General features: G+C 66.1%; 108 protein-coding genes and 1 tRNA gene (1 of these 109 running past the window's edge). 49 read left to right on the top strand and 60 right to left on the bottom strand.

Annotation, left to right across the window (positions count from 1 at the left end; all coding sequences use genetic code 11):
- The 4 genes in view from flgG to PVW48_RS14120 are tightly spaced (at most 12 nt apart) and all read left to right on the top strand, a layout consistent with a single transcriptional unit that may run on beyond the window.
- Window positions 1-458, top strand: partial view of a flagellar basal-body rod protein FlgG gene (gene flgG / locus PVW48_RS14135; RefSeq protein ID WP_012179912.1) — the 3' portion only. The gene continues 328 nt to the left of window position 1, outside the view; the window shows 458 of its 786 coding nt (coding positions 329-786); its start codon lies beyond the left edge, outside the window; it ends in the stop codon at window positions 456-458.
- Window positions 455-880 (top strand): flagellar basal body P-ring formation chaperone FlgA, encoded by a 426-nt coding sequence (gene flgA / locus PVW48_RS14130; RefSeq protein ID WP_274581805.1) that lies wholly within the window; start codon window positions 455-457, stop codon window positions 878-880. The genes flgG and flgA overlap by 4 nt, the downstream gene beginning before the upstream one ends.
- A 12-nt stretch (window positions 881-892) precedes the next feature.
- Window positions 893-1621, top strand: coding sequence for a flagellar basal body L-ring protein FlgH (gene flgH / locus PVW48_RS14125; protein ID WP_274581804.1), 729 nt, complete (start codon window positions 893-895; stop codon window positions 1619-1621).
- An 8-nt stretch (window positions 1622-1629) separates the two neighbouring features.
- Window positions 1630-2121: a flagellar basal body-associated FliL family protein gene (locus PVW48_RS14120; protein WP_012179915.1), complete on the top strand. Its 492-nt coding sequence runs from the start codon at window positions 1630-1632 to the stop codon at window positions 2119-2121.
- Here PVW48_RS14120 and PVW48_RS14115 read toward each other — a convergent pair.
- The 9 genes from PVW48_RS14115 to PVW48_RS14075 all read right to left on the bottom strand — a co-directional run bounded on the left by PVW48_RS14115 (window position 2106) and on the right by PVW48_RS14075 (window position 10738).
- Window positions 2106-2501, bottom strand: a complete 396-nt coding sequence (locus PVW48_RS14115) for a hypothetical protein (RefSeq protein WP_044028079.1) — start codon at window positions 2499-2501, stop codon at window positions 2106-2108. The two genes, PVW48_RS14120 and PVW48_RS14115, sit on opposite strands and share 16 nt — an antisense overlap.
- On the bottom strand, window positions 2498-3586 hold the full coding sequence (gene flhB / locus PVW48_RS14110) for a flagellar type III secretion system protein FlhB (protein ID WP_274581803.1): 1089 nt from the start codon (window positions 3584-3586) through the stop codon (window positions 2498-2500). The genes PVW48_RS14115 and flhB overlap by 4 nt, the downstream gene beginning before the upstream one ends.
- Window positions 3583-4356, bottom strand: coding sequence for a flagellar biosynthetic protein FliR (locus PVW48_RS14105; RefSeq protein ID WP_012179917.1), 774 nt, complete (start codon window positions 4354-4356; stop codon window positions 3583-3585). Before PVW48_RS14105 ends, flhB begins: the two co-directional genes overlap by 4 nt.
- A complete protein-coding gene (gene flhA / locus PVW48_RS14100) occupies window positions 4353-6386 on the bottom strand; it encodes a flagellar biosynthesis protein FlhA (protein WP_443112681.1) in 2034 nt (677 codons plus the stop codon). Before flhA ends, PVW48_RS14105 begins: the two co-directional genes overlap by 4 nt.
- A 73-nt stretch (window positions 6387-6459) precedes the next feature.
- A complete protein-coding gene (locus PVW48_RS14095; protein ID WP_274581801.1) occupies window positions 6460-8325 on the bottom strand; it encodes a hypothetical protein in 1866 nt (621 codons plus the stop codon).
- On the bottom strand, window positions 8322-9191 hold the full coding sequence (gene motA / locus PVW48_RS14090; RefSeq protein ID WP_012179920.1) for a flagellar motor stator protein MotA: 870 nt from the start codon (window positions 9189-9191) through the stop codon (window positions 8322-8324). Before motA ends, PVW48_RS14095 begins: the two co-directional genes overlap by 4 nt.
- Before the next feature lie 49 nt (window positions 9192-9240).
- On the bottom strand, window positions 9241-9825 hold the full coding sequence (locus PVW48_RS14085) for a MotE family protein (protein ID WP_274581800.1): 585 nt from the start codon (window positions 9823-9825) through the stop codon (window positions 9241-9243).
- A gap of 20 nt (window positions 9826-9845) precedes the next feature.
- Complete coding sequence (locus PVW48_RS14080) at window positions 9846-10229, bottom strand: hypothetical protein (RefSeq protein ID WP_274581799.1); 384 nt, start codon at window positions 10227-10229, stop codon at window positions 9846-9848.
- An 8-nt stretch (window positions 10230-10237) separates the two neighbouring features.
- Window positions 10238-10738: a flagellar basal body-associated FliL family protein gene (locus PVW48_RS14075; protein WP_012179923.1), complete on the bottom strand. Its 501-nt coding sequence runs from the start codon at window positions 10736-10738 to the stop codon at window positions 10238-10240.
- A 120-nt stretch (window positions 10739-10858) separates the two neighbouring features.
- Here PVW48_RS14075 and fliF point away from each other — a divergent pair, with 120 nt between their 5' ends.
- The 5 genes from fliF (at window position 10859) to PVW48_RS14050 (ending at window position 15431) form a co-directional block, all read left to right on the top strand.
- Window positions 10859-12529 carry a flagellar basal-body MS-ring/collar protein FliF gene (gene fliF, locus PVW48_RS14070; RefSeq protein ID WP_274581798.1) on the top strand — a complete coding sequence of 557 codons (1671 nt, stop codon included), beginning with the start codon at window positions 10859-10861 and terminating at the stop codon, window positions 12527-12529.
- On the top strand, window positions 12529-13134 hold the full coding sequence (locus tag PVW48_RS14065) for a flagellar biosynthesis protein FliH (RefSeq protein ID WP_012179925.1): 606 nt from the start codon (window positions 12529-12531) through the stop codon (window positions 13132-13134). The genes fliF and PVW48_RS14065 overlap by 1 nt, the downstream gene beginning before the upstream one ends.
- Entirely contained in the window at window positions 13127-13396 is a 270-nt protein-coding gene (locus PVW48_RS14060; protein WP_012179926.1) for a FliM/FliN family flagellar motor switch protein, read from the top strand. The genes PVW48_RS14065 and PVW48_RS14060 overlap by 8 nt, the downstream gene beginning before the upstream one ends.
- Window positions 13397-13398: 2 nt before the next feature.
- Window positions 13399-14127 carry a flagellar type III secretion system pore protein FliP gene (gene fliP, locus PVW48_RS14055; RefSeq protein ID WP_274581797.1) on the top strand — a complete coding sequence of 243 codons (729 nt, stop codon included), beginning with the start codon at window positions 13399-13401 and terminating at the stop codon, window positions 14125-14127.
- 74 nt (window positions 14128-14201) lie between these two features.
- The gene (locus PVW48_RS14050) at window positions 14202-15431 is read left to right on the top strand and encodes a Coenzyme F420 hydrogenase/dehydrogenase, beta subunit C-terminal domain (RefSeq protein WP_274581796.1); all 1230 of its coding nucleotides are present in this window, start codon (window positions 14202-14204) and stop codon (window positions 15429-15431) included.
- On the opposite strand, the gene PVW48_RS14045 is transcribed toward PVW48_RS14050, so the two are convergent.
- From PVW48_RS14045 to PVW48_RS14030, 4 genes are all read right to left on the bottom strand, one after another.
- Window positions 15428-16534: a CaiB/BaiF CoA transferase family protein gene (locus tag PVW48_RS14045; RefSeq protein ID WP_274581795.1), complete on the bottom strand. Its 1107-nt coding sequence runs from the start codon at window positions 16532-16534 to the stop codon at window positions 15428-15430. The genes PVW48_RS14050 and PVW48_RS14045 overlap by 4 nt on opposite strands.
- 54 nt (window positions 16535-16588) lie before the next feature.
- Window positions 16589-17278, bottom strand: a complete 690-nt coding sequence (gene dnrF, locus PVW48_RS14040) for an Fnr/Crp family transcriptional regulator DnrF (protein ID WP_157865352.1) — start codon at window positions 17276-17278, stop codon at window positions 16589-16591.
- A gap of 181 nt (window positions 17279-17459) precedes the next feature.
- On the bottom strand, window positions 17460-18533 hold the full coding sequence (locus PVW48_RS14035) for an Mrp/NBP35 family ATP-binding protein (RefSeq protein ID WP_274581794.1): 1074 nt from the start codon (window positions 18531-18533) through the stop codon (window positions 17460-17462).
- A complete protein-coding gene (locus PVW48_RS14030; protein ID WP_012179932.1) occupies window positions 18530-18727 on the bottom strand; it encodes a DUF6494 family protein in 198 nt (65 codons plus the stop codon). The genes PVW48_RS14035 and PVW48_RS14030 overlap by 4 nt, the downstream gene beginning before the upstream one ends.
- A 285-nt stretch (window positions 18728-19012) precedes the next feature.
- Here PVW48_RS14030 and PVW48_RS14025 point away from each other — a divergent pair, with 285 nt between their 5' ends.
- Window positions 19013-19975 carry an LpxL/LpxP family acyltransferase gene (locus PVW48_RS14025; protein ID WP_274581793.1) on the top strand — a complete coding sequence of 321 codons (963 nt, stop codon included), beginning with the start codon at window positions 19013-19015 and terminating at the stop codon, window positions 19973-19975.
- Window positions 19976-20053: 78 nt separating this feature from the next.
- A complete protein-coding gene (locus PVW48_RS14020; RefSeq protein WP_274581792.1) occupies window positions 20054-21040 on the top strand; it encodes a tetratricopeptide repeat protein in 987 nt (328 codons plus the stop codon).
- Between the two features lie 167 nt (window positions 21041-21207).
- Here the strand turns inward: PVW48_RS14020 and aroC are convergent, their stop codons facing one another.
- The 7 genes from aroC to PVW48_RS13985 form a co-directional block, all read right to left on the bottom strand.
- The gene (gene aroC / locus PVW48_RS14015; RefSeq protein WP_274581791.1) at window positions 21208-22311 is read right to left on the bottom strand and encodes a chorismate synthase; all 1104 of its coding nucleotides are present in this window, start codon (window positions 22309-22311) and stop codon (window positions 21208-21210) included.
- 217 nt (window positions 22312-22528) lie between these two features.
- Window positions 22529-23323 (bottom strand): cytochrome c1, encoded by a 795-nt coding sequence (locus PVW48_RS14010; RefSeq protein WP_012179936.1) that lies wholly within the window; start codon window positions 23321-23323, stop codon window positions 22529-22531.
- Between the two features lie 24 nt (window positions 23324-23347).
- On the bottom strand, window positions 23348-24697 hold the full coding sequence (gene petB / locus PVW48_RS14005; protein ID WP_012179937.1) for a cytochrome b: 1350 nt from the start codon (window positions 24695-24697) through the stop codon (window positions 23348-23350).
- A gap of 14 nt (window positions 24698-24711) precedes the next feature.
- Window positions 24712-25287 (bottom strand): ubiquinol-cytochrome c reductase iron-sulfur subunit, encoded by a 576-nt coding sequence (gene petA / locus PVW48_RS14000; protein ID WP_274581790.1) that lies wholly within the window; start codon window positions 25285-25287, stop codon window positions 24712-24714.
- A 268-nt stretch (window positions 25288-25555) separates the two neighbouring features.
- The gene (locus PVW48_RS13995) at window positions 25556-26164 is read right to left on the bottom strand and encodes a glutathione S-transferase (RefSeq protein ID WP_274581872.1); all 609 of its coding nucleotides are present in this window, start codon (window positions 26162-26164) and stop codon (window positions 25556-25558) included.
- Between the two features lie 2 nt (window positions 26165-26166).
- Entirely contained in the window at window positions 26167-26454 is a 288-nt protein-coding gene (locus PVW48_RS13990) for a hypothetical protein (protein ID WP_012179940.1), read from the bottom strand.
- Window positions 26455-26593: 139 nt separating this feature from the next.
- Window positions 26594-29965: an ExeM/NucH family extracellular endonuclease gene (locus tag PVW48_RS13985; RefSeq protein ID WP_274581789.1), complete on the bottom strand. Its 3372-nt coding sequence runs from the start codon at window positions 29963-29965 to the stop codon at window positions 26594-26596.
- Between the two features lie 311 nt (window positions 29966-30276).
- Between PVW48_RS13985 and PVW48_RS13980 the strand changes: the two genes are divergently transcribed.
- Genes PVW48_RS13980 through PVW48_RS13970 form a run of 3 tightly spaced genes read left to right on the top strand, consistent with a single transcriptional unit; the run spans window position 30277 to window position 33562 of the window.
- Window positions 30277-31161 carry a formate dehydrogenase accessory sulfurtransferase FdhD gene (locus tag PVW48_RS13980; RefSeq protein WP_274581788.1) on the top strand — a complete coding sequence of 295 codons (885 nt, stop codon included), beginning with the start codon at window positions 30277-30279 and terminating at the stop codon, window positions 31159-31161.
- A complete protein-coding gene (gene mobA / locus PVW48_RS13975; protein WP_274581787.1) occupies window positions 31158-31793 on the top strand; it encodes a molybdenum cofactor guanylyltransferase MobA in 636 nt (211 codons plus the stop codon). The genes PVW48_RS13980 and mobA overlap by 4 nt, the downstream gene beginning before the upstream one ends.
- Window positions 31790-33562: a bifunctional molybdopterin-guanine dinucleotide biosynthesis adaptor protein MobB/molybdopterin molybdotransferase MoeA gene (locus tag PVW48_RS13970; protein WP_274581786.1), complete on the top strand. Its 1773-nt coding sequence runs from the start codon at window positions 31790-31792 to the stop codon at window positions 33560-33562. The genes mobA and PVW48_RS13970 overlap by 4 nt, the downstream gene beginning before the upstream one ends.
- On the opposite strand, the gene PVW48_RS13965 is transcribed toward PVW48_RS13970, so the two are convergent.
- The 5 genes from PVW48_RS13965 to PVW48_RS13945 form a co-directional block, all read right to left on the bottom strand.
- Window positions 33559-33975, bottom strand: a complete 417-nt coding sequence (locus PVW48_RS13965) for a thioredoxin family protein (RefSeq protein ID WP_274581785.1) — start codon at window positions 33973-33975, stop codon at window positions 33559-33561. The genes PVW48_RS13970 and PVW48_RS13965 overlap by 4 nt on opposite strands.
- Window positions 33976-33990: 15 nt before the next feature.
- Window positions 33991-34704, bottom strand: coding sequence for a cytochrome c biogenesis CcdA family protein (locus PVW48_RS13960; RefSeq protein ID WP_274581784.1), 714 nt, complete (start codon window positions 34702-34704; stop codon window positions 33991-33993).
- A 58-nt stretch (window positions 34705-34762) separates the two neighbouring features.
- Window positions 34763-35626, bottom strand: a complete 864-nt coding sequence (locus tag PVW48_RS13955; RefSeq protein ID WP_274581871.1) for a DMT family transporter — start codon at window positions 35624-35626, stop codon at window positions 34763-34765.
- Between the two features lie 114 nt (window positions 35627-35740).
- Entirely contained in the window at window positions 35741-36031 is a 291-nt protein-coding gene (locus PVW48_RS13950) for an HU family DNA-binding protein (RefSeq protein ID WP_012179948.1), read from the bottom strand.
- Between the two features lie 825 nt (window positions 36032-36856).
- Window positions 36857-38326 carry an AMP nucleosidase gene (locus PVW48_RS13945; protein ID WP_012179949.1) on the bottom strand — a complete coding sequence of 490 codons (1470 nt, stop codon included), beginning with the start codon at window positions 38324-38326 and terminating at the stop codon, window positions 36857-36859.
- Window positions 38327-38452: 126 nt separating this feature from the next.
- Here PVW48_RS13945 and PVW48_RS13940 point away from each other — a divergent pair, with 126 nt between their 5' ends.
- Entirely contained in the window at window positions 38453-38872 is a 420-nt protein-coding gene (locus PVW48_RS13940) for a VOC family protein (protein WP_274581783.1), read from the top strand.
- Window positions 38873-38910: 38 nt separating this feature from the next.
- Window positions 38911-39783: an SDR family oxidoreductase gene (locus PVW48_RS13935; protein ID WP_274581782.1), complete on the top strand. Its 873-nt coding sequence runs from the start codon at window positions 38911-38913 to the stop codon at window positions 39781-39783.
- A 100-nt stretch (window positions 39784-39883) separates the two neighbouring features.
- Here the strand turns inward: PVW48_RS13935 and PVW48_RS13930 are convergent, their stop codons facing one another.
- From PVW48_RS13930 to PVW48_RS13905, 6 genes are read right to left on the bottom strand one after another with little or no spacing between them, the layout of a single operon-like run.
- Window positions 39884-40765, bottom strand: coding sequence for a glycosyltransferase family 2 protein (locus tag PVW48_RS13930; protein ID WP_274581781.1), 882 nt, complete (start codon window positions 40763-40765; stop codon window positions 39884-39886).
- Window positions 40766-40770: 5 nt separating this feature from the next.
- Window positions 40771-41589: a hypothetical protein gene (locus tag PVW48_RS13925; RefSeq protein WP_274581780.1), complete on the bottom strand. Its 819-nt coding sequence runs from the start codon at window positions 41587-41589 to the stop codon at window positions 40771-40773.
- A gap of 12 nt (window positions 41590-41601) precedes the next feature.
- Entirely contained in the window at window positions 41602-43533 is a 1932-nt protein-coding gene (gene dxs / locus PVW48_RS13920) for a 1-deoxy-D-xylulose-5-phosphate synthase (protein WP_274581779.1), read from the bottom strand.
- 20 nt (window positions 43534-43553) lie between these two features.
- Window positions 43554-44387, bottom strand: coding sequence for a polyprenyl synthetase family protein (locus PVW48_RS13915; protein WP_274581870.1), 834 nt, complete (start codon window positions 44385-44387; stop codon window positions 43554-43556).
- A 45-nt stretch (window positions 44388-44432) separates the two neighbouring features.
- On the bottom strand, window positions 44433-44675 hold the full coding sequence (locus tag PVW48_RS13910) for an exodeoxyribonuclease VII small subunit (RefSeq protein WP_012179956.1): 243 nt from the start codon (window positions 44673-44675) through the stop codon (window positions 44433-44435).
- Window positions 44672-45613 carry a histone deacetylase family protein gene (locus tag PVW48_RS13905; RefSeq protein ID WP_274581778.1) on the bottom strand — a complete coding sequence of 314 codons (942 nt, stop codon included), beginning with the start codon at window positions 45611-45613 and terminating at the stop codon, window positions 44672-44674. Before PVW48_RS13905 ends, PVW48_RS13910 begins: the two co-directional genes overlap by 4 nt.
- Window positions 45614-45640: 27 nt before the next feature.
- Here PVW48_RS13905 and PVW48_RS13900 point away from each other — a divergent pair, with 27 nt between their 5' ends.
- Window positions 45641-46189 (top strand): hypothetical protein, encoded by a 549-nt coding sequence (locus PVW48_RS13900; RefSeq protein ID WP_012179958.1) that lies wholly within the window; start codon window positions 45641-45643, stop codon window positions 46187-46189.
- 7 nt (window positions 46190-46196) lie between these two features.
- Here PVW48_RS13900 and PVW48_RS13895 read toward each other — a convergent pair whose 3' ends face one another.
- Together PVW48_RS13895 and PVW48_RS13890 are read right to left on the bottom strand one after the other, a co-directional pair.
- Complete coding sequence (locus PVW48_RS13895) at window positions 46197-46910, bottom strand: response regulator (RefSeq protein WP_012179959.1); 714 nt, start codon at window positions 46908-46910, stop codon at window positions 46197-46199.
- Window positions 46910-47416: a MarR family winged helix-turn-helix transcriptional regulator gene (locus tag PVW48_RS13890; protein ID WP_012179960.1), complete on the bottom strand. Its 507-nt coding sequence runs from the start codon at window positions 47414-47416 to the stop codon at window positions 46910-46912. Before PVW48_RS13890 ends, PVW48_RS13895 begins: the two co-directional genes overlap by 1 nt.
- A 160-nt stretch (window positions 47417-47576) precedes the next feature.
- Between PVW48_RS13890 and PVW48_RS13885 the strand changes: the two genes are divergently transcribed.
- The 3 genes from PVW48_RS13885 to PVW48_RS13875 all read left to right on the top strand — a co-directional run bounded on the left by PVW48_RS13885 (window position 47577) and on the right by PVW48_RS13875 (window position 49038).
- Window positions 47577-48446, top strand: a complete 870-nt coding sequence (locus PVW48_RS13885; protein WP_012179961.1) for a branched-chain amino acid aminotransferase — start codon at window positions 47577-47579, stop codon at window positions 48444-48446.
- Between the two features lie 113 nt (window positions 48447-48559).
- Window positions 48560-48718 (top strand): hypothetical protein, encoded by a 159-nt coding sequence (locus tag PVW48_RS13880; RefSeq protein WP_203426291.1) that lies wholly within the window; start codon window positions 48560-48562, stop codon window positions 48716-48718.
- Window positions 48719-48729: 11 nt separating this feature from the next.
- Window positions 48730-49038 carry a pentapeptide repeat-containing protein gene (locus tag PVW48_RS13875; protein ID WP_274581777.1) on the top strand — a complete coding sequence of 103 codons (309 nt, stop codon included), beginning with the start codon at window positions 48730-48732 and terminating at the stop codon, window positions 49036-49038.
- Here the strand turns inward: PVW48_RS13875 and PVW48_RS13870 are convergent.
- Entirely contained in the window at window positions 49035-50186 is a 1152-nt protein-coding gene (locus PVW48_RS13870) for a HupE/UreJ family protein (protein ID WP_274581776.1), read from the bottom strand. The genes PVW48_RS13875 and PVW48_RS13870 overlap by 4 nt on opposite strands.
- Here PVW48_RS13870 and PVW48_RS13865 point away from each other — a divergent pair.
- Window positions 50185-50988 carry a DUF4198 domain-containing protein gene (locus tag PVW48_RS13865; RefSeq protein WP_274581775.1) on the top strand — a complete coding sequence of 268 codons (804 nt, stop codon included), beginning with the start codon at window positions 50185-50187 and terminating at the stop codon, window positions 50986-50988. The two genes, PVW48_RS13870 and PVW48_RS13865, sit on opposite strands and share 2 nt — an antisense overlap.
- Before the next feature lie 3 nt (window positions 50989-50991).
- Here the strand turns inward: PVW48_RS13865 and PVW48_RS13860 are convergent, their stop codons facing one another.
- From PVW48_RS13860 to rlmN, 7 genes are all read right to left on the bottom strand, one after another.
- Entirely contained in the window at window positions 50992-51933 is a 942-nt protein-coding gene (locus PVW48_RS13860) for a DMT family transporter (RefSeq protein WP_274581774.1), read from the bottom strand.
- Between the two features lie 28 nt (window positions 51934-51961).
- A complete protein-coding gene (locus PVW48_RS13855) occupies window positions 51962-52144 on the bottom strand; it encodes a hypothetical protein (RefSeq protein ID WP_044028088.1) in 183 nt (60 codons plus the stop codon).
- A 290-nt stretch (window positions 52145-52434) separates the two neighbouring features.
- Window positions 52435-53469: a tRNA epoxyqueuosine(34) reductase QueG gene (gene queG / locus PVW48_RS13850; RefSeq protein WP_274581773.1), complete on the bottom strand. Its 1035-nt coding sequence runs from the start codon at window positions 53467-53469 to the stop codon at window positions 52435-52437.
- The gene (fzlA, locus tag PVW48_RS13845) at window positions 53466-54131 is read right to left on the bottom strand and encodes an FtsZ-binding protein FzlA (protein WP_012179968.1); all 666 of its coding nucleotides are present in this window, start codon (window positions 54129-54131) and stop codon (window positions 53466-53468) included. The genes queG and fzlA overlap by 4 nt, the downstream gene beginning before the upstream one ends.
- Window positions 54132-54181: 50 nt before the next feature.
- On the bottom strand, window positions 54182-54907 hold the full coding sequence (gene mtgA, locus PVW48_RS13840) for a monofunctional biosynthetic peptidoglycan transglycosylase (protein ID WP_443112680.1): 726 nt from the start codon (window positions 54905-54907) through the stop codon (window positions 54182-54184).
- Window positions 54908-54981: 74 nt separating this feature from the next.
- The gene (locus PVW48_RS13835; protein ID WP_012179970.1) at window positions 54982-55785 is read right to left on the bottom strand and encodes a patatin-like phospholipase family protein; all 804 of its coding nucleotides are present in this window, start codon (window positions 55783-55785) and stop codon (window positions 54982-54984) included.
- Window positions 55785-56969, bottom strand: a complete 1185-nt coding sequence (rlmN, locus tag PVW48_RS13830; RefSeq protein WP_044029070.1) for a 23S rRNA (adenine(2503)-C(2))-methyltransferase RlmN — start codon at window positions 56967-56969, stop codon at window positions 55785-55787. The genes PVW48_RS13835 and rlmN overlap by 1 nt, the downstream gene beginning before the upstream one ends.
- A gap of 182 nt (window positions 56970-57151) precedes the next feature.
- Between rlmN and PVW48_RS13825 the strand changes: the two genes are divergently transcribed.
- On the top strand, window positions 57152-57829 hold the full coding sequence (locus PVW48_RS13825; RefSeq protein WP_012179972.1) for a hypothetical protein: 678 nt from the start codon (window positions 57152-57154) through the stop codon (window positions 57827-57829).
- On the opposite strand, the gene PVW48_RS13820 is transcribed toward PVW48_RS13825, so the two are convergent.
- Together PVW48_RS13820 and PVW48_RS13815 are read right to left on the bottom strand one after the other, a co-directional pair.
- Window positions 57826-58536 (bottom strand): dimethylsulfonioproprionate lyase family protein, encoded by a 711-nt coding sequence (locus PVW48_RS13820; protein WP_274581772.1) that lies wholly within the window; start codon window positions 58534-58536, stop codon window positions 57826-57828. The two genes, PVW48_RS13825 and PVW48_RS13820, sit on opposite strands and share 4 nt — an antisense overlap.
- A 445-nt stretch (window positions 58537-58981) precedes the next feature.
- On the bottom strand, window positions 58982-59515 hold the full coding sequence (locus PVW48_RS13815; protein ID WP_274581771.1) for an invasion associated locus B family protein: 534 nt from the start codon (window positions 59513-59515) through the stop codon (window positions 58982-58984).
- Between the two features lie 386 nt (window positions 59516-59901).
- On the opposite strand from PVW48_RS13815, the gene PVW48_RS13810 reads away from it, so the two are divergent.
- On the top strand, window positions 59902-60213 hold the full coding sequence (locus tag PVW48_RS13810; RefSeq protein ID WP_012179975.1) for a hypothetical protein: 312 nt from the start codon (window positions 59902-59904) through the stop codon (window positions 60211-60213).
- Between the two features lie 14 nt (window positions 60214-60227).
- Here the strand turns inward: PVW48_RS13810 and serB are convergent, their stop codons facing one another.
- On the bottom strand, window positions 60228-61106 hold the full coding sequence (gene serB, locus PVW48_RS13805) for a phosphoserine phosphatase SerB (RefSeq protein WP_274581770.1): 879 nt from the start codon (window positions 61104-61106) through the stop codon (window positions 60228-60230).
- A 224-nt stretch (window positions 61107-61330) separates the two neighbouring features.
- On the opposite strand from serB, the gene PVW48_RS13800 reads away from it, so the two are divergent.
- From PVW48_RS13800 to PVW48_RS13790, 3 genes are all read left to right on the top strand, one after another.
- A complete protein-coding gene (locus PVW48_RS13800) occupies window positions 61331-62485 on the top strand; it encodes a phosphoserine transaminase (RefSeq protein WP_274581769.1) in 1155 nt (384 codons plus the stop codon).
- Window positions 62486-62652: 167 nt separating this feature from the next.
- Window positions 62653-64248 carry a phosphoglycerate dehydrogenase gene (serA, locus tag PVW48_RS13795; RefSeq protein WP_012179978.1) on the top strand — a complete coding sequence of 532 codons (1596 nt, stop codon included), beginning with the start codon at window positions 62653-62655 and terminating at the stop codon, window positions 64246-64248.
- 54 nt (window positions 64249-64302) lie between these two features.
- Complete coding sequence (locus tag PVW48_RS13790; RefSeq protein ID WP_274581768.1) at window positions 64303-65037, top strand: metallophosphoesterase; 735 nt, start codon at window positions 64303-64305, stop codon at window positions 65035-65037.
- Between the two features lie 13 nt (window positions 65038-65050).
- Here the strand turns inward: PVW48_RS13790 and PVW48_RS13785 are convergent, their stop codons facing one another.
- Window positions 65051-65257: a hypothetical protein gene (locus PVW48_RS13785; protein WP_012179980.1), complete on the bottom strand. Its 207-nt coding sequence runs from the start codon at window positions 65255-65257 to the stop codon at window positions 65051-65053.
- Between the two features lie 197 nt (window positions 65258-65454).
- Between PVW48_RS13785 and PVW48_RS13780 the strand changes: the two genes are divergently transcribed.
- Entirely contained in the window at window positions 65455-65910 is a 456-nt protein-coding gene (locus tag PVW48_RS13780; protein ID WP_274581767.1) for a CreA family protein, read from the top strand.
- On the opposite strand, the gene PVW48_RS13775 is transcribed toward PVW48_RS13780, so the two are convergent.
- From PVW48_RS13775 to PVW48_RS13765, 3 genes are all read right to left on the bottom strand, one after another.
- Window positions 65907-66944: a LacI family DNA-binding transcriptional regulator gene (locus PVW48_RS13775; RefSeq protein ID WP_274581766.1), complete on the bottom strand. Its 1038-nt coding sequence runs from the start codon at window positions 66942-66944 to the stop codon at window positions 65907-65909. The two genes, PVW48_RS13780 and PVW48_RS13775, sit on opposite strands and share 4 nt — an antisense overlap.
- A gap of 274 nt (window positions 66945-67218) precedes the next feature.
- Window positions 67219-67875: a GntR family transcriptional regulator gene (locus PVW48_RS13770; protein WP_044028093.1), complete on the bottom strand. Its 657-nt coding sequence runs from the start codon at window positions 67873-67875 to the stop codon at window positions 67219-67221.
- 1 nt (window position 67876) lies between these two features.
- Entirely contained in the window at window positions 67877-70792 is a 2916-nt protein-coding gene (locus PVW48_RS13765) for an FAD-binding and (Fe-S)-binding domain-containing protein (RefSeq protein WP_338020477.1), read from the bottom strand.
- A gap of 134 nt (window positions 70793-70926) precedes the next feature.
- Between PVW48_RS13765 and PVW48_RS13760 the strand changes: the two genes are divergently transcribed.
- The 9 genes from PVW48_RS13760 to PVW48_RS13720 all read left to right on the top strand — a co-directional run bounded on the left by PVW48_RS13760 (window position 70927) and on the right by PVW48_RS13720 (window position 81121).
- A complete protein-coding gene (locus tag PVW48_RS13760; protein WP_044028095.1) occupies window positions 70927-72114 on the top strand; it encodes a pyridoxal-phosphate-dependent aminotransferase family protein in 1188 nt (395 codons plus the stop codon).
- Window positions 72115-72151: 37 nt separating this feature from the next.
- Window positions 72152-73129, top strand: coding sequence for a TRAP transporter substrate-binding protein (locus tag PVW48_RS13755; protein ID WP_012179986.1), 978 nt, complete (start codon window positions 72152-72154; stop codon window positions 73127-73129).
- A 131-nt stretch (window positions 73130-73260) separates the two neighbouring features.
- Window positions 73261-73794 (top strand): TRAP transporter small permease, encoded by a 534-nt coding sequence (locus tag PVW48_RS13750; RefSeq protein WP_274581764.1) that lies wholly within the window; start codon window positions 73261-73263, stop codon window positions 73792-73794.
- The gene (locus PVW48_RS13745) at window positions 73794-75074 is read left to right on the top strand and encodes a TRAP transporter large permease (protein ID WP_012179988.1); all 1281 of its coding nucleotides are present in this window, start codon (window positions 73794-73796) and stop codon (window positions 75072-75074) included. Before PVW48_RS13750 ends, PVW48_RS13745 begins: the two co-directional genes overlap by 1 nt.
- Window positions 75071-75844, top strand: a complete 774-nt coding sequence (locus tag PVW48_RS13740) for an enoyl-CoA hydratase/isomerase family protein (protein ID WP_274581763.1) — start codon at window positions 75071-75073, stop codon at window positions 75842-75844. The genes PVW48_RS13745 and PVW48_RS13740 overlap by 4 nt, the downstream gene beginning before the upstream one ends.
- On the top strand, window positions 75841-77076 hold the full coding sequence (locus PVW48_RS13735; RefSeq protein WP_274581762.1) for a CaiB/BaiF CoA transferase family protein: 1236 nt from the start codon (window positions 75841-75843) through the stop codon (window positions 77074-77076). Before PVW48_RS13740 ends, PVW48_RS13735 begins: the two co-directional genes overlap by 4 nt.
- Window positions 77077-77133: 57 nt before the next feature.
- Window positions 77134-77210, top strand: a tRNA-Arg gene (locus PVW48_RS13730).
- 178 nt (window positions 77211-77388) lie between these two features.
- On the top strand, window positions 77389-78573 hold the full coding sequence (locus tag PVW48_RS13725; RefSeq protein WP_274581761.1) for an acetyl-CoA C-acyltransferase family protein: 1185 nt from the start codon (window positions 77389-77391) through the stop codon (window positions 78571-78573).
- An 88-nt stretch (window positions 78574-78661) separates the two neighbouring features.
- Window positions 78662-81121 (top strand): response regulator, encoded by a 2460-nt coding sequence (locus PVW48_RS13720; RefSeq protein WP_274581760.1) that lies wholly within the window; start codon window positions 78662-78664, stop codon window positions 81119-81121.
- Here PVW48_RS13720 and yaaA read toward each other — a convergent pair.
- The 3 genes from yaaA to PVW48_RS13705 all read right to left on the bottom strand — a co-directional run bounded on the left by yaaA (window position 81118) and on the right by PVW48_RS13705 (window position 84389).
- On the bottom strand, window positions 81118-81921 hold the full coding sequence (gene yaaA, locus PVW48_RS13715) for a peroxide stress protein YaaA (RefSeq protein WP_274581759.1): 804 nt from the start codon (window positions 81919-81921) through the stop codon (window positions 81118-81120). The two genes, PVW48_RS13720 and yaaA, sit on opposite strands and share 4 nt — an antisense overlap.
- Before the next feature lie 58 nt (window positions 81922-81979).
- Window positions 81980-84019, bottom strand: a complete 2040-nt coding sequence (recQ, locus tag PVW48_RS13710) for a DNA helicase RecQ (RefSeq protein WP_274581758.1) — start codon at window positions 84017-84019, stop codon at window positions 81980-81982.
- Window positions 84020-84101: 82 nt separating this feature from the next.
- The gene (locus tag PVW48_RS13705) at window positions 84102-84389 is read right to left on the bottom strand and encodes a YggT family protein (RefSeq protein WP_012179995.1); all 288 of its coding nucleotides are present in this window, start codon (window positions 84387-84389) and stop codon (window positions 84102-84104) included.
- A 124-nt stretch (window positions 84390-84513) separates the two neighbouring features.
- Here PVW48_RS13705 and PVW48_RS13700 point away from each other — a divergent pair, with 124 nt between their 5' ends.
- The 9 genes from PVW48_RS13700 (at window position 84514) to PVW48_RS13660 (ending at window position 93314) form a co-directional block, all read left to right on the top strand.
- Window positions 84514-85050: a thioesterase family protein gene (locus PVW48_RS13700; protein WP_012179996.1), complete on the top strand. Its 537-nt coding sequence runs from the start codon at window positions 84514-84516 to the stop codon at window positions 85048-85050.
- Window positions 85051-85111: 61 nt separating this feature from the next.
- Window positions 85112-86443, top strand: a complete 1332-nt coding sequence (locus tag PVW48_RS13695; protein WP_274581757.1) for an MFS transporter — start codon at window positions 85112-85114, stop codon at window positions 86441-86443.
- Window positions 86440-87339 carry a penicillin-insensitive murein endopeptidase gene (gene mepA, locus PVW48_RS13690; RefSeq protein WP_274581756.1) on the top strand — a complete coding sequence of 300 codons (900 nt, stop codon included), beginning with the start codon at window positions 86440-86442 and terminating at the stop codon, window positions 87337-87339. Before PVW48_RS13695 ends, mepA begins: the two co-directional genes overlap by 4 nt.
- Complete coding sequence (locus PVW48_RS13685; protein WP_274581755.1) at window positions 87312-88193, top strand: esterase-like activity of phytase family protein; 882 nt, start codon at window positions 87312-87314, stop codon at window positions 88191-88193. The genes mepA and PVW48_RS13685 overlap by 28 nt, the downstream gene beginning before the upstream one ends.
- Window positions 88194-88282: 89 nt before the next feature.
- Window positions 88283-88906 (top strand): queuosine precursor transporter, encoded by a 624-nt coding sequence (locus PVW48_RS13680; protein ID WP_274581754.1) that lies wholly within the window; start codon window positions 88283-88285, stop codon window positions 88904-88906.
- 342 nt (window positions 88907-89248) lie between these two features.
- On the top strand, window positions 89249-90664 hold the full coding sequence (gene rimK / locus PVW48_RS13675; RefSeq protein ID WP_012180001.1) for a 30S ribosomal protein S6--L-glutamate ligase: 1416 nt from the start codon (window positions 89249-89251) through the stop codon (window positions 90662-90664).
- A gap of 45 nt (window positions 90665-90709) precedes the next feature.
- Window positions 90710-91132 carry an alternative ribosome rescue aminoacyl-tRNA hydrolase ArfB gene (gene arfB / locus PVW48_RS13670; protein ID WP_012180002.1) on the top strand — a complete coding sequence of 141 codons (423 nt, stop codon included), beginning with the start codon at window positions 90710-90712 and terminating at the stop codon, window positions 91130-91132.
- On the top strand, window positions 91129-92370 hold the full coding sequence (locus tag PVW48_RS13665) for an aspartate aminotransferase family protein (protein WP_274581753.1): 1242 nt from the start codon (window positions 91129-91131) through the stop codon (window positions 92368-92370). The genes arfB and PVW48_RS13665 overlap by 4 nt, the downstream gene beginning before the upstream one ends.
- Entirely contained in the window at window positions 92358-93314 is a 957-nt protein-coding gene (locus PVW48_RS13660; RefSeq protein ID WP_274581752.1) for a phosphotransferase enzyme family protein, read from the top strand. The genes PVW48_RS13665 and PVW48_RS13660 overlap by 13 nt, the downstream gene beginning before the upstream one ends.
- Here the strand turns inward: PVW48_RS13660 and pncB are convergent.
- From pncB to pncA, 3 genes are all read right to left on the bottom strand, one after another.
- On the bottom strand, window positions 93311-94603 hold the full coding sequence (gene pncB, locus PVW48_RS13655; protein WP_274581751.1) for a nicotinate phosphoribosyltransferase: 1293 nt from the start codon (window positions 94601-94603) through the stop codon (window positions 93311-93313). The two genes, PVW48_RS13660 and pncB, sit on opposite strands and share 4 nt — an antisense overlap.
- A 78-nt stretch (window positions 94604-94681) precedes the next feature.
- A complete protein-coding gene (locus tag PVW48_RS13650) occupies window positions 94682-96967 on the bottom strand; it encodes a PAS domain-containing hybrid sensor histidine kinase/response regulator (protein WP_274581750.1) in 2286 nt (761 codons plus the stop codon).
- A 69-nt stretch (window positions 96968-97036) separates the two neighbouring features.
- Complete coding sequence (gene pncA, locus PVW48_RS13645) at window positions 97037-97639, bottom strand: bifunctional nicotinamidase/pyrazinamidase (protein ID WP_274581749.1); 603 nt, start codon at window positions 97637-97639, stop codon at window positions 97037-97039.
- A gap of 103 nt (window positions 97640-97742) precedes the next feature.
- On the opposite strand from pncA, the gene trhO reads away from it, so the two are divergent.
- Window positions 97743-98642, top strand: coding sequence for an oxygen-dependent tRNA uridine(34) hydroxylase TrhO (gene trhO, locus PVW48_RS13640; protein WP_274581748.1), 900 nt, complete (start codon window positions 97743-97745; stop codon window positions 98640-98642).
- Between the two features lie 42 nt (window positions 98643-98684).
- Window positions 98685-99746, top strand: a complete 1062-nt coding sequence (gene mnmH, locus PVW48_RS13635) for a tRNA 2-selenouridine(34) synthase MnmH (protein WP_274581747.1) — start codon at window positions 98685-98687, stop codon at window positions 99744-99746.
- A 6-nt stretch (window positions 99747-99752) separates the two neighbouring features.
- On the opposite strand, the gene selD is transcribed toward mnmH, so the two are convergent.
- Window positions 99753-101882, bottom strand: a complete 2130-nt coding sequence (gene selD / locus PVW48_RS13630) for a selenide, water dikinase SelD (protein ID WP_274581746.1) — start codon at window positions 101880-101882, stop codon at window positions 99753-99755.
- Between the two features lie 97 nt (window positions 101883-101979).
- Between selD and PVW48_RS13625 the strand changes: the two genes are divergently transcribed.
- Entirely contained in the window at window positions 101980-103455 is a 1476-nt protein-coding gene (locus tag PVW48_RS13625) for an alpha/beta hydrolase (protein WP_274581745.1), read from the top strand.
- 10 nt (window positions 103456-103465) lie between these two features.
- Here the strand turns inward: PVW48_RS13625 and PVW48_RS13620 are convergent, their stop codons facing one another.
- The 4 genes from PVW48_RS13620 to PVW48_RS13605 are packed head-to-tail and all read right to left on the bottom strand — an operon-like array spanning window position 103466 to window position 108131.
- A complete protein-coding gene (locus PVW48_RS13620) occupies window positions 103466-104026 on the bottom strand; it encodes a pyridoxamine 5'-phosphate oxidase family protein (RefSeq protein WP_274581744.1) in 561 nt (186 codons plus the stop codon).
- The gene (locus PVW48_RS13615; protein WP_274581743.1) at window positions 104019-105083 is read right to left on the bottom strand and encodes a lipocalin-like domain-containing protein; all 1065 of its coding nucleotides are present in this window, start codon (window positions 105081-105083) and stop codon (window positions 104019-104021) included. The genes PVW48_RS13620 and PVW48_RS13615 overlap by 8 nt, the downstream gene beginning before the upstream one ends.
- On the bottom strand, window positions 105073-107475 hold the full coding sequence (locus PVW48_RS13610) for an FtsX-like permease family protein (protein WP_012180013.1): 2403 nt from the start codon (window positions 107473-107475) through the stop codon (window positions 105073-105075). The genes PVW48_RS13615 and PVW48_RS13610 overlap by 11 nt, the downstream gene beginning before the upstream one ends.
- Window positions 107475-108131, bottom strand: coding sequence for an ABC transporter ATP-binding protein (locus PVW48_RS13605; protein WP_274581742.1), 657 nt, complete (start codon window positions 108129-108131; stop codon window positions 107475-107477). Before PVW48_RS13605 ends, PVW48_RS13610 begins: the two co-directional genes overlap by 1 nt.
- A gap of 202 nt (window positions 108132-108333) precedes the next feature.
- On the opposite strand from PVW48_RS13605, the gene gyrB reads away from it, so the two are divergent.
- Window positions 108334-110751: a DNA topoisomerase (ATP-hydrolyzing) subunit B gene (gene gyrB / locus PVW48_RS13600; protein WP_274581741.1), complete on the top strand. Its 2418-nt coding sequence runs from the start codon at window positions 108334-108336 to the stop codon at window positions 110749-110751.
- Between the two features lie 246 nt (window positions 110752-110997).
- Here gyrB and PVW48_RS13595 read toward each other — a convergent pair whose 3' ends face one another.
- A complete protein-coding gene (locus tag PVW48_RS13595; RefSeq protein ID WP_245533090.1) occupies window positions 110998-111210 on the bottom strand; it encodes a topoisomerase DNA-binding C4 zinc finger domain-containing protein in 213 nt (70 codons plus the stop codon).
- Between the last annotated feature and the right edge of the window lie 518 nt (window positions 111211-111728).

The raw sequence follows: 111728 nt of genomic DNA, 5'->3' as shown, positions 1-111728 counted from the left end.
GGGCCTCGGCCTATACCCGAGACGGGTCGCTCAAACGCTCGGCCGAGGGGCTGATCGTGACCTCGGACGGCTATCCGGTGGTGCCGGAGATCGTCATTCCCGAGGGCACCATGCGGATCTCCGTGGATGCGGAGGGCGAGGTCTATGCCTATTTCCGCGACACGGTCGAGCCGGAGCTTCTGGGGCAGTTTTCGCTGGCCGGGTTCACCAATGCCAAGGGACTGGAGGCCATCGGGAGCAACCTGTTCATGGAATCCAACGCCTCCGGCCCGCCGCTGATCGGGGTGCCGGGCGAGGATGGGCTGGGCACCTTCCGGCAGGGGTACCTGGAGGCCTCCTCGGTGGATGCGGTGCGCGAGGTGACCGAGCTGATCGAGGCGCAGCGCGGATACGAGTTGAATTCCAAGGTGATGACCGCCGCCGACCAGATGATGGGGGCGACGTCGCAGATCCGATGACCCGTTGGCTGATTCTCTCCCTCGCTGTCCTGATGGGCGTGCCCGCTGCCGCAGAGACCCTGGTGGCCGCACGGACCATCCGGGCCCAGGCCATCCTGACGGCGGAGGACCTGAACCTGACCCCGGGCAGCACGCCGGGGGCACTGAGCCGTCTCGAGGAGGCGATCGGGCTGGAGAGCCGCGTGATCCTTTATGCCGGGCGCCCGATCCTGGCCGACCAGGTCGGTCCCCCGGCCCTGGTGGAGCGCAACGAGCTCGTCTCGCTGGTCTACGCCACGCCCTTCATGCGGATCGCGACCGAGGGGCGGGCCCTGGGGCGCGCGGGGCTGGGAGAGTCCCTGCGGGTGCTGAACATTTCCTCCAAGACCACTGTCCGCGCCCGAGTCACCGGGCCCGGCCAAGCCATTGTCGAAACCCCCTGAGCGGAGTGACCCATGCGCGTTTTTGTTCCTTTCGTCGCCTGTCTTGTCGTGCTGAGCGCGTGCGGGCGGATCGCAGATGTGGGTCAGGCCCCTGACTTCACGGCGTCGTCCTCGGGCAGCGAATACCAGGCCATGATCTCGGCCCCGATTGCCAGTGACCGGACGATCGACCGGGCCCCGGAGCGCGCCTCGCTCTGGAGCGGGACGCGCAACTCGCTGCTGGGGGACCGGCGGGCGGGTCAGAACGGCGATATCCTGACCGTGGTGATCGAGATCGACGATCGTGCCGAGATTTCCAACAGTTCCGAACGCTCGCGCTCGGGAAGCGAAACCCTGGCCATCGACGATTTCTTCGGCCTGCCCCAGCGGATCGATCCCCGGTTGCCCGAGGGGGCGAGCCTGGGATCGGCGGTCGGGGTTTCGTCGAACGGGTCATCCTCCGGCGACGGGTCGGTCTCGCGGCGCGAGAAACTGACCTTGCGGGTCGCGGCCACGGTCGTCGGCGTGATGCCGAACGGGGTGTTCGAGATCCAGGGCACCCAGGAGGTGCGCGTCAATTTCGAGCTGCGCGAGCTGATCGTGACCGGGTTCGTGCGGCCCGAGGACATCTCGCGGCAGAACGAGATCACCTATGACAAGATCGCCTCGGCGCGGATCTCTTATGCCGGACGCGGTCAGATCACGGACGTTCAGCAGCCGCGCTACGGCCAGCAGATCGCCGACATCATTCTGCCGTTCTGAGGCGTACCATGAAAAAGATCCTTCCGATCCTGTTGTTGATTGTCGGCCTTGGCGGCGGCGGGGCTGCGGGGTATTTTCTGCGCCCGCCCCCGCCGGAGCCGGAGGTGACCGAGACGCCGGAAGTGGTGGAAGAGCCCGATATCTCCACCGAGGAGTCTTTCGATCCCAGCGGCAATTTCGAGTATGTGAAGCTCAACAACCAGTTCGTGGTCCCGGTGGTACGGGACGGCCGGGTGGCATCTCTGGTGGTGCTGTCGATCACGCTGGAGGTGACGAACGGGCTGCGCGAAGAGGTCTATGCCAAGGAGCCGCGGATCCGCGACACGCTGCTGGCGGTCCTGTTCGATCATTCAAATTCGGGCGGGTTCGACGGGGTGTTCACAGAGAGCTTCACGCTCAAGACACTGCGGCTGGCCATGCGCGAGGCGACCCGGTCGCTCATGGGCGATGACATCAAGGATGTTCTGGTGATGGATATCGTCCGTCAGGACGTGAGCTGAGTGTTGCGCGCCAGCTGCAGGGCGGCGGCGCGTTTCTTCTGAGCCTTGCGGGCATCGGTTTCCAGTTTTTCAGCCACGTCCAACCGCGCAGTGGCCCGCGCCAGCGCCGGGGAGGCCTGGGCGATCAGCGCCTCCAGTCGGCTGAGAGCTTGCAGTTTTTCACGCAGCTTCTTGTCGAGTACCGCACGATGCTCGGAGGCGCGCAGCAGCGCGCCGGGATCTTCGGGGCTGGCGGGCGGAGCGGCAAGACGGGTGCGCAGGCCCGCGATCTCCTCGGTCAGGGCTTGCCGCGCGGCCAGGAGCGGATGCAGGCGCGCGAGTTCCTGTTGTTTCTTTACTTCGGCCAACATGGCGAGGGCAGCGAGTTCATCGGGGGTCATAGCGGTGTCTTCCGGGCTTTGGCGCGCATCGCCTCGGCGAAGCGGATCGCGGCGGCGACGGCCTTGAACTGAGCGCGCGGGATTTCCTGACCCAGCTTGCAGGTCGCGTAGAGCGCCCGGGCGGTGGGCGGGTCGCGGTGGATCGGGACCCCGGCCTCCTGGGCGCGTTGGCGAATGGCCGCGGCCACGTGGTCGACGCCCGAGGCCACCACGATGGGCGCGGTGGGGGAGAACCGGTCCCATTTCAGGGCCACGGCATAATGGGTCGGGTTGACCACCACGACACTGGCATCGGGCACATCGGCCAGCATCTGCTGGGTCGCGATCTCGATTGCACGCTGACGGCGGTACTGTTTGGAGTGCGGGTCGCCCTCGGCGGATTTGGTTTCGTCCACCACCTCCTGCCGGGACATGCGATTCTTGCGCAGGTGTTGCGCGCGTTGCCAGATGTAATCCACACCACCGATCAGCAGGGTGGCCAGGAAGACAAGGGCGAGAAATTCGATCAGCAGGTAGAAGACGAACCCGATGATCGCGCTGACCGGCTGGGCGGCGAGGCTGATCATGGTGTCGAGCTCGTACATGAAGAGCAGCCCGAGCAGGATCGAGAACACGACGAGTTTGAAGGTGCTTTTCAGGAATTCGAACAGCCCCTCGCGGCCGAACTTGTTCTTGGCGTTGGACAGGATCGAGATCCGGTTGAGCTTCGGCTCCAGCTTGGTCGGGGCGAAGACCAGCGCCCGTTGCAGCACGAGGCTGGCGATGGCGCCGAGCATGGGCAGGAAGAACCACAGCGACAGGGCACCGACCGTGCCGAGGATCAGGGTGAGCGAGATGCTGGAGGCGCCGCCGGCGAACAGCTCGGGCGCAAGGGTGTCGGCCTCGCGCAACAGGCCCTGCATGGTGGCGGCGGAGATCGTCAGGGTGCCCGCCCCGGCGAAGACGAGGCCGAGGATCAGGCCACCATAGCTGCCGGTGGCGATGAGGTCGGTCGATTTGACCAGCTCGCCCTTCTTGCGCGCGTCGAGCAGCTTTTTCTCGGACGCCTCGAACGGCTTGTCGTCGGGGGATTCGTCTTCGCTCATCTCACGGGTCCGAAGGGCGCGAAGATCGACGCCTCGAAAAGGTACCACCAGTGGGTCAGCAGGAAGGGGACGCTGAGGGCGGCGAGAGCCAGGCCGCCGAGGGTCAGGGCCGGGGCACCGACGAAGGCCACCATCAGTTGCGGCATGGCCCGATTGATCGCCCCGAGCGCAAGGTTGTAGAGCATCGCGGCCGCCACGAACGGAGCCGAGAGCGTGAAGCCCACGACGAACATCCGGCTGACATCGGCGATGGCCCAGGCACTGATGATGTCGGAATTGGGAAAATTGCCGACCGGCAGCAGCAGGAAGGACAGAAGGAAGGCCTCGGTCAGGTGGACGTGGAGCCCCGAAAGCGCGGCGAGCGCCAGTCCGGCCATCAGGAAGATATTGCCCAGCGCCGGTTGCGGATCCGGTGTCACCGCACCGCCGAAAACCTGGGCAAGCGAGGTGGACTGGGCCGCGATCGTGCCGGCGACCTGCAGCGCGAAAACCATCAGCCGGAAGGTGAAGCCGAGAAACAGGCCGCTCACGACCTCGGCGCCGCCCGCCAGCACCCAGTCCGCCGGGCGCTCCAGCGGCGGTGCGCCGGTGGCCAGCAGCGTGGGCAGGACAAGCGCCGTGAGCGCGAGGGTGAGCACCAGCTTGATGCGGAGGGGGACCGCGCGCTCGCCGAAGGCGGGCAGGAAGGCCATGGCCGCGCCGATCCGCAGAAGTGCCAGGATGAAAACCGGAAACACATCGCCGGCGATTTCTGCCAGGGTCCAGGTCACGCGGAGACCACCCCGACCAGGGAGGGCCGGTTGGTTTTCCCGAGCTCTTCGAAGGACAATACGGGCACCTGCAGGCCCTTGCTCGCCAGCACCGTGGAGAGGAAGCGGCGGCGCCGGACGGAGGTCACGATCGCCGGATTCACGCCGCTTTCATTGGCCTTGACCACCTTTTCGGACGCGTTCTGGATCAGCTTCTGGAACAGTTCGGGCGGCAGGGCCACGTCCGCGGCGCCGTCCTCGCGGCCGATGGAGTTTGCGGCGAAGATCTGCTCCCACTCTTGGGCGAGCTGGATCAGGGGGATGGTGCCATCGCTGCGCTTGAGGTCGGAGACGATCTGGAAAGAGAGCCGTTGCCGGACATATTCATGGATACCGTCGATGGCGGAGCTGATCTGCTTGGCCTCGGCGATGGCCTCGAGAATGAGGGGCAGGTTGCGGATCGAGACCCGCTCTTCCAGCAGCAGGCGCAGGATCGCGATCAACGTGTCGTTGGTGACGCGGTCGGGGATCAGTTCTTCGACGAGCAGGCGATTGGCCTCGTTGCGGGCGGCGTCGGCGGTATTGGTCAGCTCTCCGATCAGTTTGCGCAGGGCCTTGAGCGTCATCAGCCGCGCCAGGTTGCCCTTCACCACTTCGAGCAGGTGGGTGGCCAGAACTTCGGTCGAGGCGACGGTGGTCATGCCGAGCAGCGAGACCTCGTCGCGCTCGGACTTCTCGATCCAGCGGGCGGGGGCGCCGTAGACCGGCTCCTTGACGTCGTACTCGGTCGGCTCGCGGAAACCTTCTTCGGGCAAAAGCAGCAAGATGCGATCGGGGTAGAGCTGTCCGCGGGCCTCTTCGACGCCATGCAGGAAAATGGCGTAGCTGGCATCCGGCAGGCCGGCATCGTCGGTCAGGCGGATCTCGGGCAGGATGACGCCGAACTCGCTGGCGATATGGTTGCGCATGCTCTGGATCCGGGTGTCGAGGCCACCCGCGGCGTCGAGGATCGAGGAGACAAGGTCGGTCGAGAAGGTGACGTGGATTTCGTCCACGTCGAGGATATCGCCCATGGTCGCCTCGCGCGGGCGGTCGGTTTGTGCGGCGGGCTTGTCCTCCCCCTCCGGGCTGTCGGGGGTCTTGCGGTAGAGATAGAGCGCCGCCCCCCCGAGCACCATCGCCCCAAGTGTGAAGGGGATGAAGGGCAGTCCGGGGATCAGGGCGAAGAGGAACATCATGAAGCCGACCGTGGCCAGCGCGGCCGGGTGGCGTCCGAATTGCGCACTGATGGCGATGTCGGCCTTTTCGTCCGAGCCGCCCTTGGCCAGCAGCAGGGCGGCCGCGATCGAGATGATGACCGCGGGGATCTGGGTCACGAGCCCGTCGCCCACGGTCAGGATGGAGTAGGTGCGAAACGCCTCCCCCAGGGGCATGTCATGGAGGGTCATGCCGATCACAAGGCCCATGATCAGGTTCAGCGCGGTGATCAGAAGCCCCGCGACCGCGTCGCCCTTGACGAATTTCGACGCCCCGTCGAGCGAGCCGAAGAAGGTGGTTTCGGCCTGTTCGGTTTCGCGGCGGCGCTTCGCCTCGGCGTGGTCGATGGCCCCGGCGGACATGTCGGCGTCGATCGCGAGCTGTTTGCCCGGCATCCCGTCGAGGGCGAAGCGGGCGCCCACCTCGGCCATGCGCGAGGCGCCCTTGGTGATGACGATGAAGTTCACGATCAGCAGCACGAGGAACACCACGAGGCCGAGAAAGATGCTGCCGCCCATGACGAAATTGGCGAAGCCTTCGATCACGCCGCCGGCAGCATGGGTGCCCTCGTGCCCCTGCCCGATGATCAGCTTGGTCGACGAGACGTTCAGGGACAGCCGCAGCATCAGCGACGCGAGCAGCACCGTGGGGAAGGCCGAGAAATCGAGGGGCCGGTTGATGAAGAGCGTGACCGTGAAGATCAGGATCGAGAGCGAGAAGGACAGCGCCAGCCCGATATCGAGCACGATCGAGGGCATGGGCAGGATCATCATGACGATGATGCCCAGCAGCATGATCACGAAGAAGACGGTGGGCTGCAGGAAGTGTCGGCTGCTGACGACGTTCTCTTTGATCACGACGTTTCCCTTACCGTCCGTCCAGCGCCAGCAGGACGCGCGCCTGGCGGTCCGCATGCAGGGCCAGGAGACGCTCTGTGAGCTCGGGCGGTTTCTGTTGGGCTTCGTCCAGCAGGTGCTGGGCCAATTCGAGCAGGCCTGCGTCGATCACGCGGGTCAGGAGGGTTTCGAACAGCTCCTTGGAGATGTCGCGGGAAGTGACGAAGGCCATGCGGTCCATGACGAAGCGCGCAAAGCCGACATCGTTCCGCACATTCAGGCTGGCCTGCAGAAGCTGCGTCGTCTCGCTGGACGAGAGGGTCCGCTCGCCTTCTTCGATCCGGGCCACGATCTCGAGCGCGCGTGGCGCCGCATCGTTGCGCAGGAGCATCTCGACTTCGAGGATCGCGAGATTATGACCGAGCTCGGAGCCTTGCAACTCGAAGCTGTAGCTCGACAGGAGTTCTCGAAACTGTTCCGGGGGTGCCATGCCTTCGGCGAAATAGGCGCGGAACAGACGTGCGAGGGCACCGGGGCTTTCATCGCCGCGGGAGAGCACGAGTTCTTCGAGATGCCGGATCGCGCCGAGCGGGTTGTCGGTTTCGAGGTCCATGGACGCGTCGAGGTTGCGAAGCGCCGGGAAATCCTCGCTTTCGGCGCGCACCAGGCTGTTGCGGATGACCTGGGCCACTTCGACATAGCCGGCATCGGCGAGTTTCATGCCCAGCTCGGGACCGATGCGGCGGCGCAACTGCTTGGGCAGCTCGAGAAAATGGAGTTGGATGCCGCGCAGATGCTCTTCGTCGAGACGGCTGGCGATGTTGCGCGAAAGCACCTCCCAGATCACGTAGCCGCCGCGGCATTCGATCTGGCCCCAGAACGGGTTTTCCGTCTGGATGGATTGCTGTTCGAGAATGGCCGCGATGGCCTGGTAGGCCGCGGTTCTGGGATCGTCCTGGTCCACGAGCTGCAGTATTTCGAGCGCCTCGGCCCCGAAGCCCAGCGAAAGATACGCAACCGCAAGATCGAATGCGACAGAGGGAGACAAGCGGCCCATGGGATCGAAGAGCGCCGCCCGGTCGTGGCGCACTTTGGCCAGGGGGTCGGAGGCGTCAAGAGCCAGGTCGAGATCGGCAAGCTTGGCGCATTGCTGCGCTTCGCTCACGGGATCGTTCAGGAACCTGCGCAGCCGGTCGATCTCGACCTGGGTCATGGTGCTGAGCCCGATCTCGCCCGGCGCGTCCCGCTCGGGTTCCGGGTCGGCCGTCTGGACCGGCGGTTCCGGCTCGACCGGCGTCGGATCGGGCGCCGAGAGCAGGTCATCGAGCGACAGGCCCGACCCGACAAGACCCTGGGTCATCGCGCGCGACAGCCCGCGGACCAATTCATCCCGGAAGGCCGAGGTTTCGAACTCAGCCGGCGCCGCGCGCGTTGCCACCGGCACCGGAGTGTCCACCACATCCTCGGGTGGAGTGGACGACGGGACGGGCACGGGGGCGGCGGACCCGGTCAGCACGGTTTCGAACGGGCTGTTTTCGGGCGCCTTTCCATCCTTGATGTCGATCACGACACGTCCGGCGCGGATCTCAAACGCATCGCCATGGCAGTCGCAGCCAAGGGTGATCTGGAACTCCGCGCCATCCCGGTCATGCACAATCCGCGCAATCCGGTCGCGCGGGATCAGGGTGAAGACGCGGGACGTGTCGAGGGCCGCCTCGAGCCCCTCCGATCGCAGGACGTAGCCATCCGCGGACCGGCCGAACTCCCAGTCGAACGTGCCGTCGAACTGGATCACGAGGCGGGAGAAATCCGCGTGCTCCCCGGAACGGATCTCGGCCGCAAAGGCAGGCGGGACAAGCCCGGCAACCAGCAGCGCAAGCGGAAGGGCGCGGATCATGCGGCCTCCTGCTTGAGTTGCTTGAGCGCCTCTTCGAGGTCCGAGAAGGTCGGGCGGATGTGGCTGGGCGTGTTCTGACGGCCCACCTCGATACAGTTGTTGACCGTGTGCTTGTGCAGGTTGGCGACGAGAACCTCGCGAATCAGCAGGTAGAAATGCGCGTCTTCCTCGACCACGGATTTGACCTTGGCCGAGAACGGCCCGACGAGACCGTAGGCCAGAAACACCCCCAGAAAGGTGCCGACGAGCGCGCCGCCGATGAGTTTGCCGAGGATCTCGGGCGGCTGGTCGATGGAGCCCATGGTCTTGATCACGCCGAGAACGGCCGCGACGATGCCGAGGGCGGGCAGGCCGTCCGCGACGGTCTGCAGCGCGTGGCTGCCATGCATGGCATGCTCGTGATTGGACTCGATCCGTTTCTCCAGAACTTCCTCGACCTGGTGAGGGTCGTCGTAATTCATCGCCGCGCTGCGCATGGTGTCGGCGATCAGGTCGATCGCTTCGCGGTCCGCCATGATCTTGGGATACTTCGAGAAGATATTGGAGGCCGCGGGGTCCTCGATATGCTCTTCGAGCCCCACCGGGTTCTGGCGCGCCAGCCGGATGAGTTCGAACAGCAGGCACAAAAGGTCCTTGTAGTCCTGCGCCAGCCAGGTCGGCCCCTTGAACACCTTCTTGACGTCCTTGAGCGTGTGCTTGATGCCACTCATGTCGTTGCCGATCACGAAGGCACCCACCGCGGCGCCCCCGATCATCGTCATCTCGAACGGCAGGGATTTCAGGATGATGCCCATCTTGCCGCCAGCCGCGAGATAACCCCCGAAGACCATGACGAAGACAACGACTATTCCGATAATTCCAATCACGCCTTGACCCTTTCAGGTAAGCAACGCGGAGCGTGGGAGGCGCCCGGCGTCAATTCGACTCGTCCATACCGGCATTGCGACCGGCCATCAGAACACTCACGGAGTAGGCAAATTCCGGCGACAGATCCGCGAGGATCATGGCGGCGGTGTTTGGGGACATCTCGCTGAGAAAACCGGAGGCGAACTCGGGCGACATCGCCTCGAACACCTCAGCGGCATCCTGCGGCTTCATGGCCTCGTAGACGGCCACGAGTTTGGCGATGTCGGTCTCGTTCGCGGTTTTGGCGGTCCGGACCCGACGTTCCAGGTCCGCCTCCGCATGGGCCAGCTCGTTCTCGGCCGCATCAAGCTCGGCCTGGCGGCGCGCGATTTCCTCTTCAGCGGCTTGTGCCGCGGCTTCCCGGGCGGCCACGATCTCGGCCTGGGCAACCAGATCGGCCTCCCGCGACAACAGGGATTTCTGCAGAAGGTCCAGCTCGGGCTCCGTCGCCGCGCGGATGGCGGCGGCGCCGCTGTCCACGGCGCCCTTGGTCGCATCGGCCATGACCGGACCGATTCCTTCCGAGAAACGGATCGCGGCAGAACCGACCAGCATGATCGCCACCACCATCAACGGCCGGGTCAGGCTGCGCATGGACAAGGTTCCCCGGGCCATCACAGGGCCCCCCCAACAGGGCGTCGCGTGCGCCACTGGATCGCGGCATCTTCGGCGGCGGGCTGCGGCTGCGGCTGCGGCTTGGCCTCCGCAGCGGGGGTCGGCAGGTCGTGCATGGACGCCAGAAGTAGCTCGAGGCGTTGCGCGGCGGCCTCGGCACGGGCGGCGACCGCATCGAGATCGGATTGCGCGGTGCTCGCCGTGCCCTGGGCCTTGGCCAGTGCCTTGGTCATGTCATCGACCTGGACAGACAGGACTGCAATAGCGCCGCCCATGCCTTTTTCGAGATCTGAGAACCGCGCGAGACGCCGGGACAGCACAAGGCAATAGATCGCGGCGCCAAGCGCCCCTGCTGCGAGAAAGATGTCTGCGATGAGTGTCATGGATCCCCTCAGTTCAGCACGAATTCGGTCACGAGAAGGTCTCGCACCCGGCCTTCGCCGGTCACGATCTGGACCCGGTGAAGCATCTGCGAGCGCAGCCGCGCGAGGGCGGCCGGCGCTTCGAGGTCCTGGGCTTGGACCGCACGCAGGTAGCCGTTAAGCACGTCGAGCACCCGGGGTCGCAGATGGGCGACCTCGGTCTCATAGCGGCTCTCGACTTCCAGTTCGGCGGTGAACCGGAGATAGGAGTTGCGACCGTTCTCCCCCAGCGTCACCACCAGCGGGTCAAGCGGCACGAAGGCCACTTCAGGGCCCTGGTCCCGCGGTTCGGGCTCGGTCTCGGCGGTTTCAGTCGCCGGGGCGAGAATCAGTCCGGAATAGACGGCATAGAAACCGCCGCCTCCGCCTGCGAGCAGAAGCACCAAGCCAATGATCAGAAACAGCTTTCCACCCTTCTTCTTGGGCGTGCCTTCCGTTTCCTCGGTCTCTGTCTGTGCCGCGTCGGCCATGTCACCTTTCCCGGTTCGTTCTCCCACCGGATTAGCTCAACAGCACTAACCGATTATTAAGACCGACCGCTCTAGCTTGGCTTCATCGACGACCAGAAGGTCAGAAGGGAAAGAATGGCCATGGAGCAGATACGCACCACATGGACCGGGCTTGGGCTGCGGAACCAATTGATCGCCATTGCCGCGGTCCTTGGGGTATTCGGGGCGCTCTTGGCCTTGTCCCGTACGGCGTTGGCCCCGGATTACGCCTTGTTGTATTCAGGCCTCGAACCTGCCGCCGCGGGGGAGGTCATTGCCAACCTCGAACAGCGCGGGATTGCGCACCAGGTGCGTGGAACAGGCATCTACGTGGACCGCGCGCAGCAGGACAGGCTGCGAATCGCCCTGGCTGCCGAAGGACTGCCGGCCGCGGGCGGGGCGGGGTACGAATTGCTCGATTCCCTGTCCGGGTTCGGTACCACCTCGCAGATGTTCGATGCGGCATATTGGCGAGCCAAGGAAGGCGAGCTGGCACGGACGATCGCCTCGAGCGCCTCGGTGCGCTCGGCCCGGGTGCATGTTTCAGCCGCCAGCAGCCGTCCCTTCGAGGCGCGCAAGGAACCCACGGCCTCTGTTTTCCTGACGCCCGCGCGCGGCTCGCTGTCGGGCGGGCAGGCCGATGCGTTGAGGTATCTCGTGTCCTCTGCCATTGCCGGGATGCGGCCGGAGAACGTGTCGATCATAGACGCCGTCAGCGGCACCATGCTGACCGGGGAGGGCCCGGCCTCCGCCATCGCGGAGCAGACGACGAAGGCGGACGCGCTGAAACTGCGGATCGAACGGCTGCTCGAGGCCAGGGTGGGCGTCGGCAACGCGTTCGTCGAAGTGAATATCGAAACCGAGCGGGATCGCGAGCGGATCGTGGAACGGGTGTTCGACCCCAACGGCACCGTACCGGTGAGCCGCGAGACGACCGAAAGCACCTTGCAGAGTTCCCGGGATTCAGAAGGGTCGGTGTCGGTGGCGAGCAACCTGCCCGACGGCGATGCCAATGCCGAGTCCGCCAAGGATGCTCAGAACGAAACCGAAACGCGGGAACGGATCAACTACGAGGTGTCCGAGACCCAGCGCGAGATCGAGCGGGGGCCAGGGGCCACCAAGCGCCTGACCGTCGCAGTCCTTGTCAATGGTATTCCCAGCGTGGCCGAAGACGGGACCGTCTCCTTTACGCCCCGCCCGGACCGGGAGATGGCGGACCTCGAAGAGCTGGTCAAATCCACCGTCGGGTTCGACGAGACCCGGGGCGATGTCATCACCCTGCGCTCGATGGAGATGCCGGGAAGTGCCGCACCCGACCCGGTGGAGGGCAGCGGCTGGTTCGCGCCGCAGCCGGTCGACACAATGTCGGTCATCCAGATCGCGGCATTGGCCCTCGTGACGCTGTTCCTGGGACTGTTCGTTTTGCGCCCGATCCTGAAATCAGCCCCCGCCCAGGCACAATTGCCCGCGGCCGAGACCGCCGGGCTGCCTGCGCCGGCCGGTTCCGCGACCCGCGCCGGCGAGAAGGGGTCCAACCTCGTCGCCCGGCTGCAGCAATCCGCGGGCACCGCTGCGAAGGAGGCAACGCCAGAGGTCCTGTCCGGCGAGATCAGCACCGACGCGTCGGATGTCGCTGCGGCCGCCCGAACGCTCACGTCTCAGGACGAGGAGCGCGACCCGGTCACGCGCCTGCGGCAGCTCATCAAGGAACGGGAGACCGAGACCATCGAAATCCTGAGCTCCTGGATCAATGAAAACGAGGAGGTACGCTGATGAATGTCCTGTCTCTCGAAGATTTCTTCGCGGCGCCGGAGACGACCTCCGCCGAAGCAACGTCAGGCACCGTGCCCAGTGCGGAGATCGAAGCCGCGCGGCTGGCCGGGTACGACGCGGGTTACCAGGCCGGCTGGGATGACGCGCTGAAATCCAGCGAAATGGAGCACACCCATATCCAGGCGGAGTTCGCACGCAATCTCGAAGAGCTGTCCTTCACCTTCTTCGAGGCGCGGCGCCAGGTGTGTTTCTCGCTCAAACCCCTGGTGGCCGCCCTGGTCAACCATGTCACGCCGGAGTTGATGCGGGCGCATTTCACGCAACTCCTCGAACAGACCCTGCTGCCCCAGATCGAAGAGCAAAGCCAAACCACCGTGGACCTGGTCTGCGCGCCGGAAGACGAGGCACTTCTCAAGGAACTCCTGGCACAGCAGGACCGCCTGCCCGTGGCGCTGCGCACCGAGCCGACCTTCTCCCAAGGCCAGGTGCGGTTCGCCCTGGGTCACGAGACACACGAGGTCGACGCGGCAGCGCTTCTGGAAAACATCCAGCGCTGCACGACGGCTTTCTTCGAGGACCTGCAAGAGGAAGAGGCCCATGGATAACCCGAGCCCGCGTCCCGAAAGCCCCTTGGTGGGCGTACCGATCGCCCTGAGCGTGTCCGTGGGACAGGCCCATCCCACCGTGCGGGAGCTGCTCGCCCTGGAAAAGGACGCGGTTCTGTTGCTCGACAAGCGTATCGAGGATCCGGTGGAGCTCTATGTCGGCACCCATCTGATCGCCCGCGGCGTACTGGAGGAAGATGCGGACAGCCACCGCCTGTCGGTTCGGCTGACCGAGGTGATCTCGCCCGAGCGCGTCGTCTGACCATGCGGCTGGCCCTCGCCTTCGCGCTTCTGGCGCTGTTTGCCGGCAGTGCGGGTGCGCAGGAGCTGGCCATCAATCTCGGCGACGAGACCTCGCTCTCGGCGCGCACCTTCCAGATCATCGCCCTGATCACGGTGCTCAGCATTGCGCCGGGCCTGGCGATCATGATCACCTGTTTTCCGTTCATGGTGACGGTTCTGTCGATTTTGCGCCAGGGGATCGGGTTGCAGCAATCGCCGCCCAACATGCTGATCATCAGCCTGGCGCTTTTCCTGACCTATTTCGTGATGGACCCGGTGTTCCGCGAAGCCTGGAGCGTGGGTATTCAGCCCATGGTGGACGGGGCGGTGGACATGGAGGAAGGGTTCCGCGCCGCGCTCGAGCCGTTCATTCGCTTCATGCAGGCGCGGACCGACCCGGAAACGCTCGCAAGACTCGGCAATCTGCGGATGGAGACCGCGGGGGTCGCGCCCTTCGAGCTGGACGCGCCGCCGATCTCGGTGCTGATCCCCTCCTTCCTGCTGAGCGAGATCGAAAAGGCATTCCAGATCGGTTTCTTGATCTTCCTGCCCTTCCTGATCATCGACCTGATCGTCGCGGCGATCCTGATGTCCATGGGCATGATGATGGTGCCGCCCGCGATCGTGTCGCTGCCCTTCAAGCTGGCGTTCTTCGTGGTCGCCGATGGTTGGACGCTTCTGTCGGAGGCTTTGCTGCGCAGTTACATGTGACGAGCAAAGTGTAAACTTTAGTTGACATTTTTGGCGGATGTCGCAGAATTGGCGAGACCGAAAAGGACCTGCCGATGCTCGACCAGACCCCGCCTGCCCTCTGGGCGCCAACGCCCAGCCCCGCGGCCCCGCGCAAGCTGTGCACCGATTGCGGGCTGTCGCGGACCAAGGCTGCCGCGAAATGCGGACAGGCCTGCCAGTTCATCCAGCCGGACTATCCGAAGATGGAAGCGCAGGTGCATGGCCGGGCGCGGGATCCCGGCCGGGGCGACGAGCAATTCTTCGGCCCCTACCGGCGGATGTACCGCGCCGCCCTGCACGCCCCCAAACGAGGCGCGCAATGGACCGGGCTAACCACGCGGCTTGCGCAAAAACTGCTGGAGGACGGGGCGGTGGACGCGGTGCTCGGCATGGGGCCCGACCCCGAGGACAGCTGGCGCCCGCGCCCGGTCATCATCACCGACCCCGCGGAGATGGCCCATCTGCGCGGGATGCGGATGGGGTACGCCCCATTGCTGTCGCTGCTGGAGCCGGCGGCGAAAATCGGTCTGCGGCGCCTGGCGATCATCGGCATCCCCTGCCAGGTCTATGCCCTGCGCGCGATGGAGGCGGAGCTGGGGTTCGAGCGGCTCTATGTCATCGGCACGCCCTGTTCGGACAACACCACGACGGAAAACTTCCACCAGTTTCTCGCCCGCCTCTCGCCGCGGCCCGAGGACATCACCTATCTCGAGTTTCGCGCCGATTACCATGTCGAGTTGCGCTTCACAGATGGCAGCCGCCGCGACATCCCGTTTCTGAAACTGCCCCTGTCGGACCTGCCCAACGATTTCTTCCCGATGACCTGCCGGACCTGTGTCGACTACACCAATACGCTGGCCGATATCACGGTGGGCTACATGGCGGGCGAGGGTGACCAGTGGCTGATCGTGCGCAACGCGCGGGGGCAGGAGATCCTCGACCGGCTGGGCGACGAGGTGCGCCTGGAAACGCCCGGATCGGCAGGCAAGCGGGCCGGGTCGGTCAAGGGGTTTGCCGAGAACACGGCGCGGGCCGCTGGCGGGCTGCCCCTGCGCAAGATGCCTGACTGGGCGCGGGGGATCGTCGGCTGGCTGATGCCCAGGATCGGACCCAAGGGGTTGGAATTCGCGCGGGCCCGGGTCGAGATGAAGGCGGTGGAGACGGTTCTGCACCTCCGCCGGGCGCACCCGAAACGGATGCGCGCGATGATCCCGGACCATGTCTGGCGGCTGGCAGAACCCTATGGGCTGACACCGAAGCCGGGCGAGCGGTCGGAGGATTAGGGGTCGGGCAGTTTCGGCGCGGTCCGATCTAGGGACAGCTCCGCATCGGAAAACCGCCACGGCCCGCGCACCCCAGGCACACCTTCGACAGAAATCTGCAGGCCGCGGGCCTGCACCTGCGGGTCGGCGAAGACCTGGTCGATGGTGTTGATCGGGCCTGCGGGGACGCCCGCGGCCTCCAGCGCCGAAAGCAGTTGCGCCACGGACCAGCCCCGCAAACGCAGGCTCAGCAACTCGGTCAGCGCATCGCGGTTTTCGACCCGGCCCGCGTTGGTGGCGAACCGCGGGTCCGAGGCGGTGCCGGGCAGATCGAGGATCTCGCACAGGCTCGCAAACTGCCCGTCATTTCCGACCGCAAGGATCATGTGCCCATCCGCGGCCTCGAAGACCTGGTAGGGCACGATGTTGGGATGCGCGTTGCCGAGCCGCGTGGGCGCTATCCCGGTGGCGAGTTGGTTCATTGCCTGGTTGGCCAGAAGCGCCGTAGCGCAATCGAGCAAGGCCATGTCGAGATGCTGCCCCCGCCCGGTGCGATGGCGCTGCTCGACCGCCGCGAGGATGCCGATCGTGCCGTAAAGGCCGGTGACGATGTCGGTCACAGCCACGCCGACCTTCTGGGGCGCGGCGTCCGGCTCGCCGGTGATCGACATCAGCCCGCTCATGCCCTGGATCATGAAGTCGTAGCCCGCGCGATGGGCATAGGGCCCATCCTGACCGAACCCGGTGACCGAGCAATAGATCAGGCGGGGGTTGATCGCGGCCAGCGCGGCATAATCCAGTCCGTATTTGGCCAGCCCGCCGACCTTGAAGTTTTCGATCAGGATATCGGCGTCGGCGGCCAGGTCGCGCACCTTTGCCTGCCCCGCCTCGGTGCGGAAATCGGCCACGACAGACCGCTTGCCCCGATTGGCGGCATAGAAATAAGCCGCAGAGCGGTCGCCGTCGCGGGTGATGAAGGGGGGGCCCCATGTGCGGGTGTCGTCGCCCTGGGGCGCTTCGACCTTGATCACCTCGGCGCCGAGATCCGCGAGCGCTTGGCCGATCCAGGGACCGGCAAGGATGCGTGCCAGTTCGACGACTTTCAGGCCTTCCAAAGGTGTCATGTGCCTCTCCCCCGCGCCAAACTAGCATCGCGGGGCGGGGCCGCAAGCGCGGGATCAGGCGACGCGGCGCGGGCCGACCGCAAGGCCCGAGAGCGCGTCGCGATCCTCGATGATCAGTCGGGTCGGGGAGCGTTGCGAAATCGCGCCGGTGGAGACCAGTGCCTTGATCTTGCGGCTGAGGGTTTCGGGCTGCATCCCGAGATAGCGCGCCAGATCGTAGCGGCGCATGGGCAGATCGAAGCCGGAGCGGTTCTCGCCCAGCCCCGACAGCGCCTCGATCCAGAGCAGGAAGGCCGCGAGACGCTGATCGGGCGATTTGGTGTGCAATTCCGCCGCGTGCTCACGCAGGTTGAAAGCCTGGCGCTTGATATTTGCATAGGCCGCCTCGGCAAGCTCAGGACTATTCCGCATTGCAGCATGAAACGCCTCCGCCGGAAATCGCAGGGCGCGGGTTGGTCGCAAGGCGACGAGGCGATCCTGATCATCATCCGGAATGCGCGTCAGATCGACGAGGTCGGATTTCAGGTAAAGCGCGGTCACGGCACTCTGATCCGCGCGAATGCCGCGCATCATTCCGACAAGACCCTCGATTATAACAAAAATCCCGGGCGTAAGATCCTCGTCCTGGGCGAAGCTGCATAACTCCGCGGTCTGGGCGAGCAAGCTCAACCCTTCTGCACTCAGCCCGCGCCAATCAGGACCGGTCAGCAGACGCGCGACTTGAGCAACAGAGGCATTGGACATGGTACAGGTCTCATCCTTGATCTGTGCCATTATAAATGCTGCATGCGCAAAATATCTTTGACCTGCATCAATTTTTGAGCGGTACGTTTCAAGACATAGGTCCTGAGACAGCCTGACGCGCGCCGATGTCAGGCGCCGCGGGCGCCCCGGGTCTCGCCCCGGGACAGCGCGGTGGTTTCGGTCATGCGTTCCCGTCCGCGATGAGTTGACGCGCGATCAGTCGAAAGGACTCCGCCTGCGGGCTTTGTGGATGGGACACCACGATGGGTGTTCCGCCATCGGCGGCCATGCGGATCGACATGTCGAGCGGGATTTCCGCCATCACCGGCACGCCGAGCTTGGCGGCCTCGTCCCGCACGCCGCCATGGCCGAAGACATGTTCCTCGTGGCCGCATTGGGAACAGATATGGGTGCTCATGTTCTCGATCATCCCCAGGATCGGCGTACCCAACTTGTTGAACATGTCGATCCCCTTGCGGGCATCGAGCAGGGCGATGTCCTGCGGCGTCGAGACGATGATCGCACCGGTCACTTCGGCCTTCTGGGCGAGGGTCATCTGCACGTCGCCCGTGCCCGGGGGCAGGTCCACCAGCAGCACGTCGAGCGCGCCCCATTGCACCTGGGTGAGCATCTGCTGCAGCGCGCCCATGAGCATCGGGCCACGCCAGACCACCGCCTCGTTCTCGCCCGTCATCAGTCCGAGGGACATCAGCGTGACGCCATGGTTGCGCAGGGGCAGGATGGTCTTGCCATCGGGGCTGGCCGGGCGACCGGACACGCCCAGCATACGCGGCTGGCTCGGCCCGTAGACATCCGCATCGAGCAGCCCGACGCGCCGCCCCTCGGCCGCCAGTGCGGTGGCAAGGTTCGAGGCGACCGTGGACTTGCCCACCCCGCCCTTGCCGCTGGCAATCGCGAGGATGCGGTCGATGCCCGGGATCTTCTGCGGCCCCGCCGGCCCGGCGGCCTTGGCGCTCTGCGGTTTCAACTCCGGTGGCGCGGCGGGGGCGGCATGGGCGGTCATCACCGCCGACACGCTGGCGACCCCCGCCAGCGCCTTGAGCCTGGCTTCGGCCTCGGCCCGGGCCGGTTCGACCTCGGCGGCACGCTTGGGGTCCACCTCCATCACGAAGCGGACGACGCCGTCATCCACCGTCAGAGCGCGGATCATACCAGCCGAGACGAGGTCTCCGCCACCGAGCGGGTCCTTCACCTGTTTGAGGGTTTCAAGAACGGCGTCGCGGGTGACGCTCATGCGTCGGGTGCCTGGATCGTGCCGGTCACCACGTGTTCAAGGTTCACCCCGTCGATGGTCAGAACCACCTTCGCCTCGAAGGTCTTGCCCGCGGTGCCGTCGGCATTGCGCATGGCCTCTTCGATGGCCTGCTGGGAGGTGACACCCACCTGCTTGAGGAATTTCCGCATGCTCATGTTGAATTCGTCACTCATGGCGATCTCCTTTAATCTCGCTTGTCTTCACACCGTGTTGACCCGGCGCGTAACGGGCGTCAAGCCGCGCGACGATGACTTTCCGATCGGGCGTTTCAGGCCGCGTGATGCGGAGCAAGGCTTGGGACCGTAAAAGCGCCTGAGGGGCCCGTTTCGCGGCCTGCGAAGAGCCCCGGCCCCATGCGAGCGCGTTTTCTTTTGGCGCATGGGTGATCTTGCCCGGTTTACAGATCGGCCGCCGCGCGCCAAACCGGAGCCCGTTGTATCAGTATTCCGGAGCCGCGCTTGGCCCTCAGTTTCACCCGTTTCAAGGACCGCATCTGGGGCGGGTTCGACGCAAGCCTGCGCGCGCTCGCAGGGATGCCCGGATGGGTGCAGACCCTGGCCTACGGCCCGCTGCAGGGGCTGTTTCTCGTGGCCTATCTGCTGCCGGGCACGCCGCTGGCGAAAACCTCGCGGGATTTCGCAGCCCTGCTGGGCCGTCAGGATGCCTTTGCCATGTATCGGCAGTTCGCCCGGCAGTTTGCCTTCGGACTGCAACGGATGGAGATGCTGCGCAGCGGCCAGGCGCCGGCGCTCGGGGCGATGCTGGACATCCCGCGGGCCGATTTGATCGACCGTGCCCTGAGCGAAGGCAAGGGTGCGGTGATCGCCATGCCCCATTGCCATGCCTCGATTGCCATGGTGCGCGGGCTGGCGGCCCGGTATCCGGTCCTGATGCTCGTCCGCGAGAGCCGGGAAGGCGCCCGCGCGGAGGCGCAGCGCAGCTACTATGACCATCTCGGGTGCGACTGCGTCGACGTGCGCCGCACCAGCGACGCCGCGGTCGCCCGGGTGGTGCTGAAGGCGCTTCGGCAGGGCAAGTTGGTGGTCGGTGTCGTGGATCGTATCCAGGCCGCGCCCCCCGCAGAGGAGCCCTATGACAAGATGCGCGACATGGTGCGGGTCGATGCCTTCGGTCATCCAGTGGGCTGGATCGGATGGCCGGTCCGGTTTGCCGCGCGGCTCGGCAGCCCGATCCTGCCTGCGATGGTGGCGCAGACACCGACCCGCATCGTCCTGCACCTGTCTCCGCCACGCCGCCCCGAGGACCTGCAGACCGCAACGCAAGCGATCGCGGACGATCTGGCAACCCTGATCCGGGCCCATCCGGCGGAATGGGTGTTTCTTTATGACAAGCACTGGCGTCAGGTGCTGGACAGGGCCGGAGCGGACCCACCGCAATTGACCCAGATTTCCACTAGGTAAACTTCATCTTTTCGATCAATCGATTTTCGACTATCTCAAATCAGTGATACGTCCCAGCCGCAAAGACGATACGTCCGGATGCAAACCGATCGACGCGCGCCAAATACGGCCCTGACGCCCGACCCCCAGCTTCTGACGCGGCTGGCCTGGGAATGTCGTTGGATGGACCGGGCGCGCAGCCAGACGCTGGCGGAGCAGGTGCTCGAGATCACCGAAGCCCAGAGCGACGAGCATGCGCTCGCACGCGCCAGCGCCTTGCGTACCCTGGCATGGCAGGCCAAGTGGCGCGGCGATTTCGAAGCCACGGCGTCCTTCTGCCTGCAGGCCAAGCAGCGCGTCGACCCCACAGCGGCGCGCGCGATTCTGGTGGATGTCTACTCGCTCCTCGGTGTGATCCATTACAGCGCGGGACGGCGGGATTTTGCCGGGCGGATGGTGCAGCGCGGCTTGAACCTGCTGGACGAGTCGGTGCCGGCCGAGGGGCATGTGGACATCCACATCACCCGCTCCACGATCCTGCGCTACCGGGGGCGCATGGAAGAGGCCCGCCAGGCGCTGGAGGTTGCCTGGGACCATGCCAGTGGCGCGGAAAAGGCCCGGGTGGAGCACAACATCGCCCGCGCGCATATCCATGATAGCGCGGCGGCCAAGGCCGCGCAGCACGCGGAAACCGCGCTGGAACTCGGCCGTCGCTTTAACAGCCGGGTGATCCTGCCCTATGCTCTGGAGGTGCTCGGCGCTGCGCTGATCCAGCAGGGTGCGGCCGACAAGGCCCTGCCCCATCTCGAAGAAGGCCTGGCCCTGGCACGGACCGAGGGGGACCGCCGCGCGTGTTGCCAGATCCTGAAGGAGAGCGGCCATGCGCACCATCTGCTCGGGAACCCGCAAGGTGCGCTCGACCATCTGACCGAAGGGCAGGCCATCGCCAAGGAGATGGGCTATCCGCTGTGGCTCACGGCGTTCTCGGAAGCGCTCGGCGCGATCTACGAAGAGGCCGGCGAGTACCAGAAGGCGGCCCTGGCCTACAAGGAAGTCGTGGCCCTGCAGAACGCCATTCGCGACTGAACCGGACCTGAACCCAAAGACCGGATCACCGCATTTCCGAGCCACACACCGCGCATCATCGAACACCAAATTCCCCGTGGGCTTCGGGCTGACCGAGGCCGCATCGGCAGTCTCAGGCTCTCGCCCGAGAGCCGAAGACCCACGTCAGGGGGCGACCGGGCCGATGCCTAGCCGATCGCGCCGCGCGGCCCGTCGCCCACTTGTCCGCGATGCAGCAGCAGGTGATCGAGCAGAACGCAGGCCATCATCGCCTCGGCCACGGGCACGGCGCGGATGCCGACGCAGGGGTCGTGGCGGCCCTTGGTGATGATCTCTGCGGGCGCGCCGGACTTGGTGATCGTCTGTCGTGTGGTCAGGATCGACGAGGTCGGCTTGACGGCGAACCTCACCACCACGTCCTGCCCGGTGGAGATGCCGCCCAGGATGCCCCCTGCGTGGTTGGAGCTGTATTCCGGACCATCCGCGCCCATGAAGATCTCGTCGGCGTTGGCCTCCCCGGTCAGGGACGCCGCCGCCATCCCCTCGCCGATCTCCACGGCCTTGACCGCATTGATGGACATCATCGCCGCGGCGAGATCCGTGTCGAGCTTGGCATAGATCGGCGCGCCGAGACCCACGGGCACACCGCGCGCCGTCACCTCGATCACCGCGCCCACGGAACTGCCCGCCTTGCGCAGCCCGTCGAGATAGGCCGCCCAATCTTCCGCCGCTGCGGCGTCCGGGGTCCAGAACGGGTTCTGGTCGATCTGCTCCCAGTCGAACCGGGCGCGGTCGATGCCGTGCGGGCCCATCTGGGTCATGTAGCCGGTGATCCGCAGATCCGGCACGAGCGCGCCAAGGGCCGCTCGCGCGATCCCGCCCGCGGCCACCCGCGCGGCGGTCTCCCGCGCGCTGGAGCGCCCGCCGCCCCGGTAATCGCGAATGCCGTATTTCTGCCAGTAGGTGATGTCCGCATGGCCCGGGCGAAACTTCTCGGCGATATCGCCGTAATCCTTGGACCGCTGGTCCGCGTTGCGGATCATCAGCTGGATCGGGCTGCCCGTGCTCTGCCCCTCGAACACGCCCGACAGGATCTCCACCGCGTCGGGCTCCCGGCGCTGGGTGGTGAACTTGTTCTGCCCCGGTTTGCGCTTGTCCAGCCAGACCTGCAACGCCTCTTCGGTGATCGGCACACCCGGCGGGCAGCCATCCACCGTGGCGCCAAGGGCCGGCCCGTGGCTTTCCCCCCAGGTGGTGACCCGAAACAAATGACCGAAAGTGTTGAAGGACATGATCGCTCCTGACCGCTGCGCGCTTTGCTCTACCCGGCCCGTGCGCGGCACTCAACCCGCCTTCCGCCCCGGGCGGTGCCGCGGCGCGGCCCGAGCCTCTGTCCCAGGGGACAGAGGCGAGACGAAAGACTTGCGCCGCAGGCGCTCCGCTTGCCAAGCGGCAAAGAAAAACGCGCCCCGATCCGGGGCGCGCTCCATCCGTTTCACGAACCCGGCGTTATTCCGCGGGTTGGCTCTTTTCCTTGCGCTTGATCGGCGCCCAGAGGCGCTTGTTGGTCAGGTACAAAAGCACCGACAACACGATCAGGAAGGCCACGGCGGTGAAGCCCGCCTCCTTGCGTGCGTTCAGCTTGGGCTCGGCTGTCCACATCAGGAAGGCCGCCACATCCACCGCTTGTTGTTCGATGGTGGCCTCGGTGCCGTCCGCGTATTCCACATCATCGCCCCAGAGCGGCTGCGCCATGGCGAAATAGCCGCCCCACGCGTCGTTGCCATAGAGGACGGTGCCCGCTTCTTCCTTCTCCGACCCGTTATACTTGGTCAGCAGGGACGCGATATACTCCGCCCCGCCCATGCCGTTGAAAAGCTGGCTCAGACCGGTGCCGTAGGGCCCGTGAAAGCCTGCCCGCGCCTTCGCCATCATGCTGAGGTCAGGGGCGTTCTCCAGCGCAGATTCCGGGAAGTGGTCCGTTGGCTTTGCCGGGCGGAAATCGTCGAGTTCCGCGTCATAGACCTCGTAGAACTCCGCATAAGCCCGCATCTGGTCCTCGGGCAGCATCGGACCGCCCTCGTCGGACAAGTTGCGGAAGGCCACGTAGCGCAGGCCATGGCACGCGGCGCAGACCTCGGTATAGACCTGCAGGCCGCGCTGGAGCTGTTGCGTATCATAGCTGCCGAAGGGGCCTTCGAACGGGAAGGCATAATCGGTGATCTCGCCGACCGACCCCGCGGCCAAGGCACCTCCCCCGGACAGGGAAAGGGCCGTGGCGGCGATTGCGAGTTGTTTGATCATGGGTTGATCCTCTCTCTCGCCCGATTATTCGGCCGGTGTCGGCGCAGCGGCCGAACCGTCGGCGGAGTCCGCCTTGCCATAATGGGCTTTGAAGTCGTCTTCGATGGTTGCGGGCGGCGCCGTGGGCTTCTCGATCACGCCCAAGAGCGGCAGGATCACCAGGAAGTAGGCGAACCAGTAGGCCGACCCGATCAGCGCGATGATCGGATAGATCCCCTCGGCCGGCATCGCACCAACCCAGGTAAGCACCACGAAGTTCACGATGAACAGCCAGAACCACCACTTGAACATCGGACGATAGCGGCCCGAACGCACCGAGGAGGTGTCGAGCCACGGTGCCAACGCCATCACGGCAATCGCGCCGAACATGGCCAGCACGCCGAAGAAGGCCGCGTCGATGATCCCGCCGGTGATCCAGCTTGCGAACATCACTACCCAGACATCCGGCGTGAAGGCGCGCAGGATCGCGTAGAACGGCAGGAAGTACCATTCAGGCACGATGTGCGACGGCGTCACCAGCGGGTTTGCCTCGATGTAGTTGTCCGGGTGGCCGAGGTAGTTCGGCATGAAGCCGACCACGGCGAAGAACACCACCATGATCACGGCCAGCGCGAACAGGTCCTTGATCACGAAGTAGGGCCAGAACGGCAGGGTGTCACGCTCAGCTTCTTCCTTCGAGGTGCGGCGCACTTCGACACCGGTCGGGTTGTTGTTGCCCGTGGTGTGGAAGGCCCAGACGTGCACGATCGACAGGCCCAGGATCACGAACGGCAGCAGGTAGTGCAGCGAGAAGAAGCGGGTCAGCGTGGCATTGTCCACCGCCGGTCCGCCCAGCAGCCAGGTCTGCAGCGCGTCACCCACGAAGGGGATCGCGCCGAACAGGCCGGTGATCACCGTGGCACCCCAGAAGGACATCTGACCCCAGGGCAGCACATAGCCCATGAAGGCCGTGGCCATCATCAGCAGGTAGATCAGCATGCCGATGATCCAGGTGATCTCCCGCGGCGCCTTGTAGGAGCCGTAATAGAGGTTCCGGAAGATGTGCAGGTAGACCGCGACGAAGAACAGCGATGCGCCGTTCATGTGCAGGTAACGCAGCATGTGGCCGCCGTTCACGTTGCGCATGATGTGCTCGACGGACGCGAAGGCCATGTCCACATGGGGAACGTAATGCATCACCAGCACGATACCGGTGACGATCTGCAGGATCAGGCAGAACATGAGCACGATGCCCCAGATCCACATCCAGTTCAGGTTCTTGGGTGTGGGGATCATGATCGTGTCGTAGATGAGCCCGACGATCGGCAGGCGAGAGTGAATCCACTTCTCGCCACCGGTCTTCGGTTCGTAATGGTCGTGCGGGATGCCAGACATGTCGTTCCTCTCCCTTAACCGAGTTGAATGGTTGTATCGTCGATGAACTGCACGAGCGGTATCGGCAGGTTCTCGGGCGCAGGCCCACGGCGAATGCGGCCGGACGTATCGTAATGCGAGCCGTGGCAGGGGCAGAACCATCCGCCAACGCCGCCAGCGGCTACGTAATCGCCGGCGTCGTTCAGCGGCACGCAACCGAGGTGCGTACACACACCCTGCATGATGAGCCACTCGCCGTTCTCGCCAAAGGACCGGTTCTCGTCCGCCGCGTCCGCGCCTTCATTGTTTTCGTTCCGAGCAACGGGATCGGGCAGGTCGTCCACGGCCACAGCACGCGCCTCTTCTACCTCGACCGCCGTGCGGCGACGGATGAAGACGGGCTTTCCGAGGAACATCACGGAAATCTGGGTCCCCTCGGCCACGCCGCCGATATCGACCTGGATCGAGGACAGCGCCTGCACGTCGGCGGACGGGTTCATCTGGTTGACGAGCGGCCAGATGGCCGCGCCTGCGGTGACGGCACCTGCGCCGGCCGTAGCATAGTACAGAAAGTCCCGGCGTGTGCCGGTCTGATCCTCTGCGTGGGACACGTGGGTTCTCCTTACTCGGGGCGCAATGCGGCGCCAGCGATGACGCAGGGCCACACAGGCGGCGGCCCAACTCCATTGGGGTTATAGAAGTGCTTTTGGGACCGTCGAGGGGACATAGGAGCGCAGTTTTGTCGCAGGGGGCTTGTTTGCGCCGCATTTTTGAAATGGGATCGCTAACGGACGCTATGCCGCGGTGCGCCTGTTCCCCGCAAATCCGCCATCCCACGGGTTTCGACCCATGATCAGTCCCCTTGTCGAGAATCGGTTGTCAGTTCGACGGGGTCGTCGCGATCATTGCCTCCCGTGCCAGGAACGCGTCGGCCCAGGCCGCCAGCGCCGGCCGTCCCTCGCGCCAGGACCGATCCGCGTGGCGGAAGTCGAGATAGCCCAGCGCGCAGCCCACGGCGATCTGGCTCATGTCGATCGGGGCGGCGAGATGGCTCATCCAACGGTCCTCGATCGCGTCGAGTGCGCGGGCGATCTTGGCCCATTGCCCGTCGATCCAGGCGTCGTCCTGTTTTTCCGCCGGGCGAAACCGGCGCTCGTAGACCATCAGGACACCCGCATCCATGATCCCGTCCGCCGTCGCCTCCAGGGTCAGCACCTCCCACAGGCGCGAGGCGGGATAGGCCTCCAGGGTGAATTTCGCATCCAGATAGCGGCAGATCACGCGGCTGTCGTACAGCGCAGGCCCATCGGGCCGTTGCAGCGCCGGGATCTTGCCCAGGGGGTTGGCCGCCTTGATCGCGGCATCGGCTTCGCCCACCACGGCCGTGGCCACTGGGGTGAAGGTCACCATGTCGTCATACCCGGTCTCGGCCAGAAGAACCCGCACCTTCCGGACGAAGGGCGAGGCGGGCGCCCCGAAAAGTTCCATCATCAGACGCGCCGCAACCGGACACGCCCGAGCACGCTGGCATCTACCTCGAACCCGATGCCATTCGGCATCCGCACGGTGCGGCGGTAACGGCCTTGGCCATTGACCTGCTGCCCTTCCGGCGCGCGGCTGAAGGCCACGCCTTCGTCCACATCCTCCATCAGGTCCTCTGCCGCCTGGTTCACCGGTGCCGGTCTCGCCCTCGCATAGGCCACCGTGGCCAAGGCCGCTGCGGCGAGCGGGCCGTATTTCAGAACAGCACTGGCGATGGGCACGACGGGAATGGGCATGACGACCTCCTTGTTGCCTTACAAGGTAGGGCGCGCAGGCCGGTTCTGCAAAGTGGAAAAGCACATGCGATGCCCGGCGGGGCCAGAAATGCCGAAGGGGCGCCCACCCGGACGCCCCTTCGCCGTCAGGCCCGCCGGATCAAAGGAAGGCGATGTCGTCGATATCGCTGACCCCGAGGACGCGAATGTAATCGACACCGTCCGTGTCCAGCCGGATCGTCACGCCGCGCGCGCCCTCGAACACGCTGCGCACCTCCAGCCCGGCAAGGTCGATCACGTCCTCGCCCACGGTGTAGTCGGTGATGCGCAGCCGGTTGTTCAGCCCCTCCTCGTCGAAGAAGACGAACACGTCCGCGCCGCCATTGCCGGTCATCACGTCGATGGCGCCGCCCTGCCCGTCGATCCGGTCCGCCTCGTCCGTGCCGCGCAGGAAGTTGCTGCGCACATTTCCGAGGATCTCGTTGATCCGGTCGCTTTCCAGATCCAGCCCGACGATCACCGGGTCGTGGTCCGAATTGCGCGCCGGGTTCGCCCCGTCGAACAGCCCCTGGTCGGTGGGCCGCAGGATCGGACTGCCGAAGGTGGATTCCTCGTTATAATCGTAGATCACGAACTCGTCGGAGTTGATGGTCCATTCCACCGCGCCCGTGACCTGCGCGGTCAGGCTGTCCGTCGCCATGGCGTAATCGAGCGAGCCGACCTCTCCGCTGAAGCGATAGCCGTAAGCCTCCTCCCCGGAGAGCGCCTTGACGAGGTTGGTATAGCCCGCATCCTCCAGCGTGGTGATCGGCGTCTCCCGCGCGTAGGAGTTCAGGTCCCCGAGGATGAGCACATCCGGATCGTCCGAGCCGGTCGGGTTGGTTTCCAGCCAGGCGGCCAGCTCGGCCGCCGCAGCCTCGCGAGTGGCATTGTTGTTACCCGCCCCATCGCCCGCGTTCTCATCTTCGGCCGCGCCGGTGAGAGAGCCCTTGGACTTGAAATGGTTGACCACCGCCGTGAACTCGCCACCGGACTCGATCTCGACGAAGGTCTGCGCGACCGCGGCCCGGTTGAAGCTGTCGCCATTCGGGGTCTCGTCGCCATTGCTGTCGTCACCGTCATCCAGCGGATCGAGGAAGGCCTGGGTGTCGAGGATCGCGGCATCGCCCACCAGACCCACCGTGGTGGTCTTGTAGATGAAGCCCACCGCAATCGCATCGGTGCCGACGAATTCCTGACCGGGATCCACGAAATCGTAGATCTCGGCCCCCGAGGCGGCGTTCAGCCGGTCCACCAGGTCCTGGATCGCGGTCACATCCGTGGGATCGTTCGGATCGGAGGCAAAATCGTTCTCCAGCTCGATCAGGCCGTAGACATCCGCGTCCATCTCCAGAAACGCGCTCACGAGCTTCTCGGCCTGCCGCTCCAGCTCCTCGGGGCTTTCCGCCCCGCGCGGGGTGTTGCCGTTATCGGTCAGCCCCTCAAGCGTCGTGAAGTAGTTCAGCACGTTGAAGCTGACGACCTTGAGGCTGCCGCCCACGTCGGGGGCCTCCTCCGGGCGCGGGTTGCTTTCCGCAATGGTCTCGAAGCTGGCGGCCTGGGGCAGGCGCAGCTTGTATTCACCGAAATTGAAATCCACCACACCGATGATCGGCTCCAGGTCCTGCCCCAGGCGCGGACCGTCCGCCACCCCGCCGATCAGGTCCCCGTCCGGCTCGAAGAGCGGGCTGAGATCGCTGCGGCGCCCGTCGCTGCCATCGTCGATCTGGATCGTGTTGTCGGCCACGAAGGCCGCATTGGCCGCGTTGCCGTCCACATCCGGCGCGTTGAGTTGAGTGTATTGATAGAGCACGCCTTCGGACGAGACGGTGATTTCGCCGAACTGCTCGTAATCGAAGCTCTCGGTGATGGTCAGGGTCTCGGTGATCTCGATCAGCATCGATTCGAAGGCTTCGCGGTCCTCCAGGCCCGGCAGATCGGTCTCCACCGCCAGGTCGGCGATGTCCTCATAGGCCCCGGCAACCTCGACCCGCATCTGGCTGGCCACCAGCACGGTGCGCCCGAAATCCTCCTGCACGATGCCGACCACGCGGACGATGTCGCCCTCCGCCACATCGAGCGGCGCGGCCAGCCCGCTGTCATCGACGAAGATCCCCTCGGAGGTGGCGGTGTCGGCGTCGAAATCCTCCGGCTCTTCCATGGCGAAGAAACCGCCGAGTTCGCGGAATCCATCCGCGTCGCCATCCTGGTAGTCGCCGGTCACCACGACCTCGATCACCACCTCGGTCCCCACGAGCGGGCTCTCGTCCCCATCGCCCTGGATCGCCGAGAGCAGCGTGGGATCGTCATCCAGCGACACGTCGCCACCGCCCCCGCCAGAATCGCCGGTGCCCGGTGTGGGATCGTTCGGCGCATCGTTGTTGAAACTCAGGATCTGCCAGTCGGCGGCTGTATCCGTATCCACCCCGTCCGCGATCCGGCCCACGCCCGCGGGCAGGAAACTGCTGTCCGGACCGACCTCGGGCGCGCCGAAGAAGGTCTGATCGCCGTCGCCGCCATCTGTGACACCGACCGCATCCAGCACGACCTCGGTCCCGGTCACGACCCCGTCGGTGATCGAACCCGTCTCGACCAGCGCGATGGTATAGGTGGAGTTTTCGATGAAATTGTCGGGCAGGGCGAGGTTGGGCGTCACGTCATAGGTGCCTGCCGCCGTGGCATTGGCGATCAGGAAGAACCCGTTGTCGCCAATCACATCGCCGGGGCCGAAATCGAACTGCGCGTCTATATTGCCTTGGGGAGACCCGTTATCGCCCTCGATCACGATGATCGACAGACCCGCAAGCGAAGCGCCCGGCGTACCGAAGAGCTCGATATACTCGCTGTCCGGGCCGGTGGTGCTCCCCAGGACCTCGTTGATCACCAAGGGTACGGGCGCGGCCTCGCCGAAGGTAGGGTCATTCGGTGTCTCGTTGTTGAAATTCAGGATCTGCCAGTCCGCGGCGGTATCCGTATCGACACCATCCACGATCCGTCCCACGCCCGCAGGCAGGAAGGACCCGTCCGGCCCGATGACCGGCGCACCGAAGAAAAACGTATCCTCCGGCCCACCATCGGTCACGCCGACCGCGTCCAGAACCACCTCGGACCCGCTCACGGCCCCGTCGCTCAGCGACGCGGTCTCCACCAGCGCCAGGGTGTAGGAGGAGTTCTCGAGAAAGTTCTCCGGCAGCTCCAGGTTCGTGCCGGCCCCGTAGACCAGCTGCGCCTGCACGCTGGCGACCAGGAAGAAGCCGTTGCCCGCAATCGCGTCGTCGGGCCCGAAGTCCAGACGCTGGTCGATGTTGCCGACCGGGCTGCCCGCGTCGCCTTCGACCACGATCAGCGACAGCCCTGCAAGCGACGCGCCTGGTGCCCCGATCAGCTCGATATATTCCGCGTCGGGGCCGGTGGTGCTGCCCAGAACCTCGTTGATCAAAATGCTGCCAGCCGCCGCCTGAAGCGTCTCATCCAAGGAAAAATCGCGTGCCATTATGTTTGTACCCCTGTTGTCATGTATCGCCGCGCCGCACCAAAGCACGACAGCCGCGAGGCAGGCGGAAACAACCTGCCCGATCACGGGTCTGTCCTGACGCGATGCGATAACAACAGCATGACAAGGGACGACTGCATAGGCTTTTGTTAACCAAATTTTCACGAAGCTTAACGGACGGGCATCCGCTTGACACTTTCGACGCGGCGGGCGCAACTGCGGGCAGAACGCCCCGCGGGGACTGACAGGCCGATGGGCCCGGAGCAGGGCCGAAACAGGGCAAGTTCGTGGGGAAAGGGGAGGCGCGCGCCATGGGACTCGAGAACCCGTCCGACGAGTATCTGATCGCCCCCGATCCGGGCCGCGCGCGCCTGACCCGGGCCGTGACCGGCGTGGATCAGACCGGCGCAGCCAGCGAGATCGCCGTGGTCGAGGAACGCCCCCTGACCATCTTCCTCAACAGCCGCGAGATCGTCACCGCCATGACCATCGGGGACTACCCCGAATACCTGGCCGTGGGCTTTCTGCGCAATCAAGGCATGCTGGCCGAGGCGGATGTGATCACCGGGGTGGAGTATGACGACGATCTCGACGTGGTGGTTGTGCGCACCGAGACCGAGACCGATTACGAGGACAAGCTCGCCAAGAAGACCCGCACCTCCGGCTGCGCCGTGGGCACGGTGTTCGGCGACATCATGGAAGGGCTCGAAGGGCTGGCGCTGCCGCAGACGCAGGTCCGGACCTCTTGGCTCTATGCGCTGGCGGCCAAGATCAACCGCACCCCCAGCCTGTACCTGAGCGCGGGCGCGATCCACGGCACGGTGCTGTGCGAAGGCGACCGCCCGCTGGTCTATATGGAGGATGTGGGCCGCCACAATGCGGTGGACAAGGTCGCGGGCTGGATGCGGGCCGAGGGCATCTCCGGCGCGGACAAGATCCTCTATACCACCGGTCGGCTGACCTCGGAAATGGTGATCAAGACCGCGCTGATGGGTATCCCCGTGCTCGCCTCACGATCCGGCTTCACCGCCTGGGGGGTGGAGATCGCCCGCGACGTGGGCCTGACGGTGATCGGCCGGATGCGCGGCAAACGCTTCATCTGCCTTGCAGGCGAAGACCGGTTGATCTGGGACGCCGATCTCGCCCAGGTGGCCGAGGAAGACCCGAAATCCCGCCGCAAGAGTGCGCAGCCATGAGTGCGGCGCGCTATCCCGGTGTGATCCTGGCGGGGGGGCTCGCCACCCGCATGGGCGGCGGCGACAAGAGCCTCCATGACCTCGGCGGCAAACCGATCCTCGCCCATGTGATCGACCGGCTGCGCCCCCAGGCGGGGCCGATCGCGCTCAACGCCAATGGCGACCCGGCGCGCTTCGCCGATCTCGGCCTGCCGGTCATCGCCGACAGTATCGAAGGCTTCGCCGGACCCCTGGCGGGTGTGCTCGCCGGGCTCGACTGGGCGGCGGAGCTTGGCGCCGACACCCTGGTCAGCGTGGCCGCCGATACCCCGTTCTTTCCCACCGACCTCGTCGCCCGGCTCGACGCCGCGCGGACCGAGACCGGGCATCCCATCGCCATGGCCGCCTCCCCCGACGGGGGCCGCAAGAGCGGCCTGGGCCGCCACCCGACCTTCGGGCTCTGGCCCGTCGGCCTGCGCGACGACCTGCGCGCGGCGCTGACCGACGGGCTGCGCAAGGTGGTGCTCTGGACCGACCGGCACGGCACGGCCACAGCGCTCTTCGACGCGCCCGGCCCCGACCCGTTCTTCAACGTCAACACCCCCGAGGATCTGGAGCTTGCCCGCGCCCGCCTGACCGAGGGCACGGCATGAAACTCTTCGGCGTTGTGGGCTGGAAGAACTCCGGCAAGACCGGGCTGATGGAACGTCTCGTGGCCGAGATCAGCGGTCGGGGCTTCCGGGTCTCGACCCTGAAACACGCCCATCACGCGGTGGATGTGGACCAGCCCGGCAAGGACAGCTACCGCCACCGGCAGGCCGGCGCGGTAGAGGTGGTGCTGGCCTCGCGCAAACGCTGGGCGATGATGCACGAGCTGCGCGACACCCCCGAGCCGGAGCTCGAAGACCTGCTGCCCAAGCTGACGCCGGTCGACCTGGTGCTGGTCGAAGGTTACAAGCGCAGCCGCCACCCGAAAATCGAAGCGCACCGGGTCGAAACCGGCAAAGGTCTTCTGGCGCGCGAGGATACGACCGTGCGCGCGGTAGCCTCCAACGGTGCGCCGGAGGGACTTCCGGTGCCGGTGATCGACCTCGACGACACCGCCGCCATCGCAGACCTGATCCTGCGCGAGGCCGGGCTGACCGCGCAGCCCGCCGAGGATCAGCCGCCCTCGCAGCTGCGCAATGACTGTTTCGCCCTGCCCCCCGGCGTCGACTGGACCCCGGTGGCCGACGCGCTCGACCTGCTGCGCGACGGGCTGACCTGTGTCACCGGCACCGAGACACTGGCGCCCCGGGACGCGCTTGGCCGCATCCTCGCCGCCCCGGTGACCGCCCTGCGCGCCAACCCGCCCGCCGCGAACTCGGCCGTGGATGGCTATGGCTTTGCCCATGCCGCCCTCGGCCCCGAGGGGGGCGCGCTGCCGCTGGCCGGTGGCCGCGCCGCTGCCGGGGTGCCCCACCCGCATCCCGTGCCCGAGGGGCAGGCCCTGCGCATCCTCACCGGTGCGAGCCTGCCTGCGGGCGTGGATACAGTGGTTCTCGAAGAGGACGTGACCCTCGACGCCGATACCGTGCGCTTTGGCGCCGGGCTGAAACGGGGTGCGAATACCCGCAAGGCCGGGGAGGACAAGCTGCGCGGCGACACGGTCCTCGATGCGGGCCACCGGGTCCGCGCGCCGGACCTGGCGTTGCTGGCGTCGGTCGGCGTGGCGGAGGTCGCGGTCCGCATCCCCCTGCGCGTGGGCGTCCTGTCCACCGGGGATGAGCTGGCCACACCGGGGGAGACGGATGACCCTGCGCGCATCTTCGATGCCAACCGGCCCATGCTGCTGGGGATTGCGGCGGGCTGGGCCTACCGGCCCGTGGATCTCGGCCAGGCCCCCGATGACCGCGACGGGCTGCGCGCGATCCTCGACGACGCGGCGGAGCGCTGCGATGTGATCCTGACCTCCGGCGGCGCCTCGGCGGGGGACGAGGACCACATGTCCGCCATCCTGCAAAGCGAAGGCACCATGACCTCCTGGCGGATCGCCCTGAAACCGGGCCGGCCGCTAGCGCTGGGGCTGTGGCGGGGGGTTCCGGTCTTCGGGCTGCCGGGCAACCCGGTCGCCGCACTCGTCTGCGCCCTGATCTTCGCCCGTCCCGCCCTGTCGGTGCTGGCCGGCGGGCCGTGGCAGGAGCCGCTCGGCTTCACCGTGCCCGCCGCGTTTTCCAAGCGCAAGAAGCCGGGTCGCAGCGAGTATCTGCGCGCGCGCCTCAGCCCCGAAGGGACGGCGGAAGTCTTTGCCTCCGAAGGGTCGGGCCGGGTTTCGGGGCTCAGCTGGGCCGACGGGCTCGTGGCCCTCGGCCCGGAGGCGCAGGAAATCGCCCCAGGCACCCCGGTGCGCTATCTGCCCTATGCCGGGCTGCTGACCCCCTAGGACGTCGCGGCGGCCAGAGCCGTATCCATCAGCGCCTTGATCTGCTCCTTGCCGGTCCCGGCCACGATGCGCCCCAACTCCTCATCGCCCTTCAGCACCACCAGGGTCGAGCGCCGCGGAATTTCCAGCCGCCGGGTGATCTCGGCGTCCTTGAATTCGTCCCAATCCACGTCGATGAAGGTGATGCTGGAGGTATAGCCCGGCATCTCCGCCTTCAGCGCAGAAAGCACCCGGCCCTGCGCCGCGCAGGTGCTGCACCAGCTTGCCTTGAAGTCGAGAAACACGGTCTCGCCCCGCGCCAGCGCCGCGTCGACCATGCCGGGGGTATAGGCCTTCGCCCCCTCCATCGCCTGCGCCGCCATCGGCGCGGTCACGAATGCGGCCCCGAGGGCCAAAATCTCACGACGGTTCATGTCTCTCTCCCATGATTACAACGAAACAGACAGGTCGATCAGCCAGGGCGGCAGGGTCTCCACCGCCCAAGCTTCGGCCATGTGATGGACCCCGAATAACAGACCCGTGCCCACGGCCACGAAAACGCCGCCCATCACCGGGCGCGCATACTGAGCGATGCGGCGCATCAGGGCCTGGCGGCGCAGGATCGCCGCCCGCGCGCCATAGCCGAGCGCCAGGATCACCGTGCTCACACCCAGCGCGAAGGCCGCCATGATGCTGCCGGCGCGCCACAGGCTCTCCCCCTGCCAGGCCAACGATATCGCGGCCCCCAGGGTCGGGCCCACACAAGGGCTCCAGACCGCGCCGAGCAACATGCCACCGATGAACTGGCCCTTGATGCCGCTGTGGTCGATCTCGTCCATCCCGGCATCGGCCCGCGCCGACATGCCCGCCGTGGCCGTGGCGAACCCCGCGCTGAACCGCGGCACCAGCAGCACGAGCCCGAAGAGGATCATCAGAACCGCCGCCGCCTGCCCGACCTGCTCCTCGCCCAAGCCGACACTCCGGCCCAGGGTCGCCACCCCGAGCCCCAGCGTCACGAAGGCCAGGCTCATGCCTGCGGCCAGGGCCAGAGGGCCGCGCGGGTCCGCCTGCAACGCGGTGGCCAGCACGATCGGCAGCACCGGCAACACGCAGGGGTTGATGAGCGTCAGCAGCCCCGCGCCATATCCAAGGATCAGATCCATGCACCGGACCTACCGCGCGGCAGCGGCCCTGTCACCGACACGGACTATCACAGCTGCGTCAGCGCGCCCGCGACAGCTGCACCGCCAGGATGCCGAGGGTCACGATGGCCACCCCCACCACATCCCGCGCGCCCAGCGCCTCGCCCAGCAGGACCGCGGCAATCGCCACCCCGAAGACCGGGTTGAGGAAATGAAACGTCGCCGCCCGCACCGCGCCGATCCGGTCCACCAGCAGGAACCACACGAAGGTCGCCGCCAGCCCCGGCACCAGCGTGGTGTAGGCAAACGCCACCACCAGCTGCCAGCTCCAGGTCACCTCCAGCGTCTCGGTGGGCAGCCCGACCAGGGCCAGCGCCACCGCCCCCACGAGCATCTGCAAGCCCACCACCATCAACAGATTGCCCCCCGAGGACGCGGTCCGCAGGGCGAGCGTCGCAAAGGCCAGCGCCAGAACCCCGATCCCGCAGTAGAGCACACCCACGAGGTCCACACCGGCCTGCAACCGCGCCCCCATGATCAAAACCACACCCGCGATCCCGGCCAGCAGCCCCACCATCGCCAGGGGCCGCAACCGCTCCCGCAGCACGAGCCAGCTCGCCAAGGCCACCACCAGCGGCATGGTCGAGGCGATGATCGCGGCCAGCGAGGCCTGAACCGTCTGCATCGCCACGAAATTCAGCCCGAGATAGAGTGCGTTCTGACAGAGCCCGAACAGGAAGGTCGCCTTCCACTGGGTCCGGCTCAACCGCCAGGTCTGCCCGAGGGCCAGCGCGATCCCCACGGCGATCAGCCCCGAGATCAGGAATCGCAGCGACAAGGTGGTCAAGGGCGGTGCCGCCGCCACGATGATCCGGGCCGAAGTGAACGCGCTCGACCACATCAGGGCAAAGCCAAGCCCCATCACCAGTGCCCGCAAGTCCATCATGCGGCCCGGGCCTTTGGTCTGTCGGGGGTCTTGCGGGGCATTACATGGGGCTTTCGCAAAAAAAGGGGCCGCCGGAGCGGCGACCCTCTCGTTCAGTCAGACATATCCGGCTCAGCCGTTCACGCTGTCCTTGAGCGCCTTGGCGATGGTCACCTTGACCACCTTGTCGGCGTCCTTCTTGATCTGCTCGCCCGTGGCCGGGTTCCGCACCATGCGCTCCGGACGCTCGCGGCAGTAGATTTTGCCGATACCCGGAAGCGTCACCGCACCGCCGTCGGTCACTTCCTTGGTCACGATCGACGTCAGCGCGTCGAGCGTCGCGGCCGCGGTCTTCTTGTCCAGCTCAGCCCCTTCTGCGAGGGCGGCGACGAGTTGAGTCTTTGTGAGCGGCTTGGCTGCCATAGGTCTCTCCCTGTTCCTGTCAGCCCCGGTCCTTCTGAGGCTCGTGCACAGATAAACAGAGGATTGTCGGGAACAACAAGAGTCCCCGCGCCTAAAACCCCATAAAAAACAGGGCTGGCCCGAGTTTCTGCCCCCTTGAGCCCCCCGTATCTGTCCAACTGGCCCCGTTCGGGCCTCTTGGCGGCCACGGCGCGGGGGTTCGGCGACCCAAAACGAACGACCGATCCGGCCCTGAAACCCACATCCCGATCTCAGATTTCTTCGACACACCGCAGCGAGATCACCACGGTTGCGACCTTTTTGCCCGATCTTGAAGGGGCACATTGTGTTCGAAACTTTTGGACGACGTTTCTCTGCGCTGCGTTTGCCAGTACCGCCCAGTCGGCCGTGGTCGTCGCGGTGGAAGAGAGCCGGTCATACGTCGCCATCGCGGTCTCCGGCAGCCTCGAGCGCATCGGGCTTTCGGCAGAGCTTGGCCGCGCCTCCGCACCTTCAACAGCATCGGTGAGCCCCTTCGATCCCGGGTTCGAATTCATCGTCAACGGTGGAGATGCAGACATCCAAGAGGTCACCACCGCGAACTTCCGGATCCCGGCGACCCCGACAGTCGTCCTTGACACAAGCAGCATGGCGTCAAGCGACCTGTTCCGCGTCGTCGGCAACAGCAATCTTGGCGCCCTTTTCTTTGTACCGCGCAACTATGTATCCGGTACCTTCGAGAATACCCTGGGCAACAGCGATACGGTGACCTTCCACCTCGGGAACACTGCCGCTGGCCCTGGGCGAGCACGGCGGATCTGGGGCGTTGCGGCGGCGCGAAGGCGGTTAAAGAAACGCGGTTTCTTCGAAACTGCGCAGTTTCCGGGAATGGATACGCTCCAGCGGCATGTCGCGGATCGTCTCCATTGCCCGGATCCCGATCAGCAGATGCCGGGCCACCTGGGTGGTGTAGAACTCCGTCGCCATGCCCGGCAGCTTCAACTCCCCATGGAGCGGCTTGTCCGACACGCATAGCAGCGTGCCGTAAGGCACCCTGAACCGGAATCCATTCGCCGCAATCGTGGCGCTTTCCATGTCCAGCGCGACGGCGCGGGACTGGCTGAGGCGCTGGACCGGGCCGGACTGGTCGCGTAGCTCCCAGTTGCGGTTATCGATGGTGGCCACCGTGCCCGTGCGCATGATCCGCTTGAGGTCATAGCCCTCCAGCTTGGTCACCTCCGCCACCGCCTGCTCCAGCGCGATCTGGATCTCCGCCAGGGCCGGGATCGGCACCCAGATCGGCAGATCGTCGTCCAGCACGTGATCCTCGCGCAGATAGGCATGGGCCAGAACGTAATCGCCCAGGCTCTGGGTATTCCGCAGCCCCGCGCAATGCCCCAGCATCAGCCAGGCATGGGGCCGCAGCACTGCGATGTGGTCGGTCGCGGTCTTGGCGTTGGACGGCCCCACCCCGATATTAACCAGCGTGATCCCTGCCTGCCCCTTGCGGGTCAGGTGATAGGTCGGCATCTGCGGTGCCTTCGGCAGCACCGGCAATTCCGCGTCTGGGTCGGTGATCTCCACGTTGCCCGGGGCCACGAAGCTTTGATACCCGCTGTCGGGATCGGCCAGCGCCTTGCGGGCGAAGGCGATGAACTCGTCCACGTAGAACTGGTAGTTGGTGAACAGGACATGGTTCTGGAAATGCTCCGCCTTGGTGGCGGTGTAATGCTGCAGCCGCGCCAGCGAATAGTCGATCCGCTGCGCCGTGAAGGGCGCCAGCGGGCCCGCGCCGTCTTCGTGCTTGAAGCCGTAGCCGTTGACGATCTGGTCGTTGGTGGTGGCCAGGTCCGGCACGTCGAAGGCATCGCGCAGGGTGAAGGCCAGCACGCCTTCCTGCGGGATCGAGGCCACCGGCCCGCCCGCCATGGCGAAATGCAGCGGGATCGGCGTCTCGGACTGCCCGATCTCGATGGGCACCCCGTGATTGCGGATCAGAAGGCCGATCTGCTGTGTCAGGTAGTTCGCGAACAGATCCGGGCGCGTGACGGTCGTGGCATAGCTGCCGGGCTCGGCGACATGGCCGAAGGACAGCCGACTGTCCACCTGCCCGAAGCTGCTCACCCGTACCCGGATCTCCGGGTAAAACGCCCGGTAGCGTGCCGAAACCGCGCCCTCGCGCACCGCATCTGCGAAGCTGGTCTGCAAGAACAGGACACCCTCGTCATAAAGGCGCTGCAACTCGGCCACCGCGGCAGCGGCATCGTCAAAGCTGCGCGGCAGGGTCCGCGGAGGGGTCTTCAGCGTCTGGGTCACGGTGCGATGTCTCTCCGGCTTGGGCGGGCGTTTCAGACCATGAGCGCGATTGAACCCGGCCCGCAAGCCCGAAGTTGCATGGCTGCCGATTTTATGTCATTACTGCTGACCTAAAGGGGGCACTTCATGCAGTACGACACGGTCGATGCGGTCACGTTCGGGCGCAGCCTGCGCGGGTTGGGGATCAACCTGCTGGTACAGGACGCCCAACGCAGCATCGCGTTCCTGACCGAGGTGTTCGGCATGACCGCCCACCAGCCGACCCGGGATTTCGCGATCCTGACCTATGGGGACGCCGTGTTCCAGATCCACGCGGATGCCACCTACCACGCCCACCCCCTGCCCAGCCTGCTTCCCGAAAGCGGCCCGCGCGGCGGCGGGGTGGAACTGCGGCTCTATGGCTGTGACCCGGATGCGGCCGCCGCACGCGCCGAAGCCGCAGGAGGGCTGATCCTGCAAGGCGCGACCGACAAGCCCCACGGGCTGCGCGAAGCGGTGATCCTCGATCCCGATGGCTTCGCCTGGGTGCCCGGTCGCGCGCTCTGAGCCTTGCATCCCGCGCGTCCCGCTTCCAGATTGCGCCCATGACACAAACCCTCCTCTCTTTCGGGCACGGCTACTCCGCCCGTGCACTCTCCCGCCTGCTCCTACCCGAAGGCTGGCGCATCATCGGCACCACCCGCAGCGCCGAGAAGGCCGCAGCGCTGGAGGCCGAGGGGGTCGAAGCCCGGGTCTGGCCCGGCACGGACCTGTCCGCCGACATTGCCGCGGCCACCCACATCCTGACCTCCGCGGCACCGACCGATGCGGGCGACCCGGTGCTCGCGGAATGGCGCGAGGCCCTTGCCGCCGCACAACCGGGCTGGGTCGGGTACCTGTCGACCACCGGGGTTTACGGCGACCACCAGGGCGACTGGGTCGACGAGACCGCCGCCCTGACCCCGGCCACCCGGCGCGGACAGCTCCGGGTCGCGGCGGAAGCCGAATGGCGCGCGCTGGCGGACGAGGCGGACCTGCCCCTGCATATCTTCCGGCTGGCGGGTATCTACGGCCCCGGGCGCGGCCCGTTCTCCAAGGTGCGCAACGGCACGGCGCGGCGGATCATCAAGGAAGGGCAGGTGTTCTCCCGCACCCATGTGGACGACATCGCTCAGGTGCTGGCGGCCTCCATCGCCCGGCCCAACCCCGGGGCCGCCTACAATGTCTGCGACGATGACCCGGCCCCACCCGAAGACGTGATCGCCCATGCGGCGGAGTTGCTCGGCCTGCCCATCCCGCCCGCCATCCCGATCGCGGAAGCCGAGATGTCCCCCATGGCGCGCAGCTTCTATGCCGAGAGCAAGAAGGTCCGCAACGACCGCATCAAGGACGAGCTGGGCGTGCGCCTGATCTATCCGGACTACCGCGCCGGCCTTGCGGCCCTGCTGGCCGAGGAGAGCCGCAACGCGACCCCCTGACACGCCGGACCGCGCGCGCCGCGCTGCCCGGGCCAAGCCGCTTGCAAGCGGCTTAAGCGCGTTCCAACGCGCTTGGCCCGTGACCCCCACTGCCCGCTGCTCAGAACAATCCGACAAACCGTTCCGGCAGGATCCGCAGATCGCCATCCACGAACCAGTCGGTGGAATAGAACCCGGTCTTGCCCTGCACGAAGCTCTCTTTCAGCCGCTTGCGTTCCTCGGTGAAATCGAACCCCTTGCCCTTCTTCTCGATGGTGAAGCGCAGATAGTCGTTGCTGATCCGCTGGTACTCGAATTTCGACCAGCCCCAGGATCCGGCCCCGAACACCAGGTCGCTGCCATCGGCATTGGTGCCGCGCATGGCGAGCCGATCCGCGTGCCGGTCGGTGTGAAACTTCTGATCGAACCACTTGAGATGGAACAGGTAGAGATCGTCGCTCAGGTTGTATGTCCCGTGTTCCGACCCATGCCCGTCCGGCCCCCAACGCAGCGGGATCGAGGTGATGCACGGCTTGCAGTACCAGGCATTGATCCGCATGTGCTTGCGCTGGGACAGGATCGGCCGCCGCGGGTCGTAGTCGGACTCCAGGTCGACCCTGTGAATGACCTCGACCCCCAGGGCCGACACCACCTCCAGCCTCGGGTCGAGCCCGGCGATATGGGCCACCGGATCGGGACCCACCTCCGGGTCCAGCACGAGCAGCTCGTCCACGTCGTTATAGACCACCCAGTCGAACATGAAGTTCAGACCGGAACAGAAATGGTTCACCAGCTGGAACCGGTCGCTGTCCATGGCCCGGTACGGGGCGCGGCGGTTCACCTCGACGATATTGCACCCCGCCGCGATGTCATGGGCATAGTCCTGCGGCCCGTGGGTGATGACATAGAGGTTCCGCCGATCGGTGAACCGGCTGTAATACTTCACCCAGATGTCGAGAAAGAAGGCATCGTCATAGACCATCGTGACGAACGCGACGGCCATGGGGCTCAGGCCCCCTCGCGCACGTAGAGAAACAGCCGCGGTCCGACCGCCTGGTGGGCATAGCCCAACTCACCCAGAAAGGCCGCGATCTCTCTCAGGTCGCGCCCGGACTTGTCGCACAGGATCACCGGGCTGCACCGGGCGATGGTCTCGCGCGCCCCGCGCAGGGCCGGGATCTTGGTGCCGTTGAAACACAGGTGCAGCACCCCGACATCGCCGAGATCCCGCGCATCGAGACTGGTGGCGGGATAGCCCCCGCCGTCCCGCGCGACGAAGACCGTCTCGGCCAATCGCAGGGGCTTCTGGGTGCCCAGGGTCATCGCGGCCCCGTCCTCGGTCACCACGTCCGGATGCACCACCGCCTCTTGCAGCCCGTTCAGCTCCAGCGTTCGGCGCAAGGGCGCCTGCAGGCAGCCCTGCGGCTCGAACACATGCACCGCTCCGGGGGCGGTCACCCGCGCCAGCGCCACGGTGGAGGCCCCGAGATAGCCGCCCACCACCACCAGGCTCCGCCCCGGCGGCACGATGTCATGTTCGGCCAACTGGAAGAACGACAACTCGTCGTCATGGCGGGCGGTCATGGCCAGCTTGCGCTGCCCCTCGTCGAAATCCACGAAGGGGACATGGGTGTGGATGATGCTGTCGCGAAAGAAGACCGGCGCGATCCGCTCGGGTCCCAGCGCCATGATCCGGGCGCTAACGGCCAGATCCCGCAGGGTGCTCCGCATCTCCGACAGGATCGGGGCAAGATCGGACACCTCGAGGACGGGCGGGACGCTCTGCGCCGTGTCGTCACGGTCCCCCGGGGGCGTCTGGTCGGTCATGGCTCTCTCCGGTCAGGATTGCGCGCGGCGGTCGATCTGGGCCACGCCGAGCACCGAGAGCACCTTCGCCTCGACATCCGGCGCGTTCAGACCGGCGATATCGTACATGTCGCGCGGGCTCGCCTGGTCGATGAAGGTATCGGGCAACACCATGGACCGGAATTTGAGGCCCGTGTCGAACACCCCCTCTTCCGACAGAAGCTGCGCCACATGGGAACCGAAGCCGCCCACCGCGCCCTCCTCGATGGTGATCAACGCCTCGTGCTCGGCCGCCAGCCGCAGGATCAGGTCCCGGTCCAGCGGTTTGGCAAAGCGCGCATCGGCCACGGTGGGCGTGATCCCCCGGGCTGTGAGCGCCTCGCAGGCCTCCCGCACCTCGGCCAGCCGCGTGCCGAAGGACAGGATCGCAACCCGGCTGCCTTCCGCGATGATCCGGCCCTTGCCGATCTCCAGGGGCACGCCGCGCTCCGGCAACTCGACGCCCACGCCCTCGCCCCTCGGGAAGCGAAAGGCGATGGGTCCGCTGTCATGGGCGACCGCGGTGGCCACCATGTGCCGCAACTCCGCCTCGTCGGCCGCGGCCATCACCACCATGTTGGGCAGGTTCGACAGATACGCCGTGTCATAGGCCCCCGCATGGGTCGCCCCGTCCGCGCCCACGAGCCCGGCCCGGTCGATGGCGAAGCGCACGGGCAGGTTCTGCAAGGCCACGTCATGGACCACCTGGTCATAGCCGCGCTGCAAAAAGGTCGAGTACATCGTGCAGAAGGGCTTCATCCCGCCCGCCGCCAGCCCCGCGCAGAAGGTCACGCCATGCTGCTCGGCAATGGCCACGTCGAAGGTCCGGGCCGCGAACCGCTTGGCGAACTTGTCGAGCCCGGTGCCCGAAGGCATCGCCGCCGTGACCGCCACGATCCGCGAATCCCGCTCCGCCTCGTCGATCAGGGTTTCGGCGAAGACATTGGTATAGGTCGGCGCGTTCGACGGTGCCTTCTTCTGCGCGCCGGAAACCACGTCGAACTTCGCCGTGGCATGGCCCTTGTCCGCGGCCCCCTCGGCGGGCGCATAGCCCTTGCCCTTCTTGGTGATCGCATGGATCAGGATCGGCCCGTCGGCCCGGGCCTTCACCGTCCGCAACACGCTCAGAAGCTGCTCCATGTCATGGCCGTCGATCGGCCCGACATAGGAAAAGCCCAGCTCCTCGAACAAGGTGCCGCCGATGGTCATGTGCTTGAGAATGTCCTTGGCGCGCTTTGCCCCCTCCTGGAACGGCGGCGGCAGCAGGCTGACCGCCCCCTTGGCGGCGGCCTTGAACTCCTGGAACGGCGCGCCGGCATAGAGCCGGTTGAGATAGCTCGACATCGCCCCCGTGGGCGGCGCGATGGACATCTCGTTGTCGTTCAGGATAACGATCAGCCGCTTTTTCAGATGGCCCGCGTTGTTCAGCGCTTCGAACGCCATGCCCGCACTGATCGCCCCGTCCCCGATCACCGCGATCGCGTCGCCGATCCCATGCTCCGGCGCGCCGCCCAGGTCCCGCGCCACGGCAAAGCCCAGCGCGGCAGAGATCGAGGTCGAGGAATGCGCCGCCCCGAACGGGTCATAAGGGCTCTCGGACCGCTTGGTGAACCCCGACAGCCCGTCCTTCATCCGCAGCGTGCGAATGCGGTCGCGCCGCCCGGTCAGGATCTTGTGAGGATAGCACTGGTGCGAGACATCCCAGATGATCCGGTCCCGGGGCGCGTCGAACACCGCATGGAGCGCCACGGTCAACTCGACCACCCCCAGCCCGGCCCCCAGATGCCCGCCGGTAACCGACACCGCGCTGATCGTCTCGGCCCGCAGATCGCGCGCCAAAGCGACCAGTTCCCGGTCGCTCAGCCCCTTCATGTCGTCCGGGGTCTTCACCCGGTCGAGCACGGGGGTATGGGGACGGTCGCTCATAACAGGGCCTCCGGTCAGCCTCAGGTGTCGCGTGCGATAACGAAACGCGCCAGCTCGCACAAGGTCTCTGCCTCCGCGCCATAGGGCTGCAACGCCGCCTCGGCCTCGGCCACCAGCGCCGCCGCCCGCGCCCGCGCCGCCTCCAGCCCCAGGAGCGACACGAAGGTCGCCTTGCCCGCCTCGGCATCCTTCTGTAGCCGCTTGCCCGCTTTTTCAGCATCGCCCGTGACGTCCAAGATGTCATCCGCGATCTGGAAGGCAAGGCCGATGGCCTCGGCATACCGCCGCAGGGGGGCCGGGTCCGCCCGGGCCAGCAGCGCGCCCGCCTCCGCCGACCAGCGGATCAGCGCGCCGGTCTTGCCCGCCTGCAACCGGGTGATCTCGGCCAGGGTCAGGGGGGCCGCCGCGGTTTCGGCCGCGATGTCCAGCGCCTGGCCCAGCACCATGCCCGCCGCGCCCGAGGCCTGCGCCAAACTGCGCACCAGCGCCAGCGCCACGGCCGGATCGCCGGTCATGCGCGGATCGCTCAGCGCCTCGAAGGCCAGGGTCTGCAACGCATCGCCCACGAGGATCGCGCTCGCCTCGTCCCATTTGACGTGCACCGTGGGCTGACCCCGGCGCAGATCGTCATCGTCCATCGCAGGCAGATCGTCATGGACCAGGGAATAGGCATGCAGGCACTCGATGGCGGCGGCGGCGTAAACCGCCCGCTCCGGCGCCACACCGTGCAGCCAGGCCGTCTCCAGCACCAGCACTCCGCGCAACCGCTTGCCGCCCCGGGTGGCATAGGCCATCCCGTCGCGGATAACGCTCTCGGGCTGAGCTCCGATCAGATCGTCAAGACAGGCGGCAATCCGTGTGGCCCCGTCGGCTTGGGCCGCTGCAAACCCCGACAAGGCTCAGAGCCCGTCGGCGGGCTTCACGCCCGTGGGCTGACCATCCGCATCGAGCGTGATCTGCGCCACCTTCTCCTCGGCTTCCTTCAGCTTGGTCTCGCAGCGCGCCTTCAGCGCCGCGCCGCGCTCATAGAGCTTGATCGAATCCTCCAGCGGCACGCTGCCCCGTTCCAATTCGCCGACGACCTTTTCCAGCTCGGCCATCGCCGCCTCGAAACTCATCTCTTCCACCGGGGTATCGCTCATTGCGCGTGCTCCATCAGGGTCTTTACATGGGCGGCGGTGCTCGCCCCCAAGGCGGGCAGATCATAGCCCCCTTCGAGGGTGGAGACCACGCGCCCGTCACAGAATTCCGCCGCGATCTCGCACAACCGACCCGTCACCCAGGCGAAATCCTCCTCCACCAGCGCCATCTGCGCCAGCGGGTCCGCCCGGTGCGCGTCGAACCCGGCCGAGACCAGGATCAGTTCGGGCCGGAAGTTTTCCAGGGCCGGAAATACCTCCGCCTCGTACTGCCGCCGGAAGGCCGGGCCGGCCGTGTCCGGCGGGAAAGGCAGGTTGAAGACATTGCCATGGGCGCCGGTCTCGTGCCGCGCGCCGGAGCCGGGATAGAGCGGCATCTGGTGGCTGGAGATGAAGAACGCCCGCGCCTCGTCCCAGAGCAGGTCCTGAGTGCCATTGCCATGGTGGACGTCGAAATCCACCACCGCCACCCGAGAGAGCCCGTGGTGATCCAGCGCTCGCTTCGCCCCGATGGCGATATTCCCGAACAGGCAGAACCCCATCGCGGTCTCGGTCTCCGCATGGTGGCCGGGCGGGCGACAGGCGACAAAGGCATTGCCGACCTCTCCGGCCAGCACCGCATCCACCGCCGCGCAGACCCCGCCGACCCCGCGCAGGGCCGCGTTCCAGGACCCGGACATCACATGCGTATCGGCATCCAGCGACACCACACCCGCGCCTTCCTCGGGGATCGCGGCGCGCACCCGGTCGATGTACCCCTGCGGGTGGCAGCGCAGGATATCCGCGATCTCGCCCAGGGGCGCGGACCGGCGCTCCAGCGCGGCAAAACCGGGGGTGTCCAGCGCCTCGGCCACCGCAACAAGGCGCGCGACCTGCTCGGGATGGCCCGGGGGCGTGACGTGTGACAGACACTCGGAATGGGTATAGACAGCGGTGGACATGACCGAATGGCTAGAGGATCGACCGCGATGAAACAAGGGCTCTGGGCAGCGATCGCCCTGCTGGCTTCCGTTGGCCTCGCCCGGGCGGAGTTCCCGGCCCCCGGCACCGTGCTGGCCGAGATCACCGTCGACGTGACCGGCGACGGCACGCCCGACACCGCGCGACTGGTCGTCGGAACGGACGCGGATGCGGTGCTCGTGCTCGACACCGGTCAGCGCCGCGTGACCGCGCCCAAGATCGCCTGGCTCGGCGGCCCTGCGCCGGGCCCGAGCCTCGAGGCCACCTCCGCGGGCAGCCTGCAGGTCGTCACCGGCAATGACAGCATCGGGCGCGAGCGCTGGTCGCAAACCCTGACCCTGGCCTGGCGCGACGACGACCTGCTGCTGGCCGGGTTCACCTATGGCTGGCGCGATACGCTCGATGCCGCCAATACCGGACGCTGCGACGTGAACCTGCTGACCGGGCGCGGGGTGCTGACCGTGAACGGGCAAGAGACCGCAATCACGCAGCCGCCCGACCGCCTGCCCGTCACCCTCTGGGACGGCCAGCCACCGCGCAGTTGCGGGCTGGACTAGCGGGCCGTCACTCCACCGACAGCATGTAGCCTGCCCCGCGGACGGTCTGCAGGAAGCGGGGTTGCTTCGGATCAGCCTCGATCTTGCGGCGCAGGCGGGTGATCTGCACGTCCACCGCGCGTTCCTGGGCCTGTCCGCCATCCCTGCCGCTGCCCCGGCCCAGATCATCGACAAGCTTGGACCGGCTCAGCGCCTCGCCGGGACAGGACGCGAAGATCCGCATCAGGGCGCTTTCGGTCGCGGTCAGGCGCACGGGCTCGTCGCCGCGCCACATCTCGCCGCGCTCCACGTCGTAGCGCACCGGGCCGAGATGCAGCACCTTGGGCCGGGCCGCGGGCTCGTCGGTCTTGGGCACCCGGCGCAGCACCGCGTTGATCCGCAGCAGCAGCTCCTTGGGCTCGAACGGCTTGGCGATGTAGTCATCCGCCCCCGCCTCAAGCCCCGCGATCCGGTCGGTCGCCTCCCCCTTCGCCGTCAGCAGCAGGATCGGCGTCTCCCGCGTCTCGCGCAGGGATCTGGTCAGGGCAACGCCATCCTCGCCGGGCATCATCACGTCGAGCACGATCAGGTCGAAATCCAGACCGGCCAGCAGCCGCCGCGCCTGGGCCGCATCCCGGGCCGCCGAAACCCAGAATCCGTTCCGGATCAGGAATTTCTGCAAGAGCGTGCGGATGCGCTCGTCGTCATCCACGATCAGCAGATGGGCGTCTTCGTCCTGCATCAAGAAGTCTCCTTGAGCGCATTGAACAACGCCCGGCTCTCCGCGTCCATCATTTGTTCGAGCACCGTGCGAAACCCGGCCACCGCCTCCGGCCCCGCGTCGCGGAAGGCCGCGCGCATGCGGGCCCGCTGCGCCTCCGACAACTCGCGCTCCAGCGCCGCACCGGCTTCGGTCAGGTGCAGATGCCGCTCGCGCTTGTCGCGGGTGCCCACGCGGCTCTCGACGAGGCCATCCTCGATCAGGCTGCGCAGCACCCGGTTCAGGCTCTGCTTGGTCACCCCGAGGATATCCAGAAGGTTGTTCACCGTCGTCCCCGGCGCGCGGTTGATGAAATGCACCGCCCGGTGATGCGCCCGGCCATAGCCGTATTGCGCCAAGATCCGGTCGGGATCTGCGGTGAAGCCGCGATAGGCAAAGAACATCGCCTCGATCCCCTTGCGCAGCTGTTCGTCGGTCAAAAACAGCAGGTTCTCACCCTGGGCGGCGCGGCTGGCGATCTCGTTCATGTCGGCCTCTTTTCGATGTTGCAGGCATTTTATGTCAGCCTTGTTGACTTTCCAAGAGCCGATTGCTATCGAATCGCAGCTTTAGCGCAATATTTGGACCGAACCGGACCTATGTGCGCAACTTTTGTAAATCCCTGTGGGGATATGAGGGGGAAAGACCATGGTTGGGGCCTATGACGACCGCGACGGAACGATCTGGATGGATGGCAAGCTGGTGGATTGGCGCGCCGCCAATGTCCATATCCTGACCCATGCCATGCACTATGCCTCCTCGGTGTTCGAGGGCGAGCGGGCCTATAACGGCAAGATCTTCGAGAGCCGCCGCCATTCCGAGCGGCTGCATTTCTCGGCGGGCGAGCTGGATATCGAGATCCCCTTCACCGTGGACGAGATCGAGGCCGCAAAATACGAGGTGATGAAGGTCAACGGGCTGTCGGATGCCTATGTCCGCGCGGTGGCCTGGCGCGGGGCGGGGCCCGACATGGGTGTCGCATCCGCCCGCAATCCCGTCCATCTGGCCATCGCCTGCTGGGAATGGGGCAGCTATTACGGCGACGCCAAGACGCGCGGCGCCAAGCTCGACATCGCCAAGTGGAAGCGCCCCTCACCCGAGACCATCCCGGTCCACGCCAAGGCCGCGGGGCTCTACATGATCTGCACCACGTCCAAGCACGCCGCCGAGGCCAAGGGCTGCTCGGACGCTCTGTTCATGGATTACCGCGGCTACGTGGCCGAGGCGACCGGGGCCAACATCTTCTTCGTCAAGGACGGCGAGGTGCACACGCCCGACCCCGATTGCTTCCTCAATGGGATCACCCGGCAGACAGTGATCGGGATGCTGCGCGACAAGCAGGTGAAGGTGCACGAGCGCCACATCATGCCCGAGGAACTCGAAGGGTTCGAGCAGTGCTGGCTGACCGGCACCGCCGCCGAGGTTACCCCCGTCGGCCAGATCGGCACCTACAACTTCGAGGTCGGCGCCCTGACCCGCGACATCGCGGAAAGCTACGAGCAACTCGTGCGGGCCTGACCGCCCGCGCCTGCCCCGATGCCTGCGCCCGGGCACGGGCGCGGGGCGAAAACCGTCCATCAGAACGACGTGTCACACTGCGCGGCGCCCCCTGCCTGTGCAAGGATACCGGCATGGACCCTGTCAGCCTTGCCTTTTACGCCCTTGTCTGTGCGGTTCTCAGCCTCTTTGCCCCGCGCCTCGGCGGACGCGCGGCGCGGCTGGTGGTGGGCGCGCTGGTCGGCGTGCTGGCCGCCGCCGTCCTGCCCCTTCTCCGCACCACGTTCTTCTGAGGATCGCCCCCATGTCCGAGCCAGAAAACACACGGCGCGACGGCCCCCTGACCCTCCGCGACGCCCGCCTGATCGGGAGCAGCTTCACCGACGTCACCCTGGAAAACAGCGTGTTCGAGAGCGCCAATCTCGCCGATTGCCGGTTCGAGGATGTCACCCTGGCCGGCAGCCTCATCCGCGACGGCAATCTCGACCGGCTGGAGCTGGAGGACGTATCCCTGCGCAACGCCGCCATTCGCAATGCGGATATCACCGGCATGACGCTCGACGGCATCCCGGTCACCGCGCTGCTGGCCGCCTGGCGCGCCAAGCAGGGCTAGAGAAACACCCGCTCCACCGCCCACCAGGCCCCGACCAGGGCGATACCGACCGAGGCCGGGACCGCCACCGCGCGCCGGTACCAGTCCATCCGCCCGAACGGCAGGCCCAGCAACACGAAGGCCGCCGCCAGCACGGCGAGCTGTCCCAGTTCCACCCCGATATTGAACCCGATCAGCCCGGTCAGGAACCGTGCCGGATCAAGCCCGATCTCGCCCAGCACGCTGGCAAAGCCCAGCCCGTGCAACAGCCCGAACCCGAACACCACCGCCGTGCGCCGCCAGCCGATGGCACCGCCGAGGATGTTCTCCACCGCGATGTAGACGATCGAGATCGCGATCAGCGGCTCGACGATGGCGGGCGGCACCGAAACCAGCCCGAGCGTCGCCAGCGCCAGCGTCACGGTATGGGCCAGCGTGAAGGCCGTGACCTGGAACACCAGCGGCTTCAGCGCCAGGCGGAAGAAGAACAGGCCCAGCACGAACAGGATATGGTCCAGCCCCTTGGGCACGATATGGGCAAACCCGATCCCGATATAATCAAAGAAGGCCGCACCGATGGACTGCGTCGCGGTGCCGGTCCGGGGCAAGGGCGCGCTCAACGCCCCATCGGTGAGGTACCCCGAATACCCCTCCCCGCCGTCCTCGGTGTTCTGGCGCACCACCAGCGGCCCGTTCGCCGCCACCCAGCCCAGCACCACGGGCGCCTCCCCCGGCGGCAGGGCGATCTCGGCGGTGATCTGGGTGTCGCGAGGCAGCTCCAGCTCCGGCTCGTCGGCGATCCGCACCTGGCGCAGCACCCAATCGAGCCGCGCGCCGTCCACCTCGGCGATAAAACCGCGGGCGACCTCGGGCCAGGCCGCGCGCAGGGCCGCGGCCATCTCGTCCGGCGGCAGGGCGCGCAGGGCGTCATAGACCTCGGCCTCTGGGGCCTCGTCGGTATCCTCGATCCCCGTGACGTCGATCCCGGCCACCAGCGCCTCGGCGGTCAGTTGCACCACCACCTCGGCCCGGTCCGGCCCGATGATCACATCGGCGACCGCCGGGCGGATTTCATGGGCCCCGGCCTGCGCGGCCCGGAGCAGCGCCATTGACACCAGCATCCAGCAGGCCACCCTGAGCCGCACCCAGCCCCGAAGGTTCCGTTCCATGCGTGCTCTTGCCCCTCTGACACTCGTTCTGTCGCTCACATCGCAGGCGCAGGCCCATGAGTTCTGGATCTCGCCCCAGACGTATCAGGTGGCCCCGGGCGGCGAAATCATCGCCGAGTTGCGCGTGGGTGAAAAGCTCAAAGGCGCGGGCTTTCCCTACATCCCGACCCGCACCGCCCGGTTCGAGATCCTGCAGGGCGACACCCGCCTCGACCCGCAAGCGCGGATCGGCGACCGCCCGGCGCTGCAACGGGTGGTGGACACGCCGGGGCTGGCCATCGTGGTCCATGAAACCGCCGACACCTTCCTCCAGTACCCCAGCTGGGAGAAGTTCGAGGCCTTCACCAGCCAGAAGGATTTCGCCTGGGCGCAGGACATGCACCGCGACCGCGGCCTGCCCGAGCACGGCTTTAGCGAGGTCTATCGCCGCTATGGCAAGGCGCTCGTGGCCGTGGGCGACGGGGCGGGCGCGGATCGGCCCATCGGGCTCGATACCGAGATCGTGGCGCTGGCGAACCCTTACACGGACGACCTGTCGGGCGGTTTGCCCGTGCGGGTACTGCATTTCGGGGCCCCGCGCAGCGACGTGCAGGTAACGCTTTTCGCCCGGGGCGCGGATGGCACCGTCTCCACCTCCCTGCACCGCACGGACGGGGCCGGGGTGGCGGTGCTGCCCATGATGGCGGGGACGGAATACCTGGTGGATTCGGTGATCCTGGAACCGCTGGAGCCCGCGGCCGAGGGCGATCCGGTCTGGTACACGCTCTGGGCGTCGCTGACCTTCCGCACGCCAAACGAGTGATCCCTATTCCGGCCGAACCGGCCGCGCCGCGCCCCGGGCGAGCGCCAGTTGCCGCTCCCGCCAGATGATCGCCCCGCCGGAGGCCATGACGATCGCCGCGCCCGCGAGCATCGGCACCGTGGGCACCTCGCTGAAGATGAAATACCCGATCAGCAGCGCCAGCAGCATCGAGGCATAGTCGAAGGGCGCGACCACCGAGGCGGGCGCGAAGCGATAGGCCGAGGTCAGCAGGATCTGCCCCGTCCCACCGCACAGCCCCGCCATCACCAGAAGCGCCGCGACCTCGACACTGGGCCAGACCCAGCCGAAGGGCAGGGTCAGCAACGACATCACGGTGGAGGTGATCGTGAACCAGAAGACGATCGCACTCGTGCTTTCGGTGGCGACCATCTTGCGGATGAACACATGGGCCAGCGCCGCCAGCCCCGCCGACAGCAGGCAAAAGAGCGCGCCGAGGGCCGCGCGATTCGCGCTGAGATCTGCAAACCCGCCGAGCCGCGGCGACAGCACCACGATCACCCCGGCCAGCCCCACCAGCACCGCGGTGGTGCGAAAAAGCCGGATCCGCTCCCCCAGCATCAGGGCCGCCAGAACCACCACGAAGATCGGCTGGGCAAAGCGAAGCGCCGTGGCCTCGGGCAAGGGCAGAAGCCCCAGACCCGCAAACCCGAACGCCATGGCGCTGGTGCCGACCAGCCCGCGCCAGACATGGGAAACCGGCCGATGCGCCTTCAGCCCGGTGCGCAACTGGCCGCGCAGGGCCAGCCAGCCGAACAGGATGGGAAAGGCGAAGAAAGAGCGGAAAAACACCGCCTGACCGGGCGGAACGATTTCGGACGTGGCCTTCACCAAGGAGGCCATCACCATGAACGCCGTGACAGCGCCAAGTTTCAAAAGGATACCGCGCACCGGAGACATGCCCAGCGCGGTATCCGATTTTCCCATGCTTGCCTAGATCAGGCCGCGTAAGGGATCAGACCTCGATCCCCCGGTCGATCCGGAGATATTTCTGCACGAAGGTCCCTTTGACCGGCCGCGTGCGCTGGTGCAGGGCCAGGGTATTGGGGTGCCGGCCCAGGCGGCGCTCCTGCGCCAGGTAGCGCACCGCACGCATGGGCGCCTCGGCGGCGCGTTGGGTATCCACGATATGCTTCATGAAGTCCTCCTTCCATGATCGGACACGCAATCTAACACGCGAATCGCCAAATCCATAGGGTTTCCGCCTTGGGCTGTTCGGGCGGGCCATGCCCACGCGGGCGGTGCGCAGGCCGAACGCCGCAAACATGCTCAGGTTTCCCATTGATTTCAGCATCTTTGGATTGATCGACCCATGCCCCTTGTGCCCTTTCTCGCCCTTGCCCCTGCCGGTCTCTGATACCGTCGCCATGATCGCGATGAAGGCCCGGGCATCGCCTGCGGTCTGTTGGGCACCGCGCTGGCCTCGACCTAGCCGCCCAGCCGCGCCACCGCCCAGCGCGCCGCATCCGCGACGGCGGGGTCCGGGTCGTCGCAGAGCGCCTGCACCGCCGGGCGCAGGGCAGGCGTGGCGGAATTGCCGATGGCGTAGCAGACATTGCGCACGAACCGGTGCCGCCCGATCCGCTTGATCGGCGAGCCTGAGAACCGCGCGCGGAACCCCGCGTCGTCCAGTGCGGCCAACTCCGCCAGCGCAGGCAGGGTCAGGTCATCGCGGGCGTGATACTTCGCCTCCCGCGCCTCCGCCGCGAACTTGTTCCAGGGACAGACCGCGAGGCAATCGTCGCAGCCATAGATCCGGTTGCCCAGCGCGGGGCGCAGGGCCTCGTCCACCGGCCCCTTGTGCTCGATCGTCAGGTAGGAAATGCAGCGCCGCGCGTCGAGTTGATAGGGCGCCGGGAAGGCATCGGTCGGGCAGATGTCGAGGCAGGCCCGGCACGACCCGCAATGGTCCGCCTCCGGCACGTCCCGAGGCAAGTTCACGGTCGTAAACAGGGCCCCCAGAAACACCCAATTGCCGAAATCGCGGCTCAGAAGGTTGGTATGCTTGCCCTGCCAACCCAGCCCCGCCGCCTGCGCCAGGGGCTTTTCCATCACCGGGGCGGTGTCCACGAAAACCTTGATCTCGCCCCCCGCCTCGGCCAGCAGCCACCGGCCCAGCGCCTTGAGCTTCTTCTTCAGCACATCGTGGTAGTCCCGGTGCCGGGCATAGACGCTGATCAGCCCCCGATCCCGCGCCGCCAGATCCGCCAGCGGGTCGCTGTCCGGCGCGTAGCTCTCGGCCAGCATCACCACCGACCGCGCCTCGGGCCAGAGGCTCGCGGGGTCGCCGCGCCAATGCATCCGCTCGGCCATCCAACCCATCTGCCCATGGCGTCCGGCCTCGACGAAGGCCGCCAACCGCCCAGCCGCCTCGGGGATCGCATCCGGCGCACAGATCCCGGCCCCGACAAATCCCAGCCGTGCCGCCTCGGCCTTCAGGTTCGCCGCGAGGCCCTCATTCAAAAATCCAGGTCCGCGTAATGGGGCGGCTGGATGAAGCCGGGGATCTGGTCGGCGAGGATCGACCGGAAGGCCGGGCGCGACTTGATCTTGGCATACCAGTCCTTCACCGCCGCGTTCCGGTTCCAGTCGATATCCCGGATGTAATCGAGGCACGAGAAATGCGCCGCCGCCGTGAAATCCGCGATGGTCATCGCATCGCCCGCCAGCCAGCGCCGCTGCTCCAGCAGCCAACCCATGTAGTCGATATGGTACTTGATCTTCTGCGCCCCGGTCTTGATCGCCCGGCTTTCGGGGTAGCCCTGGCCCATGATCTTCTTGTTCACCCGCTCATAGAGCAGGTTCTTCGTCACCTCGTTGTGGAACTTGTCGTCGAACCACATCACCAGCCGCCGCGCCTCGAACCGGTCCTGCGGCGTGCCGGGCAGGAGTGCCGGGGTCGGGTGCAGCTCTTCGAGGTACTCGACGATCGCGTGGCTCTCGGTAAGATGGGTGCCACCCATCTTGAGAACCGGCACCTTGCCCGCCGGGTTGCGACGCAGGAAATCCGCCGACGGTTCCCAGTATTTCTCGTCGACCAGCTCCACTTCGATCTTCTTCTCGGCCAGAACCAGCCGCACCTTGCGGCAGAACGGGGACAACGGAACGTGATAGAGGCGATTCATGGGCGGGCTCGATCCTGTTTGGTCCTTTGTGCCTTGGGCGCGGGGCGGCTTCAATCCTCGAAACAGGCCGACCGCCCATCCCGGCGGATCGTCTCCGCCCCGTCGGCCACGCTGGCGGCCCGGCGTTGCAGGCCCGGGCCGGGCGATCTGGCCGAGCGCGCCTTGGGATTGGGCAGCACCACCGCCAGCGCCGCGGCCTGCCGCAAGCTGACATCGCCCGCCGCAGTCCCGAAGTAATGGGGCGCCGCCGCCCCCACCCCGAACACGCCCGCATCGAACTCCGCCACGTTGAGATAGACCTCCAGGATGCGGCGCTTGGGCCAGGTCGCCTCCATCACCGGGGTGATCAGCGCCTCCAGCGCCTTGCGCGGCCAGGACCGGCCGTGCCACAAAAACACGTTCTTGACGACCTGCTGGCTGAGGGTGGAGGCCCCGCGATTGCCCCCCGCCTCGATCGCATCGCGGATCGCGGCCATGTCGAAACCCCAGTGGCGGCAGAAATTGGCGTCCTCCGCCGCAACCACCGCCCGGGCCAGATCGGGCGCAATCCGCTCCATCGGCACCCAGTCCTGCTGCACCGTGCCGAGGCGGGCACGCTCGGCCAGAATGTAGGGCGTGGTCGGCGGATCGATCCAGCGATAGGCGACGATCCACGCAAGGCCCAGGCCCACCACCCCCAGCACCCCGCGCAGCACCCATAGCCGCAGACGCGCCCGCCACGACGGCGCAGCGGCCTTCCTGCGGGGTTTGGCCTTGGCTCTGGTCTTTCTGGGCACTGCTCTGTCCGCTTGTGTCACGGTTTGGGGCGCAGCTTACACCGGGCCAGCGCGCCGGGCCAGCGCGGGCGCGCTCACGCGGTCTCCAAAATCGCGGCCATCTCGCGCTTGACTGCCTCGCGCGTCGGGGCGGCCACCTCGAAAATCTCTTCGGCCTTCATGACGTCGAACACGCTGTAGCGGTTCGAGCCGGGCTGGATCAGCACTTCGGGCGGGTCCTTGGCCAGCTTGGCGTCCAGCAGCGCCTGCATCATGATCCGCATCGCGCCGGTGGCCACGTCCAGCGGGCCCGGCGGTGTGTCATGCGGCTCCGGCGGCTCCGAGGCCACGTCGATCGCCACCCGCACCAGCCCCTCGGGCAGGCAGTCATAGGGCAGGTTGTTGAGCACCCCGCCATCGATGAAATACCGCCCGTCCAGTTCCATCGGCGCAAAGGCCCCCGGGATCGCCGCCGACGCCGCCAGACGCGGGCGCAGCGCGCCCTCGGTAAAGGCGACGCTTTCGCGCGACACGAGATCCGTCGCCACCACGGTCAGGGGGATCGGCAGGTCCTCCAACCGCTCCGGCAGGCCATGGGGCAGTACCGTCTCGACCGCCGCCAGGGGCGGCACGGGGCTGAAAATGCCCACGCCCGCGGCCTGTCGCGCGGCCCAGAAGGTCCGCACCGAGGCAAAGGGCGCCTCCACCATGTCGAGGATATGGGCCCGCATCTCGGCCCCGGTCATGCCATTGGCATAGGCCGCGCCGATCATTGCCCCCACGGAGGTGCCCGCAATCGCCACGGGCCGCGCGCCCAGCTCGTCCAGCGCCTCCAGCGCCACGATATGCCCGAACCCTGCCGCCCCACCGCCGCTGAGCGCCAGACCGAACCCGGCCATTATCCCAGCCCGGTTTCGGCGGCGATCTGCGCACGGGACTTTCGCGCGCGCTCGGTCGCGGATTTCAACTGCCCGCAGGCGGCCATGATGTCCTCACCCCGCGGGGTGCGGATCGGACTGGCATACCCGGCCTTGTAGATGATGTCGGCAAACGCCCGGATGCGGTTGTTCGAGGACCGCTCATAAGGCGCGCCGGGCCACTCGTTGAACGGGATCAGGTTGATCTTGGCCGGAATGCCCTTGATCAGCTCGACCAGCCGCCGCGCATCCTCGTCACTGTCATTGACGCCCTTGAGCATGACGTATTCGAACGTGATCCGCTCGGAATTGCTGGCCTTGGGATAGTCCCGCAGCGCGTCGAGCAGGGTGGCGATGTTCCAGCGCTTGTTGATCGGGACCAGCTTGTCGCGCACCTCGTCCGTGGTCGCATGGAACGACACCGCCAACATGCAGCCGATCTCCTCGGCGGTCCGGGCGATTTCGGGCACCACGCCCGAGGTCGAGAGCGTGATCCGCCGACGGCTCAGGCTGATGCCCTCGGGGTCCATGGCGATCTTCATCGCGTCGCGCACCGCCTCGAAGTTGTAAAGCGGCTCGCCCATCCCCATCAGAACGATATTGGACAAAAGCCGGGTCTCGTTCTTGGGGTTCCGCCCCGGCAGGGGCCACTCGCCCAGGTCGTCGCGCGCGATCATGATCTGGCCGACGATCTCGCCCGCGGTCAGGTTGCGCACCAGTTTTTGCGTGCCCGTGTGGCAGAACGAACAGGTCAGGGTGCAGCCCACCTGGGACGAGACACACAGCGTGCCGCGATCCTCCTCGGGGATATAGACCACCTCCACCTCGTGCCCGCCCGCGATCCGCACCAGGTACTTGCGCGTCCCGTCCTCCGAGACATGGCGGCTGACGACCTCCGGCACGGCGATCTCGAACTGATCGGCCAGCAGGGCGCGGTAGGGCTTGGCGAGGTTCGTCATGTCGTTGAAATCGCGCACGCCGCGTTCATAGAGCCATTGCCAGATCTGGTTGACCCGCATCTTGACCTGCTTTTCGGGCGTGCCCGCCGCTGCCAGCGCCTCGGCCAGTTCGGGCCGGGTCAGGCCCACGAGATTGCGCTTGCCCCCCTCCGGCAGCTTGCGCGGAAAGGTGACGACATCCTGCGTGATCGGCGACGTGGCGGACATGGGCATGCTCGATAAACCTGGGAAAGCCCGGGACATATAGCACGCACCCCGGCTTGAAAACACCCTTTGGCGTCCCGGCACGGCCGTTAACCAATCCAGGACAATTCCATGGCATTTTCCATGAATTCTGCGCAAATGCTACAGAATCTCCGGACTGCCCCCATGCCAAGAAAGTATCGAGTATGTTGAGACCTGTTCTTTCAGCCTGTGCGCTGACCTTCCTCGCCTCCGCCGCCTCCGCCGCCGTCCTCGACTTCGAGACCGGGTTTTCCGGCAACAAGACCGCCATCACCGGCACCGAGTTCCAGGCCAGCTCCGGCGTGAGCTTCTCCAGCCCCAATGGCCTCTACATCGTCAAGGTGGGCGGCAAGACCGACGGCTTCGTGCCCTTCGACAGGCCGAACCCCGCGGACGCCTTCGGCGACTATTTCCTGACCTCGGATTTCGGCACCGTGACCGCCCTGACCATCGATTTCGCCGAGGCGGTGCTGGCCACCTCCTTCGACGTGGCCGATATCGACGGGCGCGGCAACAACCTCGAGGTCTTTACCTTCATCGCGCGGGACGCCACCGGCAATGCCCTCGCCACGCAGACCGTGACCGGCCAGGACGCCAATGCCGGCAACCGGGCCGTGACCCGGATCGGGTTCAGCGGCCTGGGCAGCCTGATTTCGCAAATCGAGATCACGGGCACCACCTTCGGGGGCACCCGCAAGATCGGCATCGCCTTCGACAACTTCAACACCACCGTGAACACCCTGCAAGAGCCGTCGCCCGTGCCGCTGCCCGCCGGTGCGCCGCTCGCCCTGCTGGGACTCGGCGCGCTCGGCCTGCTGCGCGCCCGCCGCAAGGCCGCCTAGGCCCCCGCGCCCCGCGCCCGCCGCGGGGCGGTCAGCTTCATGTCCGGTGTGGCCAGACGCTCCGCCGGACCGGCCCAGGCATAGGCCAACAGGCACGGGTCGCGATCGCCAGTCGTGATCCGATGCTCGTGGCCGGACGTGTTCAAGATCAGCGATCCGGGCGCAAAGACCGCCGCGTTGTTCTCCGACCAGGCGCCGGAGACCGAGATATAGCTTTCCTCGATGTCGTGATGGCTGTGCTGCGGATAGGTCGTATTCGGCGCGAACAGCACAAAGCCCAGGGTCAGGGTCGTCCCCTGCACCGGCCCCCGCGGCCCCAAGACCTCGCAATAGGCGTATTTCTGCGCCAGCGCCTTGGGCACCTTCTCATACCCGTATTCCCAGGTCAGGTCGTCCTTCACTTCCCGCAGGGCCCGCGCCATCCCCTGCATCGCGGCCCGCTCCCCGAGGTCCAGCGCCCGGGCGAAATGGGCCACCACGGGCTTGGTCTCCCGCGAGCGGTCGACCATCGCCGGATTGGCCGCCAACACAGCCGACAGCCGGTCGCGCACCCGCTTGCGATGACTGCGGATCGCGGGGCTGCCCCCGGCAGAGCCATAGCGGTAGAGCGCGTCGAACTCCCGCAACAGGTACACCCAGTTGGGGCAATCCATCAGCCGCAGGGCCGATGCCTCGGCGGGCGTCTCGGGGTTTGGCAGGTCCGGCATGGCGATGTCTCTCGGTCACGACTGCGTTCCGCCAGCCGATAGCCCCGCGGTCCGCGCGATGCAACGCATCAGCGGCCGCCCGGGGACGAAACCGACATGCGGGTCTTCAATCGCGGGCCGCTGGCCCATATTCCGCTCTGGTTGCAAGGGGGGCAGGCATGGCAGATCGGATCGGGCTCATCGGCCTCGGCGATATGGGGTGGCCCATGGTTGCGTGCCTGGCCAAGGCCGAGGCGCGTCCGCGTCTCTGGGCCCGCGACCCCCGGAGTGCCGCCGGCATCCACGCCAGTCGCGTGCTCTTGCAGGCGTTCAGTCTCCCGAGGCCAAGGCAGAGAAATGGTCCGCGAAGATTTCATCGCGATCATCGACATGCGCTGCGCCCGTCCCGCACCTTGAATCACAGGCCCCGGGCATGACGAGGATCAAGCGGCTCGCCAGGGCAGGCTCAGCCGGCGCAGCGCGCCTCCGCCTCTTCGAGCGCCGCGGTGAACCCAAGCAGGCTGAACGTGTCGCGGGTCGTGGTGCCCGAGCGTTCGGACACGCCGGTCACGACCGCCTCGGCCCCGCGCTTCATCGCGGTGATCACCTTGGCGTCGTCCTCGGCGGAGGCGGGCCAGGCATTGCCGCCTTCGGTGAAGAACTCGAAGGTGGAACTGCCGATCTCGACCGTCACGGTAGAGCCTTCGCGGAAATCGTAACCGCCCTTGAAGGACACCTCACCCGCGACATTCTCGGACGGGCGATAAGCAACGAACATCAGGATATCGCCCCGGTTCACGGCCACAGGCCGCCCGTCCCGGGTGTTCACCGTCTCCTTGGGGATCGATACGCTCCAGCATTCGCGCGGGTCGCTTTCGACGAAAACATTCCAATCCGTCTTCACCGCCACCCGGTTGTCGGACACGTCCTGCGCATTGGCCCCCGGTGCGGCGAACGCCGCCAAGGCCAGTCCCAGAACACCCACTGCCATCCGTTTCATCGTCGCTGCCTCCAACGTCTTGCCGCCTTCCGGGCCTTGCCCCGCGTCTCGGGACCTGTCGCTGCACGAAGCCCCGGTCCGGCACCTCGCCCTGTTGCAGAGAAACTAACTCCCCCCATGGCGCAGGCAAAGACCTTTCCAGTCAAAACCTCGGCAAAACCCCGCCTGCGCCTATGTCACGTTCCGCCACGGGTTGGAAGCGTTGACCGCGCAAGCAGGGCACTTTCCCGCCCGAAAGCGGTGCCTAATGCGCACCGCCTGCGCCCTGCACTGGCGGATTTTACGCGTTCTTAAGGGTTCTGCGGCATCCTCGGGGCGCGCTGTCCTGCCCGGCGCCACATGTCGGGACGATGCGCGCCCGGCTGCCAACATGATGCGAGGGACCAATGACCAAAGGTCTTGTGACTGCCCTGTGCCTGTCCGCTGCGACGGCGCTCCTGCCCCTTTCGGCCGGCGCGCAGGATCTCGTCGTGTCGCCCGACGCGGGCTGGGCCGAACGGATCGGCGCCATCTTGCGCAGCCGTGAGGTCGACCTGTCCACGTCCTTCCGACTGTTCAATCCCGAACGGCTCCATCCCGAACCGGCGGAGCGCGCGGTCGAAAAGGCAACCTGGGATGTCATGATCACCAGAAGCAGCCGGGACCTGCCCAGCCCAGCCTCCGAGGGCTGGATCGCCGGGCTGATCCTGCGGTTCTAGGGCCGGGTCCGCGGTCAGGTCGTCGCGAAATCCGCCCGGCTGTAACCCTGCAGGAACAGCAGCGCGCTGAGATCGCCGAAATTGATCCGCCGGTCGCATTCCGCGGCCACCACCGGCTTGGCGTGGAGCGCCACGCCCGCCCCCGCCCGGCCCAGCATCCCCAGATCATTGGCCCCGTCGCCCACGGCCATCACATCCGCCTCCGAAATCCCAAGCCGCGCGGTGATCTCCTCCAGTGCCGCGACCTTCGCCGCCCGACCCAGGATCGGCTCGATCACCCGGCCGGTCAGCACCCCGTCCACGATCTCCAGCGTGTTGGCGCGATTCTCGTCGAACCCCAACAGGGCCGCCACCCGCGCTGTGAACGCCGTGAACCCGCCCGAGACCAGCGCCGCATAGGCCCCGTCCCGCTTCATCGTCGCCACCAGCGCCCGCCCCCCCGGCATCAGATCGATCCGCGTCTCCAGAACCCGGTCGATCACCGCCGCATCCAGCCCGGCCAGCAGCCCGACCCGCTCCCGCAGTGCACCCTCGAAATCCAGCTCGCCATTCATCGCCCGGGCGGTGATCTCGGCCACGCGCGGCCCGACCCCGGCCTCATCGGCCAACTCGTCGATGCATTCCTGCCGGATCATGGTGCTGTCCATATCGGCCAGCAGCATCGCCTTGCGCCGCCCCGCCGCGGGCTGCACCACCAGGTCGACGCGCTGGCCCTGCAGGTCCGCCCAAACCTGCCACAGGTTGCCGGGCACCGCCTGCAGCGGAAACTCCGCCGCCTCCCCCGCGGCCAACCACCGCGCATCGCCCCCGCCCCAGGCATCGCGCAGGGCGGTGACCATCGCCTCCTCCAGCGCGGGCGCGGCAGGATCGGTCAGCAGGGTGGCAACGAACATCGGGACAGCTCCATTCCGGTTTGGCGCGCATAAACCACGACCCGCGCCCGCGCGCCAGTCCGTCCGCGCCCAGTTTCCGATCCGAAACAGTCTCCTCTGCAACTCCCGGCATTGCGACACAATCGCCGCATTTTCCGGCTTGCCGCCCCCCGGCACCGCCGCTTATACGCGTCCCCGGGACACCCTTCCCCAACGAAGGGCAGATATCTGGAAGGATACCAGACATGGCACTCGACGCTCCGGTCACGCGGCCGGCAAACCCGCGTTTTTCCTCTGGCCCCTGCGCCAAACCCCCCACATGGACCCTCGATACGCTCGGCGACGCCGCCCTTGGCCGGTCGCACCGCGCCACTGTCGGCAAGGACAAGCTGAAAGCCGCGATCGAGACCACGCGCGAGGTGCTGGGCGTGCCTGCCGATTACAAGATCGGCATCGTGCCCGCCTCCGACACCGGCGCCTACGAGATGGCGATGTGGTCCCTGCTCGGCGAACGCCCGGTGGAAATGCTCGCCTGGGAAAGCTTCGGGTCCGGCTGGGTCACCGACGCGATCAAGCAGCTCAAACTGGACGCCACCACCCGCACCGCAGAGTACGGCGAGATCGTCGACCTGGCCGCGGTCGATTTCGACAAGGACGTGTGCTTCACCTGGAACGGCACGACCTCGGGCGTGCGCGTCCCCGATGGCGACTGGATCCCCGCCGACCGCGCGGGCCTGACGCTCTGCGACGCGACCTCGGCGGCCTTCGCCATGGATCTGGCCTGGGACAAGCTCGATGCCACCACCTTCAGCTGGCAGAAGGTGCTGGGCGGCGAGGCCGCACACGGCATCCTGATCCTGTCCCCCCGCGCCGTCGCGCGCCTGGAATCCTACACACCGCCCTGGCCTTTACCCAAGATCTTCCGCCTGACCAAGGGCGGCAAGCTGATCGACGGGATCTTCCGGGGCGAGACGATCAACACGCCCTCGATGCTCTGTGTCGAGGATTACCTCTTCGCGCTCGACTGGGCGAAATCCGTGGGCGGCCTGCCGGGCCTGATCGCGCGGGCCGAGGCGAACACCGCCGCCATCGCGGCCTTCGTGGCGGCCAACGACTGGATCGACTTCCTGGCGGCGGACCCGGCGACACGCTCGACCACCTCGGTCTGCCTGAAATTCACCGACGACCGGATCGCGAACGGGGCGGCGTTCGCCAAGGCCGTGGCCAAGCGGCTGGAGGCCGAGGGCATCGCCTTTGACATCGGCGCCTATCGCGACGCCCCTCCGGGCCTGCGCATCTGGTGCGGCGGCACGGTGGAGACATCGGATATCGAGGCCCTGCTGCCCTGGCTCGCCTGGGCCTTCGAGGCCGAGATCGCCGCGCAACTGGCCGAAGCCTGAGCGCATGCCGGGGTGAACCCCGGCCTACCCCCCGGACAGATCCGGCCCGGCCAGTCTCGGCCGGGCTATTCCTGACAATTTTACGAGGCATACAAAGGTCCGACACATGGCCGACGCCATGCCGACGCCGATCCGACCTGCCTCAGACCCCAAAAAAGGAGCCCGAAATGGCGCCCAAAGTACTCGTCTCCGACAAGCTCTCGGAAACCGCCGTCCAGATCTTCCGCGACCGCGGCATCGAGGTCGATTTCGAACCGTCCCTCGGCAAGGACAAGGACAAGCTCGCGGAAGTCATTGGAAAATATGACGGTCTCGCCATCCGCTCGGCCACCAAGGTCACCGAGAAGCTGCTGGCACATGCCGACAACCTCAAGGTCGTGGGCCGCGCCGGGATCGGCACCGACAACGTGGACAAGGTCGCCGCCTCCAAGAAGGGCGTGATCGTGATGAACACCCCCTTCGGCAACATGATCACCACCGCCGAACACGCCATCGCGATGATGTTCGCCGTCGCCCGCCAGATCCCCGAGGCCAGCGCGTCGACCCATGCGGGCAAGTGGGAGAAGTCGAAATTCATGGGGGTCGAGTTGACCGCCAAGACCCTGGGCGTGATCGGCGCGGGCAATATCGGCGGTATCGTCTGCGAACGCGCCCTGGGCTTGAAGATGAAGGTCATCGCCTATGATCCCTTCCTGTCCGAAGAACGCGCCGACAAGCTTGGGGTGGAAAAGGTCGATCTCGACACCCTGCTGGCGCGGGCCGATTTCATCACGCTGCACGTGCCGCTCACGGACCAGACCCGCAACATCCTGAGCCGCGAGGCGCTGGAGAAGACCAAGAAGGGCGTGCGGATCATCAACTGCGCGCGCGGCGGGCTGGTGGACGAACAGGCGCTCGCGGATCTTCTGAAATCCGGTCATGTGGCCGGAGCCGCCTTCGACGTCTTCGCCGAGGAACCCGCGACCGAGAACCCGCTTTTCGGCCTGCCCAACGTGGTCTGTACCCCGCATCTGGGCGCCTCCACCACCGAGGCGCAGGAAAACGTGGCCCTGCAGGTGGCCGAGCAGATGTCGAACTACCTGCTCAGCGGGGCGGTGGAAAACGCGCTCAACATGCCGTCGGTGACCGCCGAGGAAGCCAAGACCATGGGGCCTTGGGTCAAACTGGCGGGCCATCTCGGCACCTTCGTGGGCCAGCTGACCGACGAGCCCATCGACAGCATCGAGATCCTCTATAACGGCACGGTCGCCAAGATGAACCTCGAGGCGCTGAACTGCGCCGTGATCGCGGGCATCATGCAGGCCACGAACCCGGACGTGAACATGGTTTCCGCCCCGGTGATCGCCAAGGAACGCGGCATCGGTCTGTCGACCACCACCCAGGACAAGTCCGGCGTGTTCGACGGCTACGTCAAGCTGACGGTGAAGACCGACCAGCGCACCCGGTCCATCGCGGGCACGGTGTTCTCGGATGGCAAGCCGCGCTTCATCCAGATCAAGGGCATCAATATCGACGCCGAGATCGGCGAGCACATGCTCTACACCACCAACAAGGACACGCCGGGCATGATCGGCACCTTGGGGGGGATCCTGGGTGAGAACCAGGTCAACATCGCGAACTTCACCCTCGGCCGGAACGAGACCAACGGCGACGCCATCGCCATGCTCTATCTCGACGCCCCCCTGCCGCGGGACGTGCAGGACAAGCTGATCGCGACCGGCCTGTTCCAGCAGGTGCGCCCCCTGCAATTCAACGTCGCCTGAGCGTGACAAATCCGCGACCGGCCCCGGACGGGTCGGTCGCCCCTCGGAGAGAGCATGCGCCTCTACATTCTCGGCGATATCCACGGACAACTCGACCAGCTCCGCCGGGCCCACCGGCTGATTGCCGAGGACAAGGCGCGCGTGGCCGATCCGGAGGCGCCCGTCGTCCATCTGGGCGACCTGGTGGATCGCGGCCCGGACAGTCGCGGCGTGCTCGACCACCTGATCGCCGGGCGTGCGGCCGGCGCGCCCTGGATCGTGCTCAAGGGCAACCATGACCGCATGTTCGCCCGCTTCGCCCGCAATGGGCTGGCCCATGACACCAACGTGAAATCCGGCAAGAGCTGGCTGCACCCGGTGCTGGGCGGGACGGCGACGCTGGCCTCCTACGGGATCGCCGCCGAGGACGGCGATTTCGCGCCCGCGGCCGAAGCCGCCGCCCGCACCGTGCCGGAGGCCCATCTGAACTTCCTCGAAAGCCTGCCCTTGTGGTTCGAAGCCCCCGGCCTGCTCTGCGTGCATGCGGGCATCCGCCCCGGTCGCGCGCTGACCGCCCAGGATACCGAGGATCTGCTCTGGATCCGGGAGCCTTTTCTGTCCGACGCGCGGTCCCATGGGCGGCTGGTGGTGCATGGGCATACCGCGCTCGATGCACCCACCCATTTCGGCAATCGGGTCGATCTCGATGGTGGCGCAGGCTATGGCCGCCCGCTGGTCCCGGCGGTGTTCGAAGGCCCCCATGCCGCAATCCTGACCGAGACCGGACGCCGCCCGCTCACCCCGGCCTGAGCCCGGTCCATGTTCAGGGCCGGTTGCGCGTCTGCCAGAGCCGCCGCGCGGCCCAGACCGCGGTCCCGCCGAAAAACGCGCTGGCGATCAGCACCACCTCGACCCAGGCGATCCCGCCAAATCCCCGCGTCAGCAAGGCAAACCCCATCAACCCCAGCCCGAACAGGCTGAAGCCGAGCCGGAACCACAGCTCCCCCCGCGTCGGCCCGAACTTGCTCATCCGCGCCAACCCGCCGCGTCCGCCCCGAAGGACCGCGCCGCACCCCCGATCTGCCCTGTCATGGCCCCTCCCTCCCGAACTGCCCGGCCATCCTTGCCCAAATGCACAGGCCCGGCCACCGCGAACCAACCGGCATCGACAGCGCCCCGGAACCCGTGCCATGCCCCGGGCGTTGCCGTCGCAAAAGGAGCCCTCCCATGATTCGCCCCCTCGTCGCCGCCCTCTGCCTCGCCCTGCCTGCGCCTCAGGTCACCTGGGCCGAACAGGTCGGCAATGTGGACGTGGACTGGATCGGCAACGACATCATCATCGAGGCCATCGCCGACCCCGAGGTCGCGGGCGTCACCTGCCATGTCGCCTATTTCGAACGGGGGCTGATCGACCGGATTTCCAAGGGCAACTGGTTCGAGGACCCGTCGAACGCCTCCATCGCCTGCCGCCAGACAGGCCCGATCACCATCGGCGAGATCGATCGCAGCGACGAGGGTGAGGACGTGTTCAACGAACGCCGCTCCATCGTGCTGAAATCCCTGCGGATCAAGCGGATCTTCGACGAGACCAACCAGACCCTGATCTATGTCGCCCACGCCCGCGAGCTGACCGACGGGTCGGCGAAAATGGCGATCTCCACCGTGCCGCTCTATCAACCCTAGGGCGCGCTCAGGCGCATGGTGTCGCCGGGCTGCAATTTCGGGGTCAGGGTGACCACTTCGGACGAGGTCGCGCCCTCCATCCGCGCCACGATCATGTCGGCGGCGGTGCGCCCGATCTCCCGGCGGCAACTGTCGATCGTGGCCAGGGTCACCGGCAAACCGCGCAGCAATTCGACCCCGTTGAACCCGGCCATCCCGAAACTGCCGGGAATATCCATGCCCTTCTCGGTACAATAGAGCAATCCGCCCGCCCCGATCAGGTCGTTGGAGTAATAGAGGAAATCGAGGTCGGGCGTCCGCTCCAGCATGGCGGCGGTCAACTCGCGGCCCTTGGCCAGCGCCGAGCCGCCCTCGTAGAATTCCCAATCGGCGAGTTCTATACCGCCCTTGGCGAGCGCTTCGACGAACCCCTCGTAGCGTTTGCGCGCCCGATGATCCAAGGCCATCTTGGTGCCCATGAAGCCGATCCGCCGGTAGCCCGCCTCCAGGATCGCCTCGCCCATCTCGCGGCCCGCGCGACGATGGGAAATCCCCACGGCGCAATCGGTCGGATTGCCATCGGTATCCATGATCTCGACCACCGGGATGCCGGAGTTGCGCAGCATCGCGCGCGCGGCCTCCGTATGCTCCAGCCCGGCGATGATCACGCCCGAGGGACGCCAGGACAGCATCTCGTAGAGGACCTTTTCTTCCTTCTCGGGCAGGTAGTCGGTGATGCCGACCACGGGTTGCAACTCGGTCTCTTCCAGCACGCTGGAAATGCCGCCCATCACCTCCGGAAACACCATGTTGGACATTGACGGGATGATCACCGCCACCAGGTTCACCCGGTTCGAGGCCAGCGCGCCGGCGATCTTGTTGGGCACGTAGCCCAGGGCGCGCGCGGCCTCCTGCACCTTGGCGCGGGTCGCGTCCGAGACATCGCCGCGATTGCGCAGCACCCGGCTCACGGTCATCTCGCTTACCCCGGAGGCTTCCGACACGTCCCGCAGGGTCAGGGGGCGTCGCGCAGGGGGGGCGGAAACGTCGTTCATCGAGGGGCTCCTGAAACTGGCGGCAGGTCACATCCATCCGCGGGCCGCCGCACGCAAACCCGGAGATGCCCATAGCTTACGTTAGCGGTCACAATTCTGGCAAGGGGACCATAGGGTCACGCCGGGCTGTGCGGGCGGGTGCGGCGTTAACCAAGGTTACCCGGTTTTCATGAAGCTTTCCAAAACCTTGTGGTTTCGCATGCGAAACCCTCGGGTTTTTTGCAATGAATTCAGTCGAAGCGCCCCGGGTCCGGCGCAACCCCCACCGGGCGCCTCAATTCATCCGGGCTTTCAGCGCGGCGAATTTGTTACCGAGATGGGCCGACAACAGCTGCCCGAGCAGCGGGCCGTCCCGTGCCTCCAGCGCGGTGATGATGCCTTCGTGCTCGGCCACGGCCTGGGCCCAGCGCGCATCCGAGATATTCGCAAGGAATCGCGCGCGCTTCACCCTTGAACCAAGCACCCTGTGATGCTGGGACAGAACCTCGTTGCCCGCCGCCTCGAGGATGCCGTCGTGGATATCCTGGTTCGCCTTGAAATAGGCCTGCCGGTTGCGCGTTGCGAAACACGCCATCATGTCGTCGTGGCGGGTGCGGATATGGGCGATCTGGGCGTCGCTTCCATGGGCGCAGGCCAGCTCCCCGGCAAGCCGCTCCAACGCCGCGATCACCGGGAAGGTCTCTTCGAGCTCCTCCATCGTGACCGTGGACACCCAGGCGCCCCGGTTCGGCTCCAGCACCGCAAGCCCCTCGTTGGCGAGCACCTTGAGCGCTTCGCGCATCGGCGTGCGCGACACACCGAAGCTCTGGCACAGCTCCTTCTCGGGGATCTTGGTGCCCGGCTCCAGGCTGCCCTCGATGATCAGCTCGCGGACCCGGTCCACCAGTTCCGCATGCAGCGACGGGCGGGCGATCGGCTTGGCAAGGTTCATCTCAGGCTCCCTTTCCACCGGCATCGAGCGCCATCTCCAGGATCCGGGCGACATGGATCGCCTCCCGCGCGGCGCCGTCCTTGATCTGGTGGCGGCAGGAGGTGCCATCGGCCACCACCAGCGCGTCCTGCGCCGCGGCCCGCACCGCGGGCAACAGGTCCAGCTCGGCCATCTTGAGGGAGGTTTCTACCGTATCCTTGCCATATCCAAAAGCCCCGGCCATGCCGCAGCAGCTGGTCTCGACCACCGACACCTCCGCCTGCGGGATCATCGCCAGCGTCTTCTGGACATCCGGCATCACGTTATGGGCCTTCTGGTGGCAATGCCCGTGCAGCAGGATGGGTCGGCCGAGGGGTTTCAGCGGCAGGGCGATTTCGTTGCGAACGAGATACTCCTCCAGCATCAGCGCGTGCTGGGCCACGAGATCGGCCTCCGGGCCGGGCACCAGCACCGGCCATTCGTCCCGCAGGGTCAGGAGCGACGAGGGCTCCAGCCCGACGATGGGCACCCCCTTCTCGGCATGGGGGACGAGGGCCTTGAGCGCCCGGCGGGCGGAGGCGCGCGCCTCCTCCACCAGCCCCACGGCGAGGTATGTCCGCCCGCAATCGAGCGGATCCTTGCCGTCGGCGGGCCGGACCACGGCCACCCGCAGCCCCGCCGCCCGCAGCACCCGGCCCGCGGCGCGCAGGTTCTCCGGCTCGAAGTAGCGGTTGAAGATATCCGCCCAGAGCACCACGTCCGGGTCGGCGTCCTGGAACTCTGTGTCGAGAAACGGGTCATTGGACCAGGCCGGCAATTTGCGGCTTGCCGTGAACCCGGTCAGGCGCTCGGTCAGCTTCGCCGCCCCGGGCAGCCAGTTGCGGGCATTGGCGAGCCAGGGCAGTTTCGCGGCGAACGGGGCATAGGCGGGCATGTAACCCACCAGCTTGTCGTGGAAGGACAGCCCGTGTTTCTCGGCCCGGGCGGCCAGCACCTCGATCTTCATCCTGGCCATGTCCACGCCGGTCGGACATTCGCGTTTGCAGCCCTTGCAGGACACGCACAGTTTCATGGTCTCGGCCATGTCGTCGGAGGCAAAGGCATCCGGCCCGAGCTGCCCCGAGATCGCCAGCCTAAGGGAGTTGGCCCGCCCGCGCACAACGTCCCGCTCGTTCCGGGTCACCCGGTAGGAGGGGCACATCACCCCGCCCTTGAGCTTCCGGCAGGCGCCGTTGTTGTTGCACATCTCCACCGCGCCCTGGAACCCGCCCCCGGCCCCGGGCCATGCGGACCAGTCGAGCGCGGTTTTCATCGGTTTCACGGTGTAGTCGGGCCCGTAGCGAAAGAGCCGCCGGTCATCCATCTTGGGCGGCTGGACGATCTTTCCGGGGTTGAAGAGACGGTTGGGGTCGAAGCGGTCCTTCACCTCATTGAAGCTGGCGACCATCTGCGGACCGAACATCTTTTCGTGGAATTCGCTGCGCACGATGCCGTCGCCGTGTTCGCCGGAATGAGAGCCCTTGTAATGGGCGACAAGGTCGAAGCACTCCTCCGCGATGGCGCGCATGGTCTTGACGTCCTTGTCGAGCTTCATGTTCAGCACCGGCCGGACATGGAGGCAGCCGACCGAGGCATGGGCATACCAGGTGCCCTTGGTGCCGTGTTTCTCGAAGATCTCGGTCAGCCCGGCAGTATAAGCGGCGAGATCCGGCAGCTCCACCGCGCAATCCTCGACAAAGGAGACCGGTTTGCCCTCGGATTTCATCGACATCATGATGTTGAGGCCCGATTTGCGCACCTCGCCGATGTCGTTCTGGAGCTTCAAATCGGTCACGGCGACCGAACCGCCCCAGTGCTTGCCGCTGCGGTCGAAGCCGAAGCCGAGCTCGGCCATTTTGTCTGACAATTCTTCGAGTTTCGCCGCGTTCGCCGCATCGGAGCCTTCGGCAAACTCCACGAGCAGCAGCGCCGCGGGGTCGCCTTGCACAAATTGACTGATTGTCTGACGAAACATCGGGATGTCGCGGGCAAGCGCGATCATCGTGTCGTCCACAAGCTCCACCGCCGCCGGTTGCAGCGGGACGAGATGTTGTGCCGCGTCCATCGCGGCATGGAAGGTCGGGAAATGGCAGGCCCCGGTGACCTTGGTCGATTGCAGGGGCGACAGTTTCAACTCGATGGCGGTGAAATAGCCCAGCGTGCCTTCGGAGCCGACCAGCAGGTGGGCCATGTTGTTGCGCGCATGATCTGGGGTCAGGGCGTCGATGTTGTAGCCGCCCACGCGCCGGATGATGTTGGGAAAGCGCGCGGCGATCTCGGCCTGTTCCCGCGCGCCCAGCGCCAGCATTTCGGAGATCAGGGCCGAGGTGGGGTCGTTGCCGAGAACGCCGTTGCGATCCACCGCACCGAAGGTGGTGCGGGTGCCGTCCGCAAGGATCGCTTCGATCGACAGCACGTTGTCGCGCATGGTTCCATAGCGCAGGGACCGCCCCCCGCAGGAGTTATTGGCGGCCATCCCGCCGATGGTGGCGCGGGAGGCGGTGGAGACATCCACGGGAAACCACAGCCCGTGGGGCTTCAACGCGCGGTTCAGCTCGTCCAGCACGATGCCCGGTTGCACAACGCAGCGCCGGTTTGCCACGTCCAGATCGAGGATCCGGTTGAAATACTTGGAGTTGTCGAGGACCAGGGAATGGTTGACCGTCTGGCCGCATTGGGACGTGCCGCCCCCGCGCGGCAGGACCGAGGCGCCCAATTCGCGCGCTGCCCCCATCGCGGTTTCGATGTCGTCCAGGGATTTCGGGATCACCGCCCCGAGCGGAGTCATCTGATAGATCGACGCGTCTGTCGCATAGCGCCCGCGCGAGAAGGCGTCGAAGAGCAGCTCGCCCTCGATCTTCCCGGCGAGGCGCGAGGCCAGTGGCGATTTCTCCATCATTCCCATGCGTGTCCCCTACAGCGTGATACGGAAAAATTGCAGTTGACTGAATTATGAATTCATTATTGTGTATGCACAACGAAAAAAGACTCCCCTGTCCGAGCAGGGGCCGACAACCGGAGGAGACCGACCCCATGCGCAAGGCTGGCCGCCATTTCCTGCAGATCCCTGGGCCCAGCGCGGTTCCGGACCGGATCTTGCGGGCGATTTCCATGCAGACGATCGACCATCGCGGGCCGGACTTTGCAGATGTAGGGCAGAAGGCCCTCAAGGGCATGAAAACGATCTTCCGCACGGACCAGAACGTCTTCATCTTCCCGTCTTCGGGGACGGGCGCGTGGGAAGCGGCACTGGTGAACACCATGTCGCCGGGCGATACGGTTCTGATGTACGAGACTGGCCATTTCGCCACACTGTGGCAGAAGATGGCCAAGAAAATCGGCCTGAACCCGGTGTTCATCGAAGGCGACTGGCGCGGCGGGGCGGACCCGCAGGCGATCGAGGACGCGCTGCGCAAGGACACGGACCACGAGATCAAGGCGGTTTGCGTGGTCCATAACGAGACCTCCACCGGGTCGGTCTCACCGATTGCGGAGGTGCGCGCGGCGATGGATGCCACGGGGCATCCCGCCTTGTTGATGGTCGATTCGATTTCCGGGCTCGCCTCGGTGCCGTTCGAGTTCGATGCCTGGGGCGTCGATGTCTGCGTGTCAGGGTCGCAAAAGGGTCTGATGCTGCCGCCGGGGCTGAGCTTCAACGCGGTATCCGACAAGGCGCTGGAGGTGGCGAAGTCGGCCAAGATGCAGCGCAGCTACTGGGACTGGCTGGACATGGTCGGGCCGAACGCGACGGGGTATTTCCCCTACACGCCGGGGACGAACCTGCTCTACGGGTTGAATGAAGCGGTGGACATGCTTCACGAGGAGGGGCTGGAGAATGTCTTCGAGCGGCACCGTCGCCACGGGGCTGCGACCCGCGCGGCCGTGCGCGCCTGGGGGCTGGAGGTGCTCTGCGCCCGGCAGGGGCAGGAAAGCGGTGTGTTGACGGCGGTGATGATGCCGGAGGGGCATTCGGCGGATGCGTTCCGCGCGACCACGCTGGCGCATTACGACATCTCGCTCGGCAACGGGCTGAGCAAGGTTGCCGACAAGGTATTCCGCATCGGGCATCTGGGCGATTTCAACGATCTGATGCTGATGGCGACGCTGTCGGGGGTGGAGATGGGGCTGGCCAAGGCAGGCGTGCCCCATGAGAGCGGCGGCGTGCAGGCGGCGATGGATCACTTGAAGACCCATGAGGCGGTAAAGGTGGCCGCCGAGTAAGACAATCTGACGATCAGACAAAAAGGGAGGAAATCTGATGAAACTCAAGACCGTACTGCTGGGGGCCGTGGCCGCCTGTGTCACGCCGGCGATTGCCAGTGCCGAGATGGTGCTGCGTTTCGGCCATGTGGGGGCGCCCGGGTCGCTGTTCGAGGCATCGGTGAACGCCTTTGCCGAATGTGCCAACGGCAAGCTGGGCGATGCCGCCGAGGTGCAGACGTTTGGCGCGAGCCAGCTCGGCAATGACCGCGAGATGCTGCAGAAGCTGAAGCTGGGTCAGGTGCACATGTCGCTGCCGTCCTCGGTGATGTCCTCGGTGGCGCCGGAGTTCGGCATCTTCGAGATGCCCTACATCATCCGTGACCGCGAGCACATGAAGCGCGTGCAGGCCGAACTGGGCGACACGTTCCAAGAGGCCGCGCTTGGCCAGGGCTACCGGATCATCGGCTACATGGAGAACGGGTTTCGGCACATCACCAACAACGTGCGCCCGATCAACACGCCCGAAGACCTGGCCGGTGTGAAGCTGCGCACGCCGAATGGCGAATGGCGGGTGAAGATGTTCCAGGAATACGGCGCAAACCCGACGCCGATGTCCTTCTCGGAGGTGTTCACCGCGCTCCAGACCAAGGTCATCGACGGGCAGGAGAACCCCTATGCCCAGATCGCGTCGGCCAAGTTCCAGGAAGTGCAGAGCTACCTGTCGATCACCGGGCACGTCTATACGCCGGCCTATGTGCTGGTTGCGGAGAACCAGTGGCAGTCCTGGCCCGAGGATGTGCGCGCGGCGCTGGAATCCTGCGGGACCGAGACCCAGGACACGGTGTACGAGATCGCCGCGAACCTGGAGACCGAACTGCTCGACGTGATCAAGGCGGCCGGTGTGGAAGTGAACGAAGCCGACAAGGCGGCGTTCGTGGCGGCCTCCACCCCGATCTATGACGCCTTCGCGGCACAGGTCGAGGGCGCTGCCGAAATGATCGAAACAGTGCAGTCCCTGGCCGAAGGCTCCTGAGGCTTCCCGCGGGTCGCCTCAAAGGGCGGCCCGCCTGAACGATCCTTCGCACAGATTGACCGCGTGCCCGGTGCTCTTCGGCGCCCCGGGCAGGCTTTGCCCTACGACATGGAATCCCTCACATGCTCGCCATGTTCCGAAAGGTCCTCGAGACCGCCCTGGAATGGTTCGTCATCTTCCTGATGGTGTTTCTGACCGTCATCGTCATCGTCGCGGTTCTGTGGCGTCTCGCCGGGTCCAGTTTCAGCTGGTACGACGAGGTCGCCGCGATCCTGCTGGCCTGGATCACCTATTACGGGGCGGCGCTGGCCGCGTTGCGCCGCCGCCATATCGGGTTCGACTCGGTGCTTCTGTCGATCCCCATGCCCGCGCGGATGTGGGCGGTGGCCCTTGCCGAGGCGGTCACGGCGGGCTTTTTCCTGTTGCTGGCCTGGGCCGGGTTCACGGTGCTGACGGTGATGACCGGCATGAACCTGATCTCGCTGACCTGGGTGCCGATCACCTTCACCCAATCGGTCATTCCCATCGGCGCGGTGCTGTTCCTGATCTGCCAGGCGCTGAGCCTGCCGGAGTATTGGGCCAAATGCGCGGCCGGTATCTCGCTGGAACATGCGGAGATCGAAGAAGAGGTCGAGCAGGAAATGAAGAAAGCGGGGAACGCCTGATGCTGATGTTTGGTATTTTCGTGGCGATGGTGGCGATGATCTGCCTGAACATCCCCATCGCCGTGGCGCTCGCCGTGTCGGCCATCCTCGGGCTGCTGGTGATGGAGGGGACCAGTTCGCTCGTGACCGTGGCGCTCGACATGTATAACGGGTCCACCAAGTTCTCGCTGATCGCGATCCCGATGTTCGTGCTCGCGGGCGCGATCATGAACGCGGGCGGCATCACCGACCGGCTGATCAACTTCGTCACCTGCATCATCGGCTTCGTTCGGGGCGGCCTGGCTCATGTGAATATCGGCGTGTCGCTGTTCTTTGCGGAAATCTCCGGCTCGGCGGTGGCGGATGTGGCGGCCATGGGGTCGGTCATGATCCCGCAGATGAAAAAGCGCGGCTATTCCGGCGCGTTCTCGGCGGCGGTGACGTCGTCCTCGGCGTCGCTGGCGATCATCATTCCACCCTCGATCCCGATGATCCTCTATGCGACCTCGGCCAATGTCTCGGTCGAGCAGCTGTTCGTGGCGGGCATCGTGCCGGGCCTGATGGGGGCGGCCGGGTTGATGGGCGTGGCCTATGTCTTTGCCCGCCGCTACGACCTGCCGCGCGAAGAGGCTTTCTCGGGCCGTCGCCTTTGGGAGACGTTCATCGACGCACTGCCGACCTTCGCGCTGCCGGTGATCATCCTCGGTGGCATCTTCGGCGGGTTCGTGACCGCAACGGAGGCCGCCGGTCTGGCCGTGCTCGCGGCGATCCTCGTCAGCCTTTATTACCGACAGGTCAATCTTGGGCGGCTCAAGAGCGCGATGCTCGACGGCGGGATGCAGACCGCAGTCGTGATGGTGCTGGTCGCGGCCTCGGTGGTGATGGGCGGGTTTCTGACCCGCGCGCAGGTCCCTCAGGAGATCGCCCAGAACATCCTGGAGATCACCGACAACAAGTGGGTTATCCTGCTGATCCTGAACTTCTTCTTCCTGATCATCGGGTTCTTCCTGCACTCTGCGGCGGCGATCATCCTTGTCGTGCCGATCGTGATCCCGTTGATCGTGGCGGCGGATATCAACCCGATCCATTTCGGGCTGGTGGTGACGCTGAACCTCGCCATCGGGCAGCAGACGCCGCCGGTGGCGTCGGTCCTGATCACCGCCTGCGCGGTGGCGCGGGCCAACATCTGGGAAGTGTCCAAGGTCAATATCTGGTTCATCCTGGTGCTGCTGACGGTCTTGCTGATGTGTACCTACATCCCGTCGATCCCGCTGTTCCTCGTGGAGTATTTCTACGGATGACCGAGCTTGTGACAGAGACCCGGAACGGCACCCTGTGGGTGTCGTTCAACCGCCCCGAGGCGCGCAATGCGTTGACCTTCGGGATGTATGAAGGGCTGGCCGAACTGTGCCAGTCGGTGCCCACCGATGGGTCGGTGCGGGCAGTGGTGATCAAGGGCAATGGCGGCAAGGCCTTTGCCGCCGGGACGGACATGACCCAGTTCCGGGCCTTCGAGACAGCCGAGGACGCCCGGAGGTACGAAGGGCGGATCGAGGCGGTTCTGACCGCGGTGGAGACTTGCCCCTTACCGACGATTGCCGCGATCCACGGCGCTTGTACCGGGGGGGGCGCATCCATCGCGGCGGTCTGCGACCTGCGGATCACCAGCGCATCCTTGAAATTCGGCTTCCCGATTGCGCGGACGCTGGGCAATTGCCTGGCGGCTGCAAACCTGGCGCGGCTCTCGGCGCTGATGGGCGCAGGCCGGGTGCGTGAGATGCTCTTCACCGCGCGGCTGATGGGGGCCGAGGAGGCCCTGTCGGTGGGTCTTGTGTCCGAGGTTCTGGAGGATGAAGCGGCGGTGTTGGCGCGGGCCGAAGAGTTGGCCGCACAGGTCGGTGGCATGGCCCCCCTGACCCTGCGCGCGACCAAGGAGGCCATGCGTCGACTCCAAGCCGTGCAGTCCGCCGAGGACGGCGACCTGATCGAGATGTGCTACATGAGCGCCGATTTCCGCGAGGGGATGGAGGCGTTTCTGGGCAAGCGCAAACCGAATTGGAGCGGGACATGACCGAACAAGCTCAAGGCCCCCTCAAAGGCATGAAGGTGATCGAACTGGCGCATATCATGGCCGGGCCGGTCTGCGGCATGATGCTGGCCGATATGGGCGCAGATGTGATCAAGGTCGAAAAGCCCGATGGCGATGACAGTCGGCGTTTCCTGCCCCCCGACATCAACGGCGAGTCCGCGGCTTACATGATGATGAACCGGGGCAAGCGGGGGATTTCCCTGAACCTCAAGGACCCGGACGCGGTAGAGGTTCTGCACGCCCTTCTGCGCGATGCCGATGTGGTGATCGAGAATTACCGCATGGGCACGATGGAAAAGCTCGGACTGGGCTATGAGACCCTTCGCAAGGAAAACCCGCGCCTGATCTATTGCGAGATCTCGGGGTTCGGGCGCACCGGGCCCTATGCCCATCGCGGCGGGTTCGATTTGATCGCGCAGGGCATGTCGGGGCTGATGTCGATCACCGGGGAGGGTCCGGGGCGGCCCCCGGTAAAGCCCGGCGCACCGATCTCGGACATCACCAGCGGGATCGTGGCCGCGATGGGGGTCAACGCCGCCTATGCCCATGCCCTGCGGACCGGACAGGGGCAGAGGGTGGACACGAGCCTCTTCGAAGCGGCGATCACCCAGACCTATTGGCAATCGGCGATTGCCTTTGCCACAGGGACCGCGCCGGAGCCCGAAGGCTCCGCCCATCCGATCAACGCGCCCTACCAGGCGTTTCACACCGCCGATGGCTGGATCAATATCGGGGCGGCGAACCAGAAGAACTGGTTGCGGCTGCTGGAGGTTCTGGAGGCGGACGAGTTGCGCGATGACCCGCGCTTTGCCACCAACCGGGAGCGGCGGGTGAACCTGTCTGAGTTGGTCCCGCTCCTGGAGGCGCATTTCGAGACCCGGACCACGCAGGATTGGCTCGCACGGATGGAGGAGGCGGGACTGCCCGCGGGGCCGGTCCTGACCGTGCCGCAGATGCATGCGGACCCGCAGGCCCGCGCCCGGGAGATGATCGTCGAGACCGAGCATCCGGTGGCCGGGCGGGTGCAGGCGCTCGGCCTGCCGGTGAAATTTTCCGAAACCCCCGGTGCGGTGCAGCGGCCGGCGCCGCTGCTCGGTCAACACAGCCGCGCGGTCCTCGCGGACCTGGGCTATGACGCTGACGCGGTCGCCCGGCTAATCGCTTCGGGGGCCGTGATCTGCCCGGACGGCAGCGCGCAAGCGCGCGCCTCCTGATCAGTGTCGGCCAGAGGGTTGCCCAACCGGCCGCCGGGCCGCTATGACGTGCCGGACGGCCCCGTGGCTCAACTGGATAGAGCAATCCCCTCCTAAGGGATAGGTTGCAGGTTCAAGTCCTGCCGGGGTCACCACGCCTTCCCCAGGCTTTCCGAAATCAGGCATGGCTGCTGCGGCAGCGGCACGGTCGCTTGGGCTGTGCGGGATAGCTATGGCCGGGGTGGCGGATTGCGCGCTCTTGCCCTCGCGACTTTGGTCGCGGAAGCGCGTATGCCTGCCCGCGCAACTGGTTATCGAGGAGGGAGGACCCCCATGCCATTGGATCAAGACATCGTCATTCTCGACGGCGCCCGCACGGCGATCGGCACGTTCGGCGGCAGCCTCGCGGGCACGGCCCCGATTACGCTGGGGGCCACGGTGGCCAAGGCCGCGCTGGAGCGGTCCGGGGTGGAAGGCGCGCAGATCGGTCATGTGGTCTTCGGACATGTGATCAATACCGAGCCGCGCGACATGTACCTGTCGCGGGTCGCCGCGATGGAGGCCGGGATCCCCGACACGACATCGGCGATGAACGTCAACCGGCTGTGCGGCTCCGGAGCGCAGGCGCTGGTCTCGGTGATCCAGTCGCTGATGCTGGGCGATGCGCAGTTCGGACTGGCCGGCGGGGCCGAGAGCATGAGTCGGTCGCCCTATGCGATGCCGGTCGCCCGCTGGGGCCAGAAGATGGGCGATGCCACGGCGATGGACATGATGCTGGGGGCTTTGAACTGCCCCTTCGGCACCGGGCACATGGGGGTGACCGCCGAGAATGTCGCCGCCGAGCATGGTATCAGCCGTGCAGACCAGGACGCCTTCGCCTTGGAAAGCCAGGCCCGCGCTGCCCGCGCCCAGGAAGCCGGGCATTTCGACAGCCAGATCGTGCCGGTGTCGGTCAAGGTGAAGCGCGACATGGTGGATTTCGTGCGCGACGAGCATCCCAAGCCCACCACGGCGGAGGCACTGGCCGGTCTGCGCACGGTGTTCCAGAAGGACGGCACCGTCACGGCGGGCAATGCGTCGGGCATCAATGACGGCGCGGCGGCGCTGGTTCTGGCACGCGCCTCCGCGGCCGAGAGCGCCGGGTTGAAGCCGCGCGCGCGGATCCTCGGCTATGCCCATGCCGGGGTGCGGCCCGAGGTGATGGGCATCGGCCCGGTGCCCGCGGTGCAGGCCCTGCTGGCCAAGACCGACCTGAGCGTCTCGGACTTCGATGTGATCGAGAGCAACGAGGCCTTCGCGGCCCAGGCGCTGGCGGTCAACAAGGGGCTTGGCCTCGATCCGGCGAAGGTGAACCCCAATGGCGGGGCGATTGCGCTTGGCCATCCCGTGGGCGCCACCGGCGCGATCATCGCCCTCAAGGCGCTCTACGAGTTGGAACGCATCGGCGGCAAACGCGCCCTCGTGACCATGTGCATCGGAGGCGGGCAGGGAATCGCCCTCGCATTCGAAGCGCTTTAAGCGGAGATTCACCAATTGAGGCCAGTGTCGGGCCAGGACGTGCCGGCACTGGCCCGCGCGCGTCATGGACTGAGTCGGGACGCCGTGGATGCAAAGCGCTGAAATCGAGAGCAAGCTCGCCGCCGAACGGCGCGCAAGACTGACCGCGGAGCGCCTGCTCGCCCAGAAACAAGAAGAGCTTTACGCCGCGAATCAGAAGCTCTCCCGGCATGCATTCACCCTATCCGACCAGATCGTCGAGCAGCGCCACGCCGCCGAAGAGCTGAAGGACGAGAATTTCCAGGTCAGATCGGACCTGCGGCGGGCGGAACAACGGCTCTGGACCTCGTTCGAGACGATAGAGGATGGCTTCGCGGTGTTCGATGCCTCGCGGAGGCTGGTCCTCGCCAACCCGGCCTATGTGTCCATCTTCGACGGGCTGGAGGATGTGGCGCCGGGCATCGGCTATGCAGAACTCCTGCGGCTCTGCGCCGAGGAGGGAATCATAGATACCGAAGGGCTGAGTCGTCAGGACTGGTGCGCGCAGATGGAGATGCGCTGGAACGGGGCGCAGATCGAGCCTGCGGTGGTGCGGCTCTGGAACGGGTTTTCCATCAAGCTGGTGGAGCGGCGCGGCGAGGACGGCGACATCGTCAGCCTGTGCCTGAACATCACCGATACCATCAAGCGCGAGCAGGAACTGACCCTCGCACGGACCCGGGCCGAGGCCGCCAATCGCGCGAAATCCGCCTTCCTCGCCAATATGAGCCACGAGTTGCGCACCCCGATGAACGGTGTGGTCGCCATGTCCGAGCTGCTCAACGAAAGCGCGCTGGACGAGGAGCAGGCGCTTTACGTGGAGACGATCCGCAAATCGGGCGAAGCGCTTCTGGTGATCATCAACGATGTGCTCGACTACTCCAAGATGGAAGCGGAGAAGCTGCAACTGCATCCCGCGCCCTTCGACCTGGAACGGTTGATGCATGATGTGGTGATGCTGACCAAGCCCACCGCACAGGAGAAATCGGTGGACCTGATGCTCGACTACGACATCTTCCTGCCGAGCCATTTCATCGGCGACCAGGGGCGGTTGCGCCAGGTAATGACCAACCTGCTAGGCAATGCGGTAAAGTTCACCCTGGAGGGACATGTGCTGATCCGGGTGATCGGGATGCCGCCGGAAGACGGCACGCAGGAGATCATCGTCAGCATCGAGGATACCGGGATCGGCATCGCGCCGGAGATGATCGATCACATCTTCGGCGAGTTCAACCAGGCCGAGGACGAACGCAACCGCGCCTTCGAGGGCACGGGCCTGGGGTTGGCCATCACCAAGCAACTGATTGACCTGATGGGTGGCGAGATCTGGGTGGATTCCGAGATCGGCGAAGGCTCTTGTTTTTCGTTCCGGATCGCCTTGCCACTGGATGCCGCAGACGGGGAGCCGCCCCTGTCGGTGTCGTCCGAGCTGCGCCGGGTGCTGATCGTGGAGGAAGGCGAGTTGAACCGCTCGATCCTGGAGCGTCAACTGGCACCCTTGGGCGTGTCCGTGGCGCTCGCGACCTCAGCCGAGGAGGCGTTGAGTTATCTCGATGCCCATCCGGATGTGGACGCGGTGCTGACCGATCTGGTCATGCCCGGCCTGTCGGGCAGCGAACTGGCCCGCCGCGTGCGGGATCGGGTGGGAGGGCCGCCGGTGATCCTGCTCAGCTCGGCGATGCTGGGGCAATTGACCGCAGAGGATCGCAACCTGTTCGAGGTGACCTTGAACAAGCCGGTGATGCGCGCCGATCTTTATGCGGCGCTGAATACCCTTGCCCAGCGGAACAAGGTGCTGAAGCTCACCGATCCGATCACCGAGGACGCAGACCCTCCGGCCGGTGCGGAGGTGATCTCAATGATCCCTGCTTCTCCCCCGCCCGCCCCGGACCCGGTGGTGGAGCCGGGGCCGTTCGTGTCGGCCCGCGCCGCCAAGGTCGCCCGGGAGGCGACACCCGCATCTTTCGTGTCGGCCAAAGCCACGCAGAAGGCGCCGGACCTGCCCAAAGTCCCGGTGGCGCCACACGACGGGACCATGGACCCGGACCCCGTGCAGGAAACCGACGCGCCGGTTGAAGCCCCGGCCCCGAGAGATGTCGCGCCCGCAGAGGCCGAAGTTCCCTTACGCAAGACCAGCGTGCTGGCAGCCGAGGACAACAAGACGAACCAGCTTGTGTTTCGCAAGATGGTGAAGGGACTCAATATCGATCTGCGCTTTGCCAACAATGGCGAAGAGGCTGTCGCCGCCTTTGAAGAAGAGCGTCCGGACATGATCTTCATGGATATCTCCATGCCCAAGATGGACGGGATGGAGGCCACCCAGCAGATCCGCGCGCGGGAGGCGGAACTGGGCCTGCCGCCGGTGCCGATCTGCGCGCTGACCGCGCATGCCATGGATGGCGACGCAGAAAGGATCCTTGCCGCCGGATTGGATCACTACCTGACCAAACCGCTGAAGAAGACGGAAATTCACACGCGTATCGAGGCGCAGGTGCCCGCGGGCCGTTTGCCCCTGATCGAGGAGCGCTAGGAGGCGAGTTCGCGCGCAGCCGGGGCGGCCTCGGGATAGGGGCGGACGAAAACCGGCGCGGTTTCGGTACTCTGATCCGGGACGAAGCGGTAGCCGCCGGTCTCGAAATCGCGCAGCCCATCGAGGTTGCGCACCCGGTTCTGAACGATGAAGCGGGCCATGGCGCCGCGGGCTTTCTTGGCAAAGAAGCTGACAGTCTTGGTCGTCCCGTCGCGGTCTTCGAGGAAAACGGGCGTGACCACGGGAACGGTAAGTGCGCTGAGGTCCACCGCGCCGAAATACTCCTGCGAGGCGCAGTTCACGAGAAGGCGACTGTCGGTCGCCTCAGCGGCACGGTGGAGCGCCGTCGCGATCCGGTCGCCCCACCAGTCATAAAGCGTCTTGCCCCGTGGCGTCGCGAGGCGGCTGCCCATTTCGAGCCGGTAGGCCTGGATCAGGTCGAGCGGACGCAGCACGCCGTAGAGACCGGACAGGATGCGCAGGTGATCCTGGGCGTACGCCATCTCGTCGTCCGAAAGGCTCCGCGCCTCCAGCCCCGTGTAAGTGTCACCCGCGAAGGCGAGCGCGGCGGGGCGGGCGGTCTCGGTGTCGGCCTGTTCAGCGAAGCTGGCGAAGCGGTCGAGATTCAGCACCGCGAGCTTCTCGGACAGGCCCATGAGCTTGCGCAGATCGGCCACGTCGAGCCCCCGCGCGACATTCACCAGAGCCATCGCCTCGTCCTGGAATTCCGGCAGGGTCGCGCCCGCGGGCGTGGCCACATCCCAATCGAGACGTTTGGCCGGGGAAATCACGGTCAGCATGGGCGGTCTCCTTCTTGGTCTGCCAATACCTAGGGTGCAGGGCACGTCCGGTCCAGCGTCACGCCTCGCGCAGCACCTTGAGAAAGGCCGCGCCGAACCGTTCCGCGCGACGGTCGCCCAGGATGCGGACCATATCATCCTCATCCCGCGGCCGGGTCTCGGCCACCCGCGACAGGATGGCCGCGGAACAGCTGAGCGGCTTGTCCGTGCCTGCCGCACCGCGCACCAAGGCGGCCTGGGCTTCGAGCAGGCGGTCATAGGTGCTGCCGGCCGCACGCCCGGCCAGCTTGCGGCGCGCGGGATGGGCCGGGGCCGGTCGGTCGCCCGCGATGACTTCGAGAAAGGCCGCGCCGTACTTTTCCAGCTTCTTGGCGCCCACGCCGCTTATACCCGCGAAGGCATCGAGGGTGTCGGGGCGCCGTTCGGCCATCTCGATCAGACTGCGATCGGTGAAGATCACGTAGGCGGGGACCCCGGCGGCCTCGGCCAGGGCGCGGCGCTTGGCCTTGAGCGCCGACAGGAGCGGCGCGTCCTCGTCCGAGACCAGCGCACGGACGGCGGGGCGGTGGGCGGCCTTGCGCAGGGTGTCACGGCGCAACTCGATCGTGGTTTCCCCGCGCAGGAGCGGGCGGGCCGCGTCGGTCATCACCAGCGCGCCGTGCCGGGTAGCATCGGGGCGCAAGAGGTCATGGCCCATCATTTGCCGGAACACACCCTGCCAGGTGCGTTTGTCCAGATCGCGGCCCACGCCGAAGGTTGGCAGGTCTTCGTGCCCGCGCTGGCGGACCTTGTCGGTGGCGTTCCCGGTCAGGATGTCGATGAGATGCCCCGCGCCGAAGCTTTCACCCGTACGCAGCACCGCCGAGAGTGCCTTGCGCACCGCATCGGTGCCGTCGAACACCTCGGGCGCGGTGTCGCAGAGATCGCAGTTTCCGCATGCTGCGCTGTCCTCACCGAAATAGGACAGCAGGACCTGGCGGCGGCAACGCAGCGCCTCGGCCAGACCCAGCAGCGCGTTGAGACGGCCGTGATCGGCACCTTTGCGCTCGGGCGGGGCGAGGCCTTCGTCGATCTGGCTGCGGCGCAGACGGATGTCGTCGGGGCCGAAGAGCGTCAGGGTCTCGGCCGGCGCCCCGTCGCGGCCCGCGCGGCCGATCTCCTGGTAGTAGGCCTCGATGCTTTTGGGCAGGTCCGCGTGGGCGACCCAGCGGATATCGGGTTTGTCGACGCCCATGCCGAAGGCCACGGTGGCCACGACAATGAGACTGTCCTCGCGTTGAAACCGGGTCTCGACGATGCGGCGGTCCTCGGCCTCCATCCCGCCGTGGTAGTGGCAGGCCATGTGCCCGGCCTCGCGGAGGGCCTGGGCGAGGCCCTCGGTCTTGGCGCGGGTGCCGCAATAGACGATGCCGGACTGACCCTTGCGGGCCCCGGCGAAGTCGAGGATTTGCCGCCGGGGGCTGTCCTTGGCGGCGAAGGCGAGGTGGATGTTCGGGCGGTCGAACCCGCGCAGGAACACGCGCGGGGCCGTGTCGGGGAAGAGGCGCGCGATGATCTCGTCACGGGTTTCGGCATCGGCGGTGGCGGTAAAGGCGGCCACCGGCACGTCGAGCGCCCGGCGCAGTTCGCCGATGCGCAGGTAGTCGGGGCGGAAGTCATGGCCCCATTGGCTGACGCAGTGCGCCTCGTCCACCGCCAGGAGGCCGACCCCGGCGCGAGACAACAGGCGGACCGTGCCGCCATGGGCGAGGCGTTCGGGCGCCATGTAGAGGATTTTCAGCGACCCGTCTTCGAGGGCTTCGAACACCGCGTCGGTCTCTTCGGGCGTGTTGCCGGAGGTCAGTGCCCCCGCGGCCACGCCCGCCTCGCGCAACCCCCTTACCTGGTCGCGCATCAGGGCGATCAGAGGCGAGATCACCACGGTCAGCCCCTCGCGGGCCAGTGCAGGCAACTGGAAGCAGAGCGATTTGCCGCCGCCCGTGGGCATGATCGCCAGCACGTCTTCGCCCGCGCAAACGGCATCGACCACTTCTTCCTGGCCGGGGCGGAATTCGGAGAATCCGAAGACGGACGACAGGATCGTGTCGGCGGAGGGCATGGACCTGTTTACCTGAGACTGCTCTTTTTTCAGAGCATCCCATACTCCCTATCGTGGAGCAAGGTCGCCGGACCGCAATATGTCAGTAAAAGGCGGCGATGTTGTTGGTCAGGATGATCCGCACGGCATAGACTGCGAGCAACACGATCAGCGGGGCGAGATCGAGCCCGCCCATGTTCGGCAGAAACGCTCGCACGCGGGAATAGATCGGTTCCAGAAGCCGCTCCAGCCCGTACCAGATCTGGGCGACGAGGGACTGGCGCAGGTTGAGCACCTGGAAGTTGATCAGCCAGCTCATGATGATGTGGACGATGATGATGAACCACACCACGTCGAGGATCAGCATGAGGATCTGGAAAAGCGATTGCATGGGCGGTCTCCGTCGCGTTTTCCAAGACTTATGCGTCACCGCCGGTCTGTGCAAGCAGGGGACGCGAGGTCACGGTTGACGCGGGCGTCACCCGGAGCGAAGTGCAACCGGAAGGAGCCTGTCCATGTACCCGATCTTCCGTTTCCTGTTCCAGAGTTGGCGCGCCTCGAACCTGCCGCCGCTGGAGCCGCTGGGCACCCATGTCAGCCACCATGTTTGCTGGCCCTGGGACCTCGACCTGTTTCTGGAGCTGAACAACGGGCGGACCCTGACGCTGTTCGATCTGGGCCGCATCCCGCTGGGGCAGCGCGCGGGGCTGCTGGCGCTATTGAAACGCGAGCGCTGGGGGTTGACCGTGGCGGGGTCGGTCGTGCGGTATCGGCGGCGGGTCCGGATGTTCGACCGGATCGAGATGCGTTCCCGGCTGATCGGGTGGGACGCGCGGTTCACCTATATCGAGCAGATCATGCTGGTCCGGGGCGTGGTGACGAGCCAGGCGGTGTTCCGCACTGCGGTGACCGACGCCAAGGGGATCGTGCCGACGCAAAGGTTGATCGACGCGCTGGCGCCCGGGTTGGCCACGCCGGATCTGCCGGACTGGGTGCAGGCCTGGATCGCGGCAGAAGACCTGCGCCCCTGGCCTCCGGCGCTGGCGGGCTGAGAAACCTGTTGCCCTCGGCGTGGGGCTTTGCGCTTAATCGCGCGAGCAAGCGGGGGGCTTTATGGACGCGGCGAGAAAACGCATAGCGGGCTGGATGATGTTCGATTGGGCCAGCCAGCCCTACAACACGCTGCTTCTGACCTTTATCTTCAGTCCCTATTTTGCGACCGTGGTCGGCGACCCGGTCGCGGCGCAGGCGATGTGGGGCTACATGCTGACGGCGACGGGGTTGACCATCGCGGTGCTGGCCCCGGTTCTGGGCGCGCTGGCGGATCAGGCCGGGCGGCGGATGCCGTGGATCCTCGCGTTCTCGGTGCTTTACCTCGTGGGTGCGAGCATGTTGTGGATCGCGGTGCCGGGGGCGGAGGCGGTGGTGCTGATCCTGTTCTGTTTCGGGCTTGGCCTGATCGGGATGGAGTTCGCCACGATTTTCACCAATGCGATGTTGCCGGATCTGGGACCGAAGGCGGAGTTGGGACGCATTTCGGGCACCGGCTGGGCCGTGGGCTATGCCGGTGGAGTCGTCGCGCTGATCCTGATGCTGCTGTTTTTCGCGGAAAACGAGGCGGGGGTGACCTTGCTGGGTATCGCGCCGGTCTTCGGGCTGGACCCCGAGATGCGAGAGGGGACGCGCAGTGTCGGGCCCTTCGTGGCGCTGTGGTTCGTGGTCTTCATGATCCCGTTCTTCCTGTGGGTGCGAGAGACACCGCCCGTGCCGCCGCGCCGGACGGACCTGCGTGCCGGGCTGAAGGGGCTGGCGGACACCTTGCGGCGGCTGCCGGGGCAGCGGAGCCTCGCGGCCTATCTCGCGTCGTCGATGTTCTACCGCGATGCGTTGAACGGAATGTACACCTTCGGCGGGATCTATGCGCTGGGCGTTCTGGAATGGAGCGTGATCGACATCGGGATCTTCGGGATCATGGCGGCGATCACGGGCGCGATTTTTGCCTATATCGGCGGGTTCGCGGACCGCGCCTTTGGACCCAAGCCGGTGATCGCGGTCTGCATCGTCATCCTGACGGGCGTCGGGATCACTATCGTGTCAGTGTCGCGCGAGGCGGTGTTCGGGATGCCCGTGGCGCCGGACAGCACCTTGCCGGACACGATTTTCTACATCTGCGGGGCGTTGATCGGCGCGGCGGGCGGGGTGTTGCAGGCCGCAAGCCGGACCATGATGGTGCGCCAGGCCAGCCGGGGGCGGATGACGGAGGCTTTCGGGCTTTACGCCCTTGCAGGCAAGGCGACCTCGTTCCTGGCGCCGCTGACCATCGCGATTGCCACCGATCTCAGCGGGACGCAAAGCGCGGGGCTCATTCCGCTGATTGCCCTCTTCCTCTGTGGTTTGGGTCTGCTAAGGTTCGTGCATCCGGACCCTGAGACGAGCAGCCCATGATCCGTTTTTTCACTCTTCTTGCCGCGTCCCTTTGCGTCGCGCTGGTCGCCGCACCTGTTGCGGCGGAGCCCAAGGCCAACGCGCTCTTCGGGGCGAAATCCAGCGGGTCGCCCCACCGGCCCGCCGCGATCGGCACCTATGCCAGAGGCTGCCTTGCAGGGGGCCAGCAACTGGCCGAGACCGGCCCGACATGGCAGGCCATGCGCCTGAGCCGCAATCGCAACTGGGGCCATCGGGAGGCGATCGCCTTTGTCGAGCGGCTGAGCCGGTTCGCCGCGACGCAGCCCGGCTGGAAGGGTCTCTATATCGGCGATATCAGCCAGCCGCGCGGCGGGCCGATGACCTCGGGCCACCAGAGCCACCAGATGGGGCTGGATATCGACATCTGGATGCTGCCGCCGAAACGGCTGAACCTGAGCCGGGCCGAGCGGGAGAAGATCAGCTCGATCTCTGTGCGGTCGCAAGACCAGCGGCGGGTGAACGGCAACTGGACACCGCAGCATATGGAAATCCTGAAAGCCGCCGCGGAGGACCCTGCCGTGGACCGGATCTTCGTCACCGCACCGGCCAAGATCGCCATGTGCAACGCGGCGCGGGGCAACAAGAAATGGCTGCAGAAGATCCGCCCACTCTGGGGGCATCATTATCATTTCCATGTTCGGCTGAAATGCCCTTCGGGAATGGGCGGGTGCCAGACCCAGACGCCCAGTGTGCGCGAGCTGTCCAAGGGCGGCACGGGCTGCGACGAGACCCTGAACTGGTGGGTCACCGACGCGCTCGACCCGCCGAAAAAGACCGCGAAACCCGCCAAGCCGGCGCCGAAACGGCCCAATGCGCGGGATTTCGTGCTCGCCGATCTGCCGCAGCAATGCCAAACCGTCCTCGCCGCGCGCTAGCGGTCTGTTGCCTGGTCCTGTGGGCTTCGACCGCGGGCGCGGCGGAGCTGGTCGGTCGGATAACGTGGACGGATCCTCACCCGCTTTTCGGGGGGTTTTCCGGGTTGGCGGTGGCGGAGAACGGGACCGACATCGTGGCCCTCGGGGACCGCGCGGTGCTCGCAGATGGGGTATTGAGCCGCGATGCGAACGGTAACCTGAACGGGATCACGCGCGGTCGACTGATGCCGCTGCTTCGGAAGAACGGTGATGGTCTGCCTGAGTATTTCAGGGATTCCGAGGGGCTGCACCGATATCCCGATGGTCGGTTGCTGATTTCCTTTGAAGGCTATCACCGCGTTGAGTTCCACGACCCAGAAACAGGACGCATGCTGGGCCGGTTACCCCGTCCGGCCTTTTTCGACGAGTTCCAGAACAATTCCAGCCTCGAAGCACTGGCCGCTGACAGTCGTGGCTGGATCTACATGGTGCCGGAACGCTCAGGCAAGTTGGACCGGCCCTTTCCGGTTTATCGGTTCGACGGCGAGGCATGGAGTGTGCCCTTCGCCCTGCGGCGGGACGGGGATTTCCTGGTGGTCGGAATGGATTTCGGGCCGGATGGGCGTCTTTACCTGCTGGAACGTGCGCTGCGCGGCCTGTTCTTTGCCACGCGGGTCCGACGGTTCGAGATCGCCGAAGGTGCGCGGGTGGTGTCGGAAGTGACGCTGCTGGAGACCGCCGCCGGCACCCATGATAACCTCGAAGGCATCTCGGTCTGGCGAGATGGTGCGGGAGACATCCGCATGACCATGATTTCCGACGACAATTTTCGTTTCCTGCAGCGCACGGAGATCGTGGAGTACCGGCTCGACTAGGGTTGCGGGCCTGCGCCACAGGCGTTAGACCGCACTATCCGCGCCCCCGGCGCCAAGTCTCCGCAACCTTGTAAAAACGGACCACAGACATGACCCGTATTCATCTGCCCGGCATCGTCGCCATGGCGGCCATCGTCGTCGCCTCCAACATTCTCGTGCAATTCCTCTTCGGCAACTGGCTGACCTGGGGCGCGTTCACCTATCCGCTGGCGTTTCTGGTCACGGACCTGATGAACCGGCTCTACGGGGCGCAGGCCGCGCGTCGAGTTGTGGCCGTGGGCTTTGCCGTCGGCGTGGTCTGCTCGTTGATCGGCACGCAGATCATGGGTGAATTCGGCCCGCTTGTGACCCTGCGCATCGCCATCGGCTCGGGCCTCGCGTTTCTGACCGCACAGCTTGTCGACATCGCCGTGTTCAACCGGCTGCGCGAAGGCTCCTGGTGGCGGGCACCGCTGGCCTCCACCCTGGTGGGATCGAGCCTGGATACGGCGATCTTCTTCACCATCGCGTTCTCAGGCGCCCTGACTTTCCTGGAACCGACAAACGACGTGTCCTGGGCCGGAGAGGCGGTGCCGCTGCTCGGTCTGGGGCCGGTCGCACCGCTTTGGGTGTCGCTGGCCGTGGCGGACTGGATGGTCAAGCTGTCGCTCGCCATTCTGGCGCTCATCCCGTTTCGAGTGATTTTGCGCCGCCTTCGCCCAAACCTAGCATAAAAAGTTTTGACATACACAAAATCTGTGGCAGCATCTCCTGAGGTTCAACAAACGAAAGGAGGTGATCCAGTGTCTAAAAAGGTATTGGAGAGAGGTGTCGGGACAACTGGGGAGGCGCGCCTCTGAGGCAGCCCTTGGCGACGTGATCGCCCCAGCGGATCGGTTTGCAAGACAGGCTTATCTAACCGACCCCACCTCCGAAACTTTCGGCTGGGCCGCCCCGAACCGGGCGGCCCTTTCGCATTAAATACGGGCCTTTTCGACCTTGTGACATGTCCCGAAATGCGGTTTGCAACCCCGGAGGGCGCGCAGCACTGTGCGACCAGGCAACGGAGCGGTGTCATGTCCGAAACGATCATCCTGGGATGGGAAGAATGGGTGAGCGCGCCGGGACTTGGCCTGCCTGCACTGAAGGCGAAGGTGGATACCGGCGCGCGGACCTCGGCGCTGCATGCGTCGGTGATCGAGCCGTTCGGGCCGCCGGATGCTCCGCAAGTGCGGTTCCTGATCCAGCCTGATCCGGACAACCCGGGGCTGGAGATCACCTGTTCCGCCCCGGTGACGGATCGGCGCAACGTGACCAGTTCGAACGGCGAGACGGAGTTGCGCTTTGTCATCCAGACCGAGTTGCAGATCGGCGACCGGCGATGGCCGGTGGAGATGACCCTGACGAACCGGGACCAGATGGCCTACCGGATGTTGTTGGGCCGAACCTCGATCACCGAAGGCATGCAAGTCGACCCCAACAGTTCGTTCGTGCAGCCGGAGTTGAGCTTCGATCTCTACAAGGCGATCCCGCGCAAACGGCCGACCAAGCGCCCCCTGCGCATCGCCCTGCTGACCCGGGAGCCCGACAACTATTCCAGCAAGCGATTGATCGAGGCCGCTGAAGCGCGCGGCCACGTGATCGAGACCATCGACACCACGCGCTGCTACATGCGGATTGGCGGCGTCGCGCCGGAAATCCATTATGACGGCAAGGTCCTGCCCCGGTTCGATGCGGTGATCCCGCGGATCGGGGCCTCGGTCACCTCGTACGGCATGGCGGTGCTGCGACAGTTCAAAGGGACCGGGGCCTACTGCCTGAATTCGGCCGATGCGATCGGGCGGTCACGGGACAAGCTGCTCGCACATCAGATCCTGTCCCAGGCGCAGATCCGGATGCCGGTGACCGCCTTCGCCGCCTCACCCAAGGATACCAAGGATCTGGTCGGGTTGGCGGGGGGTACGCCGCTGGTGGTCAAGCTGCTGGAAAGTACGCAGGGGCGCGGGGTCGTTCTGGCCGAGACGCGCAAGGCGGGCGAAAGCCTGATCGACGCCTTCCGGGGGCTGAACGCGAGTTTCCTGGTGCAGGAATTCGTGGCCGAGGCTGCGGGTTCGGACCTGCGATGTTTCGTGGTGGGCGGCAAGGTCGTGGGCGGCATCAAGCGCACCGCGGCGGAAGGCGAGTTTCGGTCGAACCTGCACCGGGGCGGGTCGGCGAAATCCGTGCGCCTGACCAAGGCCGAACGCGACGTGGCAAGACGTGCGGCGCGGGAATTGGGGTTGCAGGTCGCCGGCGTGGATATCTTGCAGAGCTCGGACGGGCCGAAGGTCCTGGAGGTGAACTCCTCCCCTGGGTTGCAGGGGATCGAGACCGCCACGGGCAAGGATATCGCCACAATGATGATCATGCATCTGGAGGCGCAGGTCCGTCCCTTGGCACAGTTACGCGAAGGCGGACTCCGCAAGCCGAAATCCGGCAAGCGGCTCGCCTGAGTGGGCGGGATTGCGTATCGTAAGGCAAGCTTGACGGCGGAGACGATGCTCAGGATCAGCGATACGATAACCTTGGAGGACTGGGAGATGTCCGAAAGCTTCATGCGGGCTTCGGGCCCGGGCGGGCAGAACGTGAACAAGGTGTCCTCCGCGGTCGAGTTGCGCTTCGAAGCCGCGCGGAGCCCCAACCTGCCCGACCCGGTGAAAGGACGATTGCGACGGCTGGCCGGGCGGCGCTGGACCAAGGACGGGGCTGTGGTGCTGCAGGTGGACGAGACCCGCAGCCAGGTGCGTAACCGCGAGATTGCCCGGGACCGGCTGGCGGAGTTGATCCGGGAGGCCCTGAAGCGACCTGTGCGGCGGATCCCGACCAAGCCCACGCTCGGCTCGAAACGGCGACGGCTGGCGGCCAAGACCCAGCGCGGGCAGGTCAAGGCCCTGCGCGGCAAGGTACAGGACGGCGAATGAGCGATCTGCTGAAGCGGCGCGCGCGCCTGATGGGGCCGAATGTGCCGACCTTCTACGACCCGCCCTTGCATATCGTGCGGGGTGAAGGCGTCTGGCTCTGGGACGCAGGGGGGCGTCGGTACCTCGATTGTTACAACAACGTGCCCCATGTGGGGCATTGTCATCCCCGAGTGGTCGACGCGATCGCCCGGCAGGCCCGGGTGCTCAACACCCATACGCGGTACCTGCACGAGGGGGTGCTCGACTATATCGAACGGCTGACCGGGACCATGGACAACGGGCTCGATCAGGCGCTGCTGGTCTGCACTGGGTCCGAAGCGGTGGATGTGGCGCTGCGGATGGCGCGCGCGGCCACGGGCAAAACCGGGTTGATTGCCACCGACAACACCTATCACGGCAACACCACTGCCGTGGCGCAGCTGAGCACCAGGCGCCCGCCCATCGGGGGCTATCCGGACCATGTGCGACTGGTGCCCGCGCCGGAGCCGGGAACCGATGGCGCGGCCTTCGGGGCCCATGTCGCGCGGGCTGCCGCCGAGTTGGAGACCGCCGGGCATGGGGTTGCCGCCCTGATCGTTTGCCCGATCTTTGCAAACGAGGGGCTACCCTGTCTGCCGCGCGGGTTTCTCGACCCGGCGGTAGCGGCACTGCGGACCCGTGGCGGGCTGCTGATTTCCGACGAGGTGCAGCCGGGCTTCGGGCGGCTGGGCGATGTGTTCTGGGGGTATCGGGCGCTGGGCATCGCGCCCGATATCGTGACATTGGGCAAATCCATGGGCAATGGCTACCCGGTTGCGGGGGTGGTGGCGCGGGCAGAGATCATGGGCGCGTTCCGGGAGGCATTCGGCTATTTCAATACCTTCGGCGGCTCGCCCGTCGCGGCCGCGGCGGCCATGGCGGTTCTGGATGTGCTGGAAGACGAAGGGCTGGTCGAGAACGCGAAACGGGTCGGGCGATACACGCTTGAAAGGCTCCAGGCGCTGCGCCACCCGGCGATTGACGGTGTCCGGGGACACGGTCTGGCCTTCGCCTTGGATCTTGTCGATACAGACGGGGCTCCCAACACGGCCCTCGCGGCGGCCGTGACCGAAGAAGCCAAGCGGCGCAGCGTTTTGATCAACCGGATCGGGCGCGACATGCATATCCTGAAAATCCGCCCGCCCCTGCCCTTTGCGCCAGAGCATGGCGACCGGCTGGGCGACGTGTTGCAAGCGGCGTTCGACGCATGCCCGCGCTGATCGCAACAGAGGCCCAAGCGGCCTGGGGGTGCGTCGGGACGCCGGAATTGCTCAGCCACCGGGAGAACGCGGTGTTCGCCGTGCGCTTGCCCGATGGGGCACGGGCAGCACTGCGGGTGCATCGACCCGGCTACAAGACAGCGGCGGAGATCGCCGAAGAGCTGGCTTTTTGCGCCGGGTTGGCGGGGGCAGGCATCGCCTGTCCGCGCGGGGTACCGACCTTGGCGGGGGACTGGCTTTGGCACGGGCAGGACGGGCAGGTGGTCAGCGTTGTCAGTTGGGTTGCGGGGGCGCCCTTGGGGGCAGGCGACCAGGATCTCCCGCCGGAGGCACCGCGGCTTTATGCGGAACTTGGCGCAACCCTCGCGCAGATGCACCAGGCCGCCGCCGGTCTCGGCGGGGTCGGCTCGGCACGACCGGCCTGGGATCTCGACGGTTTGACCGGGCCGGATCCGATCTGGGGGCGATATTGGGAAAGCCCGTGCTTGTCTTCGGCAGAGGCCGCCCTGATGATCCGGGCGCGGAACCATGCGCGCGGGATCTTGGGCGACGCCGGGGGAGAGCTGATCCGCGGCATGGTGCACGCCGACCCTCTGCGCGAGAACGTGTTCGTCACCAAAACAGGGCTGGCGCTGATCGATTTTGACGACTGCGGACCGGGGTTCCGAGCCTACGACATCGCCGTGGCCCTGACACAAAGCCTCGATGATCCGGCCTTGCCTGTGCTCCGGCAGTCGATCGTGGGCGGGTATGCAGAGGTATCCGCCCTGTCCGAGGCGGAACTCGCCTGTTTGCCGGTCTTTTCCATGTTGCGCAGCTGTTGTGCCCTGGCATGGGTCGGACCCCGCTTTGCCGCAAGCCACCCGAAACTGCATCTCTACAAGGCACGGGCATTGCGGGCAGCCGAGGCGGTTCTGGCCAAGCGCGATATACTCGCGGGCTAGACGATCACCTCTTGCGGAACTTGCGCACCGAGGCCGAAGACACGCTTGTAACGCGCAACCTCGTCGGCCGGACCCATGGCCTTGTTGGGATTGTCGCTAAGCTTGACGGTCGGGCGGCCATTGGCGCTGACCGCCTTGCAGACCAGCGAGAAGGGCGCGAGCCCATCCCCCTCCACCAACCCGCGAAAATCGTTGGTCAGCAATGTGCCCCACCCGAAGGACACCCGGACCCGCCCAGAAAACTGGACCTGCAGCTCGGCGATCTTGTCCACATCGAGCCCGTCGGAGAAGATAATCAGCTTTTCACGCGGATCCTCACCCCGGGACCGCCACCAGGCAATGGCGCGCTCGGCGCCGGTCGCGGGATCGCCACTGTCGATGCGGATACCCGTCCAGCCCGTGAGCCAGTCCGGCGCCTCGGCAAGAAAGCCTTCGGTGCCATAGGTGTCGGGCAGGATGATGCGCAGGTTGCCCTCGTGCTCCTCGTGCCAGTCGGCAAGTACCTGGTAGGGGGCCTCGCGCAGTTCCGCGTCGCTGTCGGCGAGAGCTGAGTAGACCATGGGCAGCTCATGTGCGTTCGTGCCGATTGCTTCGACCTCCCGGCGCATGGCGATCAGGCAGTTGGAGGTGCCCACGAATTTCTGTCCGAGACCCTCGATCATGGCCTGCACGCAGCGGTCCTGCCACATGAAGGAATGTCGCCGTCTTGTGCCGAAATCCGCCAAGCGCAAGTTTGGAATTTCGCGCAGACGTTCGACCTTCTCCCACAGGCGGGTCATGGCGCGGGCATAAAGCACCTGCAACTCGAACTTGCCCATGTCGCGGAGAACCGCGCGGGAGCGCAGCTCCATCAAAATGGCGAGGGCGGGAATTTCCCAGAGCATGACCTCGTGCCACTGCCCTTCGAAGGTCAGCTCATACTGCCCGTCGCGCTTGGTCAGGGTGTAGGGCGGCAGGCGCATGCCCTCGAACCACTCCATGAAATCGGAGCGGAACATCTGGCGCTTGCCATAGAACATGTTGCCGCGCAGCCAGGTGGATTCGCCGCGGCTGAGCGAAAGGGAACGAATATGGTCGAGCTGTTCGCGCAGCTCGCCTTCGTCGATCAGCTCGGCCAGTCGAATGTCGGTGGAGCGATTGATGAGGCTGAAGGTAACGCGGGTGTCCGGGCGGTTGCGGAACACCGACTGGCACATCAGCAACTTGTAGAAATCGGTATCGATCAGGGACCGGACAATCGGATCGATTTTCCAGTTATGATTGTAGACCCGCTCAGCGATATCGACCAAAAGCCCGTCTCCCTCACAGCCCAGTCGCTGAGACTTCCGCTCTCGTGATAACGGATCGGCACCGCAGACGCAAAGCGGCTAGACCGCGGCGGAGTGTCGGGGGGGCGGTTGGGCAGCGTTGTCCGAGGCAATTGCAGAATTTCGCGTGGCCCTTGCAATAGTCGTCAAGAGGTCGTTGCGCCGGATCGGCTTGGTCAGGAATCCATCCATACCGGCCGCGAGGCACCGCTCCCGGTCGCTGGCGAAGGCGTTGGCGGTCAAGGCAATGATCGGAACCGGTGCGTTCGTGCATCGGCTGGCCTCCAGCGCACGGATGCGGCGCGTGGCCTCGAGCCCGTCGCACCGGGGCATGGACATATCCATCAGGATCAGGTCCGGCACCTCGGCGACGAAGGCTTCGACTGCTTCGACCCCGTCCTTGGCGAACCGCATCCCGTCCTTGAGCGGCGAGAGGAGTTTACCGAGCAACAGCCGATTGGTGCGATTGTCATCGGCGATCAGGAGCCGCAGGCTTGCGGGCAGGTCGGCTTCGTCATCGGCGCAGATGCGCGGTGAGACCTCAACCGGTTGCATGACGTCCAGCCCGGTGACGAACTCCATGGTGAAGCAGGAGCCTTTCCCCGGCACCGAGGTCACGGTGATGTCGCCGCCCATCTGCTGCGTCAGTTGCCGCGAGATGGCCAAGCCAAGGCCCGTGCCCCCGAAGTCGCGCGTCGTGGCACTGTCGGCCTGGGCGAAAGCGTCGAAGATCTGGTCGAGCCGATCGGCAGGAATGCCGATACCGGTGTCCTGCACGGCGAGGGTGACACGCGGCGGCGCGGCGCCCGTATCCACGGCGGCGCGCAGGCTCACTGCGCCTGCCCGGGTAAACTTGATGGCATTGCCCATCAGGTTGAGAAACACCTGCCGCACGCGGCCCGGATCGCCAAGTATACGGCCCTCGGGCAGACCGCTGACGTCAACGCTCAGCGACAGCCCCTTCTCATTCGCCAGCGGGCGGACCAGATCCAGCGCGGCCTGGAGTTCAGCGCGGAGGTCGAAGGGTACCTGATCGATCTCCATCTTGCCGGCTTCAAGCTTGGACAGGTCGAGGATGTCGTTGATGATGGTCAAGAGCCCCTCGCCAGAGGCGAGGATCGTTTGCAGATTGCCGCGATGCTCGGGATCGAGCGGACCCGACAACATGACATCGGACATGCCGATGATACCATTCAGGGGCGTCCGAATCTCGTGGCTGATCATGGCGAGGAATTGGGCCTTGGCGCGTGCGCCCTCTTCGGCAGCGGTCTTGGCGGCCGCAAGCTCCTGTTCGCGCTGCTTGGCCTGGGTGATGTCGCGCTCGATCGCCACCTCGCCGACCACGTTCCCGTCACTGTCCATCATAGGGGTGATGTTCGTCTCGACCCAGATGTCCTTGCCAAATTTCGTGCGGTTGATCAGCTCCAACCGAACGGGCTCATGGGTCCGGCGCGCGTTGAGGATCGCCTCTATCGCCTCGGTGTCGGTGTTCGGCCCATTGAGAAGCTCCGCCGGGGTGCGGCCGAGCGCTTCCTCCACCGTGTATCCGGTCACCCGCGTGAAGCTGGCATTGACGTACTCGATATGCCCGGCGCGGTCGGTCACGATCACGCTGTCATTGGCATTCGCCGCGACCATGGCGAGGTGCCGGGCCTCCCGTTCGCGGGCGCGAAGGGTCTGATAGGAGCGGTCAAGACGTTCCTGACCCTCCAACATTTCCCGCTCCATCTTGATGCGCTTTGTGTAGCTGCGCAGCACGAAGGACACGAAAGAGTACGCCATGTAGAGCAAAAGAACCGTGGCGAGGGAGTCGAAGACGAGTTGCGCCCGCCCCCCGCGACCCTGGAGACCGTCCAAGGCAAAAAGAACGGCGATCACAAGGATGTAAATGACGAGCCGCGCCTCGGTCGCCCGCCGGTTGTAAGGGAAGACCAGGCTGGCGTTTATGATTGCACCACAGAGGTAGGCGACCGCGAAAAAGCGCGCCTCGGGACCGGCGGTCGCATGCCATCCGATCCAGACGCAGGCCGCGATAGAAAGCGCCTGGACAGCTGCAGTACCGGTTGACACTATCCGCGCGCCGCGGCCGAAATTCCGCCGTTTGATCAGCACCCACAGGCTCAGACAATCAACCGCCTCGCCCAGCAACGCCAACGCGAGCGCCAAAAGGCCCATCTGCGGGCTGACAAGAACCCACAGGATCAGCGCACCAAGCAAGGTCAGAACCTGCCGGGCAGCAAAATGGCCGACCCGGCCCCGCGCATAGGCCGCGAACCGGCCCTCATCACTGGTCCGGTTCTCGAATTTCTGGCGCGCATTCTGCGCTTGGGGCGCGGGTTGGGGCATGGCCTCCGCCGACTGGTCAACGGAGTCTGTGTTGCAGAGAAACGTTAATTTTCTCTGCACATGGCTTGGTCAGACGTCCGAGAGACGGACGCCGGCCTCCTGCATCGCGGTGCGGGCGGATGCCAGCGAGCCGTCCAGGTCGATGGCGCGGCACAGGTCAGTGCGAACCGTAACGGCAAAGCCCAGTTTGGCCGCATCCACCGCCGAGTAATGCACACAGAAATCCGTGGCGAGCCCCACCAGCGTCAGGTCCGTGATGCCGCGGCTGCGCAGATACCCGTCAAGCCCCGTTGGAGTTTCATGATCGTTCTCGAAGAACGCAGAATAGCTGTCGATGGCCGGGCGAAACCCCTTACGCACGATCATGTCGGCAAGGGTCGTATCCAGATCGGGGTGAAATGCCGCCCCGTCACTGCCTTGTACGCAATGGTCCGGCCACAGGACCTGCGGGCCATAGGGCATATCGATCATCGACAGGGGAGCGGCTCCGGGATGACTGCTGGCAAAAGAACTGTGACCCGCCGGGTGCCAATCCTGGGTGAGCACCACCGCTTCGGCCTCAGCCATCAGGGCGTTGATGGCGGGCACGATGGTATTGCCTTCGGCCACCGCAAGCGCGCCGCCGGGACAGAAATCGTTTTGCACATCGATGACGATCAGGGCGTGGGTCATCAAAAACCTCCGGGTCTGCACCGGACCTGCGTAGAAAGGCCGCTGGCGCGGGTCAAGCGGCATGGCTTGGCAAGGCAGGGACGGACCCGGTATAGCCGCGCCCATGTTCACGGTCGCTGCCCTCTACAAGTTCACCCGGTTCGATGATCCGGACGCCCTGCGGCCCGGGTTGCGGGCGGTGTGCGAGGCAGGCGGTGTGCGCGGCTCGCTGCTCCTGGCGCGGGAGGGGATCAACGGGACCATCGCCGGGCCGCGCGCGGGGATCGATGCGGCCCTTGCCGCAATCCGCGCGCTGCCCGGCTGCGCGGAACTGGTGTGGAAGGAAAGCAAGGCCAAAACGATGCCCTTCGGCAAGCTGAAGGTCCGTCTGAAACGCGAGATCGTGACCATGGGCCAGCCCCATGTGGACCCCATGGCAGCGGTCGGGCGCTATGTGCCGCCGCAGGACTGGAACGCGTTGATCTCTGCCGAGGACGTGGTGGTAATCGACACACGCAACGATTACGAGGTCGAGATCGGCACATTCAGGGGCGCGATCGACCCGCAAACCACGAGCTTTCGCGACTTCCCCGCCTGGTGGGAGGCCAACCGTCACCGGTTCGGCAACAAGCGTGTGGCGATGTTCTGCACCGGCGGCATCCGCTGCGAGAAATCGACGAACTACCTTCTGAATGAAGGCGTGCCGGAGGTTTATCACCTGCAGGGCGGGATCTTGAAGTACCTCGAAGAGGTGCCCGAGGACGAGAGCCTCTGGGAAGGCGAGTGTTTCGTCTTTGACAAGCGGGTGAGCGTGGGGCATGGGCTGAAGCCCGGGCCGCTCGGGCTGTGCCATGCCTGCCGCCGCCCGCTCGCCGAAGCGGACAAGACGCGCCCGGAATACGAAACCGGCGTGTCCTGCCATCGCTGCCTCGGCGAATACAGCGAGGCAGATCGTACCCGTTTCCGCGAGCGGCAGAAGCAGATCAAGCTGGCGCGGGCGCGCGGCGAGGAACACCTGAGCTGATCCGGGCTTTCGGTGCCGGGGGCGCTGCGCTAGGAGACGTTTATGCCCATCGCCCTGTCGTCCCTGCCCGAACTGACCGACCTGCCCCATGACGAGATCATCGACGTCCGGTCCCCGGCGGAGTTTGCCGAGGACCATGTGCCGGGTGCGGTCAACCTGCCGGTTCTGTCGAACGCGGAGCGGGCCGAGGTCGGCACGGTCTATGTACAGGACAGCCCCTTCAAGGCGCGCAAGATGGGCGCGGCCCTCGTTGCGCGGAACGCGGCCCGGCATCTGGAGACCCATCTGGCCGACAAGCCGGGCGCGTACCGGCCGCTGGTCTATTGCTGGCGCGGAGGGCAGCGGTCCGGGTCCTTCGCGGCGATCCTGCAGCAGATCGGCTGGCGCGCCGAGACCTTGCAGGGCGGCTATCGGAGCTACCGGCGACTGGTGAACGCGGCGCTCTATGATGCCGAGTTTCCCTGCCCGATTGTTCTGCTGGACGGGGATACCGGATCGGGCAAGACCGATATCCTGAACCTACTGCCCGGTCTGGGCTGGCAGGTGCTGGACCTCGAAGGGATGGCGCATCATCGCGGCTCTCTCCTGGGCGCATATGCCGAAGATCAGCCTGCACAAAAGGGGTTTGAGAGTGCGCTGGCGATGGCCCTTGCGGCGCTCAATCCGGCCCGGCCCGTGGTGGTGGAGGCCGAGAGCTCCAAGATCGGGCGGATCAATCTGCCCCCCGCCCTGTGGTCCGCAATGCGGCAGGCACCCCGGCTGGTGCTGTCGGTGCCGCGCGCGGAACGGGCCCGCTACCTGACGCGGAGCTACGGCGACCTGCTGGATCAGCCGGAGGAAATGGCCGCGCGGCTGAACCCCTTGCGCAAACTGCACGGCCACGCCCAGGTCGACGCCTGGCAGGAGATGGCCGCGGCGGGCGCATTCGAGGCGCTGGCCGAGGGCCTGATGGCGGTGCATTACGATCCGCTCTACCGGCGGGGGCGAAAGGGGGCCGAGGGGCGGGACCTGGCCTTGGGCAACGGGGCGCTAGCGCAAGAGCGGATGGCAGAGACCGCCGCGCTGGTGTCGCAGGCGCTGGCGGCGGTTGTCGCCGCGCGTTGACAGGGGTCAGACGAGGCGTAGGCCTGGATCGGCGGTAACGCGCCCGATCTCCACGGTGCCAGGGACCGGATCACCCGGCGGCAGGGCAGCCAACAGTCCGCCAGCGGTTTGCGGATCGAAGAGCAATTCATGGCGGGGCGTCGTCTCCGGCCAGTCGGGCACAAGCGCGCGATTGGCCGGATAAAGAGAGGAGCGATGCCCGGCCGCCGCCAACGCCTCGGCCCCGTCATGGATCGGGATCGCATCCAGACGAATCTCGGCCCCGGTGCCCGAGGCCGCACAGAGCCGCGCGAGATGCCCCGCCAACCCGAACCCGGTCACGTCCGTCATGGCATGCGCCTTGGCAGCAAGGTGGCGCGCGGTCTTGGATTGATCCGCAGCCAGCAAGTCCCACAGGGCCGCAACCTGCTGCCCGGGGGCCGCGGCCTGCATTTCCGCCGCCAGAAGCACGCCGGTGCCAATGGGACGGGTCAGGACAAGACGATCTCCGGGACGCGCCCCATCGAGACCGATGGCGCGGGCGGGCGCGAGCCCGGTCACGGTAAAGCCGATGCTCAACTCCGCCCCGATGCTGGTATGCCCGCCCACAAGCTCGGCCTCTACGGCGCGCGCGCCTTCGCTGGCGGCGGCGGTGATCTCGGCCAGCATGCCCGCATGCACGGCCGGGGCGGCCTTGGGCAGGATGATCTGGGACAACACGGCTTGCGGATCCGCACCCATGGCCCAGACATCGCCCAACGCATGCTGCAACGCGATGCGGGTCATCAAATACGGGTCTTCGACAAAGGCGCGCAGGTGATCGGTAGTGATCACTTGCTGGCCCGCCCCGTGGCGCAGGATTGCCGCATCGTCCCCGGGGCGGGACAGCACGTCGTCGCGGGCTGGGGAAGGGAGCCCTGCCAATACGTCGCTCAGCAACCCCGCGCCCACCTTTGCCCCGCAGCCGCCGCAAAGGGGTTTGCCCGATAGCGCCGCTTGGACACCTTCGGCCCGGAGGCGTGGCAGATCCGGCGCGGACATCGCGGGCAGGTCGTGGAACTTCGCCATGAACTTGCGGTCGATGCGGTCTTTCAGGCGCCACAACAGAGCGCCGGAGCTGCGCATCCCGGCCTTGTCGGCCACGGCCGCCTTGCGGCCCGTGGACACAAGCTTGAGGTAATCCGACTGCGGCTTGTAGCGCTTGCGGGCACGTCCCGTCAGGTCCGCGCGCAGGTTATGATAAAGGATCGGCGCCTGGCGCACGGCATAGACGCCCGCTTTGGGCCGGGGCGCAAAGCCCATATGAGCGCAATCGCCCACCGCATAGATCCGATCATCGGAAAGGCTGCGCAACTGGTCATCCACGGCGACGAACCCATCGACACGGGCGAGGCCGGTCTGCGCCAGCCAGTCTTGCGGGCGCGCGCCGGTGGCTCCGATGGTGATGTCGGCGCGCAGGGCCTCGCCCCCCTCGAGCCGCACGTGATCCGCGCCGATCTCGGCGGCACGGGCATTCAGGCGCAGGGTGATGCCTTGCGCGGCCATCTCGCCCAGAAGGGTATCGCGGGTCTTGGCGTTCATGCCCGCGAGGGCCGTATCGCTCGCCTCGATCAAGGTGACTTTCGCCGTAGCGCCCAACCGATGCGCACAGGCCATGGCCAGTTCGACCCCGGCGACGCCGCCGCCCAGGATCAGCACATGGGGTTCCGGGGGCGGGTTGGTGCAGAACGCTTCCCAGCGATCCGCGAATGCACCGAGCGGCTTGGCCGCCAGAGCATGGTCCATGAAACCAGGCAGATCCGGCAGGCGGGAAGTCACGCCGATGTCGAGCGACGCCCGGTCATAGCGGATCGGCGGGCGACCCGGCACGTGGATTTCCCGGGCAGCGAGGTCCAGCCCCTCGGCTCGGCCCAACACGAGCCGCGCCCCGGCAAAGCGCGCCAGCCGGACCAAGTCGATCTCCAGCGCGGCGCGGTCATAATGTCCGGCGATATGGCCCGGCAACATCCCGGAATAAGGCGCGGTCGGGTTCGGGTCGATCAGGGTCAGCCGCGCCCCGGGCAGCGGGCTCATCGCCCATTTCCGCAAGACCAGCGCATGGGTGTGACCACCGCCGACCAGAACGACGTCCTGGGTCAAGGGATAGGGGGTGTGCATCGCGCGCCGCTCCACTACATAGTCGCGCCAAAGGCCTTAGCAGTCCCGTCCTGCGGGCGCGAGGGGCTACAGCGCCGCAAGAAAGAGGCTCCCGAATATGTCATGGATCCGCTGGTTGGTTCTGGCCCTGTCGCTTGTTGCAGTCACGTTCTCGGTGTGGCGGCTGGAAGGGATGCGCGCAGGGATCGAGATCACCCGCGACGCGGTCGGCCCGACGCCGGTCACGGTCTATCGCTTGCCCGATGCGGGCCCCGCCCCGGCGGTGGTGATCGCACATGGCTTTGCCGGGTCGATGCAGCTGATGGAGGCTTTTGCCCTGACACTGGCGCAGGCGGGCTATGTTGCGGTGAGCTTCGATTTCGAAGGTCACGGGCGCAATCCGGTCCCTATGTCGGGCGATGTCACCCGGATCGACGGAACAACGCAGCTGCTGATGTCGGAAACCGGGCGGGTCACCGATTACGCCCTGGCGTTGCCCGGGGTTGACGGGCGCGTGGCGCTCTTGGGGCACTCGATGGCGTCCGATGTGATCGTCCGGCAAACCATCGCGGACCCACGGGTCTCGGCAACGGTGGCGATTTCGATGTTCAGCCAGGCAGTGAATGCCGAGCAACCGTCAAACCTGATCGCGATCAACGGCGCGTGGGAGGCGATGCTGCGCGAAGAGGCGCGCCGTGTCATCCGGCTCATCGACCCGGACGCGGAGGAAGGGCAGACCGTGCAGGCAGGCGACGTGGTGCGCCGGGCGGTGGCCTCCCCGAATGTGGAACATGTGGGTGTGCTCTATTCCGCCACCAGCCTGCAGGAAGCGCGGGATTGGCTCGACCGGAGCTATGGGCGCAATGCCGATACGGGTTTGGCAACGACGGGCGGGTGGATCGTGCTGTTGCTGGCGGGGCTGGTGGGGCTGGTCTGGCCGGTGGCGGGGCTGCTGCCGCGGGGCCCGGTCCCTGCCCTGCTGCCACGCCGGGATTTCGCGGTCGCCCTCGGCGTGGCCAGCTTGGTAACGCCCCTGATCCTTTGGCCGGTGGAGATCGAGGTGCTGCCGGTTCTGGTGGCAGATTACCTGGCGCTGCATCTGCTGGTCTTCGGTGCGATTGCCTGCGGCTACCTGCTGTGGCGCGGGCACCGACCGGGCGGCTGGCAAGTGGTGCCGGGACTGGCCCTGGCCCTTTATGGAACCTTCGTCTTCGGCGGGGCGCTGGACCGCTATGTCGCCTCTTTCATGCCCCATGCCGGCCGGATCCCGATCATCGCCGCGATCGCGGTCGGGGCCGTCGCGTTCATGCTGGCCGATACCTGGCTCAGCGGCGCAGGGCGGGCGCCCCTGTGGCGCAAGGGCATGGTGAAGCTGGGCTTCTTCGCGTCGCTGGGTCTGGCGGTGGCGCTGGATTTCGAGGGCTTGTTCTTCCTGCTGATCATCCTGCCGGTGATCCTGCTCTATTTCGCGGTGTTCGGCACCATGGCGGGATGGGCCGGGCGTCGCAGCGGCGCCGTGGGCAGCATCGGCGTGGGATTGGGACTGGTTCTCGCCTGGTCCCTTGGGGTCACTTTCCCGATGTTCGCGTTGTAATCCGCCAACCTCAGGGGGCGCACCAGGATCCCTGCCAATCGTCATTGCGCGAGAACCGGGCTCTCCGGTGCAGATCGGCCCCTAGATGCAGCGTTTCGATTTCCGAGATCACGCACCGTAGAAGGGCAAGAGCCGCCGGGTCGGGCCGAGCACCAAACTCCGAGGGATGCGCAAGCAACACCCCCGGCGCGGGCACTCCGCCATAGACCCGGCGGGCGGGCTCGGACAATGACTGCCAAAGAGGCAGAACCTCCGACCCGCTAAGGATATTTGCTATCGTTTTAATCCGTATCTGTAAATCAGCTTTCGGCACCCAGACACAAAAAGTTGCAAATGCACTGATTTCTAAGTCGTTGACTTTCTTGCTTCTCTTATCGGTATAGACTTCGAGGATTCCCGCACTACGTGCAGCGGCCCTCAGCACGACAACCCGGGCGTTCGGTAAACCGTCGGCGCCCACCGTGGCCATGACGGGTGTGCGCAACGGGCTGCGTCGATCCACCGGCGCACGACTCAGCAACCGCCAGACATGATCGAGCGTCGTGTCCAACCCCGCATACCAGTCAGTCATAGCCCGTCATCTCCAAGTAGCCGCGCCCCGTGTGGGACCCTTCGAAGAAAATCGGACCCTCCCAGTAGGGAAAGAGTGTCTCCATCCAGCTTTGGGCATTGAGCGGGCGGGTGGTGATGTCGAGACCGCGGGACGGCACCTGCACCCGCCATTCGGTCGGCACCTCGCGGCCTGCGACCGGCGTCCGGGCGCGCTCGGTCACCTGGAAAGCCCCATTGGGTAAAGGCGTCGGATTGCCTTCCGGGGAAATCCAGGTGGCCGCGGTGAAATCCGGGCCCGCCTCGTCGCGCAGGCGGAACCCCATGACCTTCTCGCCAGTGTCGAGGTGAAGGGAGAACCAGTCCCAGCCCGTCTGCGTGCCTTCAAGCGGTTGGCTCGACCACTCGCGATCGAGCCAGGCGGTACCGGTGACCGCCACCACGCCCTCGGGCAAGGTCAGGGTCCCGGTCACGGTGTAGAACGGTTGCGAGTAGTAGTAGCTCGCCTGGCCGCTTTCGGATTTGACGGAAAAGCCCCCCTGCCCCTGCGGGACCAGTGGGCCTTGGGCGGTCAGGTCGAGTGCATAGGCGAAATCGAGGCCCGAAGCCGTGAGCCGTGCGGCGGAAATCGCGTCGGTACCTGGCGCGGCGGTGCTGCGCATCTCCCAGTCGTCGATCCAGGCGAGAAAAGGATCGGCCGTCACCCCGGCCTGCCCGTTGCCATCCCGCGCGAAACGCTCGGACACATAATGGCGCTCAGGTGTGGTCAGGCCTGCATGACCCATCCAGATTTGCGGACTGTCCCAGCCGTCTGTCTGGCGCGGTTCCAACGCGGATCGGAACAGGGTCCATTGCAGGCCATAATCCTGGCCGTCGGGGCCGGTCAGGTTCGCGGTCAGGTACCACCATTCGATCCGGTAGTCGGGGTGCGCCCCATGGTCGGTGGGGAAATCGAACTCCGGGTCCGGTGCGGGCTGCGCAAACCCGTCGGTGGTGGTGCTGCCGAGCCCGGCAAAACCCTGGGCCAGCGCGACGGTCGGGAACAGAAAGAGGGTAGCGAAAAGCAGTCTAGCGTTCATTGGCAAACACCTTCAGCAGGTCGGAGGGGGCGGTGCGCGCCAGCCGGAGCACCGGCCAGGCCGAGGCCAGCAGGGCAGCCAGCAGCGCAAGAATACCAAGCCGCAGCCAATCGCCCGGGAAGAGGTGCATGGGCAGACGCCAGCCGAATGCCTCGACATTCACCACCGCCAGCAGCGCCCAGGCGAGCACCAGCCCCACGGGCAGGGCCAGCACCGCCGTCAATGCGGCCAGCAGCGCCGCACGGGCCAATTCGAGCCGCGCAAGCCGGGCCCGCGTCAGGCCGAGCGCCCAAACCGGTGCCAGTTGCGGCAAGCGCATCCGCGCGAGCGTCATCAGGCTGGCCAACATCGCCACCGCCGCCACGCCGAGTGTCAGCACATTGAGCGCGGCTGTGACCGTGAACGTGCGCTCGAACACGGCCAAGGAGAACGCCTTGACCGTTGCCTGGTCGATCATCGTACTGGCGGGCAGGCCGAATTCCGATTGCAGATCTTCCATCACTGTCTCGGTCCGGTCCGGGTCAAGCCGCACCGCATAGCGCAACTGCGCCGCCTCGGGGAAGCGCGTCTCGAAAGCCGAAAGGCCGATCATCACTTGCCCGCGCGGGTTACCGTAGTCGGAGTAGATGCCTGCGACCTCCGCCTCCCAGTTTCCGGGGAGCGGAATGGTATCGCCCGGGCGCAACCCCTCGCGACGCGCAAGTTGTTCATTGACCAGGACGCCGGATCCCTCCGCCACGCGGTCCCAGACATCGGGCAGGGCCGACAGCAGAGGCCAGTAGTCTCTATAGGTCGGATGGTCGGCGACGCCGAATATCTCCCCCGGCCCACCGGGCAGCGGGGCCTCGACGCTCCAGATCGGCAATAGCGCATCAACTTTTGGGGCGAGGAAGGCGCGCATCTCGGCGGCCTCTGCCTCGGAGCGCGCGGTGACGTAAAGCTCGGAGGCGAGCCGCTGATCCAGCCAGCCGGTGAAGGTCAGCCGGAAGCTGCCCACCATGGTGCCCACACCGATATTGGCCGAGAGTGCGAGCAAGAGCGCCATCAGGGCAAGCGACAGGCCGGGCAACTGCTGCCGCGTATCGGCCCAGAACCATTCGCCGAGCACCGAAGACGCTGTGCGGGCGCCCAAAGCCAAAGCCCCAGAGAGCAGCACGGGGAGGGCAAGCGCCGCCCCCAGAAGAAGGAGCGCCAGCATCACGAACGCCACCACGAGGCCGCTGCCCCAGAGCAGCAATCCAAGCCCGACCACGATCATCCCGGCGGCCAGCAGCCCTTGCCGGCGCATGGCGCGATCCGAGGCGCGTGCCCAGGCCCGAGGCTGGGCCGGCGCCAGGACCGGCAAGTGCCAGAGCCGCCAGAGACTTTGGGCCGCCGCCGCCGCGGCCCCCAGCACCGAGATCGCCAGCCCGAGAAACCACCAGCTTGGCGCGAGGCTGAGCGCACCGTCGACACTGGCGCCATAAAGCCCCTGCAAAGTGGCGGCTACGTCCGGCAGAAGCGTTGCCGCGATCAGGTAGCCCAGCGCGACACCGACCGCTCCGGCGAGCAAAGACAGCAGCAACACCTCGGCGGCCAGCAACCCGACGAGGCTGCGGGCCGGCACGCCCAGCGCGCGCAAAGTCCGGAAGGTGGGGCGACGCTGCTCGAACGCCAGCCCGATGGCTGCGTGCACGATAAAAAGACCCACGGCGAAGGACAGGAACCCGAAGGCGGTCAGGTTCAGGTGGAAACTGTCGGTCAGTCGCGCCACATCGCCGCGATCCTCCGGCGCGGCCTCGGTCAGTTCGGGCGCGATCTCGGCCAGGGGAACCCGGGTCAGGGGCTGGTCCGGCCACAACAGCAGGCGCGTGACCTGGTCCGGGCGGTCGAGCACACGCTGAGCCTGGCCCATGTCCATCAGGAGCGTCCCGGCGGGCAAGCCCAGCGCCTGACGGACAGGCTGCCCCTCGAACGCCACCCCGAGGCGCGCGGCCAGTTCAGGCGGGGCATAAGCTTGTCCCGCGATAAATGCCGCAAGGTCGCCCGGCGCGCTCAGATCGACCATTTGTGCCGCGGGGGGCGCGGTGATCGGGTCGATGCCGAGAATTGTGATTATCCCGATATCCCGCGTAATGCGTCCTTCCAGCACCGGTGACACGCCCCACCCGGCCCGGCGCAGGGCGATATAGGTAGCCTCCGGGATCGGGCCGGAGGGGTCGACAAGCTGGTTCAGCTCATCCTGACCAAGCGCAGCGGCAGCCGTTGCATAGCTCGACCGTGCCTCGGCATTGATCGCCTGAACGCCGGACCAGAGCGCTGTCGCCAGTGCCAGCCCGAGCAGCAATGTCAGCAGCTGACCCGGGTGCCGCCGCCAATGGGCCAGCATCGCGGAAAGGGCGGTCCGGTGCATCAGGCGACCTTCCCGAGCCGCAGATGGATGCGGCGAGCCATACGCTCCGCCACTCGGTCGGAATGGGTCACCATCAGCAAAGCCGTATCGCTCTCGCGCACGAGGTCGAGCATCAGGGTCAGCACCGCATCCGCCGTGGTCTCGTCCAGATTGCCCGTTGGCTCATCCGCCAGCAGAAGCCGCGGTCGGGCGGCAAGCGCACGCCCGATCGCAACGCGCTGCTGCTGGCCACCCGACAGCTGCTCGGGGTAGCGGCGCAAGAACGGGGTAAGGCCCAAGCGCTCGGCCAGATCGGCCCAATGGGCGGGCTCATCGTGACCCGCTAGCCGGGCCTGAAACGACAGGTTGGCCGCCACATCCAAAGCGGGGATCAGGTTGAACTGCTGAAACACCACACCGACCGTGCCGCGACGCAGGGCAGCGCGTGCCTCGTCCCCCATGGCTCCGACATTGGCCCCTGCAACCTCGATCGTCCCCGCATCCGGCGTATCAAGCCCCCCGACCAGATGCAGCAGTGTGCTCTTGCCCGATCCGCTCTCTCCGGTCAGTGCAAGTGTCTCGCCAGCGTTCAGGCCGAGATCGACGCCACGCAGCACCGGCAGCGGTCCATCGCCCGTTTCGTAGGTTTTCGTGACACCGCGCAGTTGCAGAACCATGGATCGGTCTCCTTCCCGGGCCTAACTAGGGCCCTGTACGGGCTTGTCGCGCAGCCCGGCAGGACTTGGCATGCGGCGAAGCGCGCCGCGCGTTGGAAGCCGACGGGCGCGGCCGATCGCAGACCCCCATATATTGTTGCAAGTGCGTGACATCCCCCACCAGTGCTTGTATAAAATCAGACAAAACAACAGGAAGGCTCTCATGGCAGAGACCGCACAGGTAGCCGAAGAATATGGCGCCGATTCCATCAAGGTTCTCAAAGGGTTGGAGGCTGTTCGCAAACGGCCCGGAATGTATATCGGGGATACCGACGACGGCTCGGGTCTGCATCACATGGTGTACGAGGTCGTCGATAACGGGATCGACGAAGCATTGGCTGGCCACGCGGACGCGGTGAACGTGAAAATTCACGCGGATTCCAGTGTCTCGGTCAGTGACAATGGCCGGGGGATCCCCGTGGGCGTGCATGAAGAGGAAGGCGTTTCAGCCGCCGAAGTCATCATGACTCAGCTTCACGCGGGCGGGAAATTCGATAGTAACTCCTACAAGGTGTCCGGGGGTCTTCATGGCGTCGGTGTGTCGGTCGTGAATGCGTTGTCCGACTGGCTGGAGTTGCGGATCTGGCGCGACGGCAAGGAACATGTGGCACGATTTGAGCATGGCGATACGGTCAAGCACTTGGAAGTCGTTGGAGATGCGGGTGACCGGACCGGCACGGAAGTCCGGTTCATGGCTTCGACGGGGACGTTTTCGAACCTCGACTACTCTTTCAAGACGCTAGAGAACCGGCTGCGCGAGTTGGCTTTCCTGAATTCTGGGGTGCGCATCATCCTGGAGGATGAGCGCCCTGCCGAACCTCTGCGTTCGGAACTGTTTTACGAAGGCGGCGTGCGGGAGTTCGTGCGGTACCTCGATCGATCCAAGACGTCGGCCATGGAAGAGCCGATCTTCATCACCGGCGAGCGCGACGACATCGGGATCGAGGTCGCGATGTGGTGGAACGACAGCTACCACGAGACGGTGCTGCCCTTCACCAACAACATTCCGCAGCGGGACGGCGGCACGCACTTGGCCGGGTTTCGCGGCGCCCTGACCCGTACGATCAACGCCTATGCGCAGTCCAGCGGGATCGCCAAGCGCGAGAAGGTGAATTTCACCGGCGACGATGCCCGCGAAGGCTTGACTTGCGTCTTGTCGGTGAAGGTGCCGGACCCGAAATTCTCCAGCCAGACAAAGGATAAGCTGGTCTCATCCGAGGTGCGACCCGCAGTCGAAGGCCTGGTGAACGAGAAGCTGGGCGAGTGGTTCGAAGAGAACCCCGCGCAGGCGAAGGTCATCGTCGGCAAGATCATCGAAGCCGCCCTTGCGCGGGAGGCAGCCCGCAAGGCGCGGGAGTTGACCCGCCGCAAAACGGCGATGGATGTCGCCTCCCTGCCCGGCAAGCTGGCCGATTGCCAGGAGAAGGACCCAGCGCACTCCGAGCTCTTCCTCGTGGAGGGGGACAGTGCCGGTGGCTCGGCCAAGCAGGGCCGATCGCGGCATAACCAGGCCGTTTTGCCCTTGCGCGGGAAGATCCTGAACGTGGAGCGCGCCCGATTCGATCGGATGCTGTCGAGCCAGGAGATCGGCACCCTGATCACCGCGCTCGGTACCGGGATCGGGCGGGACGAATTCGATATTGGCAAGCTACGCTACCACAAGATCATCATCATGACGGACGCGGATGTGGACGGCGCGCATATCCGGACTCTGCTGCTGACGTTCTTCTTCCGGCAGATGCCCGAGATCATTGAGGGCGGCTATCTCTACATTGCGCAACCGCCGCTCTACAAGGTCGCGCGTGGCAAGTCCGAGGTTTACCTGAAAGACCAGGCCGCACTGGAGGATCACCTGATCGGGCAAGGGATCGAAGGTGCGGTGCTGCGCCTGCCCGGCGGTGAGGAAATCGCGGGCAAGGATCTCGCCCGGGTTGTCGACGCCGCGCGGCAGTTCAAGCGGATCCTGGATGCTTTTCCGACCCATTATCCGAGGCCAATTCTTGAACAGGCCGCACTGGCGGGGGCGTTCGATCCCGGTAAGGCCGATGCCGATCTCCAGAAGGTGGCGGACCAGGTCGCCGCGCGGCTGGACCTTGTGGCGGTCGAGTACGAGCGCGGCTGGCAAGGGAGAATTACACAGGACCATGGTATCCGCCTGAGCCGTGTGCTGCGCGGAGTTGAAGAGATCCGCACTCTGGATGGCGCGGTGCTGCGATCCGGCGAGGCGCGGAAACTGGCCTCGGTCTCGACCGAGAGTCGGGACGTGTATCAAGACCCCGCCAAACTAGTCCGAAAGGAACGCGAAGTATCCATCCATGGACCACTGGCCTTGCTGAGTACCATTCTCGAAGAAGGCGAAAAGGGGCAGTCACTGCAACGGTACAAGGGTCTGGGGGAGATGAACCCGGATCAACTCTGGGAAACGACCCTGGATCCCGAGGCGCGAACGCTGTTGCAAGTCCAGATCGAGGATCTGGCGGATGCGGATGACATCTTTACCAAGCTGATGGGCGATGTGGTTGAGCCACGTCGGGCCTTCATCCAGCAGAACGCGCTGAGCGTGGAGAACCTGGATTTCTAAAGGCATGTAAGGAAGCAGACATTTTTTGTGGCGCGCATATTTTTCCGTGTCACGGGTGCCCGCAAATGAGGAAAGTTTCATGTTTCTCCAAGGCTTACCGGAGACGCAGTAATGGCGAAGGGTTTGGGCGATATTCGATTCGCACTTCCGTTGGACCTTCACGTCGGTCCCCCTCTCAATCGTTGTCCAGCGTCGCAATGCCCATTGCCCATCAATGATCCGCTGGCGGGCCGGACCGCGTGGATGTCACGCGATCTGCCTTAGCTTGGCTTTGCCATCACAGTCAGGGAAGCGGACACAGCCGAGAAATGCTTCATATCGGCCGCACCGTTCGACAAGCCATCCAGCTTCGCAGCTGGGGCAGGCCCGCTGGCTCTCGTCGCAATCACCGCAAATCAGATCTCCGTTGGTTCGGGAACGGACCGGAAGGCCGACACCGCAGGCCGGGTAAGCCGGCATGCGGCTGCCGCACAGCTTCAAATGCTCGCATCTATACCACTCGCGACCGTCGCTGCCAGGCATGTGAAGCAACCGTCCACCGCACCCCGGGCAGGTGTGCGTATGCTTCTGGGCCTGGGCTGCAATGAATTGTGCGGCGTTTGCTCGCAACCGATCTTCGATGTATCCCAACAACTTCATGCCTCCGCCTGATTGTTAGGCTGTGACCTCCGATATAATGACTCAATGTTTGTTGTGTAGGTGGGTCAGAAGCAACTTGCACGCCTCACAAACCATGCCAGACGGATGTCCGCTTTGAAGGTGCAGCTATGGGCTGGAGGCAATCCATAGCAGCAGCGCAGCAAGTGCATGGTTCTGGCGGACTACGATGACACGCGTTCGGTTATTTTCGCAATGTCACCTCTTCGAATCGCGAGAAGTCTGGCGCACAGCGGGACCATCCTCGCATTGCTCACGCTTGCCACGGAGCAGTGATCTGAGAGCCGCTTCTTCCTCCAGTTTGAGGTAGAGTCCGCCCA

Source organism: Dinoroseobacter sp. PD6 (assembly GCF_028807315.1).
Taxonomy (GTDB): domain Bacteria; phylum Pseudomonadota; class Alphaproteobacteria; order Rhodobacterales; family Rhodobacteraceae; genus Dinoroseobacter; species Dinoroseobacter shibae.
The sequence above is the reverse complement of the archived record's forward strand: the minus strand, read 5'-3'. Positions and strand labels throughout refer to the sequence as shown.

Bases quoted from the DNA above. Each gene is read 5' to 3' on its own strand.
- flgA (WP_274581805.1), top strand. From the start codon at position 455: ATGACCCGTTGGCTGATTCTCTCCCTCGCTGTCCTGATGGGCGTGCCC.
- flgH (WP_274581804.1), top strand. From the start codon at position 893: ATGCGCGTTTTTGTTCCTTTCGTCGCCTGTCTTGTCGTGCTGAGCGCG.
- PVW48_RS14120 (WP_012179915.1), top strand. From the start codon at position 1,630: ATGAAAAAGATCCTTCCGATCCTGTTGTTGATTGTCGGCCTTGGCGGC.
- PVW48_RS14115 (WP_044028079.1), bottom strand. From the start codon at position 2,501: ATGACCCCCGATGAACTCGCTGCCCTCGCCATGTTGGCCGAAGTAAAG.
- flhB (WP_274581803.1), bottom strand. From the start codon at position 3,586: ATGAGCGAAGACGAATCCCCCGACGACAAGCCGTTCGAGGCGTCCGAG.
- flhA (WP_443112681.1), bottom strand. From the start codon at position 6,386: ATGCTGCTGGGCATCATCGTCATGATGATCCTGCCCATGCCCTCGATC.
- PVW48_RS14095 (WP_274581801.1), bottom strand. From the start codon at position 8,325: ATGATCCGCGCCCTTCCGCTTGCGCTGCTGGTTGCCGGGCTTGTCCCG.
- PVW48_RS14085 (WP_274581800.1), bottom strand. From the start codon at position 9,825: ATGCGCAGCCTGACCCGGCCGTTGATGGTGGTGGCGATCATGCTGGTC.
- PVW48_RS14080 (WP_274581799.1), bottom strand. From the start codon at position 10,229: ATGACACTCATCGCAGACATCTTTCTCGCAGCAGGGGCGCTTGGCGCC.
- PVW48_RS14075 (WP_012179923.1), bottom strand. From the start codon at position 10,738: ATGGCCGACGCGGCACAGACAGAGACCGAGGAAACGGAAGGCACGCCC.
- fliF (WP_274581798.1), top strand. From the start codon at position 10,859: ATGGAGCAGATACGCACCACATGGACCGGGCTTGGGCTGCGGAACCAA.
- PVW48_RS14065 (WP_012179925.1), top strand. From the start codon at position 12,529: ATGAATGTCCTGTCTCTCGAAGATTTCTTCGCGGCGCCGGAGACGACC.
- PVW48_RS14060 (WP_012179926.1), top strand. From the start codon at position 13,127: ATGGATAACCCGAGCCCGCGTCCCGAAAGCCCCTTGGTGGGCGTACCG.
- fliP (WP_274581797.1), top strand. From the start codon at position 13,399: ATGCGGCTGGCCCTCGCCTTCGCGCTTCTGGCGCTGTTTGCCGGCAGT.
- PVW48_RS14050 (WP_274581796.1), top strand. From the start codon at position 14,202: ATGCTCGACCAGACCCCGCCTGCCCTCTGGGCGCCAACGCCCAGCCCC.
- PVW48_RS14045 (WP_274581795.1), bottom strand. From the start codon at position 16,534: ATGACACCTTTGGAAGGCCTGAAAGTCGTCGAACTGGCACGCATCCTT.
- dnrF (WP_157865352.1), bottom strand. From the start codon at position 17,278: ATGTCCAATGCCTCTGTTGCTCAAGTCGCGCGTCTGCTGACCGGTCCT.
- PVW48_RS14035 (WP_274581794.1), bottom strand. From the start codon at position 18,533: ATGAGCGTCACCCGCGACGCCGTTCTTGAAACCCTCAAACAGGTGAAG.
- PVW48_RS14030 (WP_012179932.1), bottom strand. From the start codon at position 18,727: ATGAGTGACGAATTCAACATGAGCATGCGGAAATTCCTCAAGCAGGTG.
- PVW48_RS14020 (WP_274581792.1), top strand. From the start codon at position 20,054: ATGCAAACCGATCGACGCGCGCCAAATACGGCCCTGACGCCCGACCCC.
- aroC (WP_274581791.1), bottom strand. From the start codon at position 22,311: ATGTCCTTCAACACTTTCGGTCATTTGTTTCGGGTCACCACCTGGGGG.
- PVW48_RS14010 (WP_012179936.1), bottom strand. From the start codon at position 23,323: ATGATCAAACAACTCGCAATCGCCGCCACGGCCCTTTCCCTGTCCGGG.
- petB (WP_012179937.1), bottom strand. From the start codon at position 24,697: ATGTCTGGCATCCCGCACGACCATTACGAACCGAAGACCGGTGGCGAG.
- PVW48_RS13995 (WP_274581872.1), bottom strand. From the start codon at position 26,164: ATGGAACTTTTCGGGGCGCCCGCCTCGCCCTTCGTCCGGAAGGTGCGG.
- PVW48_RS13990 (WP_012179940.1), bottom strand. From the start codon at position 26,454: ATGCCCATTCCCGTCGTGCCCATCGCCAGTGCTGTTCTGAAATACGGC.
- PVW48_RS13985 (WP_274581789.1), bottom strand. From the start codon at position 29,965: ATGGCACGCGATTTTTCCTTGGATGAGACGCTTCAGGCGGCGGCTGGC.
- PVW48_RS13980 (WP_274581788.1), top strand. From the start codon at position 30,277: ATGGGACTCGAGAACCCGTCCGACGAGTATCTGATCGCCCCCGATCCG.
- mobA (WP_274581787.1), top strand. From the start codon at position 31,158: ATGAGTGCGGCGCGCTATCCCGGTGTGATCCTGGCGGGGGGGCTCGCC.
- PVW48_RS13970 (WP_274581786.1), top strand. From the start codon at position 31,790: ATGAAACTCTTCGGCGTTGTGGGCTGGAAGAACTCCGGCAAGACCGGG.
- PVW48_RS13965 (WP_274581785.1), bottom strand. From the start codon at position 33,975: ATGAACCGTCGTGAGATTTTGGCCCTCGGGGCCGCATTCGTGACCGCG.
- PVW48_RS13960 (WP_274581784.1), bottom strand. From the start codon at position 34,704: ATGGATCTGATCCTTGGATATGGCGCGGGGCTGCTGACGCTCATCAAC.
- PVW48_RS13955 (WP_274581871.1), bottom strand. From the start codon at position 35,626: ATGGACTTGCGGGCACTGGTGATGGGGCTTGGCTTTGCCCTGATGTGG.
- PVW48_RS13950 (WP_012179948.1), bottom strand. From the start codon at position 36,031: ATGGCAGCCAAGCCGCTCACAAAGACTCAACTCGTCGCCGCCCTCGCA.
- PVW48_RS13940 (WP_274581783.1), top strand. From the start codon at position 38,453: ATGCAGTACGACACGGTCGATGCGGTCACGTTCGGGCGCAGCCTGCGC.
- PVW48_RS13935 (WP_274581782.1), top strand. From the start codon at position 38,911: ATGACACAAACCCTCCTCTCTTTCGGGCACGGCTACTCCGCCCGTGCA.
- PVW48_RS13930 (WP_274581781.1), bottom strand. From the start codon at position 40,765: ATGGCCGTCGCGTTCGTCACGATGGTCTATGACGATGCCTTCTTTCTC.
- PVW48_RS13925 (WP_274581780.1), bottom strand. From the start codon at position 41,589: ATGACCGACCAGACGCCCCCGGGGGACCGTGACGACACGGCGCAGAGC.
- dxs (WP_274581779.1), bottom strand. From the start codon at position 43,533: ATGAGCGACCGTCCCCATACCCCCGTGCTCGACCGGGTGAAGACCCCG.
- PVW48_RS13910 (WP_012179956.1), bottom strand. From the start codon at position 44,675: ATGAGCGATACCCCGGTGGAAGAGATGAGTTTCGAGGCGGCGATGGCC.
- PVW48_RS13905 (WP_274581778.1), bottom strand. From the start codon at position 45,613: ATGTCCACCGCTGTCTATACCCATTCCGAGTGTCTGTCACACGTCACG.
- PVW48_RS13900 (WP_012179958.1), top strand. From the start codon at position 45,641: ATGAAACAAGGGCTCTGGGCAGCGATCGCCCTGCTGGCTTCCGTTGGC.
- PVW48_RS13895 (WP_012179959.1), bottom strand. From the start codon at position 46,910: ATGCAGGACGAAGACGCCCATCTGCTGATCGTGGATGACGACGAGCGC.
- PVW48_RS13890 (WP_012179960.1), bottom strand. From the start codon at position 47,416: ATGAACGAGATCGCCAGCCGCGCCGCCCAGGGTGAGAACCTGCTGTTT.
- PVW48_RS13885 (WP_012179961.1), top strand. From the start codon at position 47,577: ATGGTTGGGGCCTATGACGACCGCGACGGAACGATCTGGATGGATGGC.
- PVW48_RS13880 (WP_203426291.1), top strand. From the start codon at position 48,560: ATGGACCCTGTCAGCCTTGCCTTTTACGCCCTTGTCTGTGCGGTTCTC.
- PVW48_RS13875 (WP_274581777.1), top strand. From the start codon at position 48,730: ATGTCCGAGCCAGAAAACACACGGCGCGACGGCCCCCTGACCCTCCGC.
- PVW48_RS13865 (WP_274581775.1), top strand. From the start codon at position 50,185: ATGCGTGCTCTTGCCCCTCTGACACTCGTTCTGTCGCTCACATCGCAG.
- PVW48_RS13870 (WP_274581776.1), bottom strand. From the start codon at position 50,186: ATGGAACGGAACCTTCGGGGCTGGGTGCGGCTCAGGGTGGCCTGCTGG.
- PVW48_RS13860 (WP_274581774.1), bottom strand. From the start codon at position 51,933: ATGGGAAAATCGGATACCGCGCTGGGCATGTCTCCGGTGCGCGGTATC.
- PVW48_RS13855 (WP_044028088.1), bottom strand. From the start codon at position 52,144: ATGAAGCATATCGTGGATACCCAACGCGCCGCCGAGGCGCCCATGCGT.
- fzlA (WP_012179968.1), bottom strand. From the start codon at position 54,131: ATGAATCGCCTCTATCACGTTCCGTTGTCCCCGTTCTGCCGCAAGGTG.
- PVW48_RS13835 (WP_012179970.1), bottom strand. From the start codon at position 55,785: ATGGCCGGGTTCGGTCTGGCGCTCAGCGGCGGTGGGGCGGCAGGGTTC.
- rlmN (WP_044029070.1), bottom strand. From the start codon at position 56,969: ATGTCCGCCACGTCGCCGATCACGCAGGATGTCGTCACCTTTCCGCGC.
- PVW48_RS13825 (WP_012179972.1), top strand. From the start codon at position 57,152: ATGTTGAGACCTGTTCTTTCAGCCTGTGCGCTGACCTTCCTCGCCTCC.
- PVW48_RS13820 (WP_274581772.1), bottom strand. From the start codon at position 58,536: ATGCCGGACCTGCCAAACCCCGAGACGCCCGCCGAGGCATCGGCCCTG.
- PVW48_RS13815 (WP_274581771.1), bottom strand. From the start codon at position 59,515: ATGAAACGGATGGCAGTGGGTGTTCTGGGACTGGCCTTGGCGGCGTTC.
- PVW48_RS13810 (WP_012179975.1), top strand. From the start codon at position 59,902: ATGACCAAAGGTCTTGTGACTGCCCTGTGCCTGTCCGCTGCGACGGCG.
- serB (WP_274581770.1), bottom strand. From the start codon at position 61,106: ATGTTCGTTGCCACCCTGCTGACCGATCCTGCCGCGCCCGCGCTGGAG.
- PVW48_RS13800 (WP_274581769.1), top strand. From the start codon at position 61,331: ATGGCACTCGACGCTCCGGTCACGCGGCCGGCAAACCCGCGTTTTTCC.
- serA (WP_012179978.1), top strand. From the start codon at position 62,653: ATGGCGCCCAAAGTACTCGTCTCCGACAAGCTCTCGGAAACCGCCGTC.
- PVW48_RS13790 (WP_274581768.1), top strand. From the start codon at position 64,303: ATGCGCCTCTACATTCTCGGCGATATCCACGGACAACTCGACCAGCTC.
- PVW48_RS13785 (WP_012179980.1), bottom strand. From the start codon at position 65,257: ATGAGCAAGTTCGGGCCGACGCGGGGGGAGCTGTGGTTCCGGCTCGGC.
- PVW48_RS13780 (WP_274581767.1), top strand. From the start codon at position 65,455: ATGATTCGCCCCCTCGTCGCCGCCCTCTGCCTCGCCCTGCCTGCGCCT.
- PVW48_RS13775 (WP_274581766.1), bottom strand. From the start codon at position 66,944: ATGAACGACGTTTCCGCCCCCCCTGCGCGACGCCCCCTGACCCTGCGG.
- PVW48_RS13770 (WP_044028093.1), bottom strand. From the start codon at position 67,875: ATGAACCTTGCCAAGCCGATCGCCCGCCCGTCGCTGCATGCGGAACTG.
- PVW48_RS13765 (WP_338020477.1), bottom strand. From the start codon at position 70,792: ATGATGGAGAAATCGCCACTGGCCTCGCGCCTCGCCGGGAAGATCGAG.
- PVW48_RS13760 (WP_044028095.1), top strand. From the start codon at position 70,927: ATGCGCAAGGCTGGCCGCCATTTCCTGCAGATCCCTGGGCCCAGCGCG.
- PVW48_RS13755 (WP_012179986.1), top strand. From the start codon at position 72,152: ATGAAACTCAAGACCGTACTGCTGGGGGCCGTGGCCGCCTGTGTCACG.
- PVW48_RS13750 (WP_274581764.1), top strand. From the start codon at position 73,261: ATGTTCCGAAAGGTCCTCGAGACCGCCCTGGAATGGTTCGTCATCTTC.
- PVW48_RS13745 (WP_012179988.1), top strand. From the start codon at position 73,794: ATGCTGATGTTTGGTATTTTCGTGGCGATGGTGGCGATGATCTGCCTG.
- PVW48_RS13740 (WP_274581763.1), top strand. From the start codon at position 75,071: ATGACCGAGCTTGTGACAGAGACCCGGAACGGCACCCTGTGGGTGTCG.
- PVW48_RS13735 (WP_274581762.1), top strand. From the start codon at position 75,841: ATGACCGAACAAGCTCAAGGCCCCCTCAAAGGCATGAAGGTGATCGAA.
- PVW48_RS13725 (WP_274581761.1), top strand. From the start codon at position 77,389: ATGCCATTGGATCAAGACATCGTCATTCTCGACGGCGCCCGCACGGCG.
- PVW48_RS13720 (WP_274581760.1), top strand. From the start codon at position 78,662: ATGCAAAGCGCTGAAATCGAGAGCAAGCTCGCCGCCGAACGGCGCGCA.
- yaaA (WP_274581759.1), bottom strand. From the start codon at position 81,921: ATGCTGACCGTGATTTCCCCGGCCAAACGTCTCGATTGGGATGTGGCC.
- recQ (WP_274581758.1), bottom strand. From the start codon at position 84,019: ATGCCCTCCGCCGACACGATCCTGTCGTCCGTCTTCGGATTCTCCGAA.
- PVW48_RS13705 (WP_012179995.1), bottom strand. From the start codon at position 84,389: ATGCAATCGCTTTTCCAGATCCTCATGCTGATCCTCGACGTGGTGTGG.
- PVW48_RS13700 (WP_012179996.1), top strand. From the start codon at position 84,514: ATGTACCCGATCTTCCGTTTCCTGTTCCAGAGTTGGCGCGCCTCGAAC.
- PVW48_RS13695 (WP_274581757.1), top strand. From the start codon at position 85,112: ATGGACGCGGCGAGAAAACGCATAGCGGGCTGGATGATGTTCGATTGG.
- mepA (WP_274581756.1), top strand. From the start codon at position 86,440: ATGATCCGTTTTTTCACTCTTCTTGCCGCGTCCCTTTGCGTCGCGCTG.
- PVW48_RS13685 (WP_274581755.1), top strand. From the start codon at position 87,312: ATGCCAAACCGTCCTCGCCGCGCGCTAGCGGTCTGTTGCCTGGTCCTG.
- PVW48_RS13680 (WP_274581754.1), top strand. From the start codon at position 88,283: ATGACCCGTATTCATCTGCCCGGCATCGTCGCCATGGCGGCCATCGTC.
- rimK (WP_012180001.1), top strand. From the start codon at position 89,249: ATGTCCGAAACGATCATCCTGGGATGGGAAGAATGGGTGAGCGCGCCG.
- arfB (WP_012180002.1), top strand. From the start codon at position 90,710: ATGCTCAGGATCAGCGATACGATAACCTTGGAGGACTGGGAGATGTCC.
- PVW48_RS13665 (WP_274581753.1), top strand. From the start codon at position 91,129: ATGAGCGATCTGCTGAAGCGGCGCGCGCGCCTGATGGGGCCGAATGTG.
- PVW48_RS13660 (WP_274581752.1), top strand. From the start codon at position 92,358: ATGCCCGCGCTGATCGCAACAGAGGCCCAAGCGGCCTGGGGGTGCGTC.
- PVW48_RS13650 (WP_274581750.1), bottom strand. From the start codon at position 96,967: ATGCCCCAACCCGCGCCCCAAGCGCAGAATGCGCGCCAGAAATTCGAG.
- pncA (WP_274581749.1), bottom strand. From the start codon at position 97,639: ATGACCCACGCCCTGATCGTCATCGATGTGCAAAACGATTTCTGTCCC.
- trhO (WP_274581748.1), top strand. From the start codon at position 97,743: ATGTTCACGGTCGCTGCCCTCTACAAGTTCACCCGGTTCGATGATCCG.
- mnmH (WP_274581747.1), top strand. From the start codon at position 98,685: ATGCCCATCGCCCTGTCGTCCCTGCCCGAACTGACCGACCTGCCCCAT.
- selD (WP_274581746.1), bottom strand. From the start codon at position 101,882: ATGCACACCCCCTATCCCTTGACCCAGGACGTCGTTCTGGTCGGCGGT.
- PVW48_RS13625 (WP_274581745.1), top strand. From the start codon at position 101,980: ATGTCATGGATCCGCTGGTTGGTTCTGGCCCTGTCGCTTGTTGCAGTC.
- PVW48_RS13620 (WP_274581744.1), bottom strand. From the start codon at position 104,026: ATGACTGACTGGTATGCGGGGTTGGACACGACGCTCGATCATGTCTGG.
- PVW48_RS13615 (WP_274581743.1), bottom strand. From the start codon at position 105,083: ATGAACGCTAGACTGCTTTTCGCTACCCTCTTTCTGTTCCCGACCGTC.
- PVW48_RS13610 (WP_012180013.1), bottom strand. From the start codon at position 107,475: ATGCACCGGACCGCCCTTTCCGCGATGCTGGCCCATTGGCGGCGGCAC.
- PVW48_RS13605 (WP_274581742.1), bottom strand. From the start codon at position 108,131: ATGGTTCTGCAACTGCGCGGTGTCACGAAAACCTACGAAACGGGCGAT.
- gyrB (WP_274581741.1), top strand. From the start codon at position 108,334: ATGGCAGAGACCGCACAGGTAGCCGAAGAATATGGCGCCGATTCCATC.
- PVW48_RS13595 (WP_245533090.1), bottom strand. From the start codon at position 111,210: ATGCCGGCTTACCCGGCCTGCGGTGTCGGCCTTCCGGTCCGTTCCCGA.